At 57.9% G+C, this 115,343-nt stretch carries 106 protein-coding genes (2 of these 106 cut by a window edge); 36 read left to right on the forward strand and 70 right to left on the reverse strand.

Translation table 11 applies throughout. The features are described 5' to 3' along the window. The 4 genes in view from ACR0MV_RS09240 to ACR0MV_RS09255 are tightly spaced (each overlapping or abutting the next) and all read left to right on the forward strand, a layout consistent with a single transcriptional unit that may run on beyond the window. Positions 1-706, forward strand: the 3' portion of a protein-coding gene (locus tag ACR0MV_RS09240) for a flavin-containing monooxygenase (protein ID WP_480701911.1). The gene continues 650 nt to the left of window position 1, outside the view; only the last 706 of its 1,356 coding nucleotides appear in the window; its start codon lies beyond the left edge, outside the window; the stop codon is at positions 704-706. Continuing rightward, positions 703-1,617 (forward strand): bile acid:sodium symporter family protein, encoded by a 915-nt coding sequence (locus ACR0MV_RS09245; protein WP_480701912.1) that lies wholly within the window; start codon positions 703-705, stop codon positions 1,615-1,617. The genes ACR0MV_RS09240 and ACR0MV_RS09245 overlap by 4 nt, the downstream gene beginning before the upstream one ends. Beyond that, the gene (locus ACR0MV_RS09250; RefSeq protein WP_480701913.1) at positions 1,602-2,540 is read left to right on the forward strand and encodes an SDR family oxidoreductase; all 939 of its coding nucleotides are present in this window, start codon (positions 1,602-1,604) and stop codon (positions 2,538-2,540) included. Before ACR0MV_RS09245 ends, ACR0MV_RS09250 begins: the two co-directional genes overlap by 16 nt. Further along, on the forward strand, positions 2,537-3,316 hold the full coding sequence (locus ACR0MV_RS09255; RefSeq protein WP_480701914.1) for an SDR family NAD(P)-dependent oxidoreductase: 780 nt from the start codon (positions 2,537-2,539) through the stop codon (positions 3,314-3,316). The genes ACR0MV_RS09250 and ACR0MV_RS09255 overlap by 4 nt, the downstream gene beginning before the upstream one ends. Before the next feature lie 21 nt (positions 3,317-3,337). Here ACR0MV_RS09255 and ACR0MV_RS09260 read toward each other — a convergent pair whose 3' ends face one another. From ACR0MV_RS09260 to ACR0MV_RS09305, 10 genes are all read right to left on the reverse strand, one after another. Then, complete coding sequence (locus tag ACR0MV_RS09260) at positions 3,338-5,542, reverse strand: hybrid sensor histidine kinase/response regulator (RefSeq protein ID WP_480701915.1); 2,205 nt, start codon at positions 5,540-5,542, stop codon at positions 3,338-3,340. Between the two features lie 3 nt (positions 5,543-5,545). Then, positions 5,546-6,715 carry an FIST N-terminal domain-containing protein gene (locus ACR0MV_RS09265; protein ID WP_480701916.1) on the reverse strand — a complete coding sequence of 390 codons (1,170 nt, stop codon included), beginning with the start codon at positions 6,713-6,715 and terminating at the stop codon, positions 5,546-5,548. A gap of 51 nt (positions 6,716-6,766) precedes the next feature. Further along, a complete protein-coding gene (locus tag ACR0MV_RS09270) occupies positions 6,767-7,444 on the reverse strand; it encodes a response regulator (RefSeq protein ID WP_480701917.1) in 678 nt (225 codons plus the stop codon). A gap of 93 nt (positions 7,445-7,537) precedes the next feature. Further along, entirely contained in the window at positions 7,538-8,008 is a 471-nt protein-coding gene (locus tag ACR0MV_RS09275) for a putative molybdenum carrier protein (protein ID WP_480701918.1), read from the reverse strand. Between the two features lie 24 nt (positions 8,009-8,032). Beyond that, positions 8,033-8,467, reverse strand: coding sequence for a hypothetical protein (locus ACR0MV_RS09280; protein WP_480701919.1), 435 nt, complete (start codon positions 8,465-8,467; stop codon positions 8,033-8,035). Continuing rightward, a complete protein-coding gene (locus ACR0MV_RS09285) occupies positions 8,457-10,529 on the reverse strand; it encodes a glycosyltransferase (RefSeq protein WP_480701920.1) in 2,073 nt (690 codons plus the stop codon). The genes ACR0MV_RS09280 and ACR0MV_RS09285 overlap by 11 nt, the downstream gene beginning before the upstream one ends. Next, entirely contained in the window at positions 10,526-11,608 is a 1,083-nt protein-coding gene (locus tag ACR0MV_RS09290) for a glycosyltransferase (protein ID WP_480701921.1), read from the reverse strand. Before ACR0MV_RS09290 ends, ACR0MV_RS09285 begins: the two co-directional genes overlap by 4 nt. 5 nt (positions 11,609-11,613) lie before the next feature. Beyond that, positions 11,614-11,931, reverse strand: a complete 318-nt coding sequence (locus ACR0MV_RS09295) for a hypothetical protein (protein ID WP_480701922.1) — start codon at positions 11,929-11,931, stop codon at positions 11,614-11,616. Between the two features lie 77 nt (positions 11,932-12,008). Then, positions 12,009-14,105, reverse strand: a complete 2,097-nt coding sequence (locus ACR0MV_RS09300; protein WP_480701923.1) for a hypothetical protein — start codon at positions 14,103-14,105, stop codon at positions 12,009-12,011. A 209-nt stretch (positions 14,106-14,314) separates the two neighbouring features. Beyond that, positions 14,315-15,319, reverse strand: a complete 1,005-nt coding sequence (locus tag ACR0MV_RS09305) for a radical SAM protein (protein WP_480701924.1) — start codon at positions 15,317-15,319, stop codon at positions 14,315-14,317. A gap of 418 nt (positions 15,320-15,737) precedes the next feature. Here ACR0MV_RS09305 and ACR0MV_RS09310 point away from each other — a divergent pair, with 418 nt between their 5' ends. Further along, complete coding sequence (locus ACR0MV_RS09310) at positions 15,738-16,658, forward strand: LysR family transcriptional regulator (RefSeq protein WP_480701925.1); 921 nt, start codon at positions 15,738-15,740, stop codon at positions 16,656-16,658. On the opposite strand, the gene ACR0MV_RS09315 is transcribed toward ACR0MV_RS09310, so the two are convergent. From ACR0MV_RS09315 to ACR0MV_RS09335, 5 genes are all read right to left on the reverse strand, one after another. After that, positions 16,655-19,063, reverse strand: coding sequence for a GcvT family protein (locus ACR0MV_RS09315; RefSeq protein ID WP_480701926.1), 2,409 nt, complete (start codon positions 19,061-19,063; stop codon positions 16,655-16,657). The two genes, ACR0MV_RS09310 and ACR0MV_RS09315, sit on opposite strands and share 4 nt — an antisense overlap. After that, a complete protein-coding gene (locus ACR0MV_RS09320; RefSeq protein ID WP_480701927.1) occupies positions 19,064-19,768 on the reverse strand; it encodes a maleate cis-trans isomerase family protein in 705 nt (234 codons plus the stop codon). A gap of 2 nt (positions 19,769-19,770) precedes the next feature. Further along, complete coding sequence (locus tag ACR0MV_RS09325) at positions 19,771-20,220, reverse strand: SRPBCC family protein (RefSeq protein WP_170422243.1); 450 nt, start codon at positions 20,218-20,220, stop codon at positions 19,771-19,773. After that, positions 20,217-21,722, reverse strand: a complete 1,506-nt coding sequence (locus ACR0MV_RS09330; protein ID WP_480701928.1) for a trimethylamine methyltransferase family protein — start codon at positions 21,720-21,722, stop codon at positions 20,217-20,219. Before ACR0MV_RS09330 ends, ACR0MV_RS09325 begins: the two co-directional genes overlap by 4 nt. Positions 21,723-21,823: 101 nt before the next feature. Beyond that, positions 21,824-22,198: a winged helix-turn-helix transcriptional regulator gene (locus tag ACR0MV_RS09335; protein ID WP_480701929.1), complete on the reverse strand. Its 375-nt coding sequence runs from the start codon at positions 22,196-22,198 to the stop codon at positions 21,824-21,826. 130 nt (positions 22,199-22,328) lie between these two features. On the opposite strand from ACR0MV_RS09335, the gene ACR0MV_RS09340 reads away from it, so the two are divergent. The 5 genes from ACR0MV_RS09340 (at position 22,329) to ACR0MV_RS09360 (ending at position 26,633) form a co-directional block, all read left to right on the forward strand. Next, the gene (locus ACR0MV_RS09340) at positions 22,329-22,937 is read left to right on the forward strand and encodes an NAD(P)H-dependent oxidoreductase (protein ID WP_170464378.1); all 609 of its coding nucleotides are present in this window, start codon (positions 22,329-22,331) and stop codon (positions 22,935-22,937) included. Continuing rightward, positions 22,924-23,643 carry a glutathione S-transferase family protein gene (locus ACR0MV_RS09345; RefSeq protein ID WP_480701930.1) on the forward strand — a complete coding sequence of 240 codons (720 nt, stop codon included), beginning with the start codon at positions 22,924-22,926 and terminating at the stop codon, positions 23,641-23,643. Before ACR0MV_RS09340 ends, ACR0MV_RS09345 begins: the two co-directional genes overlap by 14 nt. Before the next feature lie 2 nt (positions 23,644-23,645). After that, on the forward strand, positions 23,646-24,299 hold the full coding sequence (locus tag ACR0MV_RS09350) for a DsbA family oxidoreductase (RefSeq protein WP_480701931.1): 654 nt from the start codon (positions 23,646-23,648) through the stop codon (positions 24,297-24,299). Between the two features lie 191 nt (positions 24,300-24,490). Then, the gene (locus tag ACR0MV_RS09355) at positions 24,491-25,681 is read left to right on the forward strand and encodes a low temperature requirement protein A (protein WP_480701932.1); all 1,191 of its coding nucleotides are present in this window, start codon (positions 24,491-24,493) and stop codon (positions 25,679-25,681) included. Between the two features lie 4 nt (positions 25,682-25,685). Beyond that, the gene (locus ACR0MV_RS09360) at positions 25,686-26,633 is read left to right on the forward strand and encodes an ion transporter (RefSeq protein WP_480701933.1); all 948 of its coding nucleotides are present in this window, start codon (positions 25,686-25,688) and stop codon (positions 26,631-26,633) included. A 30-nt stretch (positions 26,634-26,663) separates the two neighbouring features. Here ACR0MV_RS09360 and ACR0MV_RS09365 read toward each other — a convergent pair whose 3' ends face one another. From ACR0MV_RS09365 to ACR0MV_RS09430, 14 genes are all read right to left on the reverse strand, one after another. Beyond that, a complete protein-coding gene (locus ACR0MV_RS09365; protein WP_170422257.1) occupies positions 26,664-27,359 on the reverse strand; it encodes an RraA family protein in 696 nt (231 codons plus the stop codon). After that, positions 27,356-28,051, reverse strand: a complete 696-nt coding sequence (locus ACR0MV_RS09370; RefSeq protein ID WP_170422259.1) for an alpha/beta fold hydrolase — start codon at positions 28,049-28,051, stop codon at positions 27,356-27,358. Before ACR0MV_RS09370 ends, ACR0MV_RS09365 begins: the two co-directional genes overlap by 4 nt. Beyond that, entirely contained in the window at positions 28,048-29,172 is a 1,125-nt protein-coding gene (locus ACR0MV_RS09375) for a cobalamin-independent methionine synthase II family protein (RefSeq protein ID WP_480701934.1), read from the reverse strand. Before ACR0MV_RS09375 ends, ACR0MV_RS09370 begins: the two co-directional genes overlap by 4 nt. Before the next feature lie 56 nt (positions 29,173-29,228). Beyond that, positions 29,229-30,191: a cupin domain-containing protein gene (locus tag ACR0MV_RS09380; protein ID WP_170422263.1), complete on the reverse strand. Its 963-nt coding sequence runs from the start codon at positions 30,189-30,191 to the stop codon at positions 29,229-29,231. A gap of 151 nt (positions 30,192-30,342) precedes the next feature. Beyond that, a complete protein-coding gene (locus ACR0MV_RS09385) occupies positions 30,343-31,332 on the reverse strand; it encodes a nuclear transport factor 2 family protein (RefSeq protein WP_480701935.1) in 990 nt (329 codons plus the stop codon). Beyond that, entirely contained in the window at positions 31,329-32,348 is a 1,020-nt protein-coding gene (locus tag ACR0MV_RS09390) for a LacI family DNA-binding transcriptional regulator (RefSeq protein ID WP_170422267.1), read from the reverse strand. Before ACR0MV_RS09390 ends, ACR0MV_RS09385 begins: the two co-directional genes overlap by 4 nt. Continuing rightward, the gene (locus tag ACR0MV_RS09395; RefSeq protein ID WP_480701936.1) at positions 32,348-33,115 is read right to left on the reverse strand and encodes an SDR family NAD(P)-dependent oxidoreductase; all 768 of its coding nucleotides are present in this window, start codon (positions 33,113-33,115) and stop codon (positions 32,348-32,350) included. Before ACR0MV_RS09395 ends, ACR0MV_RS09390 begins: the two co-directional genes overlap by 1 nt. A 1-nt stretch (position 33,116) precedes the next feature. Further along, positions 33,117-34,169 (reverse strand): ester cyclase, encoded by a 1,053-nt coding sequence (locus tag ACR0MV_RS09400; RefSeq protein ID WP_480701937.1) that lies wholly within the window; start codon positions 34,167-34,169, stop codon positions 33,117-33,119. After that, a complete protein-coding gene (gene hisD / locus ACR0MV_RS09405; RefSeq protein ID WP_480701938.1) occupies positions 34,166-35,497 on the reverse strand; it encodes a histidinol dehydrogenase in 1,332 nt (443 codons plus the stop codon). Before hisD ends, ACR0MV_RS09400 begins: the two co-directional genes overlap by 4 nt. An 11-nt stretch (positions 35,498-35,508) precedes the next feature. Next, positions 35,509-36,039, reverse strand: coding sequence for an ester cyclase (locus tag ACR0MV_RS09410; protein WP_170422275.1), 531 nt, complete (start codon positions 36,037-36,039; stop codon positions 35,509-35,511). A 135-nt stretch (positions 36,040-36,174) separates the two neighbouring features. After that, entirely contained in the window at positions 36,175-37,056 is an 882-nt protein-coding gene (locus ACR0MV_RS09415; RefSeq protein WP_170422277.1) for a carbohydrate ABC transporter permease, read from the reverse strand. Positions 37,057-37,065: 9 nt separating this feature from the next. Further along, positions 37,066-38,097, reverse strand: a complete 1,032-nt coding sequence (locus tag ACR0MV_RS09420; protein WP_170422279.1) for a carbohydrate ABC transporter permease — start codon at positions 38,095-38,097, stop codon at positions 37,066-37,068. 67 nt (positions 38,098-38,164) lie between these two features. Further along, a complete protein-coding gene (locus ACR0MV_RS09425) occupies positions 38,165-39,409 on the reverse strand; it encodes an ABC transporter substrate-binding protein (RefSeq protein WP_170422281.1) in 1,245 nt (414 codons plus the stop codon). 97 nt (positions 39,410-39,506) lie between these two features. After that, positions 39,507-40,553, reverse strand: coding sequence for an ABC transporter ATP-binding protein (locus ACR0MV_RS09430; protein WP_170422283.1), 1,047 nt, complete (start codon positions 40,551-40,553; stop codon positions 39,507-39,509). A 158-nt stretch (positions 40,554-40,711) separates the two neighbouring features. Here ACR0MV_RS09430 and ACR0MV_RS09435 point away from each other — a divergent pair, with 158 nt between their 5' ends. From ACR0MV_RS09435 to ACR0MV_RS09475, 9 genes are all read left to right on the forward strand, one after another. After that, the gene (locus ACR0MV_RS09435; RefSeq protein WP_480701939.1) at positions 40,712-41,713 is read left to right on the forward strand and encodes an ester cyclase; all 1,002 of its coding nucleotides are present in this window, start codon (positions 40,712-40,714) and stop codon (positions 41,711-41,713) included. Beyond that, complete coding sequence (locus tag ACR0MV_RS09440; RefSeq protein ID WP_480701940.1) at positions 41,710-42,603, forward strand: amidohydrolase family protein; 894 nt, start codon at positions 41,710-41,712, stop codon at positions 42,601-42,603. Before ACR0MV_RS09435 ends, ACR0MV_RS09440 begins: the two co-directional genes overlap by 4 nt. Positions 42,604-42,662: 59 nt before the next feature. After that, positions 42,663-43,976: a nucleotide disphospho-sugar-binding domain-containing protein gene (locus tag ACR0MV_RS09445; RefSeq protein ID WP_480701941.1), complete on the forward strand. Its 1,314-nt coding sequence runs from the start codon at positions 42,663-42,665 to the stop codon at positions 43,974-43,976. Positions 43,977-44,188: 212 nt separating this feature from the next. Further along, the gene (locus tag ACR0MV_RS09450; RefSeq protein ID WP_480701942.1) at positions 44,189-45,361 is read left to right on the forward strand and encodes an acyl-CoA dehydrogenase family protein; all 1,173 of its coding nucleotides are present in this window, start codon (positions 44,189-44,191) and stop codon (positions 45,359-45,361) included. After that, the gene (locus ACR0MV_RS09455; RefSeq protein WP_480701943.1) at positions 45,348-46,598 is read left to right on the forward strand and encodes a HupE/UreJ family protein; all 1,251 of its coding nucleotides are present in this window, start codon (positions 45,348-45,350) and stop codon (positions 46,596-46,598) included. Before ACR0MV_RS09450 ends, ACR0MV_RS09455 begins: the two co-directional genes overlap by 14 nt. Then, positions 46,598-48,103, forward strand: a complete 1,506-nt coding sequence (locus ACR0MV_RS09460) for an amino acid adenylation domain-containing protein (protein ID WP_480701944.1) — start codon at positions 46,598-46,600, stop codon at positions 48,101-48,103. Before ACR0MV_RS09455 ends, ACR0MV_RS09460 begins: the two co-directional genes overlap by 1 nt. Then, complete coding sequence (locus ACR0MV_RS09465) at positions 48,084-48,335, forward strand: acyl carrier protein (protein WP_475204329.1); 252 nt, start codon at positions 48,084-48,086, stop codon at positions 48,333-48,335. The genes ACR0MV_RS09460 and ACR0MV_RS09465 overlap by 20 nt, the downstream gene beginning before the upstream one ends. Position 48,336: 1 nt before the next feature. Next, positions 48,337-52,440 (forward strand): amino acid adenylation domain-containing protein, encoded by a 4,104-nt coding sequence (locus ACR0MV_RS09470; RefSeq protein ID WP_480701945.1) that lies wholly within the window; start codon positions 48,337-48,339, stop codon positions 52,438-52,440. Between the two features lies 1 nt (position 52,441). Beyond that, the gene (locus tag ACR0MV_RS09475) at positions 52,442-56,269 is read left to right on the forward strand and encodes an amino acid adenylation domain-containing protein (protein WP_480701946.1); all 3,828 of its coding nucleotides are present in this window, start codon (positions 52,442-52,444) and stop codon (positions 56,267-56,269) included. Between the two features lie 15 nt (positions 56,270-56,284). Here ACR0MV_RS09475 and ACR0MV_RS09480 read toward each other — a convergent pair whose 3' ends face one another. From ACR0MV_RS09480 to ACR0MV_RS09505, 6 genes are read right to left on the reverse strand one after another with little or no spacing between them, the layout of a single operon-like run. After that, the gene (locus ACR0MV_RS09480; protein ID WP_480701947.1) at positions 56,285-57,187 is read right to left on the reverse strand and encodes a metal ABC transporter substrate-binding protein; all 903 of its coding nucleotides are present in this window, start codon (positions 57,185-57,187) and stop codon (positions 56,285-56,287) included. A gap of 2 nt (positions 57,188-57,189) precedes the next feature. Next, a complete protein-coding gene (locus ACR0MV_RS09485; RefSeq protein ID WP_170422306.1) occupies positions 57,190-57,525 on the reverse strand; it encodes a hypothetical protein in 336 nt (111 codons plus the stop codon). Continuing rightward, positions 57,522-58,292 carry a DUF4198 domain-containing protein gene (locus tag ACR0MV_RS09490; protein WP_480701948.1) on the reverse strand — a complete coding sequence of 257 codons (771 nt, stop codon included), beginning with the start codon at positions 58,290-58,292 and terminating at the stop codon, positions 57,522-57,524. The genes ACR0MV_RS09485 and ACR0MV_RS09490 overlap by 4 nt, the downstream gene beginning before the upstream one ends. A 13-nt stretch (positions 58,293-58,305) precedes the next feature. Beyond that, complete coding sequence (locus ACR0MV_RS09495; RefSeq protein WP_480701949.1) at positions 58,306-59,475, reverse strand: ABC transporter permease; 1,170 nt, start codon at positions 59,473-59,475, stop codon at positions 58,306-58,308. Next, complete coding sequence (locus ACR0MV_RS09500; RefSeq protein ID WP_480701950.1) at positions 59,472-60,140, reverse strand: ABC transporter ATP-binding protein; 669 nt, start codon at positions 60,138-60,140, stop codon at positions 59,472-59,474. Before ACR0MV_RS09500 ends, ACR0MV_RS09495 begins: the two co-directional genes overlap by 4 nt. Then, entirely contained in the window at positions 60,137-60,727 is a 591-nt protein-coding gene (locus ACR0MV_RS09505; protein ID WP_480701951.1) for a hypothetical protein, read from the reverse strand. The genes ACR0MV_RS09500 and ACR0MV_RS09505 overlap by 4 nt, the downstream gene beginning before the upstream one ends. 321 nt (positions 60,728-61,048) lie before the next feature. Between ACR0MV_RS09505 and fabI the strand changes: the two genes are divergently transcribed. Together fabI and ACR0MV_RS09515 are read left to right on the forward strand one after the other, a co-directional pair. Continuing rightward, the gene (fabI, locus tag ACR0MV_RS09510; protein ID WP_480701952.1) at positions 61,049-61,813 is read left to right on the forward strand and encodes an enoyl-ACP reductase FabI; all 765 of its coding nucleotides are present in this window, start codon (positions 61,049-61,051) and stop codon (positions 61,811-61,813) included. A 17-nt stretch (positions 61,814-61,830) separates the two neighbouring features. After that, the gene (locus ACR0MV_RS09515) at positions 61,831-64,248 is read left to right on the forward strand and encodes a DUF3141 domain-containing protein (RefSeq protein ID WP_480701953.1); all 2,418 of its coding nucleotides are present in this window, start codon (positions 61,831-61,833) and stop codon (positions 64,246-64,248) included. Between the two features lie 21 nt (positions 64,249-64,269). On the opposite strand, the gene ACR0MV_RS09520 is transcribed toward ACR0MV_RS09515, so the two are convergent. The 14 genes from ACR0MV_RS09520 to ACR0MV_RS09585 all read right to left on the reverse strand — a co-directional run bounded on the left by ACR0MV_RS09520 (position 64,270) and on the right by ACR0MV_RS09585 (position 79,776). After that, positions 64,270-65,274, reverse strand: coding sequence for a LacI family DNA-binding transcriptional regulator (locus ACR0MV_RS09520; protein ID WP_480701954.1), 1,005 nt, complete (start codon positions 65,272-65,274; stop codon positions 64,270-64,272). A gap of 5 nt (positions 65,275-65,279) precedes the next feature. Next, positions 65,280-66,449, reverse strand: coding sequence for a dihydrodipicolinate synthase family protein (locus ACR0MV_RS09525; protein ID WP_480701955.1), 1,170 nt, complete (start codon positions 66,447-66,449; stop codon positions 65,280-65,282). Between the two features lie 4 nt (positions 66,450-66,453). After that, positions 66,454-66,762, reverse strand: coding sequence for a Dabb family protein (locus ACR0MV_RS09530; protein WP_480701956.1), 309 nt, complete (start codon positions 66,760-66,762; stop codon positions 66,454-66,456). Between the two features lie 2 nt (positions 66,763-66,764). Next, on the reverse strand, positions 66,765-68,351 hold the full coding sequence (locus ACR0MV_RS09535; protein ID WP_480701957.1) for a GMC family oxidoreductase: 1,587 nt from the start codon (positions 68,349-68,351) through the stop codon (positions 66,765-66,767). Between the two features lie 16 nt (positions 68,352-68,367). Continuing rightward, positions 68,368-69,126 (reverse strand): 3-ketoacyl-ACP reductase, encoded by a 759-nt coding sequence (locus ACR0MV_RS09540; RefSeq protein ID WP_480701958.1) that lies wholly within the window; start codon positions 69,124-69,126, stop codon positions 68,368-68,370. Then, a complete protein-coding gene (locus tag ACR0MV_RS09545) occupies positions 69,123-70,613 on the reverse strand; it encodes an FAD-dependent oxidoreductase (protein ID WP_480701959.1) in 1,491 nt (496 codons plus the stop codon). The genes ACR0MV_RS09540 and ACR0MV_RS09545 overlap by 4 nt, the downstream gene beginning before the upstream one ends. Beyond that, on the reverse strand, positions 70,610-71,722 hold the full coding sequence (locus ACR0MV_RS09550; protein ID WP_480701960.1) for an ABC transporter ATP-binding protein: 1,113 nt from the start codon (positions 71,720-71,722) through the stop codon (positions 70,610-70,612). Before ACR0MV_RS09550 ends, ACR0MV_RS09545 begins: the two co-directional genes overlap by 4 nt. A 6-nt stretch (positions 71,723-71,728) precedes the next feature. Continuing rightward, entirely contained in the window at positions 71,729-72,610 is an 882-nt protein-coding gene (locus tag ACR0MV_RS09555) for a carbohydrate ABC transporter permease (RefSeq protein ID WP_170422333.1), read from the reverse strand. Further along, positions 72,610-73,503 (reverse strand): carbohydrate ABC transporter permease, encoded by an 894-nt coding sequence (locus ACR0MV_RS09560; RefSeq protein ID WP_170422335.1) that lies wholly within the window; start codon positions 73,501-73,503, stop codon positions 72,610-72,612. Before ACR0MV_RS09560 ends, ACR0MV_RS09555 begins: the two co-directional genes overlap by 1 nt. A 101-nt stretch (positions 73,504-73,604) precedes the next feature. Further along, positions 73,605-74,855: an ABC transporter substrate-binding protein gene (locus tag ACR0MV_RS09565; RefSeq protein ID WP_480701961.1), complete on the reverse strand. Its 1,251-nt coding sequence runs from the start codon at positions 74,853-74,855 to the stop codon at positions 73,605-73,607. Positions 74,856-74,911: 56 nt separating this feature from the next. Next, positions 74,912-76,435 (reverse strand): aldehyde dehydrogenase family protein, encoded by a 1,524-nt coding sequence (locus tag ACR0MV_RS09570; RefSeq protein WP_480701962.1) that lies wholly within the window; start codon positions 76,433-76,435, stop codon positions 74,912-74,914. Positions 76,436-76,439: 4 nt separating this feature from the next. After that, the gene (locus tag ACR0MV_RS09575; protein ID WP_480701963.1) at positions 76,440-77,207 is read right to left on the reverse strand and encodes an enoyl-CoA hydratase/isomerase family protein; all 768 of its coding nucleotides are present in this window, start codon (positions 77,205-77,207) and stop codon (positions 76,440-76,442) included. Beyond that, positions 77,204-78,775 carry an acyl CoA:acetate/3-ketoacid CoA transferase gene (locus ACR0MV_RS09580; RefSeq protein ID WP_170422344.1) on the reverse strand — a complete coding sequence of 524 codons (1,572 nt, stop codon included), beginning with the start codon at positions 78,773-78,775 and terminating at the stop codon, positions 77,204-77,206. The genes ACR0MV_RS09575 and ACR0MV_RS09580 overlap by 4 nt, the downstream gene beginning before the upstream one ends. After that, positions 78,775-79,776: a Gfo/Idh/MocA family protein gene (locus ACR0MV_RS09585; RefSeq protein ID WP_170422346.1), complete on the reverse strand. Its 1,002-nt coding sequence runs from the start codon at positions 79,774-79,776 to the stop codon at positions 78,775-78,777. Before ACR0MV_RS09585 ends, ACR0MV_RS09580 begins: the two co-directional genes overlap by 1 nt. A gap of 311 nt (positions 79,777-80,087) precedes the next feature. Here ACR0MV_RS09585 and ACR0MV_RS09590 point away from each other — a divergent pair, with 311 nt between their 5' ends. The 8 genes from ACR0MV_RS09590 to maiA all read left to right on the forward strand — a co-directional run bounded on the left by ACR0MV_RS09590 (position 80,088) and on the right by maiA (position 87,158). Beyond that, positions 80,088-81,038: an MBL fold metallo-hydrolase gene (locus ACR0MV_RS09590; RefSeq protein WP_480701964.1), complete on the forward strand. Its 951-nt coding sequence runs from the start codon at positions 80,088-80,090 to the stop codon at positions 81,036-81,038. Between the two features lie 71 nt (positions 81,039-81,109). Then, positions 81,110-82,732, forward strand: coding sequence for an FAD-dependent oxidoreductase (locus ACR0MV_RS09595; protein WP_480701965.1), 1,623 nt, complete (start codon positions 81,110-81,112; stop codon positions 82,730-82,732). 5 nt (positions 82,733-82,737) lie between these two features. Next, the gene (locus ACR0MV_RS09600) at positions 82,738-82,926 is read left to right on the forward strand and encodes a DUF2783 domain-containing protein (RefSeq protein ID WP_480701966.1); all 189 of its coding nucleotides are present in this window, start codon (positions 82,738-82,740) and stop codon (positions 82,924-82,926) included. Between the two features lie 19 nt (positions 82,927-82,945). Beyond that, a complete protein-coding gene (locus tag ACR0MV_RS09605) occupies positions 82,946-83,980 on the forward strand; it encodes a TRAP transporter substrate-binding protein (RefSeq protein ID WP_480701967.1) in 1,035 nt (344 codons plus the stop codon). A gap of 3 nt (positions 83,981-83,983) precedes the next feature. Continuing rightward, positions 83,984-84,532 (forward strand): TRAP transporter small permease, encoded by a 549-nt coding sequence (locus ACR0MV_RS09610; RefSeq protein WP_254439157.1) that lies wholly within the window; start codon positions 83,984-83,986, stop codon positions 84,530-84,532. Continuing rightward, complete coding sequence (locus ACR0MV_RS09615) at positions 84,529-85,845, forward strand: TRAP transporter large permease (protein ID WP_170464426.1); 1,317 nt, start codon at positions 84,529-84,531, stop codon at positions 85,843-85,845. Before ACR0MV_RS09610 ends, ACR0MV_RS09615 begins: the two co-directional genes overlap by 4 nt. A gap of 46 nt (positions 85,846-85,891) precedes the next feature. Beyond that, positions 85,892-86,437 carry a VOC family protein gene (locus ACR0MV_RS09620; protein WP_480701968.1) on the forward strand — a complete coding sequence of 182 codons (546 nt, stop codon included), beginning with the start codon at positions 85,892-85,894 and terminating at the stop codon, positions 86,435-86,437. Positions 86,438-86,525: 88 nt separating this feature from the next. After that, complete coding sequence (maiA, locus tag ACR0MV_RS09625; protein WP_480701969.1) at positions 86,526-87,158, forward strand: maleylacetoacetate isomerase; 633 nt, start codon at positions 86,526-86,528, stop codon at positions 87,156-87,158. Between the two features lie 219 nt (positions 87,159-87,377). On the opposite strand, the gene ACR0MV_RS09630 is transcribed toward maiA, so the two are convergent. The 9 genes from ACR0MV_RS09630 to ACR0MV_RS09670 form a co-directional block, all read right to left on the reverse strand. Then, on the reverse strand, positions 87,378-87,830 hold the full coding sequence (locus ACR0MV_RS09630) for a MarR family winged helix-turn-helix transcriptional regulator (protein WP_170464428.1): 453 nt from the start codon (positions 87,828-87,830) through the stop codon (positions 87,378-87,380). A 161-nt stretch (positions 87,831-87,991) separates the two neighbouring features. Further along, entirely contained in the window at positions 87,992-88,720 is a 729-nt protein-coding gene (locus tag ACR0MV_RS09635; protein ID WP_480701970.1) for a metallophosphoesterase family protein, read from the reverse strand. 118 nt (positions 88,721-88,838) lie between these two features. Continuing rightward, positions 88,839-89,648: an aldolase/citrate lyase family protein gene (locus ACR0MV_RS09640; protein ID WP_480701971.1), complete on the reverse strand. Its 810-nt coding sequence runs from the start codon at positions 89,646-89,648 to the stop codon at positions 88,839-88,841. 14 nt (positions 89,649-89,662) lie between these two features. Next, a complete protein-coding gene (gene hpaH, locus ACR0MV_RS09645; RefSeq protein WP_480701972.1) occupies positions 89,663-90,463 on the reverse strand; it encodes a 2-oxo-hept-4-ene-1,7-dioate hydratase in 801 nt (266 codons plus the stop codon). Further along, positions 90,460-91,314 carry a fumarylacetoacetate hydrolase family protein gene (locus ACR0MV_RS09650; RefSeq protein WP_480701973.1) on the reverse strand — a complete coding sequence of 285 codons (855 nt, stop codon included), beginning with the start codon at positions 91,312-91,314 and terminating at the stop codon, positions 90,460-90,462. The genes hpaH and ACR0MV_RS09650 overlap by 4 nt, the downstream gene beginning before the upstream one ends. Next, on the reverse strand, positions 91,311-92,708 hold the full coding sequence (locus ACR0MV_RS09655; protein ID WP_480701974.1) for a pyridoxal phosphate-dependent decarboxylase family protein: 1,398 nt from the start codon (positions 92,706-92,708) through the stop codon (positions 91,311-91,313). The genes ACR0MV_RS09650 and ACR0MV_RS09655 overlap by 4 nt, the downstream gene beginning before the upstream one ends. Before the next feature lie 87 nt (positions 92,709-92,795). Beyond that, on the reverse strand, positions 92,796-93,638 hold the full coding sequence (gene hpaD, locus ACR0MV_RS09660; RefSeq protein WP_170422374.1) for a 3,4-dihydroxyphenylacetate 2,3-dioxygenase: 843 nt from the start codon (positions 93,636-93,638) through the stop codon (positions 92,796-92,798). Positions 93,639-93,728: 90 nt separating this feature from the next. Beyond that, on the reverse strand, positions 93,729-95,237 hold the full coding sequence (gene hpaE, locus ACR0MV_RS09665; protein ID WP_170422377.1) for a 5-carboxymethyl-2-hydroxymuconate semialdehyde dehydrogenase: 1,509 nt from the start codon (positions 95,235-95,237) through the stop codon (positions 93,729-93,731). After that, the gene (locus ACR0MV_RS09670; RefSeq protein ID WP_170422379.1) at positions 95,234-95,623 is read right to left on the reverse strand and encodes a 5-carboxymethyl-2-hydroxymuconate isomerase; all 390 of its coding nucleotides are present in this window, start codon (positions 95,621-95,623) and stop codon (positions 95,234-95,236) included. Before ACR0MV_RS09670 ends, hpaE begins: the two co-directional genes overlap by 4 nt. Before the next feature lie 109 nt (positions 95,624-95,732). Here ACR0MV_RS09670 and hpaR point away from each other — a divergent pair, with 109 nt between their 5' ends. Next, complete coding sequence (gene hpaR / locus ACR0MV_RS09675) at positions 95,733-96,209, forward strand: homoprotocatechuate degradation operon regulator HpaR (RefSeq protein ID WP_480701975.1); 477 nt, start codon at positions 95,733-95,735, stop codon at positions 96,207-96,209. Between the two features lie 4 nt (positions 96,210-96,213). On the opposite strand, the gene ACR0MV_RS09680 is transcribed toward hpaR, so the two are convergent. The 8 genes from ACR0MV_RS09680 to ACR0MV_RS09715 are packed head-to-tail and all read right to left on the reverse strand — an operon-like array spanning position 96,214 to position 104,764. Then, on the reverse strand, positions 96,214-97,566 hold the full coding sequence (locus ACR0MV_RS09680; protein ID WP_480701976.1) for an aminotransferase class III-fold pyridoxal phosphate-dependent enzyme: 1,353 nt from the start codon (positions 97,564-97,566) through the stop codon (positions 96,214-96,216). Continuing rightward, a complete protein-coding gene (locus tag ACR0MV_RS09685) occupies positions 97,563-98,378 on the reverse strand; it encodes an IclR family transcriptional regulator (protein ID WP_480701977.1) in 816 nt (271 codons plus the stop codon). The genes ACR0MV_RS09680 and ACR0MV_RS09685 overlap by 4 nt, the downstream gene beginning before the upstream one ends. A 1-nt stretch (position 98,379) precedes the next feature. After that, a complete protein-coding gene (locus ACR0MV_RS09690; RefSeq protein WP_480701978.1) occupies positions 98,380-99,090 on the reverse strand; it encodes a type 1 glutamine amidotransferase in 711 nt (236 codons plus the stop codon). A gap of 1 nt (position 99,091) precedes the next feature. Beyond that, positions 99,092-100,384 (reverse strand): type I glutamate--ammonia ligase, encoded by a 1,293-nt coding sequence (locus ACR0MV_RS09695; protein WP_480701979.1) that lies wholly within the window; start codon positions 100,382-100,384, stop codon positions 99,092-99,094. Between the two features lie 7 nt (positions 100,385-100,391). Then, on the reverse strand, positions 100,392-101,648 hold the full coding sequence (locus ACR0MV_RS09700) for a cytochrome P450 (protein ID WP_480701980.1): 1,257 nt from the start codon (positions 101,646-101,648) through the stop codon (positions 100,392-100,394). After that, positions 101,629-103,233 carry a tripartite tricarboxylate transporter permease gene (locus tag ACR0MV_RS09705; protein WP_170422393.1) on the reverse strand — a complete coding sequence of 535 codons (1,605 nt, stop codon included), beginning with the start codon at positions 103,231-103,233 and terminating at the stop codon, positions 101,629-101,631. The genes ACR0MV_RS09700 and ACR0MV_RS09705 overlap by 20 nt, the downstream gene beginning before the upstream one ends. Next, positions 103,233-103,766, reverse strand: coding sequence for a tripartite tricarboxylate transporter TctB family protein (locus tag ACR0MV_RS09710; RefSeq protein ID WP_170422395.1), 534 nt, complete (start codon positions 103,764-103,766; stop codon positions 103,233-103,235). The genes ACR0MV_RS09705 and ACR0MV_RS09710 overlap by 1 nt, the downstream gene beginning before the upstream one ends. Positions 103,767-103,825: 59 nt before the next feature. Continuing rightward, entirely contained in the window at positions 103,826-104,764 is a 939-nt protein-coding gene (locus tag ACR0MV_RS09715; protein WP_170422397.1) for a tripartite tricarboxylate transporter substrate binding protein, read from the reverse strand. Positions 104,765-104,939: 175 nt separating this feature from the next. On the opposite strand from ACR0MV_RS09715, the gene ACR0MV_RS09720 reads away from it, so the two are divergent. Genes ACR0MV_RS09720 through ACR0MV_RS09735 form a run of 4 tightly spaced genes read left to right on the forward strand, consistent with a single transcriptional unit; the run spans position 104,940 to position 109,918 of the window. Then, entirely contained in the window at positions 104,940-106,424 is a 1,485-nt protein-coding gene (locus tag ACR0MV_RS09720; protein ID WP_480701981.1) for an aldehyde dehydrogenase, read from the forward strand. 44 nt (positions 106,425-106,468) lie between these two features. Next, a complete protein-coding gene (locus ACR0MV_RS09725; RefSeq protein ID WP_480702261.1) occupies positions 106,469-107,734 on the forward strand; it encodes an aspartate aminotransferase family protein in 1,266 nt (421 codons plus the stop codon). Further along, positions 107,731-108,738 (forward strand): homoserine kinase, encoded by a 1,008-nt coding sequence (locus ACR0MV_RS09730; protein ID WP_480701982.1) that lies wholly within the window; start codon positions 107,731-107,733, stop codon positions 108,736-108,738. Before ACR0MV_RS09725 ends, ACR0MV_RS09730 begins: the two co-directional genes overlap by 4 nt. Further along, positions 108,686-109,918: a Tm-1-like ATP-binding domain-containing protein gene (locus ACR0MV_RS09735; RefSeq protein WP_480701983.1), complete on the forward strand. Its 1,233-nt coding sequence runs from the start codon at positions 108,686-108,688 to the stop codon at positions 109,916-109,918. The genes ACR0MV_RS09730 and ACR0MV_RS09735 overlap by 53 nt, the downstream gene beginning before the upstream one ends. A gap of 246 nt (positions 109,919-110,164) precedes the next feature. Here the strand turns inward: ACR0MV_RS09735 and ACR0MV_RS09740 are convergent, their stop codons facing one another. After that, on the reverse strand, positions 110,165-110,572 hold the full coding sequence (locus tag ACR0MV_RS09740) for a universal stress protein (RefSeq protein WP_170422405.1): 408 nt from the start codon (positions 110,570-110,572) through the stop codon (positions 110,165-110,167). Positions 110,573-110,629: 57 nt separating this feature from the next. Next, the gene (locus ACR0MV_RS09745) at positions 110,630-111,079 is read right to left on the reverse strand and encodes a phasin family protein (protein WP_480701984.1); all 450 of its coding nucleotides are present in this window, start codon (positions 111,077-111,079) and stop codon (positions 110,630-110,632) included. Between the two features lie 201 nt (positions 111,080-111,280). Between ACR0MV_RS09745 and ACR0MV_RS09750 the strand changes: the two genes are divergently transcribed. Next, a complete protein-coding gene (locus ACR0MV_RS09750; RefSeq protein WP_480701985.1) occupies positions 111,281-112,453 on the forward strand; it encodes a cation:proton antiporter in 1,173 nt (390 codons plus the stop codon). Here the strand turns inward: ACR0MV_RS09750 and ACR0MV_RS09755 are convergent, their stop codons facing one another. Next, positions 112,454-112,861 carry a c-type cytochrome gene (locus ACR0MV_RS09755; protein WP_480701986.1) on the reverse strand — a complete coding sequence of 136 codons (408 nt, stop codon included), beginning with the start codon at positions 112,859-112,861 and terminating at the stop codon, positions 112,454-112,456. Positions 112,862-113,021: 160 nt separating this feature from the next. Then, on the reverse strand, positions 113,022-114,626 hold the full coding sequence (locus ACR0MV_RS09760) for a Na/Pi cotransporter family protein (RefSeq protein ID WP_480701987.1): 1,605 nt from the start codon (positions 114,624-114,626) through the stop codon (positions 113,022-113,024). Between the two features lie 435 nt (positions 114,627-115,061). Between ACR0MV_RS09760 and ACR0MV_RS09765 the strand changes: the two genes are divergently transcribed. After that, a protein-coding gene (locus ACR0MV_RS09765; RefSeq protein WP_480701988.1) for an APC family permease crosses the window boundary here: on the forward strand, positions 115,062-115,343 show its start. 939 nt of this gene lie beyond the right edge of the window; the window shows 282 of its 1,221 coding nt (coding positions 1-282); the start codon lies at positions 115,062-115,064; its stop codon lies beyond the right edge, outside the window.

Genomic DNA, 115,343 nt, shown 5'->3' on the forward strand with positions numbered 1-115,343 from the left:
TATCTCGATGCGCCGCGGGTATTACTTTGTACCCAAATACGTTTTCGGCGTTCCTGCCGACACGATGGGCGGGAAAATCAAGCTGCCCATGTGGCTCAAGCGCAAGGTCGACGGAGCAATCCTGAAATGGTTCGTTGGTGACCCGCAGAAATATGGCTTCCCCAAACCCGACTACGCCCTTTACGAATCCCATCCCGTGGTGAACTCGCTGATCCTGTTCCACGCCGGGCATGGCGATCTGAAGGTCCGCGCAGATGTGGAACGGTTCGAAGGCAAGACCGTGCATTTCCGCGATGGCAGCAGCGCAGACTATGACATGGTTCTGGCAGCAACCGGCTATAAGCTGCATTATCCGTTCATCGACAAGGCCCATTTGAACTGGCAAGGAGACGCCCCGCATCTGTATCTGAACTGCATGCACCCAAATCGCGACGACCTGTTCGTGCTGGGCATGATCGAGGCCTCGGGCCTCGGCTGGCAGGGTCGCCATGAACAGGCCGAGATGGTCGCGCGCTATATCGCGGGACTCAAATCCGGCAACACGGCGGCAAAGGCTATCCAAGCTACCAAATCCGAAGGGTTTGAACGCGCGACTGGCGGCATGAACTACATCGACCTGCCCCGCATGGCCTATTACGTCGACAAGGCGACCTATCGAGGGGAAGTCACCGGCCAGATCGCCGCCCTGAAAGCGGCCCAGTCATGAGCGGGATCGACGACGTCGCGCTGAACTTCGATGCTGGCAACCTGAAGCTTCTGAACGCAATCCTGGCGATCGTCATGTTCTCGATCGCACTGGATCTTCGGATGGATGACTTCCGGCGTATCGTACGTGGACCCATACCGCTGCTGGTCGGGCTGGCCTCACAGTTTTTGGTTCTGCCTGCGATTACATTCCTGATGCTTCTGGTGGTTAATCCGATGCCCTCGGTTGCGATGGGGTTGATCCTTGTTGCGGCCTGCCCCGGCGGGAACATCTCGAACTTTATGACGCACCGCGCGGGTGGGAATGTAGCGCTTTCCGTATCCATGACCGCCTTTGCCACCGTGGGCGCGATCCTGATCACGCCCGCCAATATTGCGCTGTGGGGCAACCTCTATGGACCGACACGCGAAATCTTACAACGGACCGAGATCGACCCAGTTGCAGTGGCCATTACGGTCGGCTTCATGCTGATCTTGCCGTTGATCCTGGGGATGTTGGTCAATGCACGCTTTACCGTTTTTGCCGATAAAATTCGCCGTCCGATGCAATGGCTGTCCATGGCGATTTTCATAGCCTTTATTGTCGTCGCTCTGGGGGCAAATTGGGAGAACTTCCAACGGTTTGCTACCGGGATCATCGGGATCGTAATCCTGCATAACGCGCTGGCCTTTCTGGGGGGATACCTGACCGCTACTGCCGCAAACCTGTCCGAACGCGACCGCCGCTCGGTCACCATTGAAACCGGGATACAGAATTCGGGCCTTGGCCTGATCCTGATCTTTGCCTTTTTCGGCGGACTCGGCGGCATGGCCGTTGCGGCAGCATTGTGGGGCATCTGGCACGCAATCTCGGGGCTGGCGCTGGCCGCCTTTTTCTCACGACGAGAGGTTCCCGAATGCGCCACATCCTGATCACCGGAGCAGCGGGTGCGGTGGGGTCCGCCCTGCTGCGTCGCCTGGGTGAACGTACCGACATCACCATTACCGCCACTGACATTCGCGAACCGGCAAACCTGCCCGAGAACGCCCGTTTCATAATGATGGACGTCACGGGCAACGCACCTTTGAATGTCATTCTTGACCGAACGCCAGATACCATCGTGCATCTTGCATCGATCGTGACACCAGGGCCGAACTCGACCAGAGAGCTGGAGTATCAGGTCGATGTCGAAGGCACACGAAACGTTCTGAACGCCGCGATCGCAGCAGGGGTGCGCCGCCTGGTGGTAACCTCGTCCGGGGCAGCATACGGATACCATGCCGATAACCCTGTCCCGCTGCGAGAAACGGACGCGATACGCGGCAATCAGGAGTTCGCCTATTCCTGGCACAAACGCCTGGTAGAAGAATTGTTGGCAGATGCCAGAGGAACCGCACCCGATCTGGAACAGGTCGTATTGCGCGTGGGTACGGTATTGGGCCGGAAGGTCGAAAACCAGATAACCGCCCTTTTCAAAAAGCCGCGTCTTTTGGGGTTGAAAGGATCAGACAGTCCTTTCGTATTCATCTGGGACGAAGATCTGGCAGATATTCTCGTGCGTGCTGCGACGGACGGCCCAGCCGGTGTTTTCAATGTTGCAGGCGACGGCGCGCTGAGCGTGTCGCAGATCGCCTCAGAGATGGGCAAAACGGTTCGCTGGCTGTCGCCCGGTTTGGTCAAGGCGGCATTGGCCATCGCCCGCCCTTTGCGTCTGTCACGCTATGGGCCGGAACAGGTGCGGTTTCTTTTGTACCGCCCCGTTTTGAACAACGCCGCTCTCAAAAGCGATTTCGGATATCGCCCCAGATTCACAAGCGCTGAGGCGTTCAAACACTGGTGGGAGGCTGCTCAATGAAACCAACCGCGGTGATTACCGGAGGCGCAGGCGGATTGGGTCGCGCGCTTTCGACCGCTTTGCGGGAAACCGGCTGGCACACGGTCCTGATCGACCTGCCCGGCCCTGAACTGGACGCGCTTGCCGGTCGGGAGGATGTCAGTACCTACGCCTGTGACCTAACGGATCCTGACCAATGCGCAGACACGTGTGACCGGATTCTGCACGACTCGGACTCGATTGATCTGATCATCTACAACGCGGGCGTCTCGCAGATCTCAGCCTTTTCCGAAAGTGAGATGCGCGCGCACCGGAATCTGTTCGAAATCAACTACTTTTCCGCCGTGACCTGCGCGCAGCACTTCTTGAAAGCCGTTAGAGCAGCCAAGGGTACGCATCTGGCGATCTCATCCGTCGCGGGTTTTGCGCCGCTTATTCACCGCACTGCCTATGCTGCCAGCAAACATGCGATGGAAGGCTTTTTTAAGTCCCTTCGTGCCGAGGAGGCTGCGCACGGAGTGCGGGTCTCGATCGCGGCACCGTCTTTCGTGGCGACCAATATCGGGCGACCCGAGGCGGCAGGCGACGGTTTTGTCCGGCCCGGCTCGGCCACGGACGGGATCGATTACATGGAACCAGAGGCGGCGGCGCAGGTGATCTTGCACGGCTATCAGCAGCGCAAGGAGTACATTCCGGTTGGACGCGTGGCTCGGATTGCCAATCTTCTGAACCGCGTCGCACCACGGTTTTATGTCCGGCAGATGATGCGAACAGTTGGCAAGCAGCGCCCATCCTGAGCAACGCTCAGGCGCTAAGCGTCAATGAACCAAGGCCTCAAGTACAGATTTAAGCCGCTGCACATCAAGTGGCTTGTGCAGCAAGGGAAAGCCCGCATCCTTGCAAAACTGCTCTAACGCGGTCGAGCGGTCGGCTGAGATTATGCAACCCGGCAAGCGCCCGAACTCTTGGGCCAGTTGGGCAATGGCCTGTGTCCCCGTCTGGCCCTCGGCCAACTGGTCATCAGCAACGATGACATCGGGCAAGATACCTATCTCTTTCAGCAGACTTGAGGCCTCTTCCCTGCTGGCCGTTTCAAGAACTTGAACGCCCCATGTCTCCATCGTCATGCAAAGCGCACTGCGCAGACTGTCATCGCTTTCGATCAAAAGCGCGACCGTTCTTTGCAGCACATCGGGACACGAAAGTGCTGCCACCGCCCCCTCAGTCGGCGCAGTCAACTTCGGGCGCACCGTGGGAACCTCGACCGAGAAACCGGTCCCTCGCCCCGGTTCCGAGTGCAAATGGATCGGATGGTTCAGCAAACCACAGGCGCGTTCCACGATTGCAAGGCCCAGCCCCATCCCCTCGGCCGCGCTGGCGTCAGAGTTCAGCCGTTTAAACTCCTGAAAAACAACATCTCTCTGCTCTGGAGCAATACCGACGCCAGTGTCCCAAACCTGAATCGAAAGGTTCTGCCCCTTGCGCCGGACACCGACCAGAACCTTGCCGTGATCTGTGTAGCGGATCGCATTCGACAACAGGTTTTGCAGGATGCGCCGCAGATAGCTGGCGTCACTTTTGACCACCGCGCTGCTGCTTACGAACTGCAAACCAAGTCCCTTGGCCTGAGCCACCGGCCCAAAGGCATCCTCCATCTGGGAAAACAACTCTGCGACCGGGATTGCGGACAGGTGCACCGACGCACGACCCGAGTCCAGTTTCGAGATATCCAGAAGCGCTTCAAGAATATGCTCAACGCTATTGAGCGCGCTTTCTGCCTTGGCCGCAACCGCTTGTGCCTCGGCTGCGTCCAACCCGCTGCCCAAGGTCGAAACATAGAGTTTCGCCGCAGACAGCGGTTGTAGCAAATCGTGGCTGGCGGCCGCGACGAACCTTGATTTTGATGCATTGGCACGCTCAGCGTCGCTCAGCGCGTCAGCCAGTTCCATGGTGCGGGACGCGACGCGTTGTTCTAGCAGTTCCTTAGCCTCGACCAAAGCTTGCGCGGCCTTTCTTTCGTCTGTGACATCCGTAAAGGAAATTACGAAACCACGATCGGGCATCTCCTGCGCAAAGACCGACAGGATCTTGGCCCCTCCGCTGTGCATCTGGAACTGCAGCGGCGGACGTTCTGTCGAGCGGTTGACCCAGGCCAGCAAGTCCGCGTCGCTGACGCCGCCTTCGAAACGGATCGTGGCGCTCAGCCGATTGAACACCGTCTGAAACCGGGCGCCCATCTGAAATTGTGCGTTGGGAATGGCCAGCAAAGCGCTAGCGCGGTTGTTCCAGCCCACAAGGCGCAGAGCGCTGTCGAAAATACAGACGCCCTGATCGATATGTTCCAACGTTGCCCGGATTAACCGGGCCTTGTCGTCAAGGATACGATCCCTCTCTCGCCGCTCGAAACGCATGATGTCAGACACGTCTGTCTGCAGGATTACGGTGCCGCCATCCGGGGTGCGATGCTCGGACACCTGCATCCAGCGATTGCCGCTGAGACGGACGTTAAAGACAACGTGATCGTCCGCATGACGGGCTAGGCGACGTTCAACCCAATCCTCGGGTGCGATCGCTTTGGGCAGAGACAGAAACTTCGACCGGCTCACCAGTTCTGCATAGTGCGAGAACCGCAATCCGGGAACCAATCGGATCTTGATGTCAGGCATATGCAGACCAAACCGGCTGTTGCACAACACCAGTTCATCATCCCGGTTGAACAGCGCAAAACCTTCCTGCACGGCCTCAATCGCGTTTGCCAGATCTGCTCGTGCGGCCTCGGTTTCCTGATTTGCAAGCGCCAGACGTGCATTGGAGTCGTTCAGCAGTTCAAGGGCGCGCTCAAGCTCATCAGTCCGCGCACGGACCTCCTGTTCCAACATGGCGGCCCGTTGAAACTGAGCATAAGCTGCGCCCGAGGCATCGGTAGATTCCTCAACCCGCCGCATCAGGGCCGCGACGATCTTCAGCAGCTTCTCGTTTTGCCGGTCCAGCGGGTCATTGGGGTCGGTGAGGGATTCAATCATCGTCTACCCACCTTCCGGAGGATAGATCGCCACGCCTGTCAGCGTCTGGTTCACATGGATCGAATTGTATTGCTCGCCATATGTCGAAAACCCGACCACGTGGTTCTCGGACAGCAGGCGGGACAGCTCACCCGTCTTTTGCTTCTCCTGTGCTTCAAGGCGGCGGAGGATGCAATCGCACCCCAAGATCGTGTCCGGACGTGCATCCTGCGTCAGCGCGGCTATTTCCTCCTGCAAATGCGAGACCATATCCCGAGGTTCCGCCAGCGTCAGAACCAACCCTTCGTCAATTGCCGAGAAGAACACCAGATCTCCATTACCCGCGACTTGCTGAATGGCCCGCACGTGATGTTGACCACCGATTTGAACGACCAGCGGATGGGCGGCAAACGTAAAGGTCGTGAGTTGTTCCGGGTCTTTTCCTAGCAGACGTGCATATTCGCGCGCTGCGGGTTCGGCATTGATCTCTTGCACCACACGGTTTGCGGGGTCGGCTTTGGTCACAACCATACGCCGCCCGGTCGGCATCAGGTGATCCGTCTTGAACACTTTGATCGGGCACCGTGTTCGGACCTGAGTCAAAATGGCGGCGTTCTGCAAAGCCTGCCCGTCGGTCAGAACATAGGTATTGCCAAAACGCGTTCCGTCCCCTGCCGACCCGCCAAACAATGGCACCGGTCCTAACCCAACGGCCAATTCCGAGGTCAGCAAATCCTCTTTCGTGGAAAGACCGTCGATCATCAGAAAAGAAAACTCATGCCGCCAATCCGGCGCCGAGGTGGCCATGTCGTTGCGGTTGCGGATCATCTGGTCGATGATCTCTTGCGCCGAAAACGCGTCAAGGTCGGGCACCAGAAGCGTCCGTGCCTCGAAATGCGACGAAGGCAAGCCGATGGCAACGATCTGATCTTCGCTATAGCCGCAATCCGCAAGCTCTCCGGCCGTGGTGCATCCGATCACTGGGGTTGGATCAAAGGCGTCGGCAGCATCGGCAATAACCTCGGCAGCATCTGCGCCGGGGCTGACGAACAGGATGACCAATGCCAAGGCATCATCACCAAGCGACCCGGCAAGCTTTGCAATTGCCTGATCCGTATCTCGATGAACAAAACCTGTTTTGACGATACCTGGCGCACGGGCTGCGGCTGTCGCCCACCCGACTGCTTGGTTCATCGTGCCCTCCTCCCTAAAGCGCGACGTTCCCTTAAGATATGGCGCTTACGCTCAGTCTTGCAAGACACTGTTCAGCGAGGCTTTGTTCGCCAGAAGCACCGCTTGCGTACGGCTTTGTACGCCGAGTTTGCGCATGATTGCGGTGACGTGCGCCTTGACCGTGGTTTCTGCGATCGAAAGGTCATAGGCGATCTGCTTGTTCAACTTGCCCTCGCAGATAAGCTGCAGGATGCGCGACTGCTGGGTTGTCAGGGTCGCCAAACGGTTCACGGCATCGCTTTGTTCTGTGTCTGCATCACCTTCGGTCAGCACATAGCCCTCAGGTACAAAGACAGTTCCCGCATGGACGGCCTCGAAGGCTGTACGGAACACGTCGCGTTGGCTGTGTTTGGGCACATAGCCGGAGGCTCCGGCCTGAATGACCTGGCTGATGACGCGATTGTCCGAGATTGACGACACCACAATAACCGGCGCGTCTGTTGCAGCCTTTACGCGTGCCAACCCCTCAAGCCCGTCAACATCGGGAAGGTTTAGGTCCAGCATGACAGCGTCTGGTTGCAACCCGTCGACCATCAGATCGATTGCCCGGCCCAACCTGTCGGCTGTGTGGATTTCGCCAATTTGCGCAACGCTTTGCAGCGTCATCGACAGGGCGTCGCAGAACAATGGGTGGTCATCAACGATCAGGACCTTGTCGAAATCGATCTCTCCGCCGGTATTTGCTCGCATGAATTCTGGCCTTCGCAATCACGTGTCCCGACCCTATCAACCGAATGGCGCTGCGCCTACTGGCGAAACGTCGTATATCTTCACGGTCCCCAATCAGCTGTTGGTATCTATTGGAAAACGAACCTGCTGCAACACTGCAGTCACCTGTGCACCGACGCCCGGTGCTTCGCTTTCTCTTGGGCCCGCTATGTTCACTATGGTCGCCGGGTGTGACATGATCCACGAATTGATCTGGTCCGCACATACCCCGGCCCCCCGCCGCAAGTCGACCACCAGACAGGGCTTTCCGATTTCTTTCGCAAAATCAATGGTTAGTTGAGTTCCCGGGCTGGTTGCACCGTCAACAAATACCAACAGTGCGTCGCAAGCCTGCACGTTTCGCTTTGTGCGCACAGCAACATCTTCGGACTGGGTTTCGGTCAGCCCCTTGAAGCGTTCGGGAATGCGGCCCGCCTCATTCAAACGTCCTTTCGGCACCCACCCACCATAGGCGATGCCATTATCCAGCGCGTACTGCCAGGCCGCCAGATCGACACCCGTTTGGCCGCCGGTCACAATCTTCACCGAACCCTCCATAGTCAGTGGAGCTTAGCGCAGCATCCCGATTTCATGCCCGTTTATGATAATCGCCAGATCCCAGTACTTCCCGATTTCTTCCTCGGCGGCCTGCGCGGCGCTGGGGTCTTCGGGAATCCGTTCGACCCGAAATCCGAACCGTTCAAGCCCGCAATAGTCGACCCGGCTAAGGATGATCGGACATACGTCCCGCTCCAGCGCAGCTGCAGCTAACAGTCTTGCGACTGTGTACGGCGTCTCTGGCGGCTCTAGAATCCGGACGCCGATGTAGACCGGTCCGCCCTGCTCTCTTGGCCAGAGGTTTACAGCAGGCGCAAACCGCATCTGCGGGAATACGACCTTGCCCAAAGACTGCGGGCTCTGATCGTCATTCATCAGATCGTCAAGCGACACCGGTTTGTTGGGCGACGCGCGACTGAGGATTTCGAACCAAATGCTATCCTTCATTTATGGCCCCCAATCCGGTCAGCAGGGCAGCCGCCTTGGACGCCCCTGTTTCAGGCAACTTGAACGCGTTCAACGCGGTTCGATAGAACGCAGTTCCGTCATGATCCAAACAGTCTGTCACTGTGCGCTCAAGCTTCATGAATTCCCGCTCGGTAATCACGGCACACAGATCGCGGTCGGCCATTGCCCGCGCGCGGCGTTCCTGATCATCCAGATACGGCGCCGATTGCGGGATAAAGATCGCAGGAATCCGGTGGTAAAGCATCTCGAGGACCGAGTTATACCCCGCCGCAGAAATAACCAGATCAGCAGCAAGGCACAGCTTGGTAGCCTCAAGCGTCTGAACCACATGCGTATTCTTCCAGCCGAACGCCGCCGGTTGAACCGTACTGCCGGGCCAGCTCACGACCAGATGCAGGCAATCATTTCGTACCTCGATCATACTTGAGATCGCCTGCAACTGCGCCGAGCGGTCCGAGGCGACGCCACCGCCCAGCATACTGACCACCAGTTGCTTGAAATCCCGGCCGAACCGTTCAGCCAACCGGGCCCTGAGCTTTTCTTTGTCGTCCGCGGACTGCTCCACATGACGTACGATCGGACCGACATAATGCACGTGATCACCAAAACTGTAGGCGTCGTTCAGTTCCGCAAACGCCTCGGACGGTACGATTACGCGGTCAAACACCCCTTCGCGGCGCAGCATGGTTTGTCGCGAGCGGCCTTCGGGCCACAACCCGCGCCGAATCCAAGCCGCCGACAAACTGCGCTCGCGGATCACGCGATAGACGGAGTCGAAGACATAGCCCCCATCGAAAACCAGCGTGTCGTTGTATCGCAAAGCGGCGCTCAGACGACGATAGGTCAGCACGTCATTGCCGTCGGCACTGGTCTTTGTGTCGATGCGCTGAACCAGCGGGATGCAATCAATGCCTTCACGGCGCACCAACGGCACACAGCTTGGAAAGGCCGCAAACATTTTCGGTGCGGCCTCGGGCATCTCGCGCGCTATGACCGCGCACCGCTGGGCATGCCCCAACCCGACGCCGTTTGTTGGAACGAACAGTGTTTTTGCCTCGGCTCGCGCAGGTTTGCGCTGTTTGGGTCTTAGGCCAGCAGCCGTTTCCAAACGAGAGATATCTACCGTATGCATCCACTGCGACTTGGCAGCCTGTTCGGCGATGTGCGCGACATTGCCGATGACCTGGCCCGTCAGATACCCGTCTAAAGCAAAGGGTGTCTTTGGCCCCAGAAGCGCAGGCGCACCTGACGCCATAAGTGCTTCGTCCTCGGTGCAGTCAATTGCCACGCCCCCCGTGGCGATCAGCTCAACCGCAAAGGCAGCCATGCGCACACCGGCAATACCTTTGCCGAACTTCGCCAGAATATCTGTGGATTTGGCCAGGCTCAGCGGAGAGAGCCCGGTATACATATAGGTGGACAGATCGTGAAACGGCGAGGCTTTGATGGCTTCGTTCTGAGCCCCGCTGACAATCAGCTTGAGGTTATAGCCGCCCTGGCTGCTCATCCTTGAAAAGCACGAAAGCGTCTCGGGGTTGTCCAGCTCCATTGAACCCAAAACAACGGTTACATTTGGCAAGGCCCTGCCAGGACGTCGGGAGGGAGACCTTACATCCGAGACCAGAGGGCTTGCCGTCGCTGCGAGCATCGGACGCGGCTGAAAATCGGTCAGGTCCATCACCCGAACTTCGCGTCCCAACGCATAAGCCAGACGTGCCTTGGCAGCGACATAGCTTTGCTGAGTCGGAAACCGTCCAGTCGCGATCACCGGAACGCTTGGATCCAGTTCTTTCTTTCGCAACGACGCAAGAAGCTGATCGTCGATCTCCTCCGCGCCCAGAACGAACACTGTCTGCGCTTTATGCTCTTCGGGATCGGCCAGAAACTTGGACGCCTCATAGAACCTGCCGCGGCCCGGGTCTTCGGGAAAATACTCGGAATCAATACAGACATTAAAGCCGCGCGCCGCGAGCTGTTCAGCAAAGATCAGCTGCGCATCGAAGGACCGTAGAGAACGCGTGCCAGCTTCGACGTAAATCATGCATGCACCCCGCTGTCGGCAGACAGAATGCCGGACAGCATCGTCTTGAAATTCTCTGCAGAGTAAGCCTTGAGCGCCGCTTGCGACTTGGCCACCTGATCATGGTACTTGTTCGGATGGGCGACCAGATCCGCGATGATTTTGTTCACTCCGGCCGGTTCACAGGTCAGAAGCGCATCTCCAAAAGTGGCCCCGGTGTCGGGGTTGGTCAGAACCACCTTGCCCGCGGCGATCGCCTCGGCCACGACCCGGCCAAAGCTTTCCTGCCAGGTCGGCGCTGTGAAATATACGAAAAAGTCAATCATTCCAAAGAACTCTTCCACACTTATGGCGTCGAAGGGAAGCAACTTCCAATGCGCGCGCAGAACACGGGCATTCAACAAAGCATCCGCCCCAAGGATGACATTGCACTGAGAATGTGGCGGAAAACAGTTTTCCAGATCGGCAATTGCCGGAAATTTCTCGAACCCCGGACGTGAATGGCGTCCGCGGCGATCCTGTGGGTTTTCGCAAGGGCCGCGCATGTCGGACTGACAAATGTTGAACCAGTCCGTGTCCAGAACATCCCAAAGCCGCGCCACGCGGGATGTGTCCAGCCATTCTGTGACAGTGCGTCGGTTATAAGGTGAGATGGGCGCCAGGGTTTTTCTCAGCGAAATCGTCGAGGCCTCAATCTGGTTGAGGCAGGCCGCAACATCGAACCCTTCGGCCCCGCCCGGTCGCAGGAAATTCTCATGCGTGATCACGTATAGATCCCGGGCAATGATCCTGGTGTTCAGCGTGTCCTGATGCTTGAGAAAGGACGGGTTGTGCAGAAACACGAAATCCGCGCTGATCCGTGGCGCATCCCAGATCAGCGGAATATTCAGCTCGTCCAGCATCCGCCGCAAAACCGGCGAGACATGTTGATTGTCACCAAAAGTCCGGGACGTGATCGCATGTACGACCACTTGCCCGAACTGAGCCGCAACCGGCAATTCAGCAGCCACAGCGGCCGACGTGCCGCCCGAAAAACGCGGTTCGATCACATAGGCGATCTTAGGTGTGTTCGATCGCCCAACGGCTTGCATTTCGGTCATCCGGTTCAGTGCTGCTGGGTTGTGAATGTGTTGTCAGACAGGCTGCTATCCGCTGGGGCGGACGCTGCGGTCGCATACCCAAGATTGACGTCACCAACGGACGCGGCCTCATGAAAGCTTCTGAGCTCAAGCGACAGCTCATCCTCACCCGTCAGCAATTCCGGGTTTCTTTCAAGATATGCATACAATGCCTGAATGTCGTTGGTCGAAAGCATCTCATCAATCACAAGCAACTGCTCAAGCGTGAGTTCGGCCCGCGCGCCTTGCGACGTGGTCAGAAACAACAGCGCGGTAACTATGCCGATCAGTCTTCTATCCGTCATCGTTAGAAACCCCGTGGGAAATAATTAACAGTACACAAAATTGGTCGAATCCTTTGCATTGTAACTCAAGACCACCCTCATTGGGTCGTCGCTTTTTTAAGTTTGCTCAGAACCTGACTTCTCAGGCGATTAACTTGGCTTGTTGGCGCTGGCGCTCGAGCACTGGTTTGGCGCGTGGTCCGTTTGACCGCAGCGACGCCCGCCCCCTCTCCGGCCAGCCACAGTTCGATGATCCCGGTGGGTGTTTTTGTGCCGGCATCCGTAAAGTCGCGCAACAAAGCGCCTGCATCTTTGGCAAGGGCTGCGGCCCGGGCCTCGTCCTGACGATGGTAAAATCGAACGTTGGACTGGCTGATCCCAAACCCGACCCGCGCCTGCCCGCTTAGCTCATGACCCGTGGTCGTCAGGCCGCTTACAACCGAGTCCACGACACCCTGCGGCAGGTTGCTGGGCGCATAAAGCCTGAAGGCCACCCGCGCAGCTGGCGGTGGAGCGTCATCCGGCGTGACCTCAACTTCTAAAACCGTCGTACGGTCAATCGCTTCGGGCGGGATGGATGTCTCTGAAGATGCGGGCGGTTCTGGTGGGAGGGATTCTAGCTCTGTTGACAGCGCAGCGGTTTCGAACAGCTCCGGCCCCAGGGGATCAACCCCTTGATAAGCAATGACAGTATCTTCCGACTGGATTGACGGATCGAGTGAAACGGCCTGCAAACCACTTGCCTCAGGCACCATTGGCGGAAGCGCGACTGGCGGGGGCGCGATTGGGGCTTGTTCGATGTCCAAGGACGCCAGTGCCTCGGGTGGAGCGAGACCCGCGCGGGGTGTGCGGGGTGTACCGACATCCAGACCACGAATTTGCGGCTGATACACCAACGCCTGATCGGACAGTGTCGCCTGTCCAACGGGCACCTGCGGTGGCACAAAGACCAAAGCCTCGGGCTGTACCGGAACGGTAGGAGCGCTCTGGCGGGCCAACGGCGTTTCCGTTGGCTCCACAGCAATAGGCGCACGCACTGCAGTGGTCATGGCCCCGGCCAAGAAGTCTTCGGGCCGTGATCCTGTCACAGCCTCTTCTAGCAGCGCGACGGAAGTGCTGAAAATCTCTGGTGTGGACTGAAACCGCACAAAGCCAAGATTCATCTCTTCCCTCGGTCGATAACTGAGCAACGTCAACGGCAGCGGCGGCTGAGTCAAGGACGGGACGAAAGGCCGGACGCTTGGGGCCGACCTGAGCAACTTTGGCTCGACCTCGCCAGACCGTTCAGGATTTGACACGGGATCGGTCAACGCCGCCACGTCTTCCGGCTCGGCTATGGTCTCATCCGACGGCAACGAACCGGTCGGTGCATCAAAGACACTGGCCGTTAAACCAGCCTGCTCATCCGTCGGGTCAGACGCACCTGTTTCGGTATCCTGAAACAGCTCTCGACTGGCCAATTCGGTTTCTTCACTGGCAAGCCCGGCGCTTTCAACAGGTGCTGAGGTGCCACGATCAGACATCGCAAGAAACACCGAGGAAGAAGCCGCAACTCCGATGACGCATCCGATGGCCACAAATCCAACCTTCAGCTTGCGACGACTGCGCTTTTGATCCTCCATCCGCTCCAGAAGGGTTTTGCGCAGGCGATCGGCAACCTCACCCTCGGACAACCGCAGACTGGGTTCCGCGGCCAAAGCATCTGCTTCGCTGTATCTAGAGCCGGTATCGACAGGAGCGCTGTCGTCCTGCACCGCATCCTGATTTGGTTTTTTGTTCTCGTTCTGGGCGTCTAGCGATGCGGCAGCATTTCCGGGAACACCCACGTCCGTTTTGACGTTTTGGCTGCTTTCTGCCTTTTTGGGCGGGATTGTTGCCGACTCACCTTGCGGAACAGCAGAGGCGGTTTTTGTCTGTTTCCGAACTGTTTGAGGTTGCGGCGCTGTTTCTTCAGCCCCTTTTCGGGCCGCGTTACCAGAAGTTGAGTTGTTTGTTGCTTTGTGGCCTGCCCCCGCCTGCGCACCCTGATTGGTGTTCTTTGCCTGCGCAGCCTGGGCTACGCCCTGCTGTTTCCCTGCATTTTCAAGCACCTCCTGCCATTCAGGAGACTGTACGAAATCATAAAGGTCAGACACTTTCTGAGCGCCTTTTTTCGCAACTTCAGGTCGAGCTTTTGGGTCGCTGGCCTTTGTCATCAATACCCCCGAACTGGCCGCCGGAACACGCTCTACGCTGTCGCAACTCGGGCAAACCAAATACACTCGTGAACATCAAAAAATCCAAAATAAATGTGTAAAACAGTATAAAAAATTGACCGCTCGAAAACAAGTAAGGCGGTGACGGGCGTCATCCGCTTGCGGTTTTCAGCGGCGTTGAATCCAGTTGATGGCAGCGGTAGGCGACGTTAATCCCACTTGAATTTTGAGATCAGGATGTCGGCGACGCAGGAGCACGACTCTTTCGTGCAAATGACCGCCCCCTCGGGCAGAGCGATGTCACCGCCGATTTTTCCAATGCGCCCTCCGACACCGCATACGGCGCGGAACACGCCCCCATCTCCGGCAATGCGCAAAGACTCGATCCCCGCGTCACAGGTCCAGCCTTTCCAGCGGTTTTCTCCACGCATAATGAACTCATTGGGCCGGAACGTCTCGCGCGATCCATCAGCGTTGTTTCGAACCATGATCCCACGAGGGTGGCGCAGCTTGCCGCCCGATCCACCGGGGTTGGACATCCGCTCGCGCATCTTGGCAAGCTGTTCATCGCTATAAGGATAAAGCTCGTTGCGAAATTCTAGCCGCAGGGGCTTCATAACAATCCCAATACGCGGGAATTCCTGCCCCAGCTTACGCGCAACGTCATAGCTTTCGTCAAAGCGATCCGGGTTCATGGTGATGTTGACTTGAACGTGGATCACCTCGGACAAAATTGCGATAACACGGCGGACATGCTCAAAATCCGCCTCTTCCAAATGGTAGGTCAGGATCAAGGAGTCCAGCTTGTCGCGAATGACCTGCCAGAACCGCTCGGTCCGCGATCCATTGGAGATCAAGCTGACTCTCATGTCATGCGCGCGGGCGGCACTCAGAATGTCCTTGATCTTTGGGTGCAGCGTTGGTTCGCCCCCGGTCAGTTGCAGCCACACCTGACTGCCCAGACCTTCCTGATAGTGTTCTTGCAGCGCCTCAATCATGCCTACGACGTCTTCGAGGCTTTGCCATCCTATTGATCCATCATGCAGCGCAGCGGGACAGTAGCTGCAGGCATAGTTGCAGCGGTTGCCCAGCATCCAGTCCACCAGAACAACCTTCTTGTGGATGTCGTCTGCGTGTTCAATCCATTCCAGAGGCCGCGGATGCATCTCTGTCAGCGGGTCATCTGCCCATTCCGTGTTATGTCTAAACTGCATCAGAAGCGTACCTGCTCAGGCTGGTTGGAGAATACATCGAGCGAACTGCGGCGCGGTTGTCCGTTTCCTCTATCCGGTCTCTGATCTCTGTCATCGTCTCCAAAGGCGTGACGTTTGCTATATCCGATAGCACCGCGGGCACCTCGACAATTCAGGCCAGAACAACTCACTCAGGTCACAACTCAAACATCGGATTAATCAATTTCAATTTGCGCACTCTATGCCAGTAAGCGCTTACACGCAAATCGGGATCCTTTGAGAAAGGGCTTGCCCGTTGCAAAGGGATCAATCAGGTCGCTGGGGCAACATCGCCGAAGACGCGCAATTGTTGCAAATGCCCAAGCAATTCTGCCTTGACCGGTTAAGCAATCAAGCTCAAACAATTACGCGAAAACATGAATTTCTCTCAGGTGACACAATGGCTGACGGGCCGCTTCTGGATTTCCGGCATCTCAAGATGATCCAGGCCATTGCGAAACACGGGCGCGTCACGGACGCGGCCGATGCGCTGGGTGTGACCCCCTCTGCCTTGTCCCATCGCATCCGCGAAGCCGAACGGCGTTTGGACATGGTTTTGTTCACCCGTATGCACAAACGGCTGCGCATGACTCCGGCGGCAGAGTATCTGGCCGATATGGCCGACCGCGTCCTCGGCGAAATGGACAAGGCTGAGAGGGATGTCCGCCGAATGGATCGCGGGGTGGAGCATGTGGTGCGCATCGGTATTGAGGCGTACAGCACCTATCACTGGTTACCCGCATTTAGCACTGAGCTGCGCAAGCATTTGCCGGGCATCGAACTACAGGTCATGGCCAACGTAACGCGTGATCCTGTTCTTGCGCTGACCAATCGGCATGTCGATATCGTTATCACCTCGGGTGAAACCCGCCCCATTGGGACACATCAGGTGCCCTTGTTCCGGGACGAGCTGCAGTTCATCGTCCCACCACATCACCGTCTGGCAGGGAAACCCTATGTCGATGGGTCGGATATCGAGAACGAAGACTTCATCACCTATGCCCTGACCCCGGAACCCGACCGGGAGTTCGCCCGCCTGTTTCGCCCGTCGGGACGCTATCCCCGCTGGGCGGCAACCGTTGAGCTGCCAGAGGCTATAGTCGAGCTTGTCGCCGCCGGACAGGGAAGCAGCGTTTTGGCTGGTTGGGCCGTGCGCCCCGCGATAAACGCGGGACGCATCGTCGGGTTGCGGGTGGGTCAGGATGGCATCGACATCTGTTGGCGGGCCCTTATCCGGTCCGAAGACAAGGAAAGTGGCCCGATTTGGGATGTCAGCCAGACACTGGCCCAGTGGGCGGCCCGCAACGACGGGTTCGGTTAAGCGCGCAGCCGGGTGTTGTCGGGGTCATGCACATGATGGCTGTGCCGGGTCGCGCCACGCATCTCTCCGAATGCCTGAACATGGCACGCCTCACCCATCGCCAAACTGCCATGCTGGACATACCCCAGCGCCAATAGCTTGCCTGTGCGATACCCCATCGATACCGAGGTCAGATAGCCGATCAGCTCTCCATTTTTGACGATGGGGTCGGATGGCAGGGGCTCGGGGCCAAGATCGGTGATTTCCAACCCAATAAAGCTCCATTCGGGGTCAGTTTGCTGTTGCTGGACCACGGCTTCTCGACCGCAAAACGGGCCTTTGGACAGATTGGCGAACTTGGACAAGCCTGCATCGAACAGTGTATATTCTGTGCCAAAGTCCGCGCCCCATCCGTGATAGCCTTTCTCGACCCGCATGGCGTTCAGCGCGTAAGAGCCAAAATTGCAGATGCCGTAATCCTGCCCGGCCCGCCAGATCGCCGCGTAGAGCTGTTCCAGGTCCTCAGAGGAAACGTGCAATTCCCAGCCTAGCTCACCCACATAGCTGACGCGCAATGCGGTCACCGACACTCCGGCGACATCAATTTCCGCAACGCTCATCCACGGCGCTTGCAGATCCGCGGATGTCAGCGCCTGCAACACATCGCGCGCGCGGGGGCCCATCACAAGCAAGGCGCTGTCATGGTCATAACCTTTGCTGAGCGTGGCGTTAGCTGTGCCAAAGCTTTGAGAAATCCAGTCAAAATCCCGATCCACGGCCAGCGTTGGACCGCAGAGCAGAAACCGATCCTCGGCCAGACGGGCAATCGTCGCCTCGGACCAGATGCGGCCCTGGGGCGTCAGCATGTAAGACAGACGGACCCGCCCAACTGGCGGCAGCGTACCGCAAATCAAAGCGTTCAGAGCGTCGAACGCATCCGGCCCTTCAACAAGGTATTTGGTAAAACCGCCGTGATCCATGATGCCGACCGCATCGCGTACGGTTTCGCATTCCAAACGAACGGCATCTTGCCAGGGCTCGTGCCCAAAGCTCAGCGCGCCAGTCTCTGAAATGCCCTCACGCTGGAACCAGAATGCGCGTTCCCATCCGCCGATCTGGCCCATCACGCCCCCCTGCCCCTTGAGTTGATCGTACAGCGGCGTTCTGTTCACCGGACGACCGGACGGCATAATCCGGTGCGGATAGGGAATAGCGTATTGAAGATCATAGTGCTCGGACGCCCGTGCCGCCGCATAGTCCTGAGTGGCCCAGTCGCCAAATCGGCGCGGATCCCAGGCGGACAAGTCCCACTCGGTCTCTCCGCCCGTGAGCCATTCAGCCATGGCTTTACCGATCGCTGCGGAATGCGTGATGCCAATTTGCACACCGGTCGCGTGGTAAAAGTTGCGCACACCACCCGCGGGGCCGACCAGCGGTAAGGCGTCGGGCGCATAGGGGATCGGGCCGTTCACAAAGCGCTGCGCGCCCGCCTCGACCAGGATCGGGACATGGGCCGCAGCGGCCTCGAATACCGCCATCATCCCATCCACATCATCGGCGAAAAGCTGGTGGTCAAAATCGGCAGGCACTCCGTCTTGCCAAACCGGACGCCCTTCATGCGCATAGGATCCCAGCAACAGCGCATTACGTTCCCGCCGCAGGTAGAACCGGATGTCAGGATCCCGGATCAGCGGGAACAAAGCGGTGTCTTCTTCAAGCTGAGGCAACGCTGTGGTCACCATGTATTGATGTTCCAGCGTCACCACCGGCAGCTGCAGCCCGGCCATGGCCGCAATCATTGCACCGCTGGACCCCGCCGCATTGATCACCGTTCCAGCCACCACTGTTCCATCCGGGGTCTCGACCTCCCACTCGCCGTTTGGTCGTTGGGTCAACCCGGTCACGCGGGTAAACCGGCGCACCTCGGCCCCCAAAGCGCGCGCATGCTTGGCCAGCGCCTGCGTCAACTGACTGGGGTCGATGTCACCTTCGTAAGGGTCCAGAATGCCGCCCAACACGGTGTCGTCAGCCTGCCAATAAGGGTGCCGCGCCTCGATCTCATCCGGACTGAGCATCGCCAATTCGAACCCAGCCGAACGCGAAACACCGCACAGGTGCTGGAACAGTTGCATACGTTCCGGAGTATGCGCGGGCCAGATCGCCTGAGTATGGCGGTAGGTGATCGGCGCTTCGGGGTCTTTTGCAAGCTCTTTGTACAGAGACCACGCATAGTTCCCGGCCCGCATCCCCAGCCATGAATTCGCATAGGTCGGAATATTGCCCGCCGCATGCCAGGTGGACCCTGCGGTCAGTTCGTTTTTCTCGATTAGGACTGTTTCGGTGATACCGGCCTGAGCAAGGTGATACAGAATGGCCGCCCCGACGGCTCCGCCGCCAATTACGACAACCTCGGCATGTGTTCGCATTCAGTGCTGCTCCAACAGTTTGCCAAATCCGGAAATCGGATCGGTGATCCCGATGCTGCGCAGGGTCTGCCAAAAGACCGCTGCATTGCAGGCGACGATGGGTTTGCCGTGTGTGTCCTCAAGCTCGGCAATCAGGGCCACTACGGGCAGTGCAGTTCCAACCTGCAGGATCACGTCGCAGTCCGAGGCAGCCACCCGGGCGAACACCGCGCGAATGTCGTCCAACGGCGTTTGGCAAATCTCAGGCAGGGATGGTGCTTGGGTGCCATGGATCGCGACAACCTCGAACCCGGCGGCCTCGGTATTTGCGCGCACGACCGCGTCGACCTCGGCATTGAACGGGGTTACGATCCCCACGCGCTGCGCACCGAGCGCGCGCAAGGCTGCATAATCCGCGCCGGATGCCCCCAGAACGGGCACACCGACATGTTCCGCAATCTCATCACACCGCGCCTTCAGCTTGTCCGGTCCGCCGGGGCCTGCATCCGTGGTCAGCCCAATGGCGATGGCCGCTGGCTTGCAATCCATCAGCTTGACAGCTTCATCCGGCAGATCATCCGAGATGTTGTCGCCACCCAGCCGAAATCGTTGCATCTGGTTGGTCACACCTTCGGGGCGCAAAAGCTCAAGCTCCGGCTGAACAACTGTGTTCATCGCCGGGGTCATAACGCCAATCACGGCGCGGGGGGCAAGCGTATCGGCCACTTTCACTCTCCTTTCAGGTAAGCGTTCAATCCGGTCATGCCGCCGATATAGATGGCATCGCCCACGATACGCTCCATCTCGGCGCGATCCTGAGGCGCACAATCAAATCGACTTTCCCATATGCCCAGCGTCTGACCACTGTGCGTGATCGGGATAAACCGATGGGTCGAGACGTAATCTGTCACTGGCAACGGGCATTCGAGAATATCGTAGGTATAGAAGTGATCAGCATCGGAATGCGCCAGCAGGGTTTCACGAAAGGTGGTGCCATCGGGAATACTCAGGTTTCGCACTGTCCCAATCGCGGTTGGGGCACCGTTTTCAAGTTCGGCCCGATCCACGCCGGGGTTCCAGGCCACGACACCGTCAAAGGCGCGCACAGCGGACCAGACCCTGTCGATATCCGCGTCGATGATCATACTGCGAAAGACGTGCATCAGAGTTCCTTTCATCTCTCAAGCCGGATTGGAAAGCGGTCACGAATGTGCGCCTCTGCTTCCGAGCTTAGGTGCGTTGCCGGCGGGCTTGCCAGAATTTCCGCCACGCGGTGTAGCGCGCGATCCCAGACCGATGGTCTGCCTGCGTCGATCCAATCATCCACGCTCTGCCGGTCGGCAAGCGTCGGATAATAGTAATCCGTCTTCATCCGGTTGAGGGTTTCGGCCTCGCCCAAATAGTGTCCGTCTTGCGTGACCACGCGTTCCACTGCCGCCAGATCAAGCGTGGCATCGGACACTTCAATCCCTTTGATCGACCGCAGGATCGCTCCGCACATGTCGTCGTCGATGACCATAGCCTCGGGGCTGGCGACCATGATCGACCCCAGCATCCCGACGGACAGGTTGATCATGTCTGCCCCGGCGTGACCTGCCAAAGCCACGGTATAGCCCTTTTCATATCCGGCCTGTGCATCCACCAGTTTGGAATCCGTCATACCGGCGGACACGGTTGAAGGCAGCCCGACATGAGCCAGCAGCTGAGCCGCTGCTGCGTTTGCGATGGCCGCTTCGCCCCCACCGCCGCTCATCGCGCCTGTGCGCAGGTCCGAGATGAACGGCATCAGCGCATAGATACATGGCGCTCCGCGTTGGAGACCGTCGACCACGGCCAATCCGGCCAGACATTCTGCCATCCCCTGCGCCAGCGCCCCGGCCAGGGTAACTGGACTAGTCGCACCCGCCTGCCCGGCCGAGCAGATTTGTGGGATCATGCCCGCCTGGACCGCCTGCTCCAACATCTGGATACCTTCGGCCGCGAAGGTCAGCGGCGGAACCACGTGCACGATCACCGCCATGCAAAACGGCCGCTCGCGAAACGCTCCGGGCGCGCCGAGGGCCAGATCGAACATCTCGACAATCGGGGCGATATGATCGGCCTCGCAAAAGCTGATGCCGATCGGTTTCGAGGTGGCTTTCATGCAGGCAAAGGCCGAGTTCACGTCCAACTCGAACGGATCGGTCAGATCGCGGGCAACGACCGGTCGCAGCCCGTAATGGATGTTGGGAGAGGCCTCTAGCACCCGCATCAGATCGTAGAGATCGGCCAAATGGCTATCACGATAGACCCCATTCGCCGCATCCAGCACTTGCACCGCTGCGCCGCCGGTGCCGACATGCACGGTCCCGCCCCCGACCCGCAGGTCGCGCGCGGAAAGAAACCCCGGCAGGTTCACTTGTGAAGGCGCCCTGTCCAAGGCGCGCAGGATCATGTCCTTGGGAAAGCACAATCGACCATCGCTGCGCTTGGCTGCCCCATCAGACAACGCTCGTTCGGTGGCCACGTCCGGCAAGCCCGCCATGCCCACATTCGCAAGAATATCAAAGGCATGGTCCACGATCCGGTCTGCTTCTGCAGTCGACAAAGGCTTCAAGGCCCCTCCGACGTGAAGCGGCCCGGTTGTGGCAACCGGTTGCGTTTCCGCCCGGGCCCGTCGATTTTGTGTGCGTCTGGTCATTCGCGCTCTCCAACGCGGATATTAGACCGGGATTCCAGTGCGCAGAGAAATCAATAATTCGGCGCAGTTGTTGAAGAAATTTCACTCAACGCGCGCGGCCCTTACAGCTCTTTGTGCAACCCGTTTGGCAGCTTTTCAGTCCACTTGCGCAGCTCATCAAGAAAGCCAAGGGCCGTCTGCCCCAGCTCGGTGACCGAGTACTGCACCGATACAGGGGCGGTATCCATCACCTGGCGATGCACCAGCCCCTGGTCTTCGAGCTGGCGCAGCCGTTCGGTGATCATCTTTTTGCTGGCCCCGCCTATCATGCGGGACAGATCGTTGAAGCGCACAGGACCGTCCTTCAGGTGCCACAAGATGGAGCCAGTCCATTTGCCGCCGATGATCCGCATGCCGCGTTCAATCGCACAAGGCTCCAGACAGGCCTCGGTGACCCTTCGGCGTCCCTTGGCGTCCTCGTTTATTCGCGCGCGCATTGTCGTCCTTTCGCTCAGGCAAGTAGGTTACCAAAAGTATACTAGTTGCATTTCTCAACCTGCAAACTCAAATTCACCATGAACCCGCTGCAAGTCAAGGGTTCAGAGATTGCACATATAGGATATGGACATGAGCAAAATCCTGATCGTGAACGGCACCCAGCCCTACGAATTTGCCCCCGGCCAATTGAACGCCAGCCTGACCGACCACGCACGAGACACCCTGACCGCAATGGGGCATGAAGTCCGCGTGACCACCGTCGCCGACGGCTATGACGCCAATACCGAGGTCGAGGCGCATTTGTGGGCCGACACAGTCATCATGCAGTTTCCGGTGAACTGGATGGGCGTACCTTGGGTTTTCAAGAAGTATATGGATGAGGTTTACACAGCCGGTATGGATGGCCGCCTGTGCGCAGGGGATGGCCGCACGACGGACGCGCCTAAAGCCAATTACGGCACAGGCGGCACGCTGAACGGCAAAAACTACATGCTGTCGGTCACGTTCAATGCGCCCAAAGAGGCATTTGATGACGCGTCCGAACCGTTCTTTGCCGGCGGCAGCGTCGATGACCTGTTGCGCCCGATGCACCTGAACGCGAAGTTCTTTGCCCTGCAGCCCCTGCCGACTTTTGCAGCATTTGATGTTATGAAGAACCCCGAGATCGAAGCGGACTTTGCCCGTTTTGATGCCCATCTGAAGGCCACATTTGCCGAGGTCGAACATGTCCCAGCCTGATATCCACCTTTACACCGCGGGAACGATGAACGGTTACAAGCCGGTCATCTTTTTGGAAGAGGCAGGCGTGCCGTACGACCTGACTCACATCAACTTTTCCAAACAAGAGCAGAAAGCGCCGGACTATCTGGCGCTGAACCCCAACGGCAAAATCCCAACTATCGAAGACCGGGCCGAAGGGCGCGCGATCTTTGAATCCGGCGCGATCCTGTGGCATCTGGCCGAGAAATACGGACAGTTCCTACCATCCGATCCGGGTAAGCGATCCGAGGTGATGCAGTGGATGTTGTTTCAGGTCGGCCATGTGGGACCGATGATGGGACAGGCCATGTACTTCCAACACATCGCCGCACCCAACGGTCATGACGAACCGTTCTCGATCCGCCGCTACGTCGACGAGAGCCGTCGTCTGATGGAGGTGATGAACGCACGTCTTGAGGGGCGCGAATGGATCGCCGCGGACGAATACACCATCGCCGACATGATGCTGTACCCGTGGGCACGCGCCTATGTCTGGGCCCGGGTGGATGTGTCGGACCTGCCGCATCTGAACGCCTGGTTCGACCGAATTGACGCTCGGCCTGCGGTACAGCGGGCGCTGACCATCCCCAAAGCCAACCCGCAATTCTGGGATGCCAATGCGGATGCCAGCGCTTTCGCAAAGGAAAACGCAGCGCGTTTTTCCAGTGACGTGAAAGGAAGCTGACCGTGCCTGAAGCTCTCCCTATCCGCGTCGATATCGTATCAGATGTTGTCTGCCCGTGGTGCGTCATTGGCTATCACCAACTGGCCAAGGCGGCGCAGAACACCGGTATCGAACTTGATGTTCACTGGCACCCGTTCGAGCTGAACCCTCAGATGGCCGAAGGTGGCGAGAACCTGCGCGAGCATCTGGCGGCAAAATACGGGACAACGCCTGAAGGTTCGGTCAAGGCGCGCGCCCGATTGACCCAGTTGGGGGCCGCGCTTGGGTTTACCTTCAACTACGCGGACGACATGCGTATGTATAACACGTTTCGTGCGCATCAGTTGATCGACTGGGCTTCTGAGCAGGGCAAAGGGCACGACATGAAACAAGCTCTTTTTGCGGCTTTTTTTACCCGGCGCGAGGACGTATCGGACATTGATGTTCTGGCCGATTCAGCCGCTGGTATCGGGTTGGACCGCGCCGATGCGTTGGCCATGCTGCAGAGCGGTGAGCGGTCCGATATCGTGCGCCAGAAACAGCAGTTCTGGATTCGCCAAGGTATTCAAGGCGTTCCCGCCATGGTGTTCAACCAACGTCATCTAGTGACCGGCGCGCAGGGCGAAAACAACTACGCGCGAATCTTGCAACACCTGCAAGACGATCAAGCCGCTTAAGGTTGGCAGAGCGCGCGGGTCCAATCGACCCATGTCGGACGAGCTAATGTCCGGCATTCCCGTGCCGAACAATAGTCATGGGGGTTGCATGGTGTGGGTCTGCGCGACAACCTTGGATTAACACCCAAACCAAACACAGGGTGGCCGCCTGTCGGCCACTTCATTCTATCACCTTCAAGAGTTCCTTCTTTATGGCCCTTCACGAACACCCCATGTGGCGAAAGCCCCAGCACCATCAAGATCTTGACCACGCGCATGACCACGTCCACTGGGCCGAGTTGTTCTATGACCTGATCCACGTTGTGACAATCTTCCTGCTGGGCAACTACCTGTCGCACCACCTTGATTTCCATGGGTTTCTTGTGTTCGCGGGGGTCTTTATCACGCTCTGGTATGCGTGGGGCGAGTTGAGCATTTTCAACTCGATCTATGTCAGTACAGACTTCTGGCACCGCCTCATCATGGCTGTGATGATTTGCACGGTGATGTTCATGGCTGCAGCGATCCCGGCCATTGACGGCAAAGGGTGGGTTTTCTTTGCACTGGGATTTGCAGCGAACCGGGCGATGATTGCCGCGCTGTACTATCGCGCACGGCGGGTCAACTCATCCGGACAGTCGATGTCGTCCGCGCAAATCCGCAACTTCTCGATCTTTGCGGTGATCTTTGCGTTTACGGCTTTCCTGCCAACGCCACTAGCCTACTGGGTGTTTGCCGCTGCAATGGTAGCCACGCAGGCACTTTACATGATCCCCGGCGTAACGGTTCTGCGCTTTGAACGGTTCGTTCCACGCCTTGGTCATATGGCCGAACGCTTCGCCCTACTGACACTGATCGTTCTGGGCGAAGGGTTCTTCAAGCTGGTCGTCACCCTTTCGGAAAAGGGCATCTACAAAGTGTCGCCCGACGTTCTGGTCAACTTCGTCATCGGCGGCGTGTCGATGTTCGTCATGTGTTGGATCTATTTCGACTTTGTCGGCAATGCGAAACCCAAGGACAAAAAGGTGTCCACACTGGTCACATGGTGGCTTGCGCATCTGGTTCTGATGCTATGCGGCGTCATGGTAGGCGTCGCGCTGGCCGCCGAGGTCAAGGTCGGCTTTTGGGAACCCTACCCCACTGAATATGCGGCCATCGGCTGCTTTGGCCTTGCAGGTTACATCGCCATGCTTTGGGTCTTGCAGAACGTGATCGAACATCGTTTGGCAACGGATTTTGGGCGTTGGGACGTGCGCGTGTTTGGGATCGCGTTGGCAATTGCCTGCTTCTTCATCGTCCCCCATGTCCCCTCATTGGTCGGCAACATGATCTGGGGTACCGCGCTTCTGTCGCAAATCGCGGTTCCTCTGGCCCGTGCGTGGTCGAAATTCCGGCATGAGTGAAACAATGGCCGACGAAAGCGAAATGCGCAGAAAAGTCTATTGGTGGCTCGAGCGTCCGGACCGAGCCGCAACAGGACCCTGGCTGCTGGAAATTGCTCTGATCCTGCTGATCACGCTGAACGTTACCGCTGTCATCTTGGAAACCGTCGATTCCATCTATGATCGCTGGGGCACAGCGCTGCTTATTTTCGAAGGGCTATCCCTGCTTGTTTTCGTGGTCGAATACGCAGCCAGACTATGGGTTGCACCGGAAAACCCCGACTATGAGTCCCGCGCAAAATGGGCGACCTCACCGATTGCTCTGATCGACTTGCTGGCGATATTGCCTGCGCTGCTTTATCTGATCTTCCCAGTTGATCTGCGATTGTTGCGAACTTTCCGCATGTTGCGGTTGCTCAAACTCACCCGCTATTCACCCGCGCTTGGTATGTTGCTGGCCGTGTTCGAGGAAGAGGCCGGAGCCTTCTTTGCCGGATTCTTCATCCTGATGGTCATGCTGATCTTTGCAGCCAGCGGCGCATGGCTGGCTGAGCACGAGGCGCAGCCCGACGCATTCGGCTCAATCCCTGCGGCGATGTGGTGGGCGATGGCGACGCTGACAACTGTCGGCTATGGCGACGTGACCCCAATTACGGTGGCCGGTAAGATATTCGGAGCCGCAATCACCGTGATTGGCATCGGTATGGCCGCGCTGCCAGCCGGTATCATCGCCAGCGGCTTGAACGATCAGTTGCACCGCCGACGCGCAAGCCTTGAGCGCGAGTTTAGAAAAGCGCTGGAGGACGGCAACATTTGCGAGGCGGACGAGGCCGACATCGAGGCCCTGCGCAAGCAGCTGGGCCTGTCCCGCCGCGCCGCCGACCATATCCGCGTCCGGGTACACGCCGAGACGGACCCGGACAAGGGGCGCTGCCCGACTTGTGGTGAGCAAACCGAAAAACAACAGCCCTGACACGTATGCGGGTTCAGGGCTGGCTGGGGCTTACGTCCGCGACGCCTCAAACGCGGCCCAGGCCGCCTCAAAGGCTTGGAAATCAAAACCTGGCTCACGGGCTGGCGCGAGGATCAGCTTCTCGGTTTCCAGGAGCTTATTGATGGCTTGCTCTAACACATCCACAACCTCGGGCGGGATCACCAAAGCGCCATGCCGGTCCGCGTGCACCAGATCGCCATTCTGGATCGTTAGACCAAAGATATTCACGGACGTCCCGATTTCCTTTACGTGCACGAAGCCATGGCTTGGGCCAACGGACCCGGCCACAACCGGAAACCCATCCGGCAAATCGCCCAGATCGCGCATTACGCCATTGGTCACCGCACCGCTGACGCCAAACCCTTTATGGACCGTTGTGTTGATCTCTCCCCAATAAGCCCCAATGCAATGCGGGTAATCCAGGTCCTCGACAACGGTGACAGCCGGACCTGTGCCCGTTGCCATGTGACGATAGTAATCCATCCGACGCTTGCGGATGACCTCGGGAGGCTCTTCAGGCGGGTTTACAGCGGCGATCTTGGCCGTTCGGGCATAGCCGACCATTGCGCCCGCGTCAGGGTTCGAACACAGCATCGTGCCCCGCGTGAACGCATTGAACCCGCGCTTGCCTTGGGCGACCTCAATCGCATTGCACACTGTCGGGGTATCAACAGATTTCAGAAGGTCCAGCAGGGATTGTTTCATATCGCCTCCAACCAGCGGCGCAGAGCCGCTGTTGTCTTTTCAGGTTGTTCCAGAGTGGGCAGGTGTCCGGCCTGTTCGATAATCTCAAGTCGGCTATCAAGCACCAGTTCATGCATCAATTCGTGCCGCGAGACGGGGCACAGTACATCATCGCGACCGCACAGGATCAGCGTCTCGCGGGTATAGTTGCGCAGTGTTTCGCTTTGATCAGGACGGTCGCGTAACGCGATGGATTGGTTGACAAAAACGTCAGCCCCCAGACCCATCGCCATATCCATGCACAAGTCCAGAATGGCCGCGCGATTGGGCCCGTCCGTCAGGTAGTTCGGCTTCATTTCTTCCGCCATCACCGTCCGCAAACCACCTTGTTTCGCGGCCTCGATCTGCGGGGTGCGGCGGGCTTTAACCTCATCCAGTTCGGCCAAAGGGTTCGTATCCAGCAGGGCCAACCCCGAGACACGCTCGGGCGCGTGGCGCAGGATTTCCATCGCCACGATCCCGCCCATGGACAGACCCGCCAAAGCAAACCGAGGCGGCGCGTGGGCCAAAACCTCGGCTGCCAGAGCGGCCATCGTATCATGCCCCCCAATCGGCGCGCAAAGGATCGGATAGCTGCCCGACAGCGCTGCGATCTGGGGGCTGAACAGCCGCGCATCGCACATCATGCCGGGCAGAAGAATAAGCGGCGTCATTTGACCAGAGCAGCCCCTTCGGCCAGCGCGCCCAGCTTGGCGTACGCGATATCGGGATCAACCGCGCCGAAACCCGCGAAGGTTCCGAACCCGCAATCTGATCCGGCAATCACCCGGTCCGGGCCGACAATACCCGCAAACCGCTCAATCCGCTGCGCAATCAGTTCGGGGTGTTCGACAAAGTTGGTGGTGGTATCCACCACGCCCGGCACCAGAACCTTATCGTCCGGGATTTCGGCCTTGCGGTCGCGGAACACAGTCCATTCATGCGCGTGACGGGGGTTCGAGGTCTCAAACAGCACGTAGCGCGCCTTGGTCGACATTAGGGTAGAAAACACCTTGTCCATGCCGATATCGCAGCAATGCGGCCCTTCGTAGTTGCCCCAGCAAATATGAACACGGACCTTGTCCGAAGGCACGTTTTCCAACGCGTGGTTCAGCGCCTCGACATGCATGTCTGCGACCTTCACGAATTCTTCATCCGACAGGTCGGTGAACAGCATGTGGCGCGACAACGCCAGATCCGGGCAGTCCAGCTGCAACTCCAGCCCTGCAGCCACGATAGTCTCGTATTCCTGCTTCATCGCGTCTGCGAGCGCTTCCAGATACGCCTCGCGCGTTGCATAGAAATCGTTCTGCAGGAACAGTGAAATAACACCCGGGCTCGCGGCATTCATAAACCCGCGCTCGATCCCATGCGCGGCCATCGCAGCCTTAAGATTGTCGATGTCTTTCTGTAATTCCCCCTGCCCTTTCGAACGGACTTCACCTACGCACATCGGGCGAGCGTATTGCGGCGTACCACCGTCATCGGCCAGCCGTTTCAGAAAGCCAGGGAACATTTTCAGATCCGCCGGGGCGTTGCGCGGGCTGTCCCCGTCAAAACCGGTGTAGCGGTCTTTGACGTAGGTCGCGTAGGAAATTTTCGACGTCTCGCCATCCGACACGATATCGACCCCGGCCTCAGCCTGCTTGCGAACGGTCTCGGAAACCGCCGAGGTCATGCAGGCATCAAACGCAGCTTGATCAAACGGTTCCTCCCGCTCGCGTGCAAAGATGAAATCGACAACCTCCTGCGTGCGCGGAAGGCTTCCTACATGGGTGGTCGAAATGCGGGTCATATCGTGTCTCTTACCAAGTTATGTGAAGCGCCGCCTGGAAAGGCGGCGCAAGTGTTTTAGCTGCCTGTCCAGGTCGGCCCGGCGGGATCGTCGGTTGCGGTGATCCGGTACAGCCCCGCATCACCCGTCATGGACGGCGCGGCGCTGTAGCTTTCGCCCGGCAGGACCAGAGCCGTGTCCCCATTTGATAGCGTGACTTCCACGTCATCAATCGTGATACGCCAATGTCCGCTGGCGGGCATAAGCACCACTGGCTTGTCAGCCTTCACCGAGTCAGGCACGCTGGAGCCGCGCCCAAGGAAATCGACCTCGAACCCGGGCTTGTCTTTGATCAAGCCGTTTTCGCCGATCACCACCGCAGGCCTGTTCGACGAAAGCGCCATCAGGTCCCAATAGCGGGCAACGTATTTGCCGATGACGCTCTCGACCGGAACTTCGGGATAGGCCTTCAGCTCTTCTTCGGTCAGCAGAGGCATCGGCTGCACGTTATGTGGCAATTCTTGGCCCTTCTTGCTGTCATAGAGCACGCCGTTATTGCCCAGCATTAAGCCATGCGCCTGCGCGTCCTCGATGACTTGCGGTGCCCAGGTGACCCCGCCGCCTGCATCGTCGCCGCCAAGGATCGACATGATCATGCCGTAGTCCTGGCCTACGTTTTCGAAGCCACGGAAGATGCCCGTCGGGATGTTGAAAATATCACCCTCTTCAGCAATGAACTCTCCCGCCGTGCCATAGCGTCCCCAGAAGAACCGCCAGCGGCCCTTGGCCACAAAGAACACCTCGGCCGTTGTGTGGCTGTGCAGCGAGTTGCGGCATTTCGGCGGCTGTCCGGCTGCGCCGATGTTGAAACCGATCTTGTCGGTGATGTGGACGTGCTGATCGGGGCTTTCCGAAACGCCTCCACCGACAATGGTAAAGTTCTCTTTCTGATCCGAACCCGGCGTGTGCGCGTCGATGAACGCGGTTTTGCAGGGTTGCAATTCGCCATAGCGGACGATGCGGCTTTGGATTGTGCTCATATCTGTTTTCCTTCTGATTGGGGTTTGAATGGTTCAAACTCCAAGCCCCGGAGGACGATTGTTCAGCCGCCGGGCACGCAGGCTGGCGCGATGCGCGTGAAACCGCCGCGCCCGCTGCCCAGCATCCAGATTTGAGACCCGGCGCGGCATTCTACAGATCGCCGGACTTCAGTAGGATCTGCTTCCAGACCGATGTTTCGTCGAACAGAGTGTATTCGCGGCGCAGCTGCGGCTGACCACCGATCAACTCACCGAATTCACCATGGCTGATGCCCAGCACATAGACCTGAGCGCCGGTCGGAACGCCGAAAGCGCCCCAGCCTTCGTGCTTGCCCCACAGGCTCCAGCGTACAGCTGCACGCGGGGCCATGTTCGGATCGTCACGGCCGATCTGATGTTCGATCTTGAACTCGGCATTCGGGAAGCTGGCGCGCAGTCCCATCCAGAACCGGTCGACGGCGTCCCAACCATGACCCGTCACGCCACCCACGTATTCAGATTGAACCGCACGGTCATACTCGGTTTCGATCGCGGCCATATCCGCACCCATGATCCGGGTCAGGATATCGGCATAGCGTTGACCCCATTCATTGTCGTTGCCCTTACCCTTGTAGGGACCGGGCTGGTCGGTGTTTGGAGTCAGCGGTTTGACGCACTTGTCCGGCCCGCCCTCACGCGCGATCAGGTCAGCCGCATAGTCCTTCGGGTCCCACCCCATCTGGCGGACGATCGCGCCCTGATCGCGGATCAACCATTCATCGTTGATCTGATTGTCGATGGCATGACAGTCGGCCAGAATACGATATCGCAGCTTGGTCCCCGTCGCCTTGCCATAAACGCCATCCGACAGATGCGTCGCGGTCGAGATGATCCGGTGCGAGCTCAGCATGCCCTCTTCCGGCGTGCCGGACCAGATCACATCCTCGCCTAGCAATTGCCGGTCAGGAAACTCTGCCAGCGTCGCCATGGTTGCGCCGATAACGTTCTGGTTGCCCAACACCACCGATGCGGGCGAACGCACGACAATATCGGGCGAGTAGTAATGATGCAGTGTCGAGATACCGCGATCTTCCCAGATCTCTTTGGTGATCCCGATAATGTAGTCGGGAAAGTCTTTGAATTTGGGATCAAATCCCTTCATGTCTTCCATCCTTCAGGTATGCGGGCCGAGCCGCGAACGATCAGCGGTCCGTCGATCTCTAACCGGCGCGGGCCAACGTCCGGGCCTTCGATTTTGCTCAGTAAAATGTCCACGGTTTCGGCAACCATACGGTTGGCAGGTTGCCTCACGGTGGTCAGGTCATAGGTGGGCCATGCAGCCACGGCCACGTCATCATATCCAACGACAGAAACATCATTGGGCACGTTCAGGCCCAATTCGAACCTCAGAGTATCCATCACCGCAATCGCCATATGATCGTTGGCGACAAACACGGCGTCCGGCGGATCAGCGGCAAACATCTCGAGGGTCGCTTCGCGCGATTTTTCGCTGGAAAAGTCACCAACCCCGCGCGCGTGCAACGCGACGCCCGCTTTGTTCAGCGCAGCTAAAAATCCTGCTTCGCGGTCCCGTTGGGTCGAGGCCCCTTCCCAGCCCGCGATGTACCCGATTTTCTTGTGGCCGCCTGCCAGAAGAAAATCAGCCACCTTGCGGCCTCCGGCAATATTGTCGGACGAAACCGCAGACATCCCCGGATCGTCCTGCGCCCGGTTGAACAGCACCACCGGAATACCAGCTGCCTGACACCGATCAGACAGATCCGAGGACAACGCCACCGATGCGGCAATGATTCCATCCACTTGGAAATCAAGGATTTCCTCGACCACCTTGTCGATGTTCTGCGCCGAGTTCGATGCCATGAAGACTAGAACGTGATAGCCACGTTCCTGCAGCGCGTTTGTCAGCTTTTCCAGCGCCTCGGGATAGAACTGATTGTTCAGATACGCCACGACCAACCCGATGATCCGGCTTTTGCCGGAAACAACTGCGCGGGCCAAAACGTTGGGTCGGTACCCCAGCTCATCCGCCGCCTTGCGCACTTTCTCGGCTGTTTTCTTGGAAGCAGATGCGCCGGGCGTAAACACCCGGCTGACCGCAGATTGACTGACCCCGGCCAGGCGGGCAACGTCTAAGGATGTGATCTTTTGCCCAGGCATCAGTCTGCTGTCCAACCCCCGTCAATCATCATCGCAGTCCCGGTAACAAGCGCCGAGGCATCTGACGCGAGATAGACTACCGCGCCCATGATGTCTTCGATTTCGCCAGGGCGGCCCAGTTTGATCTTGTCCAGAATCCAGGCACGTTTATCCGGGTCATCAAAGGTCGCGCGCGTCAGGTCCGTCAGGATAAAGGTCGGGCAGATCGTGTTGACCCGGATCTTTGCCGGACCGAACTCTAGCGCCATCGCCTTGGTGAACCCTTCGACCGCGAATTTCGAGGCGCAGTACACCGCCCTTTCCCGCCCGCCGACATGCCCCATCTGGCTGGAGATGTTGATCAGCGATCCGGCCCGACCTGTCTGCAACAAGCCTTTGGCCACCGCTTGGGTCAGAAAGTACGCACCACGGACGTTGACATCCATCACGGCGTCAAAATCTTCTGTCGCCGTTTCGATCGCCTTGCCATGTCGCGCCAGACCTGCGGAGTTCAGCAAGATGTCGAACGGCCCGTTCTCTGCGACAGCTGCAGCCGTTTTGTCGACGTCCGAGACGTCGAGCTCAAGCGTATTGGCCGCCCACCCCCGTGCCTTCATCTCATCCGCGATATCCTGCAGCGCGCCAGTGCGGCGCGCTGCCAAAGTCACCTCAGCACCGCGTTCGGCCAACGCGACAGCACAGGCCATACCGATGCCGGAGGATGCTCCGGCTATCAACGCGCGCTTGCCGCTCAGTTGGAAACTTGGAGTGCTGGGGAATTGGGGCATATCAGACCTCGCCGACCGGGAATGGAACTTCACCCATTACACGAGCCTTGTTGAACTCGCGCAGACGGGCGAAGACATCTACGCCCAGTTGCCGGTACGCGTCCAGCAGGTCAACCATCACCCAGTTTTCGCGGATCAACCCATTCTCCAGCCGCCAGAAATCCAACGACCGCATGGTGATCCGCTGCCCCGAGGGCGCAATCCCCATCCAGCCGTCATGGGTCACGGTCTGGATCATGTTGGGCCAGCCGGTTACCGCCGCGTATTCGGCATCACCAAAGAAGTGATAGGTGATGTCGTCCACGTATTTGCCGCGGTCAGGCATGCCATTGAGGAACGGAATCTGGTGCCAATTGCGGAAACCCGCAATACCTCGGCCGGTTCCGATGCCCGCGGGCCCGTACCAGTTCATGCGCGGATGCCAGAACTTGTCCATCTCCATCACCTCAGGCCCACCCTGGCTTGGGTGCTTTTTGAGGTGATTGAGCATCTCGACAATGTGGTCGCATGAGGCCTGAGATTTGGCCTCGTCCCATGGACCGGGCACGATGCCGTCCAGCGTTGCGGGGCCGGGAATGCAGAACTCCAGCCCCAAGGACGGGGCCATCGGCCAGGCATTCGCCTGCATCATGACTTCGGGGATATCCCAAAGCGTCTGGATCTCGACGACCTGGCCATCCTCGATACGGTAGAACTCGTGGAACCGCATGTGGGTCAGATGCCCGGTCGGCGGAATGTCCAGCCATGGCGCGACAAAGGTGCCGATGTAGTGCCCACCACATCCGATCCAGTCGCCACCATGTTCGGTGCGTCCGCCCATGACGATCCAATCCCGACGCTCGAGATCAGGCATAGCCTTCAACAGCGGAGCATAACACGTATCGTAAAGCTCCTGCGGGCCGGACAGATCGCCAAACGGATGCGGCATATGCACCACGGCATCCGGGGCGATGGCCCCCTTCAGCGCAGCCTGCACACGAACCGCATCAAAGTCATACATCGCGGCCCGAAGCGGCGCGATCAGCGCCTTGTTGGCCGTGTGGACGTCGCTCATTCTGCGGCCTCGCGATATGGTGCGCCTTCGCCGTAGGGAACATTGATGCCGCCATAGCGACGGACGCGGACGTTGCATTGCTCGGCGTGCCCAACAAACCCTTCGAGCATACACAGGCGTGAGCCGTATTCGCCGATAATGGTTGCGGCCTCGTCGGTCAGAACTTTCTGATAGCTGTGTGTTTTCAGGAACTTACCCACCCAGAGACCACCTGTGTAGCGACCGGCCTTTTTGGTCGGCAGCGTGTGGTTTGTTCCGATCACCTTGTCGCCATTCGCGACATTGGTACGCGGACCAAGGAACAACGCGCCATAGCAGGTCATGTTTTCCAGGAACCAATCGTCGCGGTCTGTCATCACCTGCACATGCTCTGAGGCGATGTCATCAGCCACCTCAAGCATTTCGTCATAGGTATCGCATACGATGACCTCGCCGTACTCTTCCCAGCTGACCTTTGCAGTGTCAGCAGTCGGCAGAATACCCAGAATGCGGTCGACCTCGCCCAGAGTAGCCTCGGCCAGTTTGCGCGAGTTGGTCAGCAGAACGCAGGGGCTGTTATACCCGTGCTCGGCCTGCCCCAGCAGATCCGTCGCACACAGTTCGGCGTCAGCGGCGGTTTCATCCGCGATCACCATGGTCTCGGTTGGACCAGCGAACAGGTCGATACCCACCCGTCCGAACAATTGACGCTTGGCCTCGGCAACAAAGGCGTTGCCGGGTCCGACCAGCATATGGACCGGCTTGATCGTTTCGGTGCCAATCGCCATTGCGCCAACGGCCTGAATACCACCCATGACGTAAATCTCATGCGCGCCGCCCAGATGCATCGCGGCAATCACAGCCGCATTGGGCTTGCCCTGAAACGGAGGTGTACACGCAATGATGCGCGGAACGCCCGCCACTTTGGCCGTGGCAACGGACATATGAGCCGAGGCCACCATCGGGAACTTACCGCCCGGAACATAGCAGCCGACGGACTGCACCGGGATATTCTTGTGGCCAAGGATCACGCCGGGCTGCGTCTCGATTTCGATATCCAGCATCGAGTCGCGCTGCGCCTGGGCGAAATTCATCACCTGCTCTTGTGCGAACTTGATGTCCGCCAGTTCCCGGTCGCTCAGCGACGCGATCAGATCGTCGATCTCTTGCTGACTCAGGCGAAAGCTCTCGGGTGAGTAGTTGTCGAATTTCTCCGACAACTCACGCACGGCCGCGTCACCGCGAGCCTCGATATCCTTCAGCGTCGCCTCGACGACGGCGCGGGTTTTGGCATCATCCTCGGCCCGGTCGGCCTCGGGTTTGCCGCGTTTGAGATAGTCGATTGCCATTGTCCTATTCCTCAGTTGTCGGGCCGGGGCGGTGTTTTTTCGCCCCGGTCAAATGCTTCCCAGCCTTCGCCGTTGAATAAGTCCACGCCCAGCTGCGCTGCGACGTGGGCGAAGTCGACGTTCACCCAGTTGTCGACGATCTTGCCGTCGACGACTTTCCAGAAGTCCATGTACCGGATCTCGACCCGCTTACCGGTGGGCGCAATACCCAGAAACTCGCCGGAATGAGTGGCCTCTTGCCGGCCAAACGCCGCGGCCCATTCGCCCATGTACAGGCGCGCTTCGTCGATGCAGGTCTTGTCGGAAAACGCCGCCTGAAACGGGCGTTGCCAGTTGTTCTGAAACTCTTCCAACCCAGTCTTTGTTCCACAGCCCTGGTTACCCAGCCAGCGGAACCCCTGCGAGAAGAACTCGCCAATGTCGTCGATGCGGTGGTCGTTCAATCCGTCGACCATCCCTTCGATAACCGCTCGGGTTTCTTCGGTTTTGCTCATATCCGTGTCTTTGGTCAGCACGGCCTGTTCGGGGCGTGAACCCTTCATGATTTTCGTCCTTGTTCTGATGCATGAGGAATTTTCTGTTTTTCAGAGCGGCTTAAGTCTCAGACAAAAAATCCCTCGGCATCCGGTTGAGCGCCGGATGGCGCCCAATGGCATTATGTCGGGCAGAGGCGCTCATCAGCCTTTCACCGCCCCTGCAGTCAGACCGCTGACAATCTGGCGCTGGAAGAAAAGGATCAGCACGAACAGCGGCGCGGTGGTCGAGACCACGGCGGCAACCGCGTACATCACTTTGCCTTCGACCTGGGTGGTGCCCATAAAGCTGTTGATGGCCGGAATGATGGTTTCGTTATCTGCACTCAGCAGCATCGCCGTAACGGCAAAGTCGTTATAGGCCAGCAAAAAGCTGAACAGGCCGGTGGTAATCACGCCTGGCCACATAACCGGAACGATCACATGCCAGAATGCCTGAAACCGGGTGCAGCCATCGACCATTGCGCTTTCATCCATGTCTTTCGGGATATTCTTGAAGAACGAATGCAGCATCCAAAGCGTGAATGGTTGGTTGATCGCAACCAACACAATGATCGTGGTCGGCAGAATGCCCCAGACGTTCCACTCGAAGAACGGCAGCAGGTAGCCGGAGACCAGTGTGATATGCGGCATGGCGCGGAACACCAGAGCAGCCATCAAAATCCAGAACGCATAGCGGAAGCCGGATCTGGCGAGCGCATAACCACCGAGCGTCCCAAAGGTCAGCGAGATGACAACGGTACAGAACACCACAATCCCGGTGTTTCTGAAATTGAACCAGAAATCCTCAAGCACCCAGGCGCCGTAGTAACCCGCACCGGTGAAGGCGCTGCCGGTTTGTTCGATTGTGTTTGTGCCCCGCAGCGCGTTCATCCAGTCGGCCTTGGACAAAAAGTCGGCCTGCACTTTGAAGCTGCCCCAGAACGTCCAGAAGAAAGGGAATGCTGCGATAATGAGCCAAACTGCAACAAAGCCATAAGAGAACAGCTTGAGCGGGGTCATGCGGGATTGTGCGTTAGTCGCCATGTCGTGTCCTCAGTGAGATTTGCGGGTGAAGTCGCGCCATGTGCGTATCAGCACGGGCATCATCAGGATGATCACAAGGATAATGGTGATCAGCGAGGTTGCACCCGCAGATGCATAGAGCGGATTGCCACTTTCGCGCAGGTCGTTGTAGATAATCCAGCTGAGCGACTGAGCATGCGCCTCGGCCTTGAAGCTGACGATCGGCTCGAACACTCGGAAGTTGTCCATGATCAGCATCAGCGTCACGAACGATACCAAGGGCATCAGGTGCGGCACAACAACGTGGATCATGCGCTGCCATTTGCTCGCGCCGTCGATCTGAGCGGCTTCCATCGTGTCTTCGGGCACGGTCTGAAGACCTGCGTAGAAGGTGATGAAGCTGAACGGCAGGGTGTGCCAGACGCCATACACCATCAACATCGTCCAGGTCAGCGCGGTCGAAGCCTTAAGGCTGAGGGATGGATCATTGAATATGCGTTGAATGGTGGCCCCAATCACACCATCGCTGTCGACCATCCAGAACAGGATCAGCGAGCCGACAAGCGGCGTGACCAGAAAGGGCAGAAGCGAAATGAAGATCGCCAGCCCCTTTAGCATGCCGGGCAAGTTATTGACGCCAACAGCGATGGCCATGCCAAGGATCAGAACCAGCGGGGTGACAACCGCGGTGTAGGCCAGCGTGAACGCCAGCGCGCTATAGAACGGCAGATTGTAGACCTTGCCCCAGAACTCACCAAACGACGCGGAGCTGGACCATGCCTCACCCACCTCAGAGAAGGCCAGATGCGAGCGGTTGGCATATGTCCCAAGCCCGTTGAATTGGCCAAGCGGCTGATCAGCGCGCAGTTTTTCGGTTGCTTCGACATCAACCGCCGTCGACTCGGTACACCCGAAAGGGCCGCAGTTTTCGGTCACAACCAAAACCTGCTCGTGCTCGACAAAAAGCGATTGGACAAAGACCGAGACAATGGGCAGCGCGATAAACAGGATCATCGCGGAGAGCGTCGGCAGAATGAACCAGAAAAAGGTACGGTGCTTCATAGCGGATGTCCCGATCTAATATCCGAAAAGAGAGGGGGCCAAGTGCAGCCCCCTCAGTCGGGGAGAGTTACTGAAGGAACCCGGCTTCTTTGGCCGACGTTCTGTACGCAGATTCAACATCCGCCAGTGCCTGTTCGGCACTCTCGTCACCTTTGATGAAATCCGACAGTTCGGTGCCAAGTGCCGCGTGCAGCAGGCCCATTTGCGGGATCATCGGATAGGGCTTGGCCCCACCTTGCGCGGTCTGGGCAACACCCGCCGCAGCCGGTCCGGGGGTAAAGCCATCCAGCAGCCAAACCGCATCATCATTGTTCGCCGATACCATTTCAGGTGTCAGAGCACTGACGAGGGCCGCAAATGTCGCCTCGGCTTCTTCATCCGAAACGTTGGAGGCAATCGAGATGCCATCCCACCACAGCGTGGCAGACGGGATCGAACCACCACCTACGGTCGGCGCACCGGACAGAACGGTGTTCGATGTCACCTCTTCGGTCGATCCTTCGTCATCAAGGATCGGCGCGCCGCGTGACCCCCACATGACACCCAGAGCGGCTTGGCCGGATTCCCACAGGCCCTGCGTTTCGTTCGATGCATGGGTCAGGTGGTCGGGATGCGCGTATTCGGCAATCGCCTTCATGGTTTCAAGCGCAGCCAGACCTTTTTCATTGTTGATCGAGGGTTCCGCCGAGCCAGGCTCGAAGAATTCGCCGCCATGGCCGAGGTAGATCATGTTGAAGACTTCGGCGAGGTTCCAACCGGTCTGCATGTTGATAACGATCGGATGCTCCATGATACCCGCCTCGCGGATCATTTTCGCAGCTTCGATCACTTCTTCATAAGTCGCCGGGATACCCTCGAAACCGGCTTGCTCAAGGATATCCTTGCGCGAGAAGAGGTGCTGAGAGTTCGCCATGAATGCCACAGCCATAACATTGCCGTCGATGGTGATCAGCAGGTTCGGCGAGATGTTTTCGCCGTATTTCTCGACCAGATCGTTCAGCGGGCGGACCAGACCGTCATTCATCAGCTGGGTCAGGGTCGCGTTTGCCAGAATGACCGAGGAATACTCGGACGGGTTCGGCGTCAGAGCCGCGTTCATGATCGAACGTGCTTCGGTCGTGTGGTTTGTTGCAAAGTCCGATGCGCCGCTTGCACAGTTGGCTTCTGCCGCGCCCGCGACGGCGTGGATCGCCGGGAAGTCGCTGGCCAGAATGCGGATGGATTGACCTTCCGGACCACAATTGGCGGCATAAGCGGCCGATCCCATCAGACCCACAAAGGTCGTTACGGTTGCTAGCTTTCTCAGAAACATCTCAGTCTCCCTGTTTCTTTGAGTTTTGGTTGCGCGCCCCTTACACGCAGTGGGTTTGATCCCGGGGCTTTTCCCCGGTGATTGAGCGGGGGTAATGTCAGATCCGTTGTCCGGTCTGACCGTCAAACAGATGACAAATCTCGCTGGGAACCGAGATCGACACCATGTCGTCAATTTCGGCGCGATAGTTTTTGTCGGCTTTCACGGACACCAGTGCTCCGCCCACGCGGACGGAAATCATGGTCGCGTCGCCCAGCAGTTCCTGGGTGTAGATCGGCGCGTTGATCTGGCCCTGCCCTTCGGCGGCCAATGTGGCATCCTCGGCCCGGAAGCCCAAAGTCATGGGACCATCCGGCGCGTTCACGCCGGAAATCTCGACGTTCTTCGCAGTGAAGGTGCCGCCCCGCACTTCGCCTTCCATCAGGTTCATCGCCGGGTTGCCAATGAAGCTGGCGACAAAGGTGTTGGCGGGCGTGTCATAAATCTCGGTCGGGCTGCCAACCTGCTGAACAACACCGCTTTTCATCACGACCACGCGGTCGGCCAGAGTCATCGCTTCGATCTGGTCGTGGGTCACATAGATCGTGGTGACGGCCAGTTCGTGGCTGAGGTTCTTGATTTGGGCGCGTGTCGAAACGCGCAGCTTGGCGTCAAGGTTCGACAGCGGTTCGTCCATCAAAAAGACGTTCGGTTCGCGCACGATAGCACGCGCCAGTGCAACCCGCTGCCGCTGACCGCCCGACAGTTCAGCCGGTTTACGGTGCAGAAAGTCATCCAGTTCAACCATGGCCGAGGCGCGACGTACCTTTTCGTCATGCGTCGAGGGGTCGATGCCCCGCACTTTCAGCGGGAACCGGATGTTTTCATAGACGTTCATGTTCGGGTACAGGGCGTAAGACTGGAACACCATCGCCACATCGCGGTCTTTGGGCTCCATGTCGTTGACGCGCTGACCGTCAATCAGAATGTCGCCTTCGCTGGCATCCTCAAGCCCCGCGATCATGCGCATCGTGGTGGTTTTTCCACAGCCGGACGGGCCAAGAAGCACCAGAAACTCTTTGTCAGAAATTGTAAGGTCGAAATTGTCGACCCCAACAAACGAGCCCCAACGCTTTCCAACATTGCGAAGTTGAATCTCGGCCATTCTGTCCTCCCTGCCGCACGCACAATGCATACGTTTGCAAAAGCATAGACATCATAAGGAACATCTGGCAAGAATTTTTTGCATGCGCATGCAAATCGCCTACATTCATCTTGCAAAGCAATGCACACAATCGGTTAATGCACTGAAAGAAAAACAAAATGTCCTATGAAGCCGAAAAGAAGGTCGTCCTGAATTTCTATGACGCACTCGACAAGGCACAAGAATCGTCCATCGCCAGTGCAATCGCGGATCATTGCGCGCCAGACCTATTGTGGCGCGGTTTTCATCCCTTTGACGAACAGCGCGGCGCAGAGGCCGTAGCGCAGAATTTCTGGACCCCGCTCAGGAAAAGCCTGACCCGCCTGCAACGCCGCATGGACGTGTTCATGGCCGGAGCCAATGAGATGGACGGATTCGATTCGGTGTGGGTGGCGTCGATGGGTCACTTGATGGGCCTTTTCGACACTCCCTGGCTGGGGATCGCACCAACGGGCAAACTGGCCTTTCTTCGGTATTGCGAGTTCCACAAGGTTGAGAACGGCAAAATCACAGAAACCGCGATGTATTTCGATATTCCGCATCTCATGATGCAGGCCGGTCTGCAGCCGTTCCCTCCGCAAACCGCTGCACAGCTGGTTCAGCCGGGCCCCATGACCCATGACGGGCTTATGTTCAGGTCTCAGCCCGCTGAGGAGGCCGATCGGACATTGGCCGCAATCAACGCAATGATTTCAGATCTGGGTCAGTGGAACAGCGGCCTGAGCCTTGAGGATGAGCTGCGGCGCACCTGGCACGAAGACATGCTCTGGTGGGGACCGACTGGTATCGGCGCGACCTACACCATCGAACGCTATGCCAAACAACACGCTGGTCCGTTCCGCGCCTCTTTCGCCGATCGGTCGAAAACCGGACATATCTGCCGTATGGCCGAGGGGCACTATGGCGGCTTCTTTGGTTGGCCCAACTTCACCGCCCGCCCCACCGGCGGCTTTATGGGCATGCCGGCAACCGACAAACCCGGTGAGTTCCGTGTGATCGACATTTACCGCCGCGACGGCGACAAACTGGCCGAAAACTGGATCTTCATCGACCTGCTGCATTTCTGGAAACAGCAAGGCGTCGATATTCTGGCCCGCATGGCCGAGGTACCTAAGAGATGACCCAATGGATCGACGCGCATCACCACCTTTGGGACCTGAACGCCGTAAGCTATTCCTGGCTGATGGCGCGCGGGGTCGAGCGTTTTTTTGGGGATCCAACTCCAATCCAGCGAGACTATCTGCTGGATGAGTTCCGGTCCGAGGCTGAGCCCTGCGGCGTGCGCGCCTCGGTGCATATTCAGGTTGGGGCCGAAAGCGGCCTGGACGAAGCCCGCTGGGTGCAGTCTGTCGCTGATGCCAATCGTGATTGGCCGATGGCACAGGTTGTGTTCTGCGATCTGACCTCGGCAAACCTTTCCGCGCAACTGGATACGTTTCAAAGCCTCACCACCGTGCGGGGCCTGCGCCAAATTGTCGGGCGCGCGCCCGGCGAGGACGCGCAGACGGGGACAAATACCCTGCTGGACAGCGCGGCGTTTGTGACGGGCCTGCAAGAGGCCGGCCGTCGCGGCCTCAGCTTTGACCTGCAACTCATCCCGGAACTGATGGAGAAAACCGCTCGGGTTCTGGCACAGGCACCAGAGACACAGATCGCCCTATGCCATGCCGGATCGCCTCATGACCGCAACCCCAAAGGCCTACGAGACTGGGCTCAGCGCCTGCGTGCACTATCCGTCCTGCCCCATGTGACGTGCAAACTGTCAGGGTTGGGTATGTTCGACCACACATGGACGCCGCACAGTATCCGTCCGATCATCGAAACCTGCCTTGATCAGTTTGGCCCGGACCGGGTCATGTTCGGATCAAATTTCCCGGTCGATAAACTGTATGGCGACTACGCCACCTTGGCGGGCGCGTATCGCGATCTGGTCCCGGTCGAGGCACACCAGGCTGTGTTCCAAGACACGGCAGCGCGGTTCTATGACCTGCAGTTGCCGCAAGCAGACTAGAGGGGCTCCTGAAAACTCCGCCTTGACCTGAGCGCTATCTAGGCCACGTGATGCGAACGATGGCGAAACGTTTGGCGATAGTCTCAAGTGGAGTGACCAGCCCGCTCAGCAGCGCATTGGAATTTGCCAAGCGCGCCCAGTCGCTTGGGTACGAGGTCGGAGTGTTCGCACCTTGCGCCGCGCGCGGGTTGATTTTGCATTGCGACCTGCAACATATCGAAATTCCCGAACCGCGCGTCGACGCCTTTGCTCCGCTCCTGACGCGGGAAGAGATGAAGGGCCTGACCGCAAAACAGCGGAAGGATGCAGCTGTTGACGCGCTGGGTGCAGAGGCTTTCGCCGATGCGTTGACTGGTTTTCAACCCGACGTTCTTTTTGTCGATTGCGAGCTTCACGCGCAAATTCTGGTTGGGCTGTCCCGGGGTCTTCCTACGGCTCAGTTCAGCAATATGTTTCTGTCTCCCCCCGGCCTTCGCGCCCCACCGCTGAATAAGCACGCCCATCCGGGCGTAGGCCTGCGCGGCAGTCGCATCGGTGTCTTGCTGATTTGGACCAGCTTCCTTCTATGGAAGCTCAGGAAACGTCTGCGCAACAGACTCAGGTACGGAGAGGCGGAATACAGCGCCGCCCTGCGTGAGCTGGCTCGACGCCTTGGCGTCCCCTTAGCGCAAATGCGCAGACTACTATGCTGGCAGATGCCCTGGACCTACCGAATTCCCACCGCGCTGTTGTTGCCGAAGGCCCTCGACCTGCCCACGCGCTTGTATCCGGGTTTCGCATATCTGGGATCGATGATCCTGCAGGATCGACCGGAAAAACCCCACGACCACGATGCGGTTGCAAGGTTTTGTTCCTCCCCGGACGGCAAAAAACGCATCTTCGTTGGGTTCGGCACGATGATGCACCCCAAAAGCGGCCTTCTGTCCAGTCTATGGGCCGTCGCCCGCAAGCACCCGGAATGGCAGTTCCTTTTCGCGGCTGGACGCACATGGGAAGACGATTCCCTTACAGACCTGCCACCCAATGTCGAAGTGGTGGCTTGGGTTCCTCAGCACGAACTGTTGCACCATGCTGATCTTGCCATCATGCATGGCGGCACGGGTGGTTTTGTTGAGGCGGTTGAGGCTGCAACCCCGGTTTTGCTTTACCCGCATGTCAACGACCAGCAAGGCAGTGCTGCCAGGGCCATTTTCCACGGTATCGGCCGCGCAGGTCGACAAACGGATACACCGGATCAGATCGAATCTGACATCCAGTCTCTGCTAAGTTATCCAGGCTACAAGGAAAACTGCAAAGCACTGCAGGCCGCGTGCGTTGCAGAGACAGGTGCGGCGAGCTTGGCCAATTTCTTGCGGAACTTCATCGACAAGTAAATTCATAAATTTATTTAAAATCAAAATATTAAGCAAAGAAACTAATGTAACTCAGATCAGTTCAGCTTGCCTATTTGCGACGATCTGTTTGTCCTTGCGGTCACACTTGCGGCCACACACGACACGCACAACGCATCGGTAACACTGAATATTGTGATCCGCTGCGGTTCTGTTTGCGTAACGATTACATGCGCAACTGAATACGAACGACAGTGGACCAGACGACAAGACATACTGATCGCGACCGCAGACGGGCCGTCCGAACCTTTGCGAACACAATCCGTGATCCCCAACCTGAGAACCTACGCGATTTATGGCATACCGCGGGTCAAAGTGGCCTGTTCAGTTATCTGGTGCCCTCCTCAGACGGAGGATCAGGGGATAATGCCAGCGAACTTGTCGAAGACATGCTTGATTTTGGCGAGCACTGTTCGGATAGCGGGTTCGCGATGGCCGCTCTTTCCCACGTCCTGACCATCCAAAAACCACTACTTCGGTTTGCAAGCTCTGAAATCCGCCAGCACTACATCCCGCGCCTATTAGCCGGCGATCTGATCGGAGCCTTTGCCCTGACCGAGCCCGCCTCGGGGTCTGATGCGCTGTCTCTGACCACTACAGCCGCCCCTAAAGACGGCGGGTATGTGCTGAACGGGCACAAGTCGTTTGTCGGGATGGGACCGATTTGCGATTTCGCGATCGTCTTCGCCCAAACCGACCCGGACAAAGGGCGGTGGGGCCTGTCGGCCTTTGTTGTGAACGCCAACGATCCAGGGTTCTTGCGGGGCGATCGGCAGGAAAAGCTGGGGCTGAACACGTCCCCAATCGGCCAGTTGGAATTCCGCGACTGCTGGGTACCCGAAACACGCCAGATCGGACCAAAGGGCGCAGGGGCCAACATCATTCAAACAACGCTCGACTGGGAGCGTTGTTTTATCCTGACCGCTCAGGTCGGGGCGATGCGCCGTCAATTGGCGGAATGCGTTGAGTTCGCAGCATCCCGGCATCAGTTCGGCAAACCCATCTCTGCGTTTCAGTCGGTTTCAAACCGCCTTGCAGATATGCGTGTTCGCCTAGAAACCTGCGAACTGATGCTGGCGCGCGCAGCCCAGCTTTATGACTCAAGCCAGCCGCTCAGCCAGTTTGCAGCCATGGCGAACCTGCACATTTCCGAGGCCTGCCTGAGTTCTAGCATCGACGCGATGCGTACCTTTGGCGGGCGCGGATACCTTAAGGAATCGAATTCCGGCGCTGACGTGACCGACGCCCTGGGCGGCGTCATCTATTCCGGCACCTCGGACATTCAGCGCGAGATCATTGCAAAGATGGAACTTGGGCAAAGACCCCAACCCCAAAAAGTCGGAGACGGGACCAATGGCAGTAACTGAATGCAAGGTCATGGCCTGCCCAGCGCCTCGCAGAACCCCCATGACAATGGGTCTGGCAGCGCTGTTTCTCTGGCTTTGTACCTTCTTTTTGACGGCCCTCGCCACTCCGGCATACGCCCACAGGGTCAATGAGACCTATGTCTATTTCGACGTGACAGAAAACACGTTGAGCGGCCGCATCGAAGTCACACTGACCGACCTCGCCCGAATTCAGCAAGGTCTGCCTCAGGTCGAAAACGCGCTGACAGAGGATGAAGTGCGCGCGACACAAACCGCGTTCTTCGACTATTTCAAAGATCGGTTGCGGTTGTCCGCCAACGGACAACCTTACCAGATAGAATTCGACGACATCACCTTCTTTGGCTCGTCCATCGACACCTTCGCACAGTTTCATTTCAACGTGCTTGACGTCGACAGAACTCCGACCACGATCCAGATATCCTATGACGGCTTGCTGGATGTCGATCCCGGCCATCGCGGCTTTGCGTTGATCGGCAGCAACAGCCGAAACGGGATGGATGAGAACGAGGCCTATATCTCGCTGGTTTTCGCGCCCGGCGACGGCACCAAAGACCTGTATCTGAATGACGAACCGATCAAGGATATTGCGCGCTCATTCTTTGAATATGGTGTCTGGCACATCTGGCTGGGGTTCGACCACCTTCTGTTTTTGGTGACGCTACTGCTGGCCGCGGTTATGCGGATTGACAACGACCATTGGGTGCCATCGGACAGTATCCGTGACAGCCTATGGCAAGCCGTCAAGGTCGTAACGCTTTTTACCATCGCCAACACCATCGCGCTGAGCCTTGCGACCTTCGGGATCATCACCCTTCCCGTGACCCTGGTCGAAGCTGTGATCGCCCTGTCTATCGCCGCAGTGGCGTTGGGCAACCTTTTCCCTCGCTTTCACGCAAGCGTCTGGAAACTGGCCATTCTGTTCGGCATTTTCCACGGGTTCGGCTTTGCTAATGTGCTGGAACCACTTGGGTTGGACGCTTCACGCAAGGCGACGGGATTGGCCACGTTCAACATCGGGATCGAAATCGGGCAGCTCGCCGTAGTCATGGTGTTGTTCCCAATCTTCTTCATCCTGCGTCGCCTGACCGCCTATCGCGTCGTCTTTCTGCAATTTGGTTCGATTGCCCTGATCGCAGTATCGGTCCTTTGGTTCCTTGATCGGACCATTGGCTGGTTCCCACACGCCGCAGCCACCGCTTCCTCGGTGATCCAGTGATGGAGAAGGCGGTGTTTCTGGATGACGCGCTCAGGCACTATGCGCAAACGACACCCGACGCTGCCGCGGTCCAGATGCTGGGTCGTGCTACGACCTACGCAGAACTCGACAGACATGTAGACAAGATCGCACGCGCCCTGCTGGATCGAGGCATCGGTCGAGGAGACCGCGTGGTCATCTGTTCGATCAAAAGCGTGGAAACCATCGCCTCGATCTATGCGATCCTTCGCGTCGGAGGGACTTACGTACCGATTGACCCTGCAGCCCCGGTTGACCGCGCTTTGGCTCAACTGTCCGCAGCGTCGCCCAAGATGGTCCTGACTGATACGGCCCGACTGCCAAAATTTTCTGACGCAGGACCCGAGGTGCAACTATTTGACATCTCGCAACCTTTGCCAGACGACCCGCGGGTATTGCCGACCCCGCAAAGAGGCGAACAGGACCCGGCTTACATCCTGATGACGTCCGGCACCACCGGAACGCCAAAGGGCATTGTTCACACGCACAAGAGTGGCCTCGCTTACGCGAAGATGGCCGCCGATTTATGCGGGTTGCGCGCCTCGGACCGGGTCAGCCACCACACGCCTGTGCATTTCGATATGTCGATTTTCGACATTTTCAGCACGGCCCAAGCTGGTGCTTGCGCGGTGATCATCCCTGAAATGCACGCAAAACTGCCCGCAAGCCTTTCCGAGCTTACGGAACACGAGAAGATCACCGTTTGGTATTCGGTCCCCTATGCCCTGATTCAAATGGTTGAACGCGGCGCGCTGGACAGCCGCGATCTCGGGGGCTTGCGGGTCGTTATGTTCGCCGGTGAGAAAATGCCCCCTGCCGCGTTGAAGGCGTTTTCCCAGCACACCCCAAACGCTACCTTCTTGAATGCCTATGGCCCGACCGAAACCAATCACTGCACCACGGCCAAGCTGGCGCATGCAGATCTGGACGGGACAAGCCCTATTCCAATCGGCCACCCCGACGCTGGCGTGACCGCGCGTATTGGTACTGAAGCAGAGGATGCCGAAACAGGCGAGCTGTTGATCGCCGCAGATCAGGTCATGCTGGAATACTGGAACGCGCCAAACCTGACCGACGCATCGTTTTGCACCTTGCCCGACACGCACGGCGTTACCCGCAGATTCTACCGGACCGGTGACATCGTGCGCCGTGTGCCCGACAAGGGGCTGATTTTGATCGGCCGCAAGGATCGTCAGATCAAGCTCCGAGGCTTCCGGATCGAGCTGGACGAGGTCGAACTGGCGCTGGTCAACGCGCCTACGGTAACCGAAGCAGTTGCAGTCGTGCTCAGTGACGAAATCCACGCCTTTGTGACAGGTGGCACGCCCGAGGACGTTGTGGATGTGCGGTCCCACATCGAAAGCATTCTGCCCCGCTATGCCGTGCCGCATCACATCACATGGCTTGCGGATATGCCGCGTACTTCGACGGGCAAAATAGATCGGGCAAAGCTGACAGGAAAAGACGATGAACAACACGCAGCATGAAACACAACGCCAGGCTGTCCGCAGTTACGTGCACGGTACTTTGCTGGGCGGCCAAACGGTTTCGGACGATGAAGAGTTGTTGCTGAGTGGCATGGTCGACTCGCTGGGTGTCATGTCGCTGGTGTCGTTCATCGAACAAACCTACGGGATTGAGATCCCCTTCGAAGATGTGACCCTGGAAAATCTCTGCTCGATCACAGCAATCTCCAAATATGCCGATGGTCGTGCCTGATATGTCTGGTCAGTCGTATCATCTATCCGAAAGTCAGCTAAGGTTCTGGAAGGGTCATCGCCTTCAACCGGATATGCCGATCTACAACATGGCCTGGCGGTTTGATTTACAGTTCGACTTGGATCCCGACCTGTTTGAAAAGGCATTCCATGAGGCGGTACAGGACAATGAGATCCTGCGCACTGTGTTTCGTGAAGGGCCTTATCAGGTCGCGCAGGCGATGCCGGATGATCTGTTGGAACACATCGACCTCAGCCAATCTGTAGAACCAGAGGCATCGCTGCGCGAGCGCCTTAAGTCATGGGCTCAAGCCGCGTTTGATCTGGAACGTGAACCACTGCGCAGCCAATTGATCAAGCTATCCGACACGCACTGGGTCTGGGCTCTCTGCCAGCATCACATCCTGTGCGATGCACAATCCGGCGCGCTTTTGTTTGATCATGTCTCTCGCCGGTATTCGGCCTTGATGCAGGACGAAATATACCGGGCCGATCCTCTTCCACGCTTTTTTGACCGCCTGCCGACCCCAAAGTCGGACCCGATCCCGGTCGCAACTCCGCATCCCCCAACCGCCCCCTACGGAAGTGCAGCCAAGCGCAGAGGATATTCCCAACGCATTCCCGTGCCGCTGGATGCCGACACTGCTCAGAAACTCGACAATGCCACCGAACGACCCGAGTTCCGCCTGTTCACCCCTGATCTGTCGAAACTTGCGATCTATCTGACAGCCTATCTTGGGTATCTGCACAGGGTCACGGGGGACGATCAGATCACCATCGGCCTACCCTCTCATAACCGGCTGACAGGTCAAGACAAAATGACCATGGGGCCATTTGTCGAAGTCTTGCCTTTTAGCGTGGAAATCAGCCCTGATGAACCGATTTTGGACCTACATGCAAAGGTAAAGACTGCGCTCGGCGCGTTTCTTCGGCAGGCAAAGCCCGGTGCCGTCGCGGCCATGGACACGTCGGCCATCAGCGCCGTGTGCAACTACATTCAAGCTGAATTCCCGGACTTTGCCGGGCATCCGGCTGATGTTCAGTGGCTGCACAGCGGTGCGCACGACGCCGCCCATGCCATGCGTTTGCACATCACGGGTTTCAGAGGCGACGGCACGCCGCAACTGTATCTGGATGTCCACGATGAAATCCTGGAAGCAGTTGACCCCGAGCATGTGCAACACCACTTTGCCCGGGTTTTGGCAGCCACGCTTGAAGCCCCTGAAACGCCCCTTAAGGCGGTGGATATGGCTGCGGGCGCGCAGGATCAGGCCATCGCTTTTGGCCCTTCAGAGCCCAACGACATGCCGTCCACGGTGCTTGCGGCTTTTGCCGCCCAGGTCGCCGAGACGCCAGATGCCTTCGCGGTGTGTGAGGCCGACCAGCAGATTACCTATGCGCGACTTAACGCGCAGAGCGACCGGGTCGCATCCTATCTTGCAGCCTTGGGCATCTCACGGGGATCATCGATCGCCGTCCACATGCCCCGTTCGACTGCGTTTGTGCAGGTCGTACTAGGCATCCTCAAGGCTGGGTGCAACTTTGTCCCAATTGCCGCCAACACGCCTTTTGCTCGGGTCGATCAGATCATCAGATGCGCCGAGGCCGCAGCGGTATTTGTCGCCCCACAGGATGACCGCGCATTCCCTTGCCAGATTTTGACCGCAGCAGAGGCAACGTCGGAAGACCCACTGGATGTCTCGCCACCGCAAGGGAGCGAGCGGGCTTACGTCCTGTTCACCTCTGGCTCTACCGGTGTGCCTAAGGGGGTTGAGGTTAGCCATGCCGAGCTGTCGCGATACATCCACTGGGCCGCCGATACGTTCGGCGACAGCCCCGCCCCATCCTACGCGTTCTTTTCGTCGATCTCGTTCGATCTAACGCTAACCTCTCTGTTCGCGCCGTTGATCAGCGGCGGCACGATCCGCGTATACCCCGAGCGTGTAGACCCCGATCTTGCCGTGCTGGATGTGTTCGCCGAAGACACCGTGGACGTGGTAAAGCTAACCCCATCGCACTTGGCGCTGGCCTGCAAACAGGGCTGTCCGGTTGAGCGTATTCAAACGCTTGTGCTGGGTGGAGAGAACCTGACGTCGCAGCTCTGCCGTATGGCGGCTAAGGTCCTGTCCCCGTCCCTGAAGCTTATCAACGAATACGGCCCGACCGAAGCAGTAGTCGGCGCAATGCACCACGCCTTTGATCCCGCCGCGGACACCAAAGCCTCGGTTCAGATCGGAACCCCCGCAGATGGGGTCTCAATCACTGTTCGTGACGCGGGCATGAACCTATGCCCCATCGGTGTAACCGGCGAAATCGTGATCGGTGGTCGGTTGGCCGAAGGCTATCTGGGTGTTCCATCCAAAACCGCAGCAAAGTTTCTGGATGATCCGAAAGCGATCCAAGGGAAAGTTTATCGCAGCGGCGACATCGGTCGGATCAACCGCGACGGCAGCTTTGACTACCTCGGCCGCGCGGATCAGCAGATCAAGATTGGCGGCATCCGGTTCGAAACTGCCGAGTTTGATCGCGTGCTACGCCAAATCCCCGGTGTGAATGCCGTTCATGTGTCATTTGGGCAGCCGACCTCAGATTTGGGCAGCACGCAACAGTGCCGAACCTGCGGTCTGACCAACGCCGTACCCGGTGTTGAATTTGCAGATGATGACTTATGCGGAATATGCGCAGAGTTCGAAAGCTACAAGGATCGGGCCCAGGCCTATTTCCGCGACGAACCCGCGCTGCAAAGCCAGATCACGCGTGCAGTCGAGACACGTCGCGGAGACTACGGCGCCGTGATGATGCTAAGCGGCGGCAAAGACAGCACCTATGCGGCGTACCGGCTGGCCGACTACACCTCTCGCGTTTTGGCCGTGACACTGGACAACGGCTATATCTCAGAACAGTCGAAGACCAATATTCAGCGGGTTGTCAAAGACCTGGGTTGGGATCATCGCTATCTCAGCACGGACAAGATGAACCAGATTTTCGTCGATAGTCTGAAAGCGCATTCCAACGTGTGCCAGGGTTGCTTCAAGGCGCTCTACACTCTGGCTTTTCGCACGGCCCTGTCCGAAGGTGCGCCCTTGGTTGTCACAGGTCTGTCCCGAGGACAGTTCTTTGAAACGCGCCTGACGCCGGACTTGTTCCGAAACGCAGCCCCCACTTGTGCACAGCTGGATGACATGGTCACCAAAGCGCGCAAAGCCTATCACGCCGAAGATGATGAGCTGTCCAGGCTTTTGGAAACCGAAGACCTGAAGGACGGCGACTTCCTGAACCGGGTCGAGGTGTTGGACATCTACCGCTACATTGATGTCCCCGTGTCCGAGATTTACGACTTCCTCGACACCCACACCGCCTGGCAGCGCCCGGCTGATACAGGGCGGTCGACCAATTGTCTGATCAACGATGCCGGCATCTACTTGCACAAGTCCCGCGAGGGGTATCACAACTATGCCCTGCCCTATTCGTGGGACGTACGCATGGGCCACAAAACGCGCGCGCAGGCTCTGGACGAGTTGAATGACGAAATCGATACCCAGAGGGTCGAAGCGATCCTTGAGGAGATTGGTTTTGACGAGCCTGTCACACCACAAAACCTCAGCGTGTATGTGGCGGGTCAAGGCTTTACAGAACAGGATGTCTGGGAGGCCTTGCAGGCGCATTTCCCACGCGCGATGTTACCGGACTCGGTGGTTGTTCTTCCGGATATGCCGCTGAATACCAACGGTAAGGTCGATCCTTCCCGACTGCCCAAAGGACGAAGCCGCAGGCGAGACGATGCGGATTTCGTTGCTCCCAAGAACGAAACGGAACAGAGCCTTGCCAGCATTCTGGCGACCGCCCTCGGCGCATCTCGCGTCAGCGTGACCCAAGATTTTTTCGATTTGGGCGTCGACAGCCTGACAGCCATCGAGATCGCGGTCAAAGCCAATGAGAAAGGACTGCCCCTGCCCGCCACGTCCCTGTTTGAATACCGGACCATTCGCGCTCTGGCAGAGCATGCCGATCACCTGCCCACCGCCACATCTGCCGAAGGTGAAAATGAGGCGCTGATCGATCTGGACGACGATGACCTTTCAAGCATCACGGAGGCATTGAACTGACATGGGATACCCGCAAGGCGTCGCTGATATTCTTCCCCTGTCCTCGGCCCAGCGCGGAATGCTATTCCATGTTGAAGGCCAGGCTCAATTGCGCGGGCAATATGTGGCGGTCATCAGTTGCGCCCTGAATGGTCCGTTGGACGCGGAACGCCTGAAGGACGCGATGGAGAAATTGGTCGAGTCGCACGACGCCTTGCGCGCTGGGTTCGTCTGGAAAGGCGTGAAGCAGCCAGTTCAGGTCATTCAGGAACATGTAAAGCTACCCTGGACTGAACTGGACTGGACCGGTCGACCAGAACCAGAACGCGGCCTTGAAGATTTGCTGAAACTGGAACAACTTCGCCAGTTCGACCTGAAAAAACCGCCACTGATGGCAGTCACGTTGATCAAACTTGCCAAGGACCGCTGGTACTTTGTCTGGACGATGCACCATCTGATCAGTGATGGCTGGTCGACCGGTGTCGCTTTTCGCGATCTCTTTCGCCGTTACAATGGCCATCCCCAAGACGGCGCGTCACCAAGTTTCAAGACCTACCTGACCTGGCTAAAAAAACAGGATCCTCTGACGGACAAAGGGTTCTGGACCACCTACTTTGCCGGTCTTGACGCACCCAGCATGCTGCCTGAATTGGAAAATCAAACCGAGGCATCAATACAGCTGTCCCATTCCGAACTTTTGGGCCAAGACCTGATGGACCGGATCGACCGCGCAGCAGCCGGGCTGAAGGTGACGACCAATACGGTTCTGTCGGGTGCCTGGGCCTTGGTAATGCGGCGCTATCTCCAACAAGACGATGTGGTATTTGGCACTACTTCGGCGGGCCGGCCACCGGAAATTCTCAATATCTCACAGGCGGTTGGTGCGTATTTCAGCACCTTGCCGGTCAGGTTCAGAATTGACCCGGAAAGACCCGTCGGCGTGTTTCTCCAAGATCACGCGATGGCCGAGATTGAGCGACTGAAACACGAATATGCCTCTCTGGCCGAGGTGCAAACCTGCGCACCGTTTCCCAAGGGAACCCCTATTTTTGACACGGTGTTTGTAAACGAAGGCGTCCAGAAAACCGGTTACGACTTTGGCGAGATACAGGTTGCAGGCTTGAAGACGGTCCAATTCAGCAACTACCCCCTGTCGCTGCTGGTGACGCCGCAAAACGATCTGGGTGTCGAGGTTTATTTCGACCCGGCGCGCATCACACTGGATGCGGTGCGCTCGTGCCTTTCCAGTTACAAACAGGTTCTGACCGTGATCGCAGCCACGCCGGATACGCTGATAGGCGATGTGATGAAGGATCAGGCTCCGGCGATTTCTGTCGCTCCCGCGCCGGAGGCCCAGAATGTCGTGCAGCATTTCTTGCAACAGGCCGAACTATCGCCAAATGCCGCGGCACTGACCGACGGTTACCGGACGCTTTCCTACGCTGAAACATCCCGGCGCGCGCGTCAGATTGCGTTTGCGCTACGTCAGTCCGGTGTTCGGGAAACTGATATAGTCCCGGTTGCCCTTCCACGCGGTGCCGATGCGATTGCGGGATTTCTAGGGGTGATGATGGTCGGGGCATCTTATGTTCCGCTGGATCTGGATTACCCTGAAACCCGCCTTGAACAAATTCTCCAGGCAACCCAACCGCGTTTCGTGGTGACCACGCAAGACGCGTTTTCAAACCTGCCCGAGACAGAGGCTGAACCGGTCTTCCTCGACGCTTTGGAGCAGGCACTGGAACCGTCCGAGGTTGCAACCGGCTCTCGGGCCTATGTCATGTTTACCTCAGGGTCCGAGAACCGACCCAAGGGCGTTGAAATCTCTCACGAAGGGCTGGCAATCTCCACGGCGGCACGGGATCAGGTTTATGGCACAGCACCAGAGGTTTACCTGCTGCTCTCGTCGCTGGCGTTCGATAGTTCAGTCGCGGGTGTCTACTGGACTCTGTGCACCGGCGGGCACCTTGTCATCGCCGAAAAGCAAGCCGAACAGCGCCCGGTCGCGTTGGGGCAGTTGATAGCGCAGCACGGTGTCACCCACACGCTCTGCCTGCCCAGCCTTGCAGGCGCGCTGCTGGCCTCTGTCCCGCCTCAGGATTTGCAATCCCTCAAGGTTCTGATCGCTGCCGGAGAGGCGCTGTACCCGACCCTGCCCCGCGACTTGCGACGAGTACTGCCGGACTGCCGGTTGATGAACGAATACGGCCCGACCGAGGGCACCGTGTGGTGTACCGGTTTCGACGCGACCGGGTTCGACAGTGGATCGATCGTGCCGATCGGAACCGCCATTCCCGGTACTTGGGTTGGTATCTTCGACAGCGACGATTGCCCGGCCGCGCCGGGCATTGCTGGTGAGATCATTGTCGCCGGTCAAACAGTCGCGAATGGGTATCTGAACGATGACGCGCAAACCAAAGACCGCTTTTTCCAGATTGGCTCGGTCAGAGCTTACAGGACCGGCGATCTTGGCGTTGCGGATGAGGCAGGCTGCATCACATTTCTGGGCCGCAAAGACAAGCAGGTCAAAATTCGCGGCCACCGCGTTGAATTGACCGAGATCGAAGCCGCTGCGCAGGTGGTGACAGCCGACCGGCGGGTCGCAGCACTTGCCGTGGATCGCGCGGGTTCGAACACGGTCGTTCTGGCTGTCGAATGCCCACCGGACGACCCTATGTGCGAGGCCGCCGCCCGGCACATCCAAGCCAGCCTTCCGGATCCGTTTCACCCAAACGCTGTCCTCGGGGTTCAGGTCTTTCCGACCCTTCCCAACGGCAAGTTGGACCAGAAAGCGCTACGGACCTTGATCGCAGAACAAACCCGGTCTCAGAGCGGAGCTGCCCCCAAAGATGGTCTGGAGTCTCAAGTCGCAGCAATTTTTGCGGAAACGCTGAGTACCGAGTGTCAGACGCGCGACGCGAATTTCTTTGATCTGGGTGGGACCAGCCTTGCCACGATCACCGCTTACACCAAAGGTCAGGAACAAGGCGTTCACTTTGAGCCCATCGACTTGTTCAGTTGTCCCACCGTGGCAGAACTGGCCAAACGCGTGGCTGATCGGCGCGCCGGAGCCGCGTTCTCGAAAACCGAAAGCACTGTTCAAATCTCGAACCCGGGGCCGGGTAAAACGACAGTTGTGATCGCGCATTGCTCGGTCAAGTTCAGCAAGTACATGGCACGCAGTCTGGGCGAGGATCATTCCGTTGTGCATATCCCCAGCCACCGCACCGAAGGCACTCCTGTCCCCTTCGGAAAATCGTTTGAACAGCTAGCGGATGAGGCAATCTTGCGCCTGAGGCAGACTGGAAACACGGGACCGTTCGTGCTGTGTGGCTATTCCGCCGGGTGTCCGATGGTGATGGAGATGGCGCGGCAACTGGGTGACGACGCCGTCAAGGGCATGATCCTTCTGGACCCGCCGTTCAAGATGGTGGGGGCCGAACCTGCGCTGCAACCCTTATATTTCCGCAGTTACAAGCGATTGAGGTACATCATTAAAGGTTGGAAACGCCATTACAGGGCGCGGCGCACGCTGCCGGATATCAAACGCATATTGGCAGAGCAATCTGACGCCGAAGAAACGCGGATCAGAGGTGTTGAGATCGCCCATGAACTGGCAGTTAGCGACTTTCGAGTGCCGCGATTTGACCAGCCTTCGCATGTGTTTTTGTCACGGGGCAACCCGTCTCTCACACCAGGCGATGTTCTGGATACGCATTTGCGGGACAAGCGGTGCTACAGTCTGGAAATGGAACACGTCGAACTGATGAACCGGCCCGACGTGTTTTCCACCATCGCCTCGGTTATCTCCGAGTGTGCAAATCATGAGGCCAACGGCGGATACGCCTAAATCCAAACGCATCCGTCAGTTTTGCAGGCTCTGAGAGGCGTCAGAGACATCTGAGAGCGCTTTTTGGTACGCATCGATAAAGGTTCCTTCGGTCGGCTTGTGCGCCAACGTAGGGAAGATAACGTTCTGCAATCCAAGCTGTTCCACGGCTTCCAGCGCCGCTGCGGGCGGTGCTGCTTCCCAAATCAGGATCTCTGCACCCAACTGGTTTTGCAAAGCACTCAGCTCAGCAAGCTGATCCGGGTTGGGGGCTTCGCCCGCCTCCCAATCCATTGAGGCAATCGTAAGCCCGTAGCGCCGCGCAAGGTACTGATACCGTGGATGTGTGGCGATCATCGGCACGGCTTCAAGGTCAGCAAAGACGTCCGCAGCCGTCTGATCCAACGCGGCAATGTCAGTACGGAGCTGTTCAAGCCGATCCTCGACCTCTCCCACCGGGGCAATGTCTCGGGTCGCGATCGCCGCCGCAATGGCCTCGACCTGAGCGGTGGCCAGCACTGGGTCGAGCCAGAGGTAGGACGCAAGCCCTTCGTGCGAATGCTCACCCCCGTCGCCGTGGCTATGGGTGATGCTCTCGGTGATGATAAACTGATCTTTGATGGCGGCTGAGCTATTGAAGACGCGGGACCTCGGCAGCGACACCCGGTCGATCCAGGTGGCGAATTCTGCACCGCTCAAAAGGATCAGGTCCGCCGATTGAACATCGCTAATATCCGAAATGGACGGGCGCCAGAAAGACGGGTCCACATCAGTTGGCACTGGGAATACAACATCTGCTGCGTGGCCGACTAGGCGTTCGGTGAAATACTGCAGTGGATAGTTCACGGTCACCACCTTGGGCCGATCCTGCGCCCCCGCAGCCGTCGCCACCATCAGTGCCAGCATCAAGGCTGTAACGCGATTGAAGAACCGTAGCATCATCAACTCCCGCATTTGCGCGCGATATCTTCGGGGGTCACGATCCAGTAGTTGTCATGGCCTCCGGTATCGACCTCGATCACCAGGCCCGTCGCATGATCCACGCTGGCGAGTGGCACCAGTGCAGTACCGTCACTGCTCAACTGCAACGTCGTCTGCAAAGCGTTCTCACCGTCCAACACACGCACTTCACCCTGCTGGGCCGGTTTCCCATTCGAGAACTTTGCCTCGACCGTGACTGCCTGGCAATCGACCGAGGCAAAGACGACCAACTGATGCGCAGCCGCTGCCACAGGGGCAACGGCCAGCAGCGCGGTCAGGCCCACGGCCCGGATCACTGGCCCGTCCATTCTTCGAAATGGACCCAGATCACCGCGCCCAGCTCGACAGCCTTGTCTTCACCATCCTGTGGCAGAGTGTAGTCCGCCGTGTTCAGCGCGGCGAACCCCCACCAACCATCCGAGGGCGCGGCATAGGTAAACACACCGTTCGCGTCGGCCTTGACCGTCTGAGTGATCATCAGCTCATCCGGTACAGTGGCGTTGGTGCCGTCATTCAGAAACTCGACTTCGACCTCGGCATACGGCACGGCTTCGCCATCCATCTTCACGATGCCTTGGAAAACGTTACGCTCCCACAGGCCGAAAGGTTTGGACAGGGGCACGATCTCGGTCTTGAGGCCCAGCTCAATATCCCATCCTTCATCATCACCATAAGCGGTTACATATGTCTTGGTGTAGTGGATGATAAACGCGTCTTCGGCTGGCTCCCAATAGGGTTTGGGTTCCATGGCAAAGACGTAAGTTCCGGGACGTTCCAGCGCGAAGTCGAGCGTATAGCCCTGATCATCCATAACGGTGGCGTCCTGCAGATCACCCAGCAAATCCGTGGTGCTGCCGTCATGCGTGACGGTGAACGCCTCGGGCCGGTCCAGCATCATGCCATCCATTTCGAACGGGTGCGAAAACGACATGGTCAGCAAGACGGTGCGTCCGTCTTCCTGGCTGATCATCGGATCGTTTGGAATGATCATCCCATAATGTGCCAGCGCCGGAGTTGCCGCAACGCTGCCCGCCAAAGCCGCCGATAGAATATGCCGCTTCATAATTCTCCCTTTCTCATGCGCCAAGCGAGAGCAGCCAACCCACCCATGTCTCGGCATTTCGCGAAACCAACGCGGCGCCAAAGGCCGCGATACACCCTGAAATCAAAAGCAAAGTCACCGTCTCGGCCGCCAACAAGCGCAGCACCATACCCCGCCGCGCGCCCAGTTTTACGGCAGTCGCGATCTCGCGCGCCCGCAGGCGGTAGCTGAGGAACACCGCCAAACCAACGGCAGCCAGAGCCGCCACCGCGATGATCGCGGTCACGACGTCCAGCAGCGACTTGATCCGAAAGATGCGATCCACCAGCCCTTGGATCACTCCGGCGGGCTCGATCAACTGACTGGGGTTCTCGCCATCCAGATAGCGCCCTTTCAGGATGGTCGCCGCGCGCGTATCCGCAGGGACGACAATGACCGCAGTCGCCGGGAAATCATCCTGCGTACCGTGGAAGTGAAAGCTGTCGATATTTTCGGGTGTGATACGCTGAAATTGCACGACAGACGCATTGGACAGCGTCTCAGTCCCCGACGCGATATCGGCGGCTGTGACGACGTCTTCATGGCCGTGGCCGATCCCCTGGATCACCCAAGCCGTTTTAATATCAACAAAAATCGCCTGATCGTCTGGGGTGTTGGTCGGGGCCAGAACGCCGACGATTGGCATTTCCAACGGATAGACTCCGTCGAGATCGAACAGGTTTTCCGGCGACGACACCAGAGAATCGCCCACTCCCTTACCCAAAGCCTGCGCCACATCCGCACCGATCACTGCGTCACCCAGCACGGATAAACCCCGTCCTTCGGAAAACATCAGATCGCGAAAGTCGAAATAGTCCAGGGTTGTGCCGACGATCCGGAACCCGCCGGATGAAAACGCGGTATGCACGGGGATCGGTATAGCGAGGCCACTGTCCCAAATCGCCTCGACCTCGCCCATCGAAATCGGATCCGGGCGCTCGTCAGAAAAGTAAAGCGCGGCCATTGTCAGATCCAACTGTGATCCTCGACTGCCCAGGAGCAGCGGCGTCGCTTCACCACGGGCCACAAGCGCCGTCTGGCTGGTGGACAGAAGTATCTGCGTGGCAACGGGCACGAACAAGATCAGAGCTGCAACGACCACAAGCACCAGGCTGCGCGCCCAGTGAAACCGCAGATAGGCAAAGGCAAGGTACAACGCGTTCATGCCGCCGCCCCTTCGCGATATTGCGCAAAGTCGATCACCCTTTCGAACCGCGGCAAAAGCTCGTGATCGTGGGTTACGGCAAGAACGGTCGCACCGGCTTCGGACGCTTGTTCAAAAAGTAGATCCAGTATGCGGCCCTTGCTCTCAGGGTCCAAATTTCCTGTCGCCTCATCCGAAAGGATCAGCTTGGGCTGCGTGACCAAAGCGCGGCAAATCGCAACGCGTTGCTGTTCACCCTGGCTCAGAGCGGTGGGATGCCGGTCCAATTTGCCCCCGATACCGCAGGCCTCGGCCAGCGCCTGCGCGCGGTCCCGGGCTGCGGTATCCAGTTTCAGCGCCGGAGTGATCCGATAGGGGTACAGGATGTTTTGACGCGCAGACAAATAATCCAGCAGGGCAAAGTCCTGAAACACAAACCCGATGCGACTGGCACGGAATTCGCGGCGTTCGCCATCGGACAGGCCGCTCACCTCGGTACCGTCGACCTCAATCCGCCCGCTATCGGGCAATAGGATACCGGCGATCAGGTTCAGGAGCGTTGTCTTGCCACTGCCGCTTGGTCCAACAATCGCCAGCCGCTCGCCCTGTTGCAGTGTCAATTCTGGGACGTTCAGCCGGAAGCCACCCGCGCTGTATCCGAACGAAACTGCGCTGACCCCAATCATTGGTGATCCTCTTGCGAAATCTCGAATGTCTCGCCCGCCGTGTCCCGGTTGACGTCGCGCAGGGTAAAATCGGTGATACGCCAGGCCCCCTCGACGGGCGACACCGACAGATCCGCGCTGTAGGTGTTGCCGCGCACATGCAGGTGTTCTGCATGGCCGACGGTACCTATCACTTGCCAGGTGGCGTCGATAGCCAGCTCGGCACCATCGCGCGATACCGTGCTGTCCAAAAGATTGATTTCGTGGATGGTTTGGTCCGCTTCGTCCAGACCGCCCCCAGCCATCGCGCCAACCCGTTCAAGATAAAGATACTCCAGCGCATCCCCATGGGTCACACCGGCCAGCGTATCGTATATCTCATCTTCCTGCGTTTTTCCGAAGGCGTCGTAGACGACAAGCAACAGCGCAGGTGTCAGTTCTCCTGACAATTGCTCGGCTACGGGGATCGTCATACCCGGTTGGCCCGGGACCGAATAAGCCTGCGTCTCGGAAACGCGCGTTTGTTCGCCCGATGACAGAAACACAAGACCTGCGATTGTGCCCACGCCCAAGGCGAAGACTATGCCTAACAGAACTTCTTGACGCACTAGCCCTGATCCCAATTTGACTAAGATACGCGGTCGTCGGGCGTTTGGATCATTTTTTGGCCAGAAACCGGCCGATTGCAGCATCGGACTGACCCGACCCTACCGCGCACCAGTGATTTTTTGCCGCAGGGCACGGCTTGGGCCAGAACATTCGCGCGTTCGGACAGTCCTTTGATGTTAGGGAAAAATTCCAAACGACAGGCAGCATTGCCCTGCCCGACGACGAAAACAGGCACATAAACCGTACTTTGTCACATGTCTGACAACCGGACATGCTGCACTTGCAGCAATTCTGTTTGTTCTGCGGATTGAGTCGCGCCCATGTTTCAAATGCACGACAAAAAAGCTCTGGTTGTTGGCGTAGCCAATGAAAACTCGATTGCCTGGGGATGCGCCAAGGCTTTCAAGGCTTTGGGTGCTGATCTGGCAGTAACTTATTTGAACGACAAAGCAGAACAGGCTGTGCGCCCATTGGCCCAAGAGCTGGAGGCAGAGATCGTCCTGCCGCTGGATGTCCGCAACACCGATCAAATGGACGCCCTATTTCAAGAAATCACGCAAAGATGGGGACAGCTGGATACGCTTTTGCACTCCATAGCCTTTGCACCGCGGGACGATTTGCATGGGCGCGTCGTTGATTGCTCGGCCGATGGGTTCGGGTTGGCCATGGACATTTCGGTGCATTCCTTTCTGCGCATGATCCACCGGGCCGAGCCGCTCATGCCAAGAGGTGGAACCTGCATGACAGTTTCGTTTCAGGGCTCTACCCGTGTTGTCGAGCATTACAACATGATGGGTCCGGTCAAGGCTGCGCTGGAATGTGCCGTGCGCTATGCCGCGGCTGAGCTGGGAGCCAAGGGAATCTCGGTCCATGCCCTGTCGCCGGGCCCGCTGATGACGCGGGCCGCCAGTGGAATAGACGAATTTGACGAATTACTGGACGCAGCCGCACAGCATGCGCCAACGCACCAGCTTGCCACAATCGAAGATGTGGGGGCCTATGCCGCTTTTCTGGCCAGCAGCGAAGCTACGAACGTGACCGGTGGCGTACACCAGATAGATGGCGGCTATAGCATCGTCGCCTAACGCAAAAGGAGTCAGCGATGACACCGAATTTTATCGACGAAAACAACGTCAAATGGCTGTTCGGTACCGAGGCGGCCCAAGCCATGGCCGAGAACCTGAACGCACAGCCCGCCACCGAAATAAAAGAACTGGCCGAGCTATTTGGCGAAGCTGCGACAACTGCGGAATTGCTGATGCGTTCGGCCACACGTCAGGGCAAATCGATTTCCGAAGAGCATACGCAGCGCGTGCGCAACCAGATGGAAGACTTATCCAGGATCGCAGGCGCCATGGCGAAAGCAGGCAATGGTCTGACGGAACATTACGCGACTTACGTGCAAGACGCGGCCAAGCGCTGGTTGTTGACGCTGGATGTGCTGCGTCAGCGCGGTGACAATTTCGTCGAACACGAGGCTGCCGGCTGCCCTCCGGTTTTAATTTACGATTACGAGGTCGTCGTAGATGGTCGGAACCTCGATCGGCCCTGCAACTACCAGCTGTTGCGCATCGTACCGCCCCAAGGCACCGAAGTGCATGACTGGAAGCGTCCCTATATCATTATCGACCCTCGGGCCGGACATGGCGGGGGCATTGGCGGATTCAAAACCGACAGTCAGGTTGGTGTGGCCCTGCATGACGGGCACCCGGTCTATTTCGTGAACTTCACCCGCGATCCGGTTCCCGGTCAGACCTTGGCCGATGTCACCAACGCCGAGGCCGAGTTTGTCCGTGAGGTCCAGCGCCGCCACCCTGACAGCGCCAAGCCGGTCGTCACCGGAAATTGTCAGGGCGGTTGGGCAACGCTGCTTTTGGCGGCAACCAACCCTGATCTGACTGGGCCTATCGTTTTGAACGGTGCGCCGGTGCAACCTTGGTCTGGCGAGGTCGGCAAGTACCCAATGCGCTATAACGGCGGCATCCTGGGCGGAACTTGGCAACCGATGCTCTGGTCCGATCTTGGCGGTGGGCAGTTTGACGGTGCAAATCTGGTGTCGAACTTTGAGATGCTGAACCCCGGCCGAAACTTCTTTGCAAAATACTACGATCTCTTCGCCAACCCGGATGGTGGCAAGGATCGGTTCCTGGAATTCGAACGCTGGTGGGGCGGTTTCTTCATCCTCAACGAGGCCGAGATCAAATGGATCGTCGAGCAACTGTTTGTTGGAAACAAGCTGGTCAAGAACCAGGCACAGCTAGAGCCCGGTCAGACGGTTGATATCAAACACGTCAAAGCGCCGATCATCGTATTTACCAGCTATGGCGACAACATCACCCCGCCCCAACAAGCGCTCAACTGGATTGTGGACAGCTTTACGGATGTCGACGAAATTCGCATCCGCGGGCAGCGCATCATTTATATGATCCACGATCAGGTGGGGCATCTGGGTCTTTTCGTCTCGTCCAAAGTCGCGAAGAAGGAACATACCGAAGTCACCTCCACCATGAAAACGATCGAAGCATTGCCACCCGGTCTTTATGAGATGAAAATCGATAGTGTCGAAGGGCACGGGCAGGACAAAAGCTTTACCGTCAGCTTTGCTGAACGCACGATCGATGACCTGCGCAAGATCGATGACGGGCGCGAAGAAGAGGCAGGATTTGCCGCCGTTGCTCGGATGTCGGAAATCCAGTCCGAAATATATGACATCGCGGTCCGCCCGGTTGTGAAATCCATGGTCAATCCAGCGCTCAGCGAAACCATGCGGAAGCTGCATCCGCTGCGCCTGCAACGCTCGCTTGTTTCCAGTGTAAATCCGTTCTTTGCGATGTTTGAGAGCGCGGCCCAGCAGATGGAACCGCGCGCGCCTGTCTCGGACAGTAATCCGTTTGTGCAGGCAGAAAGACTGTGGGCGCGGATGGTCGAACAGCAAATGGATTTCGTGCGTGATACACGCGACGCGCTGTACGAAATGACGTTTCTTTCGCTTTGGACTAACCCGCTGGCGGTTGATTTTGGCAAACCTCAAGCCATTGGCCGGACGCTCAAGAGCGAAACCGAACTGCGCGCCCTGCCCGAGGTCGAAATGGCCTTGGCGCATATGTCATCAGGTGGGTTTGTCGAGGCAGTGGTCCGTATGCTTGTTCTGATGGCGGACAGTCGCGGCAATGTGAGGCGCGACCGGCTTGAACGCTCGGCCACTGTGATGACACAGGATGAGCCCTTCAAGTCCTTGTCCATGGACGATCGCACACGGATCATTCACGAACAGACCTTGATCGTCACATTCGAGCGTGACAAGGCCATCGCTACTCTGCCCGATCTGCTGCCCAACAAAAAAGACCGCGAACAGGCGGTGAAGGTTGTGCAGTTCATCCCCGGCAAGATCGAAGAAATGGCCCCTGACACGCTGGAATTACTACAGCAATTCCATAAGGTTCTGGGGTTGAAGCCCGTCACAGAGGATGTTCTGGAGGATCCTCTTAAGAAAACGAAACCCTCAACGGCCGCTGAATAGGCAAGGCCCCGGTCTGGTCGCTCAGACGCTTTTTGTGGTTTGCCGCAGCACCAATCGGGTCGGTGTTCGCGTCAGTTGGGCCGGGGTTTCCGCATCCTGCAACCAGGACAAGACGGTGTCTGCCACGCGTTCGCCGAACTCTGGCACACCGCAGTGGACAGTGGACAGGGCCGGCCAGCATTCCGACGCTTCTTTGATATCGTCAAACCCGATGATCTGAAAATCGGCCCCGATCCTGACCTGCGCAGCGTGGCAGGCATTGATCATCCCGAACGCAACAAGGTCATTGAAACAGAGGGCCGCATCGCAATCGGGATGTTCTTTGAACAAATCAACTGCCGCGTCGTACCCGAATGAGCGGCTGGATTGCCCGGTTTTTATGATTGGCTGCAGCCCATGTTCCTGCATCGTCCCAATGTAGCCGCACAGCCTTTCTTGCGTGACCTCAGCCCCGGCCAAGCCGCCTATAAACGCAATCCGGCGGGCTCCGGTTTGGATCAGGTAATGTGTGGCCTCTCGCCCGCCTGCTGCGTAGTCCGGCGCAACGAATGGGACCTTGGCGTCAGCGTCGTCGACTTTTCGCAAGACCTGCATCATCGGGATGCCAGCCCTTTCAACGGCCGCCAGCGTGTTGGACACATCACCATATGCGGGCGACAGGATCAGGGCCGATACCCCGTGTTCCAGCATCGCGGCCACCACCTGGTCCTGCAGGGCGGCGTCTTCGTTTGTGTTTGCCATAACAACCGCGTACCCACGCGAGCCCAAGGCCATCTGTAACGAGGTCGCGAACTCGGTAAAAAACGGGTTGGTCAGATCGTTGATGACAAGCCCGATCAGCGCAGTACCCGTCGACCGCAGGTTGGCGGCCGACCGGTTGTACACATACCCTATCTCTTTCATAGCGGCGTGAACCAGCTTGCGCGTTTCCGGTTTCACCTGCGGGCTGCCTTGCAGAACCAGGCTGACCGTGGATTTTGAAACGCCTGCCGAGTTGGCAACATCTATGATCGTGGGTCTGCGCATTCAGGCTATTGTTCAACTCCATGCAGGCTGAGAAGCGTGGTCATCCGTGCTTTAGCCAGTTCCGGGTCTGAGAGCAAACCGGCCTGATCCGCCAGCCTGAAGACCTGCGCGTAGTGGCAGATATCGCGGCTGGATTGGAATCCGCCCGGCATAATGAAATGGGACTGCGACCCGTTCAGCCACGCCAGATATGCGATCCCTGCTTTGTAAAACCGCGTCGGGGCCTTGAATATCTCTCGGCTCAGGGGAACGGTCGGTGCGAACAGCGCGTTATAGCGGTCCATGTCACCCATTGCCAACGCCTCAAGCGCCTGACTGGCCGCAGGGGCAATGGCGGCAAAAATACCCAGCAGAGCATGAGAAAAATGCGCGTAATCCCCGGCAATTAGATCCGCATAGTTAAAGTCATCACCGGTGTATAGACGCACGCCTTCCGGCAGTCGCGCGCGGAAGGCTTCTTCATGCGCTTGGTCCAGCAAGGAAATTTTGATCCCGTCCACTTTGGCCGGGTTCTCATTGATCAAAGACAGAACGAAATCGCTGGCGGTATCGACATCCGCACTGCCCCAATAGCCGGTCAGAGCGGGATCGAACATGTCGCCCAGCCAATGCAAGATCACCGGTTCCGCCGCCCCATCGATCAACGCTCGATAAACATCATGATAGGTATCCGGGCCCGCGTTGATCGCCGGGAAGGCCCGCGAGGCCATGAGGATCAATTGGCCACCCGCCGCCTCAATCGCTTCGGCCTGATGTTCGTAAGCCGACAGGATCTCACCAGCGGTGTTCAACGCGCTCAGCGGCAGGTGATCGGTCCCTGCCCCACAGGCCACGCGGGGTGACATTGGGTGCGCCTTTGCAGCCGACATGGTGCGCTGGATCAGCTCCAAGGCAGTCGCCCAATCGACGCCCATCCCGCGCTGCGCGGTGTCCATCGCCTCGGCCAGACCCAAACCCTGATCCCAGAGCCCCTGTCGAAAACGCAGCGTTGCATCCCAATCCACCGCGGGACGGCCATCCCAAGGGTCACGTTCCGCCAACGGGTCCGAGACCACATGTGCCGCAGCAAACGCCGTGCGCGTCAGAGGCACCTGCGGCGCACGCGGCACCAAAGGCGTTCCGGTCAGCGCATAGGGTTCAAACTGCCCCTCAGGATTTGGCAAAATCAGTTTCATTGTCTCAAACCTCCAAATCCAGAACCAGAATGCCGTCGATGCCGCCCACGGCGTTCTCGACCAATTGAGCGCCGAGCGCCTTGTGCGTTTCGTTGTTTTGATAGGTCTCCAGCGCGGCCCAATCATCGAAGTCGATCACGAACCCATGCATGTATCCGCGTTCGATCTGCTCGGGGCTTTCACTGCGGCCACCGGTGAACCCGCTGGCCCCCGTCAGGGCATGGGACACGTCTGCAAGGCCTTTATAGATGGCTCCGATTGTCTCTTCAGTCACGTCGGAACGGAACTTGGTCAGTACAATATGGCGGATCATGTTCAGAAACCCTGATCTTGTTTGATCATGTCAGCAGCCTTTTCGCCGATCATGATTGTGGGAGCATTGGTATTAGAGGAATTGACCGTCGGCATGATCGACGCATCCGCGACGCGCAGCCCTTCGATCCCATTGAACCGCAAGCGCGGGTCCAGCACCGCCTCGGCATCGCTACCCATTCGGCAGGTGCCCGCGCAGTGGTGCGATGTCTTGGAATGGACGCAGATAAAGTCGAAATACTCCTGCTCGGTCTGTACGTTCGGCCCGGGCAAGCGTTCGGCCAAGACGTAGGGCTTCAGCGCATCCTGAGCAAGGATGTTCTGTACCAACTTCAACCCACGAATGGACATCTCGCGATCATAAGGATCCGCCAGATAGTTGGGATCGATCAGTGGCATCGCCGCGGGATCAGAGCTTTGCAACCGAACTGTTCCGCGCGACCTTGGTCGCAGGAAACAGGCGTTCAGAGTGACACCACCGTTGGGCATCGCCTCGACGCCCGCCTCAATGCCCGTACCCAGCCCCAGATGCATCTGAATGTCGGGCGAACGCGCCTCCGGGTCAGCGTACCAGAACCCACCTGTTTCGAACAGGCTGGACGCAACCGGCCCTTTGCGGGTGAACGCGTATTGCAGCGCGGCCAAGGCCGAGAGATGCAGCTTCGCGAAACGGTCATAGGTGTGCGGCCCGGTTACTTCGCAGATCGAGTACAGATCCAGATGGTCTTGCAGGTTCGCGCCCACCTGAGGCTGGTGATAGACCGCGTCGATGCCAAGACTGTCCAGGTGATCCGCCGGACCGATACCGGACAGTTGCAACAAGCGTGGCGAGCCGATGGCACCCGAGGACAGAATGACCTCTTTCGCGGCGGTGATCTTATCGCCGTTCATCATCTCGATACCGGTCGCACGGCCCTTGTCCACCATAATGCGGCGGACCTGAGCCCCGGTGCGCACCGTCAGGTTCGGGCGGTTGCGGTTCGGTGCAATAAACGCCATCGCAGCAGATGAACGCCGCGCGTTGCGCTGGGTCAGTTGATAATACCCCGCGCCATCCTGTTTGGCACCATTCACATCGCGTGTTTCTGGAATGCCCACCTGCCCCGCGGCCTTGATATAAGCGTCGCATATCGGCAATGGCGCTGCGGGCATAGACACGCCCAGCGGTCCGCCCTTGCCGTGGAACTCGTCTTCATAAGTGTCGTTGTCTTCGGACTTTTTGAAATAGGGCAGTACGTCGGCATAGCTCCACCCTTCGCAACCCATCTGCCGCCAGTCGTCGTAATCCTGCGCCGCGCCACGGGTATAGATCTGCGCGTTGATCGCCGACCCTCCGCCGATCACCTTGGCCTGCGTGTAGTTGAAGACCTTGTTCTGCATGTGTTTTTGCGGAACCGTGGACCAACCCCAACTGCCGATGCCCTTGGTCATCTTTGCGAACCCTGCGGGCAGGTGAAAGAACGGGTGGCGGTCGGTGGAACCGGCCTCAAGCAACAGCACATTGGCCGAGGGTTCCTCGGACAGGCGCGCGGCGATGACCGAGCCTGCCGAGCCGCCTCCGACAACAATGAAATCAAATCCTTCAGACATTCTGATGTGCCCCGCGTTAAAGACGTGAGATCGACAGACCGCCATCCACGGGGATCGCGGCTCCGGTCGCAAAATGCATCTGTCCCTGCACCAGCGGGACAACGACGGACCCGATATCTTCGGGCTCACCCCAGCGGGCGGCGGGGACAAGGCCGCCCTCGATACGGTCGGTGTATTTGTCGCGCACGCCCGCGGTCATTTCAGTCGCGATGATGCCCGGCCGCAGCTCGAACACGCCGATGCCGTGGGGGGCCATGCGCACCGCAAAAAGTTGCGCCATCATTGCGGCAGCCGCTTTGGACACGCAGTATTCGGCCCGTTCAATCGACACCATCGTTGCGCTGACACTCGTAACAAAGGTGATCGACCGATACGCATCATCTGGCTGGTCCAACATGCGCCGCGCCACTTCTTGCGCCAGAAAGAACGCACCGCGCAGGTTGATGTTTTGCACGAAATCCCAATTCTCGGGCTTCAATTCCAGCATGTCGCCCCGCACTGGCGCACCGACACCGGCATTATTGACCAGGGTCGTGATCGGCCCCAACTCGGCCTCAACCTGATCCAGCAGCGCCGGTACGTGATCAGTGTCCGAGACATCGTGCTGGACATAGATTGCTTTCGAGCCAAGCTCGGCCAGCGCTGCCTGCACGGCCGGTTTTTCAGGGCCTGAACGCGAAGCCAGTGCCACTTTGTAACCCGCTGCAATCAACGCGCGCGAGACACCAAGGCCAATGCCCTGCTGGCCGCCTGTCACCAAAGCAATTCCGGTCATGCCGCGAACTCCGTTTCGATAATGTGTCGACCCGCCCTCAACGCGAGGGCTGCGATGGTCAGGGCCGGGTTCACTGCCGCCGAGGTCGGCAGAACCGAGGCGTCGACGATGAACAGGTTTTTGTGGTCATGGCTGCGGCAATAGATGTCCACCACGCTGCTGCCCGGATCATGCCCCATCCGCGCCGTGCCGCATTGATGCGATGGTGTGCGCCTGTCAAAGGGCCGTGACAGGACAATCGGGAACCCGGCCTGCCGCAGATGCTGTTTCAGCTTCGCAACCAGCGCCTCATGCGCGGCCCAGTTCGAGCGTTTCCAGTCCAGTCGGATTTGCCCGCCTTTGACCGTTACCCGGCTGTCCGGATTCGGCAAATCCTCGGACATCGCATAGAAATCAAAGCTGCGATCGGCGATCAGTGCCGCAATTGGGCCCGGCAATGGCGTCTGTGACGCAAGGATCGGACCGGTGATTTTACCCAACATCTGAATGTTGCCCAAAGGCAGGCCGCCCTCTCCATCATCGTTGTAATAGTCGTTGAACATCAACGTCTTCTGGTACACTGCTCGATTTCGACGCAGTGGGTGCATTGCCAACACAGCCGAGCAATTGTGGTTCATAAAGTTACGGCCAACCTGATCAGATTGGTTCGCAAGGCCCGTTGGGCAATTGTCATTTGCGGATTGCAACAACAGGGCCGAGGATTGCACCGCACCCGCAGCCAGCGCGATAACCGGTGCGCGTAAAATCCCGTGGCCGTCAACCTCAACACCTGTAACCCGCCCATCGTGGTCGGCGACAAGCCGACGGACCAGCGCTCCGGTCAATAGTTCAACATTCCCGTGCTGCAGAGCCTTAGCCAAAGCGCAGGTTTCAGCGTCCATTTTTCCCCCGCACGTATTCGGGAACGCATCCCAGGTGGTCTGTCCCTCGGCAAGCCACTGGTCGATATCGACGCCCAAAGGCACCGAGGATGGCGTAAGGCCGGCGCGCTGCAAACGGGTGCGAAGGTCGGCAATGTCTGCCTCATCCGAGACCGGAGGGTGCGGATAGCCCTTGCTGTGCGGCGGCTCGGTCGGGTCTTCGTCGGTACGGCCATGCACATCATAGAGCTCCTCGGCGGCTGTATAGTCCGCCTCAAGCGCGTCATAAGGGATGGGCCAGCCGGGCGAGTGGCCGCCCATGTGCTGGCGCGTCTCAAAGTCCTCTTTGCGGTAGCGGATCAGCGCGGCCCCATAGAATTTCGAGTTGCCGCCGACGCAATAGTAGTTTCCGGGATTGAAGGCCTGACCTTCCCCGTCCAGCCAAGTTTCATCGGGGCGAAAATGCCCGTCGGCAAAGATCGCCTGCGGGTCGCGGTCCTGTGCTGAAGGTCGCAGATGCTCTCCACGTTCCAGGATCAGGATGCGACGACCGGACGGTGCCAATGCCGCCGCCAAAGTCGCGCCCCCCATTCCTGATCCGATGATTATGACGTCGGCCTGTGTCACGGAACGATCCGCATCTCGCTTTCCGGGTCAAAGGCCACGGCCTTTTCCATGTTCACGGCAAAGGCGAAATCCTGACCCGGCGCGACCTCGGCATCCGAGCGCATCCGCGCGATCACATCGCGCCCCCCCAACTGCATCGACACGAATGTGTCCGACCCGGCCGGTTCCGTCACAACGATCCGGTTGGTCATCTGCGCGATGTTCGAGGATTTGCGGTCCGCCCCGTCCATGTCCGTGATCGTCTCAGGCCGGATGCCCAGCAGGATATCGCGACCGTCCCAAGCGGCCAGATTGTCCTGACTGAACGGCAGTTGCGCCATCGACCCATCATGGACTGCAACCTCGGCATGCGGACGGCCATTCAGAACGACGACCTTGGCGGGGACCACATTCATTGCTGGGGATCCCATGAAGGTTGCCACAAAGATATTGGCCGGAGTGTCATAGATTTCCTGCGGTGCGCCCAATTGCTGAACGTAGCCGCCATTCATTACGGCGATACGGCTGGACAGCGTCATCGCCTCGATCTGGTCGTGGGTCACGTAAACGATGGTGGTGCCAAGGTTTTGGTGCAGCTTCTTGATCTCGGTCCGCATGTCCACGCGCAGCTTGGCGTCGAGGTTCGACAGCGGTTCATCGAACAGGAAAACATCCGGGTTTCGCACCAGCGCGCGCCCCATTGCAACCCGCTGACGCTGTCCACCGGAAAGCTGGCCTGGCTTGCGATCCAGCAACTGCTCGATCTGCAACAGCTTGGCGACCTCTGACATTGCCTTGTCACGCTCGGGCTTTGGGACGCCGTGCATCTCAAGCCCAAAGGTGATGTTCTGTCCCACGGTCATGTTGGGGTACAAAGCATAGCTTTGGAACACCATCGCGATGTTGCGGTTAGACGGGTGCACCCCGTTCATCACCTGCTCTTTGATGCGAATCTCGCCGCTGGTGATCTCTTCCAGCCCCGCGATCATGTTCAGCAAAGTGGACTTGCCACAGCCCGACGGGCCAACAAGAACCAGGAATTCGCCTTCCTGCACCGAGATATCGACCTTGTGCAGAACCTCGACCGCCCCGTAGGATTTGGTCGCGTTGTCTATGTCCAGAAAACCCATCAGGCCTCATCCTTTCACGGAACCCGCCATCAGGCCGCGGACGAAGTAGCGTCCGGCCACGATGTAGACGAGCAGAGTTGGCATGGCCGCCAGAATGGCGCCTGCGAAATGAACGTTGTATTCCTTCACACCGGTTGACGACTGCACCAGATTGTTGAGTGCGACTGTCATCGGCTGGCTGTTGGCATCGGCAAAGGATGCACCGAACAGGAAGTCATTCCAGATATTGGTGAACTGCCAGATGATCGACACCACTGCGATCGGTCCGGAACTGGGCAAAAGGATGCGCCAGAAGATCTGGAAGAATCCCGCCCCGTCGATCTGGGCGGCCCGGATCAGCTCGGTCGGGAACACGGCGTAGTAGTTGCGGAAGTACAGCGTGGTAAACCCGATCCCATAGACCACATGCACCAGTGCAAGGCCCCAAGTCGTGCCCGCCAGCCCGATGATACCCAACATACGCGCCATTGGGATCAACACGATCTGGAACGGGATGAAGCAGGCGAACAACATCAGGCCGAAAAGGATGGTGTCATACTTGAAGCGCCATTTTGTCAGCACATAGCCATTCAGCGCTCCAAGGATGGTCGAGACGATCACCGCCGGAACCACCATCTTGATTGAGTTCCAGAAGTACGGCTTCAATCCCGTAGGATCGACGCCAATCTGCGCCGAGGACCACGCCTTAAGCCAAGGCTCTAGCGTGAAGACCTGAGGCAGGTTCATCATGCCGCCGCCGGTAATTTCCTCCAGTGGTTTCACCGAGTTCACCAGCATCACGTAAAGTGGCAGCAGGTAGAACAGACCGAACAGCAGCAGCACCAGATAGATCAACGTGCGCGTGACGCGGCCGGTGCGGATTGCGGTATCCTGAGTTGCTTGGGACATCAGCGTTTCTCCCGCAATTCGGCGTAGAGGTAGGGGATCATGATCGCCGCAATGGTCATCAGCATGATCGTGGCCGAGGCCGCGCCAATCCCCATCTGGTTCCGGGTGAACGTGTAGGAATACATGAAGGTCGCGGGCAGCTCGGTCGCACGGCCTGGCCCGCCTCCGGTCAGGGCGATCACAAGGTCAAAGGTCTTGATCGCAAGGTGGCTGAGGATCACGAAGGCCGACAGGAACGCCGGACGCAGCTGCGGGATGATGATCCGGCGATAGAGGTTCCAGTTCGAGGCCCCGTCCATTTGCGCGGCCCGCAGAATTTCATTGTCGATCCCACGAAGGCCAGCGAGAAACATCGCCATCACGAAACCGCTGGTCTGCCAGACGGCCGCCAGAACCACCGTATAGATGGCGTAGTCCCGGTTCTTGATCCAGTCGAACTCGAAGCTGGTCCAGCCCCAGGTGTGCATCACGTTTTCCAGCCCAATGCCGGGATCCAGGAACCACTTCCAAGCGGTACCGGTCACGATGAAGCTCAGCGCCATCGGGTACAAGTAGATCGGGCGCAGCAGACCTTCGCCACGGATTTTCTGATCAAGGAAGATCGCCAGACCCAAGCCGATACAGGTGCAGATCACGATATAGAGGCTCGCAAAGATACCCATATTGATCAGCGAGGTTTCCCAATGACTTAGCCGCCAAAGTTTATCGTAATTTTCCCAGCCAACCCAGCCATAGGTCGGCAGGATGCGGCTGTCGGTAAAGGACAGGTAGACCGAGAACAGAATGAACCCGTAAACAAAGACCAGCATCATCGCCAGTGATGGCGACAGGACCAGTTTGGGTATCCAGTTCTGAAGGCGTGTCTTGAAATCCGCGTCGGCTGATCCAGCCATGGCGCGCCCTCCTCGTTCGAGTGGTGGTATGTTGGAGCGTTTGCGCCCTCTTGGTGACAGGGCGGCAGACGCGCCGCCCCATCGGGAGGATCACTTTCGGATCACTTGGCGATCGAGACCGCGTCGACCAGTTCGGTCACTGCGGTTTCGCTGTCATACTCACCGTTAAAATGCGCGGTGACGACGTCATAGACCGCGTTCTTCACCGATGCCGGTGCAGCGTGGCCGTGGGCCATTGAACCGAACAGGTTGCCGGACGAAGCGGCTGCAGCCAGATCCTTCATGCCCTGCTGACCACAGGCATCCAGATCGCTGCCATCCACGTCGGTACGCGCCGGAACTGAACCTTTTACCTTGTTGAAGGCAATCTGGAAGCTTGGCGACAGGATCGCGCTGGCGAGTGCGGCCTGTTCAGCCGAAACTGTGCCGCCCTGATCGAACATCATGAACTGGTCCGCGTTGAACGTGACCTGATCCTGCGTGCCGGGGAAACGGAAGCACAGGAAATCCTCGCCCGGTACTTTGCCCGCGTTCAGGAATTCACCCTTTGCCCAGTCACCCATCATCTGGAAACCGGCCTCACCATTGATGACCATTGCAGTCGCCAGGTTCCAGTCGCGCCCCGAGAAGTTCTCATCCACGTTGTCGCGGATAAAGGCCATGCGGTCGAACGCTTCTTTCATCGCGTCGCCACCAAGCGTTTCCTCGTCCAGATCAATGAAGGCAGCCTTGTAGCCATCCGGTCCAAGTGTCGACATCGCTACCGCGTCGAAAATGGTCGCATCCTGCCACGCCTGACCACCATGGGCGATCGGGGTGACACCAGCCGCTTTCAGCGCCTCAACGGCGGCAACGAACTCATCCCAGTTCGTCGGCTGAGCGATACCGTTCGCATCCAGAACCGCCTTGTTCGCCCAGACCCAGTTGGTCGAGTGCACGTTCACCGGCGCCGAGACCCACTTGCCGTCATGCTTGGCGAAGGCCTTCAGCGCGTCCGGCACGACGTCATCCCAACCTTCTTTGGCGGCCACTTCATTCAGGTCGGCCAGCGCGCCCTGATTGGCCCAGTCGATGATGTCAAAGCCCAGCGCCTGAACAGCTGTAGGAGCGTTGCCAGCGGTCACACGCGCGCGCAGAACGGTCATGGCCTGTTCGCCACCACCACCTGCAACCGGCATATCGGTCCAACCGATACCCTGACCGGACAGGTCGTCCTTGAGAACGTTCAACGCAGCAGCTTCGCCGCCCGAGGTCCACCAGTGCAGAACCTCAACCTCTTCAGCTTGCGCCAGACTGGTCGTGCACAGCAGACCCGCCACAATCAGCGATTTTGTCTTAAGCAGTTTACGCATTCTTGTTTCCTCCCTTAATGCGTTCTTCTTATTCGAGACCGATCCGGTGCCCGGTCTTAATCTTGCGGAACCCATGGCGCGCGGCTGTTGCCGATGCGCATGACCACTGATTTCACTTCGAAAAATTCCTCGAACCCGTAGCGTCCGATTTCCCGCCCCTGCCCGGATTGCTTGAACCCACCGAAGGCAACCTCGGGGAATCCGTCCATCCAGGTGTTGGTCCATACAGTTCCCGTTTCTGCACGACGGGCAAATTCCAGGCAGGTGTGGACGTTTTCGCTCCAGACCCCTGCCGACAGACCGTAAGCGCTATCATTGGTCAGCGCGACGGCTTCGTCCAGTGTTTTGAACGTCAGAACGGATAGGACGGGGCCAAACACTTCGTCCCGCGCAATCGGCATCTCGGGCTGAACGTTCGTAACGATGGTAGGCTGATAGAACTGATCGCCCAGCCCTTCGACCTGCAGCGGCGCACCGCCCAAGGCGATGGTGGCACCCGATGCCTGCGCCTGTTTGACGTATGCGTCGATTATCGCGTTATGCTCGGGCGTGACAATCGCGCCAACCTGCGTCGTTGGGTCCAGCGGGTCACCGAACTTGACCTTGCGCGACAGGGCAACGACACGCTCGCGGAAGTCATCGGCAATGTCTTCGTGCACGATGATACGACTGCTGGAGTTGCAGCACTGGCCGACGTTGAAATAGACGCCGAACACAACAGCATCGGCGGCTGCGTCCAAATCGGCGTCCGGAAAGATGACCTGCGGGTTCTTGCCCCCAAGCTCCAGCGCAACTTTCTTGAGCGTGTCCGACGCAACAGCGCTGATCGTCTTGCCCACGGCGGTCGAGCCGGTAAAGCTGACCATGTCCACGCCGTCGTGGGTGGACATCAAACTGCCAACCGGAACGCCGTAGCCTAAAACCATGTTGCAGACACCTGCAGGCAGTCCGGCCTCAATAAGCAGCTCACCCAGCATCAGGGTTGTCGACGGAGTCATCTCGGACGGTTTGACAACAACGGTACAGCCTGCGGCCAGTGCAAAGGGCAGTTTCTGGCTAAGGATCCAAAACGGGAAGTTCCACGGAGTGATGATCGACACGACACCGATGGGTTCCTTCAGCACGACACCCATCATGTCCGCACCCAGGGTGTTGTGGCTGTCGCCATGGGTACTACGCGCCAATGAGGCCGCGTAACGCCACAGGTCTGCAGCACCGCCAACCTCGCCTTTGGATTGGCTAATCGGCTTACCGCTTTCCAGCGTTTCAATCAGGGCGATGCGGTCGACATTCTGTTCGATCAGATCTGCCACTTTCAGCAGAACTGTGGCGCGTTCCTTTCCCGATGCCCGGCTCCAGACACCGCTGTCGAATGCTTTTCGTGCGGCTTGGATTGCGGCCTGAGTCTCAACTTCGCCACCCATGGCCGAGCGGCTGACGATGTGGCCGTGTGAGGGTGAGCGACGCTCGAACGTCTCACCCGACGCGCTGTCCTGCCACGTGCCATCAATAAGGTGCCGACCCTCAAACAGAGGCGGCAGCTCGAACGGGATGGCAGGGTTGATGGTGATGTCTTTCATATCGTCAGAGGCCCGAAAATGTGGGGTTTCGTTTTTCCATGAACGCTGCGACGCCTTCTTCGCGGTCCGCCGAGGCGGCAATTGCGGCACTTCCCAAGGCTTCGACCGCGGCATGAGTGTCTTCACCGACCGCAGCATGGATCATGTTTTTTGAGATTTCGGTGGCGCGGGACGACAGGTCGTCAAGATCAGCTGTGATCTCAAGCGCGCGCGCCAGAACGTCGTCGGTGACCTCGGTCACATAGCCCAAGGCAAGTGCACGGTCGGCACCAATACGGCGCCCGAAAAGAGCCATCTCTTTCACCGCAGCCTCGGGGATAAGCCGGGTCAACCGCTGCGTACCGGACCAGCCCGGCACGATGCCGACCCGTGCTTCGGGCAAAGCCAACGTGGCACGCGGGGTCATCAGGCGCAGATCACAACAACTGGCCAACTCCAACCCGCCGCCAAAGGCGTGACCGTTGATCGCAGCGATCGTTGGTTTGCCGATCCGTGCCAGACGATCAAAGACCCGATGCCCGTCACGGACCCAGTGGCGCGCGAATTCGGCGGGGCTTAGGCCGCCCCATGCGCCAATATCAGCTCCGCAGCAAAACGCTTTCTCTCCTGCGCCGGTCAGAATAAGCGCACGAATGGACCCGTCACGCTCGATTTCTTGCAGACCAGCCTCCAGCGCGTCCAGCATGTCCACCGTCAGAGCATTCAGCTTGGACACGTTGTCCAATGTCAGGACAGCGGTTGAACCCTCTATATGAAACCCGAGCTTGCTCACAGAGTCATCCCCATCGGGCCAACTGCGAACAGAGATTTGGGCATCTGAACTGCATTTTCCGCGACTTTGACGCGACCACCCGACGCTTCGACAATGTCGCGCTGCGCCTCGATGCCGGGCATGATTTCCGTCGCAACCAGACCCTGATCCGTCAGACGAATGACGCAGCGCTCGGTCACATAGAGTACATCCTGACCCGTTTCGCGGGCGCGGCGGCCCGAGAATGTGACGTGCTCGACCTGATCCACCATCTTGGTGAATTTCCCAGGGGCATCCACTCGGATACCTTCATCCGTCAGGTCGATTTTGGCACCGGCTTCGAACCAGCCTGAAAACACGATTTTTTTGGCGCGGGCAGTTATGTCGACGAACCCACCGCATCCTGCGGTCAGGTAGGGTTTCTTACCCAGCTTGGAGACGTTCACGTTGCCTTCGACATCCACCTCAAGGAACGAGAGGAACGACATGTCGAACCCGCCGCCCTGAAAATAGATGAACTGCTGCGGGGACGGCACAAAAGCATGCGCGTTGGATGCGCAGCCAAAGGCAAAGCCGGTCAATGGGACGCCTCCAACGGCCCCCTGCTCGATCGCCCAGGTTACAGCCTGCGGATGACCCTCTTCCAACAAGATACGCGGGACCATGGCGCTGATACCAAAACCCAGATTAGCGCTCATGCCGCTGCGCAGCTCTTGCGCGGCACGGCGGGCGATGACCTTTTCGACCCCATGTTCAGCCAGCGAAAAACTGTCCCACGGGCGCATAATCTGGCCAGAGATCGCAGGGTCGTAAGACGTTTCCGTCGTCTGCATCTGTTCTGGGTCTTCGACGATCAGATCGACCAAATGCCCAGGCACACGCACATCATGAGGGCGCAAGCTGCCCTCGGCGGTTACGCGTTGAACCTGCGCGATCACGATTCCGCCGTGGTTTCGGACGCATATCGCTTGCTCCAGCCCGCCCAGATACGCGCCTTCATGTTCATAGGTCAGGTTGCCGAACTCATCCGCCGTGGTCGCGCGCAACACGCAGACATTCGGATTGATATTCGGGAAGTGCAGCCAGGTCTGACCGTCAAACTCTTTCCTTGCGACGATAGGCGCGGCTGACCCGCGTTCGTTCATCGCACACCCCTCGCGCACCGGATCCACGAAGGTCTCAAGACCCACTTGCGTCAGAACACCGGGGCGATGCGCTGCGGCTTCGCGGTGCATGTCGAACAGAATGCCCGACGGCACGTTGTAGGCGGCGACCCGATCCTCGACGATCATCTTCCAGATTTCCGGCATCTCTAGGCTGGAGGGGCCCGACGGGTATGACCCAGCCAAAACACGGCTGAGCAGCCCATCCTGCGCCAGGTAGTCCATACCCTTCACACCGTACATATCGCCAGCGGCGATGGGGTGCAGCGTGGTGATGTTGCGCGGATGGCCTTCTTTGCGAAACCGCTCGCCCAATGCCTTCAGGACAAGGTCAGGGCAGCCCAGCGCCGAGGAGGAGGAAACGGTGACGACCGCGTTGTCCGGGATGCGAGAAACGGCCTCGGAAACGGAAACAAGCTTGGTCATCAGAAGCCACCGTAATCTACGTTGATGCGCTGGCCCGAGGCTGCGGCTTCGCGCACGCTTAGTGCGACGGACAAGGATTTCACACCGTCCGGTCCGTCTGCAGCCGGGCGACCTTGGCCTGCGGCCGCGGCGACAAACTCGGATACACCTTGAACGTATAACGAGTGGTCCGAGAACGGGATTTCTTCGCGTCCTTCCTCGGTCACCAATGCGATCTGCCCCACCGGGCGCTGCGTCATCACACCTTCGGCAAAGATTGACCCCTTGGTTCCATGCACCTGCAGGCCAGAACCGGCAAAGGGGTGCGTGAAGCTTTCGTGCGTCATGACCATCGCACCCGAGGGCATCGTCCAGACGGACATGCACGAGTCCTCGACCCCCTGCCCCATGCCCGAGCTTGCCATTTGCGCGACGACGGAAACAGGGTCCTCTTTCAGCAGGAACCGCGTGACGTCGGCATCGTGAACGACAATGTCCGGGATCACACCACCGCCTGCGTCAGCTGAATTGATGCGCCAGCCCTGCAAGTTTCCGGGCAAATGCACCGCATGGTGAATACGCAAAGACAGAACATCACCAACGCGACCATCCGCGATAAGGTCGCGAATGGCACGATGGCTGCCGGAGCACCGCAGATGGTGATTTGTGCCAAAAGCCACGCCCGCCGCCTCGGCAGCGCGAACCATTTCGACCGCTTCTGCTTGCGTCATCCCAAGCGGCTTTTCACAAAGCACATGCTTACCCGCTGCGATGGCCGCCATGGCCTGGCCATGGTGTTTTTCGTTGGTCGAAGAGATGTACACCGCCTGCACGCTCGGATCCGAAAGCGCCGCACTCAAGTCGGTGGTGGCATTGGGGATGCCGTGTTCGCTGGCCCAAACCTTCACCCGATCCGGCGAATTGCTGACCACCCAGGTGACGTCATTGCCGACCTGCTGACGCACAGCATCCAACATATATTGCGAAGCTATCGTGCTCGCCCCGACAAAGACCCAGTTCATTCTTCCCACCCAGATTTTGGAACGTTCCAAACGTTTAGTGGAACGTTCCAAATTTGGCAAGTAGAATTTTCCTGGCGGCAGTCTCGACTCGCACAAAGCGTCAGCTTTGCAGGTTTCGCATCCAAGGCAGGCCTCTCTGTTGCTTACAGGGCGACCGCTCAGCTCCTAGCGCCCATTTCGACAATGCTCATCCGCCCAAACCTTTCCGTTGACTTTCGTTGCAAATGAAACGATATTGTTGCAAATGTAACGAAACAGTCGACTCTGCCAACGACATAGCTCCGACTGCATCGCATCTTTGGAGGGCACTCATGGCCAAGGCATTCGCGTCCCAGGGGGACATGTCGGAAAAGAAAATCTCGTTCACCGAGGTCGGCGATGGCCTTTATGCCTTTACGGCCGAGGGTGATCCGAACTCGGGCGTGATCATTGGCGATGACAGCGTAATGATTGTCGAGGCGCAAGCGACCCCGCGCCTGGCCAACAAGGTGATCGAATGCGTAAGGTCCGTCACCGATAAACCGATCACCCATGTTGCCCTGACCCACTACCACGCAGTTCGCGTTCTGGGCGCCAGCGCCTTTGGTGCGCAACAGATCCTGATGTCGGACATGGCCCGCGCTATGGTCGTTGAACGGGGCAAAGAGGACTGGGATAGCGAGTTCCAGCGCTTCCCCCGCTTGTTCGAAGGCCATGAGAGCATTCCGGGCCTGACATGGCCCACGACCACGTTCAGCGACACAATGACTGTTTACCTGGGCAATCGCCGGGTCGATCTGATGCACCTGGGGCGCGCTCATACGGCCGGCGATATCGTCATCCATGTGCCTGATCAGAACGTCATGTTTACTGGCGACATCGTGGAATATCACTCCGCCTGCTATTGCGGCGACGGGCACTTTGGAGACTGGGGCGACACACTGGATCAGATCAAATGGTTTGACGTCGACGCAATCGCGCCAGGTCGCGGCGATGCATTGGTCGGCAAAAAAATGGTCAACGCCGCCATTGAAAACACCCGCGACTTTGTCGAAAGCACCTACCGCCCCGCGGCCAAAGTCGCGGCACGCGGCGGGTCCCTGAAAGAAGCATGGGATGCCGTGCGGGCTGAATGCGATCCCAAATTCGCTAGCTACGCGATCTACGAACACTGCCTGCCCTTCAACGTCGCCCGCGCCTATGACGAGGCGGGCGGCATCGACACCCCCCGCATCTGGACCGCTCAGCGTGATCTGGAAATGTGGGAGGCCTTACAGGGCTAAAAAGTGTCGGCCCGGCTGCTTGGCCGGGCTTCCAATCAAAGAGAAACGCGCGCAGCCAGAGGACAAAACAGATGTTCGATGATCGATACACCCTTGCCTACAAGCGTTATCCCTACAAGAAGTCGACCGATCAGGATGCAGCGACTCCGGTACGCCACCCGGTCGTTGTGATGGGCGGTGGCCCGGTCGGTGTCGCCACAGCGCTGGACCTTGGGCGTCAGGGCATTCCGACGCTGGTACTGGATGACCACGAAGGTGTGGGCATGGGGTCGCGTGCCATTTGTTTCGCCAAGCGCTGCCTTGAGATTGCAGACCGCTATGGGTGCGGAAAACCGATGGTCGACAAAGGCGTCGTCTGGAACCTTGGCAAGGTCTTTCACAAGGATGACCAGGTATTCGAATTCAACCTTTTGCCCGAAGAAGGGCATGAATACCCCGCTTTCATCAACATGCAGCAGCCCTATTTTGAAAGCTATCAACTCGATCGCTTCGAAGACCTGCAGAAACAAGGCGCGCCGATCGAAATTCGCGGCAAGAACCGTGTGGATGCGGTCAAAGTTCACGACGACCACGTCACTCTCTCCATCATGACGCCAGACGGCCCTTACACTCTGGAAGCAGACTGGCTGATCGGGTGCGATGGAGCGTCCTCACCTCTGCGGACGATGCTGGACCTGAATTTCACAGGCAAAGTCTTTCAGGACAGTTTCCTGATTGCCGACATCAAGATGAAGAACGACAGCTTTCCGACCGAACGCTGGTTCTGGTTCGAACCGTCCCATGGATCGGGCGCCTCTACCCTGCTGCACAAGCAGCCAGATGACGTTTGGCGCGTGGATTTCCAGATCGGATGGGACGTCGACCGCACCGAAGAAATGAAGGAAGAGAACATCCGTCGTCGTCTCGACGCGTTCCTGGGGGACGGTGTTGAATATGACATGGTCTGGTCATCCATCTACACGTTCCAGTGCAAACGAATGGACAGCTTCCGTCATGGCCGCGTTTTCTTTGCGGGCGACGCGGCGCATCAGGTGTCCCCATTCGGCGCACGCGGTGCAAACTCTGGCATGCAGGATGTCGATAACCTCGGCTGGAAACTGGGCATGGTCATACGTGGTGAAGCCCCCGAAAGCCTGTTGGAGACATACGACGCCGAACGTATCCACGGAGCGGACGAGAACATCCTGAATTCGACCCGGTCGACCGATTTCATCACTCCGAAAACCGACGCGAGCCGCACGCTGCGCGATGCCGTTCTTTCCCTATCGCAAAAGTATGAGTTTGCGCGCCCAATGGTGAATTCAGGGCGCCTGTCGGTTCCCTGTACATATGATGGATCGCCGCTCAATTCGGCGGATGCCTTGAACGGCCCGTCGCGATCTCGTCCCGGCTCGGTCTGCCCGGATGCTCCGCTGGGCGACGACTTCCTTCTGTCCAAACTGGGCGACAAATTCGTCTTGATGACCATCGACGCAGAAGCGCCCGACTTGATCGAAGAAGACGGTATTCAAGTCACGCGTCTGGCCCTGTCGGTCAAGGATGACAAAACCGGTGCCCTGAAAAAACGGTATCTGGGTGAGGCTGATTGCGCGGTTTACCTGATCCGTCCGGATCAGCACGTAGCTGCCCGCCGCCCCAGCTTTGACGAGAACTCAATCCGCGCATCCATCCGACGCGCTGTCGGTAAGGAGTAACACCCATGACTGACTTGATCTTGACCCCGAACATCGACGGTGTCGACGATTTCTACGCTGAGCTTCTGGCCGCTCATGAGGGGTTGGAGAAAGCCGAAAGCGATGCATTGAACGCCCGCCTGGTCCTGGTTCTGGCCAACCATATCGGCAACCGCTCGGTTCTGAGCGAGGCGATCAAAACTGCCGCGAATTAATCCATTTAGGGAGGATACCATGAAACTGAACTTTAAAACCCGTGCGCTCGCATGCGTTGGCGCGACAACCATCGCCCTCTCGTTTGCCACGACCGCGATGGCCGAGACGACGCTTGCCCTGTCCAGCTGGCTACCGCCGCGCCACCCGATCGTGACAGGCGCGATCAAGCCCTGGGCGAAACAGGTTGAAGAAGCCACAGACGGTCGCGTGACTGTCCGCGTTCTGGCCAAGCCACTCGGCCCGCCACCTGCGCACTATGACATGGCCGCTGACGGCATTGCCGACATCACCTACGGCCTGCATTCCTTTACCACAGATGACCGTTTCACCCGTTCGCGCATCGGCCAGTTCTCGTTTATTGGCGACGATGCCGTGGCGGGCTCCAAGGCGTTCTGGAACGTGTATTCCGGCCCGTTGGAAGCGCAGAAAGAGCATGAAGGCACCAAGCTTTTGGGGCTTTTCGTGCACGGCCCGGGCATGTTGCACAACAATGTGCGCAAGATCGAGACCGCGGAAGATTTTGCTGGTCTGAAAATCCGCGTTCCGGGTGGATACATCTCTGATCTCATGTCAGGCATGGGCTCCACCACGTTGTTCATGTCCTCGGGCGAGGTCTATGAAAAGCTGTCGCGCGGCGTGATCGACGGGGTGACCTTCCCCTACGACGCCCTTGCCGCCTTCAAACTGACCGAAGACGTCAAATACACAATGACTGTGCCCGGTGGTCTATACAACACCACGTGGTTCATGGTGATGAACGAGGACAAGTGGAACGAAATCTCGGCAAAGGACCAGGCCGCCATCGAGGCGATTTCTGGTGAAGCGTTTGCCGCACTTGTTGGCGAAGCCTGGATCGGCGCAGACGAGAAAGGCAGTGCAGCCGCAGAAAAGGCCGGGATCGAAGTCTACGAAGCCCCGGCTGCTGTTTTGGACACGATCAAATCCCAGGCTGCAGATGCCGAAACCGCTTGGTCCGAAGCGATCTCGGCGGACGGCTACGACGGAGCGGCGGCCTTGGAAGAACTGCGCAAGCAGGCAGGCGTGGACTTCTGATCCATGGAGCGGCTTCGCCATCGTTTCCCCGACCAGCCCCCGGAAGAGGGGCTGGATATCGGGCTGCTACTCGACAGATCACTTGGTGCCGGTGCCGCTCTGATCCTGTTTTGCCTTATCCTCATCACCTGTGTGGACGTGATCGGGCGTTACTTTCTGAATGCACCTCTGACAGGTGCATTCGAACTGACTGAAATTCTTTTGGCGGCCCTGGTGTTCCTTGCTCTGCCATTGACGACTGAGCGACGGGAGCATGTCGAGGTCGACCTGCTGAACATGGCCCTCGGCAAACATGCCCAGCGCCTGCTCTCGGCGTTTGCCGGGCTGTTTTCGGCGGCATTGCTGGCCACTTTCTCGTGGCGGCTTTTCACCCATGCGGCCAAGGCGGCCCACGACGGCGCGGTCAGTAACGCGCTGGAAATTCCGCTGGCTCCATTCGGCTATCTCGCTGGCGTGTCCTGCATGGTTTCCGCCTTCATTGCCTTTCTGCGCGGTCTGCAGCCGCCAAAAGAACGCAACACCGATAAGTCCACGCCGGAGGCTCTGCCATGATTGAATCCCTGATTGGTTTTGCCGTCCTTCTTGGGCTGATCCTGTTGCGGGTTCCGATTGCCTTTGCCATGGCAGCTGTCGGAGGCTTTGGCTTTGCCTATATGCGCGGCTGGGAACCGGCCTGGGCAATGACAGGCCAAGTGGCCTTCGACACCGCGCTATCCTACAGCCTGTCGGTCATTCCGCTCTTTATTTTCATGGGCAATGTCCTGGCCGGATCTGGTGTCGCGCATGGCCTTTTTGCGGGCGCTGATCGCCTGTTCGGCAGGCTGCGCGGTGGGCTTGCCATGGCGTCAGTGTTCTCTTGCGGTGGGTTTTCCGCAGTGTGCGGGTCCTCGTTGGCAACGGCGGCAACCATGTCCAAGGTTGCCATGCCCTCGATGCGCAAGTTTGGCTATGATGACCGGCTCGCGACCGGCTCCATCGCTGCCGGAGGTACGCTGGGTATTCTGATCCCACCCTCGGTGATCCTGATCATCTATGGGCTGTTGACCGAAACAAACATCGCCAAATTGTTCATCGCCGGTATCATTCCGGGTATCATCGGTGTTCTGCTGTATCTCGGCGCAGTGATGGTTGCAGTTCGCGTGAACCCTGCCCTCGCACCCGAAGAAGAAAACACCGAACCAATGAGCCGAACCGATCTGGTTGGTGTCTTCTGCGTTCTGGGTCTGTTTCTGTTCATCATGACCGGGATCTACGGCGGGTTTTTCACCCCGACCGAGGCGGCCGGTATGGGCGCAGGAGCTTCGGTGCTGATCGCGGTGGCCTTGCGGACTATGACATGGAGCGCATTCTTCACGGCAACTATGGATTCCATCCGCGCGACCGCGATGATCTTTGCGGTCATCATTGGCGCGGAACTCTTCACTAATTTCATCAACTTCGCCGGACTGCCCGATGCTCTGTCCAGTTTTGTGATCGACAACGAAATGCCGGTCTGGGCCGTAATCGTGTTCATCATTGTGGTCTACATGGTGCTCGGCTGTGTGCTTGAAAGCCTGTCGATGATCCTACTGACGGTGCCGGTCTTCTACCCGCTGATGTTCGAGCTGGAATTTGCAAACGAGTTGCTGCTTGACCCCGAGAACGCACTGATCTGGTTCGCCATCGTCGTAGTTGTCGCGACCGAGATCAGCCTGATCACACCACCGGTCGGCATGAATGTCTTCGTGCTCAAAGGCGTTCTTCAGGACGTTTCTCTGGCCACTATCTTCAAAGGCGTCCTGCCCTTCTGGATTGCTGACATCGTGCGGCTGACGCTTCTGATCCTCGTTCCCTCACTATCGCTTTGGTTAGTGGGGCTGATGTGAACCGCGCGACCCCATTCAATCTTGCCTCTCAAGAAAGGAGGACACGATGAAAATCGAGAAAATCCACCACGTCGCCTATCGCTGTAAAGACGCCAAGGAAACCGTCGAGTGGTATGGAAAGATGCTGAACATGGATTTCATTCTGGCCATTGCCGAAGACCATGTTCCCTCGACCCACGAGCCGGACCCCTACATGCATCTGTTCCTGGACGCAGGTGATGGTAACGTGCTGGCGTTTTTTGAACTACCAACAAAACCTGAGATGGGCCGCGATCCGAATACGCCGATCTGGGTGCAGCACATCGCGTTCAAAGTCAAAGACCGCGCCACACTGATTGAATTCAAGGAGCATCTTGAAGCCAACGGCGTCGAAGTTCTTGGGGTTACCGACCACTCGATCTTTCACTCGATCTATTTCTTCGATCCATCGGGCCACCGGATCGAACTGGCCTGCCCTGATCCGGACGAAGAAGCCATGCTGGCACGAATGGACGAAGTGAAGTGGTTGATGCTGGAAGACTGGTCAAAAACCAAGAAAGCACCCAAGCACGCAGATTGGCTGCACGCCAAAGAGCTTAACAAAACCGCTTGATGCACTGCCCGCGGCGGATACCCGATCCGGCGCGGGGCCAGACTACAAAGGTACCTCCGCAAAACACCAGAAGGGACTGGGGAAGGTCATGAAACTCTACTCTTATTGGCGTTCTACGACCTCATACCGGGTTCGGATTGCCCTGAATCTCAAGGGGCTCAGCTATGAGATCTGCCCCATCAACCTGGTCGCCGGAGAGCAGAAAGCACCCGACTACACCGCCCTCAACCCTGGCAAAGGTGTTCCGACACTTGACCTCGGGGATGGCACGCTTTTGACCCAGTCTCTGGCGATCATCGAATACCTGGACGCCACGGTGCCCGAACCTCAGCTGTTGCCGACAGACCCGCTGCAGCGTGCTCGCGTACAGGCTGCAGCTCAGACCATAGCGATGGACATCCACCCGGTGAACAACCTCCGGGTCATGTCATACCTCAAGGCCAATGAAGGGCTGACCACGGACGGACAACTTGAATGGTTCCACCATTGGATGACCGAGGGGTTTGCCGCCTATCAGGCCTTGTTGCCCGAGGGCACGACGTTCAGCTTTGGGGACAGCCCCGACCTCGCCGATATTTGCCTTGTTGCTCAGCTCTATAACGCGCATCGCTGGGGCGTTGATATGTCCCCCTTCCCTCGCCTTCTTGAAATTGAAGAACGCGCCCTTTCCCTTTCGGCGTTCGACGGCGCACGTCCGGAAAACCAGCCCGACGCGACCTAAAGATCCAGGCATGTAGTTCTTCCTTTGTGGGGCGGAGGCGCGATGTCTATCGCGACCAATCCTGCCCGAGCCTTCTGAAAGGCAATTATACCCGAACCCTTTCGCAGCAAGGCCCAAGGCGACAACTGACGTATGGGATTTGGCGATTGCAGCGGTACTCTGCGCGGGGCGCACGATCTGCAAAAACAGCAGCAACTTAGGTCGGCGCGCCCCGACCGGTCAGTTAGTTTTCGCCACTTTCATCAGCGCTGAAATACCTTTCTCCAACGCTTCACGATCTTCGGGAGACATCGCATCGAGCATGCGGTTGGCGCGTTCCTGAACCTTTGGCTCCAAATGCTGAAATTGGCGCACCCCTTCTGGCGTGCAGCGATAGACACGAATCCTACGGTCTTCGTCTGAAATCTCACGAACGATAAGCCCCTTTTCATCAAGGCGCTTTGCAGCCCGGCTGACTTGTACTTTGTCCAGTGTTGATCGATGGGCGAGGTCCAGTGACGTCATGCTCTTGGCATTTGCCAGCAGGAACAACAATCGCCATTCCTCTCGCGACAGACCCAATTCACGCTCATAGACGTCCGTCAGATTTCTCGAGAAAGCTTCGGACGCCACAGCCAATCGGTATGGGAAAAATGAATCTAGCTGCATACTCTGCCAAAGATAATTCAGCATGGTTTCATCTGCAACGATTTGTTTTTTTCGCGCGCCCTACGCAAAGCTTTGATCCAATTTGATCGGCACTATCAGAATGAACTGGCGTCGATCATGCCCAGAAATAATGGCCCCTCGATTCATCGCTGGATCAAGCCTCCAAACAAAACTATCGAAACAAATCAGGGCGCGAGCAGTTTGCGACCTTGTGCCTCCAGCGTCCAACACTGAGTTCCTTCCAGCACCACTGCGGTCAGCGCGTGCTCGTACCCCGCTCCGGTATCAATATTGACGCGATTGCCACGATGTTCCGGCGCGGGCACGTGGCTGTGCCCGTGTACGATCAACCAAGGGTATTCCCCTGCGTGATCCAAAAACTCATTGCGTATCCAGATCAGGTCGTCGCGGTCTTGTTGGTCCAATGGTATGCCCGGTCGAATACCAGCGTGAACGAACAGCACGTCCTCGGTCAGGTGGAATGGTTGTAGGTTGCTCATAAAGTCCAGATGTGCCTGTGGCACGACCTGTTTGGCTTGCGCGTGAACCTGATAGATCCGGTCCCCGTCCTCGACCCCTACCCCGTAGGACTTCAACGTCTCAACGCCGCCAATCCGGGGATGAAGCCAGTGATAGCCGACAAGCAGACGGGCATCGTTGCGCGGATAGTCCTCTAGGAACATCGCGTACATCTGGTCGTGGTTCCCGCGGAGAAAGGTCCAGTTTTTGCCCTCGGCCTGCCCATGGATCAGAAGGTCAAGAACGTCTCGGCTATGGCCACCTCGATCAGTGTAGTCGCCAATAAACACCACCTTGGCGTCTGGGCCACCGTCGCGTTCAATCCGCGTCAGCGCATCTTGCAGCATCTCCAACTGGCCGTGAATATCGCCGATGGCGTAGATTGGTTCTGGCATTATCTCCTCGCGTCGCATCGCGCACTGGGCTGGCTAATGGGTCCACTCGATCTCAAAGTCTTCCCTAAAAGCAAGACGGGACAGGTGGGTTTCGATTACTTCTTGCCGCTTTGTTAAGTCACCCCGAGGTCTCGGCAGCGCCGGATTCGACCTGTTCCGCTAGCAAGCTCAACCCTGTTTGGGCAGCTTGCCGCATCGCCTTCGCGAACAGCGTGACATCAATATCGGTCGCGAGGAAAGTGACCCCCAACTCCAGACACTTGCGCTGCATCGCTGGATCCAGCGTCAGGATGCCCGCTGCCTTGCCAGCCGCAACGATACGTTGCAGCGCGTCCAACACCGCTTCGACGACTTCGGGGTGGCCGGCATTCCCGATATGCCCCATGTCCGCCGCCAAGTCCGCCGGTCCGACGAAAACGCCATCCACATCCGTGGTCAGAATGTCATCCAGAGCCGCCAGACCAAGGCGGTTTTCCACCTGAACCAAAAGACAAACCTGCTCGTCTGCCGTTTTTAGATAATCAGGAATGGCGGCAAACCGAGATGCACGCGCCAAGGAGGAGCCCACACCCCGGACCCCGTGAGGTGGATACCGAACAGCCCGCACCAATTCCCGCGCCTGATCACCGCTTTCCACCATTGGAACGAGAATGCTTTGAACCCCGGCATCAAGGTACTGTTTGATCATCCAGGTCTCGCCAATTGGCAAGCGGGCGACTGCAGCGCTGCCCGATCCCTCGATCACCCGCACCTGTTCAAGGATCGAACGCAGATCGTTTGGCGCGTGTTCACCATCGACCAACAGCCAGTCAAAATCCGCCGTCGCGGCGATCTCGGCTGTGTAGGCGTTGGCCATTCCGATCCAGCAACCGATCTGTGGATGCCCCGCCATAAGCGCTGCTTTAAATAAGTTCTTTGGCGCAGGCATGTACAGCGCTCCTTTCAGGCAAAATTGATATCGACCGAGCCGAACGGCCCAAAATCTGCGTGGATTTCCGTGCCCGGCGGGCATTCGACGGGGCGGATAAAACTGCCGGACAAGATGATCTGTCCCGGTTCGATGCTCTGACCATATTGCGCCATTCGGCGCGCAAGCCAGACAACGCTTTCGATCGGGTCGTTCAATACACCCGCCCCCAGACCGGTCTCTTCGATCTCACCATTGCGGAAGGTCAGCGCGCCGACCCAGCGCAGATCAAAGGCGTCGACCGCGTGGCGTTCCGCGCCCAGCACAATGCCTGCATTGGCAGCATTGTCGCTGATTGTATCGTAGACGGTGCGCGCATTACCACTTTCGGAGTCTACACGCTGAATGCGGGTGTCCAGAATTTCGATTGAGGGCGCGACATAGTCCGTGGCGGCGACAATGTCTTCGCGCGTGACGTTTTGCCCGCCGACAGAGGATTTCATAACAAAGGCAATCTCGGCCTCGATCCGTGGCTGAATGAAGCGACCGGCAGGGACCGTACCGCTATTGGCAAAAGCCATGTCATCGAACAGTATGCCACTATCGGGAATGTCAATGTTAAGCGCGTATTGCATCGCCTTCGAGGTCAGGCCGATTTTCCAACCTATGACCTTGCGGCCTTCCGCCAGTTTTTGCCGGTAGATCGCATTTTGCACCGCGTACGCATCATCCATCCCAATCTCGGGGTGGCGCAGGCTCAGCAGACCGATCTGCTGTCCCGTGCGTTCCGCTTGCAGCAGATCGGCCGCGGCGCGGGCGTGATCTTCGGGCGTCATGGCTGCTCATCCTCGACCGTGTTTCGCAGCGTCCCAATGCCGTCGACCGAGACCTCAACAACGTCTCCGGGGGCGAGGTATTTCGGCGGATCAAATCGCGCTCCTGCCCCGGTGGGTGTTCCGGTGACGATGATATCCCCCGGTTGCAAGGTCATGAAGGTCGAGATGTACTCGATCTCACGCCGGATCGGGAACATCATGCGGTTCAGGGTATCGTCCTGTCGCAGCTCACCATTCACATGGGTCTGAATGCGGGCCGCATCCAACTGGGCCGCGTCGGTGAACGGCACCAGCCACGGGCCTATCGCACCGGAATTATCCCAGTTTTTACCTTGGGTTACGTTGAACTTTGCATGCCGAACCCAATCTCGGATCGTACCTTCATTGCACAGGGTCAGAGCCGCGATATGGTCGTATGCGTCCTGTTGCGAAATCCTGCGACCGGGCTTGCCGATCACAATGGCCACTTCACCCTCATAGTCCAGCGTGTGGTTTTCCGGAGGCCGGATCACCGGGCGGTCATGCCCTGTAAATCCGCTGGCAAAGCGTGGGAACAGAGACATGTATTTCGGTTGCGCGCTGCCGTCTTTGTATTCCGCATTCCGGTCCGGGAAATTCACACCGACACAAAGGATACGGCGCGCGTCCGGCATTACCATCTCATAGGTAAAATCGGTATGTGTGACAGGCTTCCCCTCTGCCGCGCTGATCAGTTGATCAAAGGCTCCGGCGGAGATCACCGCGTAGAGACTGGCATATTCGGGAAAGGCCTCATTCAGCGCGATTGCACCGCTATCGGTGATTGCCCCGAAATAGGTGGCTCCATCGGCGGTAAAGGTTGCGAACTTCATGCAAGTGTCTCCCAAACCTCTTGAATGACATCTGCGGCCATCAGCACGTCGTCCCGCGTTGTATCGAATTGCCCGACCTGAAAGCGGATGATTTTGCGACCGTCGAACAGGCCCTGCGTCAGGTAAATCCTGCCGTCGTCGTTCAGCGCGTCCACCAACCGTTGCTGCATTTCATCATCGCCGGGGCAGCGGAAGGAAAACAGGCTGAGGATCGGGGCGGTCGTGATCTCGAACCCCTCCATCGCCTCTATTTTCTGAGCGACTTCATTGGCCCAGGTCACGTGATTTCGGATACGCGCGCGCAGCCCGTCCAGCCCATAGGACCGCAACAAGAACCAGATTTTCAACGCACGGAAGCGGCGGCCCAGCGGGATCGTCCACTCGGAATAATTTGTGACTTCTGCGCCTGTGGTCTTCAGGTATTCAGGCTCGATTTTCAGGGTGTTGAGCTGCGGTGTCGCGTCTTTCAAAAACTGGATCGCGCAGTCAAACTGTGCCCCCAGCCATTTATGCGGGTTGAACACGATGCTGTCATAGCGCTCGGCCCCAGCCCACAGAGCCTCGCGGAATTCGGGGCAAATCATGGCGGACCCGGCCCAGGCAGCGTCCAGATGCGTATAGAGGTCGTACTTGGCAGCGATATCCGCTACGTCCTCCAGATCATCACAGGCACCGACACCTGTGCCGCCGGTGATCGCGATGATCCCCGCGGGGACGTGCCCGTCCGCGATATCGCGCTGGATTGCGTCCTCCAGCATGTCGGGGTCAATGGCAAATGTCTGCCCTTGCGTGGGCAGCTTTACCAGATTGTCCTGTCCAATACCGGCGACCCAGCAAGCGCGATCAATCGACGAATGCACCTGGTCCGAGCAGTAGATGCGCAAGGCCCCCTTAGCATTCAGCCCCTGTCGATTGCCGGTAAAGCCGGTTGCGCGCTCCCGCATAGTCAGGACCGCCGACAACGTGGCCGAAGACGCGCTGTCCTGAATGACCCCTGTCATGCCCTCTGGCAAACCAAGAGCCTGGCGCAGCCAATCGACCATGACGCCTTCAACTTCGGTTGCGGCAGGAGAGGTCTGCCACAACATGCATTGCGCGGCGATTGTGGTGACCAGCATCTCCGCCAACATAGATGGCGGTGCGGCATTGGCTGGGAAATACGCGAAAAAGCGGGGATGCTGCCAATGCGTCATCCCGGGCATCACGATCCGCTCAAAGTCGGCCATGATGGCTTCCATCGGCTGTCCCGTTTCCGGCGGCGATGGTTCAAGCTGACTGGAAATGTCCCCCGGTGCAGTCTGTGCCCGAACCGGGCGTTCTGACAGCGTTTGATGGTAGTCGGCGGCCCACTTGGATATCTGCTGCCCCCACTCTGCAAATTCGTCCCAGTCCATACCTTCGCTTTCCTTTACCGCAATCGTCGATCAGGATTGATCGTCGCGGGTTGTGTCTCATTGAGTTTGTATTGAGTTGCGCCGGCTTCAGACCGAAAAGCTGATGTTTGCCTGACCCGTTCCCGAGCTGCCAAAGTAGGGTGTGTAGATATCGATCTCGCCCTTGTAGCTCCCCCAACCAAGCGCGCCGAACAAAAGCGCGGTGTCGTTCATCGCGCACTCTCCTGTGCATTTTTTGGCATAGTCGGGAAGTAGCTCCAGGAATTCTTCAAACCGCCCCTGCTGCCATAGTTCGATGACTCTCAGGTCCATCTGGCGATTGAACTCACCGTTTACAGCGTTCAGGCCGTCGACCGAGCGTTCGTTTGGCGTGAAATCATGGCTCAGCGAGCCAGATGCCAGGATCGAGACATTTCGATCCGAGCGCCGGATACCTTCGGCGATTGCCTCGCCCCAAACACGGTTCTCCTGAATCGATGAGAACTGATTGACAGCAACAGGCAGCACCCGCGCGTTGACCCCGTCATTGATGAAATGCATCGGCAGCAGCGTGCCGTACTCCATGCCCATGTCGGGATGCGAATGGCCCAAGGCCCGTTCCCCGCGCTCGCGCAGCACGTCGAGAATGGTTTCGCCCAGTTCGTGATCGCCTTGGTAGTCGAATTGCATGTCCGCCAGCATGTGCGGCAGCTCATGACTGATGAAACGCCCCTTGTGGTGCGCTTTCGTGTTCAAGTGAAAACCCTGATTGGTGATCCAATGGGTGTCGAAGATGACAAACGTATCGACCTTGCGATCAATCGCATCCTGACGCAGGCGTGCATACCCATCGATGGCAGGTTGCCGGATGCCTTTGTACTTTGGCATCGTATGGGACATCCAGATGCTAGGCACATGCGTGATTTTCGCGGCCTGTACGATCTTTCCCATGACAGTTCCTCCTTATTGCGATGGGGATAGCCCGGACTTCACGGGCTGAGTATAGGATACCCGGCCCGATTGCGGCACCGGTACCCCACATCATTTGCCCAACTGAGTGATCTTGTGCTGACCGGTGGCGAAACCAATGTGCTTTTGCTCCATATAGAACTCGAACGACCAATCACCGCCGTCCCGCCCGATGCCGGACGCTTTGACGCCGCCGAAAGGTGTTGGCAGGTGGCGGACGTTTTCCGAGTTTACCCAGATCATTCCCGCCTCCAGCCGATCCGTAAAGCGCAGGGCGCGCGTCAGGTCGTTCGTCCACACATATCCGGTCAGCCCGTAGGGCGTGTCGTTTGCTGTTTGCAGCGCCTCTTCTTCTGTCGAGAACGGAATTGCAGTCAAAACCGGGCCAAAAATCTCTTCGCGCGCGATGCGCATCTGGTTGTTGGCATTGGTAAACAGCGTTGGACGAACGAAGTAGCCCTCGTCTCCAACCGTCGTTCCACCTGCGGCTATGGTTGCACCATCTTCTTTCGCGATGTCGAAGTAGCTGGTGACCTTGTTAAAGTGCTCCTCGGTCACCAATGGTCCGATCTCGGTCGTCGGGTCCAAAGGATGGCCAACCTTGATCTTGTTCACCCGCTCGACCAGCTTGGCCTCGAAGGCTTCCTTGATCGTGTCCTGAACCAGAAGGCGTGAAGAGGATGTGCAGCGCTCGCCGTTGATCGAGTAGATCATGAAAATCACGGCATCCAGGGCACGGTCCAAATCGGCATCATCGAACACAATAACCGGGTTCTTGCCGCCAAGTTCAAGATGGTTACGCTTGAGCGTATCTGCCCCCTGCTTGGTGATCAGGCTGCCGGTGCGGCTTTCGCCGACAAAGGCAATCGCACGGATTTTTGGATGCTCGCACAACGCCTTACCGGCCTCTTCGCCGAACCCGTTTACCGTGTTCAAAACACCTTTGGGCAGCCCAGCCTCTTCGGCGATTTCCACCAGCAACCGGGCTGTGAGGGGGCTGGCTTCGGCTGGCTTGTGAACAACCGTGCACCCAGCCGCCAGCGCGGGCGCGATTTTCCACGTGGATAGCATGAACGGCGTGTTCCAGGGGGTGATTACGCCAACTGGACCAATCGGCACGCGTGTTGTGATGTTCATCAGCGTCGGCGATTTCAAATGCTGGCCGTCCCGCGCTTGCACGACCTGATCCGCGAAATACCGAAAGTTCTCGGCCCCGCGCAGCGCTGCCTTGGACATAAACTTCAACGCCTGGCCAGTATCCCAACACTCGCACAGGGCGATTTCTTCGGCCCGCGCCTCGATTGCCTCGGCCACGCGGATCAAGATCTTGCGCCGTTCGGTTGCCGGCATGTCACGCCAATCTGCAAAGGCATCAGCTGCAGCATTGGCTGCGGCGTCGATATCGTCCGAGTTACCTTGGGCCACCTCGCAGATCACGCTCTTGTCGACAGGAGACGTGTTCAAGAACCTGCCTGCGGCCCCTTCCCGGTCCTCACCTGCAATACGATTCTTTATGCCGTCCTTCTGAAAACGCGCCAGCAGCCCGTGCAGCTTTTCAATGTTCTGCTCCAAAGTACTCATTTCGGTTCCTCCAGATGGTCGCGGATTGTGCCGCATTTCGGGGAAAGCTTTGCATCGATCTCACGCAGTTCGGACGACAATGCGATCGAGTGCGTTTTCATTGCGGGTGCCAGAAAAGTGCGCGCAGTTTCAAACAGATGCTCGATGACTTCCTGCTTGACCGCGTCACTCCGGCCCTCGCGCAGGCGTACCGAAACATCGACAAACCCGTGTTTGGCATCGCCATCCGCAATCGAATAGTGATCAACGCGTGTCGCGCGCACACGCAACCCCGGCAAGGGCAGTGCGTCCAGCCCGGCTGCAGATTGCCTGAGGGCATCGCACAGCCCAGCCATGTCCACCACGTGCTCAAGGTTTCCCGAATACTCGATGTGGATGTGCGGCATGGCTCTACCCATCTTTACTTGCGATGTTAACTAATAATATTGCTATCGGATGTTGCGGCATCGAGTCAATCAATTTATTTAACATGTGATGTATCTTGAGGTTGGACCTTTGCCAGACGCACCGCAAAACCGAAAAGCCAAAACGCTACCCACAACGACGCAATCGCTTCCGGTGTCGCTCATCCGCGCGCGTGAGGCCGTCATGGCACCGATCCGCAAGATGCTGCAAAAAGCTGGAATAACAGAGCAGCAATGGCGTGTTTTGCGTGTCCTGAGTGAGAATGGGAAGACAGACGCCGGCATGCTGGCCAATCGCGCGGCGCTGATGTCGCCCAGCCTCAGCCGGATTATTCAGTCGATGGAGAGCGCCGGGCTCGTCTCCCGCGAGGCCGACCCAAATGACCGCCGCCGTCAGCACATCGCGATAACGGCCTCGGGCCAGGCAATCATCGACACCCATTTGGCCGAGGCATCGGACATCGCGGCGTATTACCGCGATATCCTCGGGGACGACGACCACGACACCCTTGTCGCGTTGCTGCAAAAACTTGCGCTAGGTCTCGACGACCAAAACCAGGACACTTGACGGATCACACCGACCCAAGGCCTTTGTCCAGCGACGTAAGAAGTGTGTTCACGTCATCTTCGCTCAGAACCAGAGGCGGAGAGAGAATGATGTTGTTACCCGACACGCGCACCATGGCACCGGCATCATAAGCCGTTTTCTGCACCTTGCTGATGGTCGCTTTGTCGATCGGTGCTTTGGTGCCCCGGTCGGAAACAAGCTCTAACGCACACATCAAACCGTATCCGCCGCGTACGTCACCGACCAGATCGTATTTCTCACCCAGTCTCCTAAGGCCAGCATGCAGTTGCTCACCGCGCGCGGCGGCATTGTCCTTGACGTTCAAGCGTTCCGTTTCCTTCAAACACGCAATCGCGGCGGCCGCGCCAACCGGATGTCCGGAATAGGTGTAGCCCGATCCAATCGCGGCCTTGCCAGAGGAGTCATTTTCGAAAACCTCCGAGACGGCATCGCTGATCATAACTGCGCCAAACGGGAAGTATCCGTTTGTGATCGCCTTGGCCGTCACGGCCATATCCGGCTTTACCCCAAAACGACGCGACCCGCTCCACGCCCCGGTCCGGCCATAGGCTGTAATCACCTCATCCGCGATCAGCAGAATTCCGTGCTTGGAACAAATCTCACGAACTCCGGGCATGAAGCTCTCGTGCGGGGGGATCACCCCACCCGCGCCCAGGACAGGCTCCATGATCATTGCTGCAATGGTCGAGGGATCCTGGAACTTGATCTCATCCTCAAGCGCCGCAAGGCATAGCTGCGCCAGCTTTTCCGGGTCGGTTTCCCCAAACGGGTTGCGATAGGTGTAAGGCGACGGAATGTGATGGCAGCCAGGCATCAGGGGCTCGTATTGTGTGCGGAAGTTCGAGTTTCCGTTTACCGATGCGCCCAAGGTATGCGTTCCGTGGTAGCCTTTCTTGAGGCTCAGAAATTTCACCCGGCCAGCTTCACCGCGGATTTTGTGATACTGCCGCGCAAGGCGCAGAGCGATTTCCACACCGTCCGACCCACCAGACGTAAAAAACGCGCGCGACAGCCCATCCGGCTCAAAAAACGCACGTAGCATCCAGCTGAGTTCAATCACCAGGTCGTTGGTCGTTCCGCGGAAAATTGAGTAATAGGGCAACCGGTCCAGCTGTTCCGAAATTGCATCCTTTACCGGCTGGCAAGAGTAGCCCAGATTTACGTTCCACAGGCCACCTACCCCGTCCACGACTGTGCGGCCATCCACGTCCGTGATCGTGACGCCTTCACCGCCCACAATAATCTCGGGCGGGTTCGCAAGGCTGTCGGCAGGATGAGCCATCGGATGCCACAGGTGGCGTGCATTGTTTTCTTTGAGGAAATTGCTGTCCTTCATGAGATCACCTGTTGTGTCGTGGTTTCATCGCCCCATTTCAGCGGCAAGTCATCAAAATCGCTGGGGAACGTGCCGCCCAGAGCGGTTGAGGCGCGTTTGGCCTCTTTCAAAAGCATAAGTGCAATATCGCGCAGTTTTTCCGGCTTGGCGCGCACACTTGGCACGGCAACTGCCAATGACCCAAGAACACGCCCGCCCTCTCCGAACAAGGGTACGCCAACCGATGTTACGCCCTCGTCAAATCCACCGGTTACCGTGGCAACGCCGAACCGGCGCACACTGTCGATTTTACTCTTGAGAGCAGCGGGGTCAGAAATTGTCTGGTCCGTGTACTTTGACAGGGGCCTGCTCATGATGCGTGTCTGCCAGTCGTCGGGACAAAAGGCCAAGGCCGCAAGACCGGACGAGGTTGCATGCAGCGGCAACATCTCGGCGATGTCGAAATTCACCTGGATGCCGTGAAGACTGGGATCGAAGTGGACCACCGGGGACAACGCGTCGCCCTGCAGCAGGCTGGCATGGGCCAGTTCGCCAACGGTTTCGGACAACTCGAACACGATCGGCTGCAACAGCTTCCGCACTGGGAAAAGCGTCTCACGCAGAGCAGACAACCGTAGAAGCGCCGGTCCAAGCCGATACGCGCGTGTGTCCGGGTGTTGTTCAAGGAACCCATTCTCTGCAAGCTCGGTCAGATGGCGATGCACCGTCGCCTTGTCACGTCCAGTAAGGCGTACAAACTCGCCCAACCCGATTTCTGCCCGGTCCCGAGCAAATAGCGACAGAAGATCGAGTGCCTTTGTGATCGTTCCCATCCTATCGCCCCCCGAACTCGAAAAACGCTGCAATTTCATTGGCAAACGCCACGCGATCTGCGGGGCCTTGTTCAATCGATGCACGCGCCGCGCCGGTGACCTCTTCGCCAACATAGTCGGCATATTCTTCGACAAGATCGGCGATGAACTCTTGGGTCATTTCGGGATGATGCTGGACGGTGAAAACATGGTTCCCGATGGCATAACCCGCGATTGGGCAACCCGGGCTTTCAAACAGCCGCTGAGCACCTTCAGGCAATGCACCCACTTGTTCGATATGCGAGCCGTACAGGTGCCACCCATTCTGAGCGTTCGACCAAGGCATAGATGCTACACGATTGGTTTCGATCCGGCCATGCGCCCAGCCTTCCGGATTTCGAACGATCGGCGCGCCCAAGGATTTTGCGATGATCTGGTGGCCAAAACATGCGCCAAAAACCGGGATTTCATGGTCGATAAGGTCTTTGATAAGCCCCTCAAGCTGCTGCATCCATGGTGCATTCTCGGCGACCGACGCGGGGCTTCCGGTGATCATCACCCCGTCGAATTCTGCAAGATCGTCGGGGAATTCCCCCGTGCAAACCCAGTAAGCCTCGACGTCCCAATCGGGGCGGACTTCAGCAATCAAAGTGGCGAATTTTTCGTCATCCAACGGGCGCGCTTTTGCAAATGCGCTAAAGTCGGTGTTGGTGACAAGGGTCGCAAGTCGCATATCAGATAAACCACACGTAAAAGTCGAGCAGAGCGTCAGGCTCCAGTTCGCGCGTCTTACGGAATTCCCGCTCTTTCATGAAGGCATGATTTTCAACCAACTCGCGCCCGACGGCATCGACCAACGCCGTGTCGGCCTGAAGGTCTTGAATCGCCTTGCGCAAGTTCGGTGCAGTACCGGTTCGGGCGTCCACTTTGTCAAACCCATCTCCGGTCTCGATGGGCGGTAAGTTCATCTTGGCCTCATACCCAAGCCGGGCCGCCTGCAAAACCGCGGCGGCTGCGGTGTAAGGGTTTGCGCTGGCGTCCGCCATACGATGCTCAAGACGGGCTTTTGCGCCACCCTCTCCGGACACGCGCGTCGTGACACCGCGATGGTCGCCGCCCCAGTTTTTCCAATATCCGGAAAGAGATGCAGGCTGCAGGCGGCGATACGATCCGGCGGTAGGCGCGATCAGGCCGGCCAACCCCTCGTGATGGTGAACAAGGCCCGCAAGGCAACCGCGCGACAGGTCGTTCACATGGTCCGGGCCGCCGACCTCTCCGGTCGCCAGTGCATTCTTGCCCTCGGCGTCCTGAAACGAGAAATTGATGTGCATGCCGGATCCACCAAGCTCTGACAGCGGCTTAGGCAGAAATGTCAGGACAATCCCGTGGTCCAGGGCAATCTCGCGCGCCATCTGGCGGAAAAGGACGATGTCATCCACGGCGGTCAGCGCGTCATCGAATGTCAGAGTGTATTCGAACTGCGGGCTATCATATTCGGCCGTGATCAGATCCAGTCTGAACCCCATTTCCAGCGCCTTATTCCAGATCACGTCGTTGATCCGCATAGGGTCCGCAAAAGGCCCCGTACCGTACACACCGCCACCGGGTGCATCGTAGGGGCGCAACCGGCCATCTTCGCCGCCTTGCAAAGCGTAAGCCTCCAGCTCGATCCCTAGCATCGGTTTCAAGCCGTGCTTTTCCCAATCAGCCACCGCGCGCTTCAAGGCACCGCGCGGGCATAAAGATAACGGAGAGCCATCAGCGTCATACAGATCACCCAAGACAATCGACGTATTGGGTTCCCACCCCTTGCGAACGTCGTCGCCGCGCCAGCGCAATTCCATATCCGGCGCGCCTTCGCGCACTTTCGCATGCGGCGCATCCAGCAGAAGATCACGGTCGTAGTGCACGCCGAACGTTGCACGTGCAAAACGGGTCGAGGCGTCACCGATCTTACTGGCGGGCACATACTTCCCGCGCGGGATCGACAGGTGATCGATGAAAAGAGCTCGTAAACGGTTGGACATTTATAACCTATTGCAGAGTGACGCGAACAGGCATCCGTTTGATGCCGTTTACAAAATTGGATCGGACAAAGGCCTCGGGCCCGTCGGGTTCGATGGTTTTGATCCGTTTGACCAATTCCTCGAACAGCACCCGCACCTCAAGCCGAGCCAAATGCATTCCCAGGCAAACGTGCGGCCCGCCCTGCCCCCATCCCAGCTGACGATTGGGCTTGCGTGACAGATTCAGTCGATACGGGTCTTCGAACATCGTCTCATCCCGGTTGGCCGAAATGAACCAGTAAAGAACCTTGTCGCCTTCCCGGATCTGCTGGCCGTGGACTTCGACATCCTTCATCGCCGTCCGGCGGAAATAGGTCGCGGGTGAAGCCCAGCGCACAATCTCATCTGCGGCTGTGCCCCAAACCTCACCCGATCGCATCTCTTCCAGCAGACCCTCCTGCCGTGCGATCGCCTGAATCCCTGCCGCGATGGAGTACCGGGTTGTGTCATTGCCCGCGGCAACCAACAGACAGAAGAAGTTACGGAACTCGGTTTCCGAGATCGTTTCACCATTTTCATCGGGCTGCAGAATGAGGTGAAGAATGCCGCTGGTGTCACCGGTCGCATTTTTCTTGTCCATCAGCGTGCGGGAATACTCATACAACTCGGCACCAGCAGGCGAGTTGAACGGCATCAGGCGATAGGCGTTCGTCTCCATCTTGTCGACCACGTGTTCGGTGAAATCCGGATCGGAGTTGGCCATCAGGGCATCACCTTTGTCGACCAGCCACGGCAGGTCTTCGTCCGGGACCCCCAGAATTTGGCCCAGCATCCGCATGGGCAACTCCCGCGCGATATCGCGCGTTGCGTCGAAACTTCCCTTCTCCAACGCCCTATCCAAAATCGGACCGCAGAGATCGCGGATCTGCCCCTCGAACCCAGCCACAACCTTGGGCGAGAACGCCTTGGCCACTTTCATGCGGACCTTACGGTGCTCTGTCCCATCGGTTTCCTGAAAGGTGCGACGAGCCATGTATTCCTCGTATGTCTGATCCTCCATACGAATCCCACGCGCCGACGAAAAAGTTTCGACGTCACGCACCATCTTGTCGATATCCGCGTGACGGGTAATGGACCAGTACCCCTTGCCGCCCTCAAATTCGGACCAGTGGCAGGGCGCTTCGCGCCGCAGCCGTGCAAATGTGTTGTAGGGCGCGCCTTTGGCGAAACTGTCATGCGAGCCGAGGTCTGCGAACCCGTCGTCTTCAGGAACCCACATGGTCATAGAAACGCCTCCGTCTTTGTTGCTTCTTGCGATTTTCAAAGTGTCGATGCGAACGGCCCGAAATCCGTTTGGCAAAGGTGTTGGATGCTTTTTTCTGCATCGAGCGGCGATCAACAGGCCGCCATTCCCGCCAGACACGCCAGATGGTCGAAACGAGGATGATCAGGATGATGCAGAACAGCAGGAACGCGATCGGGCGATCAATGAAGTCCAACGGGGTTTTGACCCGCGCTAGGGACGCCCGCAGCTTGACCTCCATGATCCCGCCCAGAACCATCCCCAGGATGATCGGCACGATGGGCATATTCAGGCGCTTAAGGACGAACCCCAGCAAACCGAACACAGCCGCGATGATGCAGTCCATCGCAGAGTTGCGGATCGAATAGACGCCCACAAAGCTGAGCAACAGGATGCACATTCCCAGAAAACGATTGGGAATACGCGTCAGGTGAACAAGCCAGCCCGTCGAGACCAAAAGGAAGCCAACCACTATGACGTTCAGGACCAACAGCGCGATATACAGCGCAACGACAAAGTCCATGTCATTCTGGAACAGCCCCGGCCCCGGCACGACGTTGTGCACATAGAATACCGACAGCATCATCGCCGTCAGAGCCTCACCCGGAATGCCCAACGCCAACAGCGGGATCATGGCCGCCGCAGGGACAGCGTTGTTCGCGGTTTCCGACGCGATCAGCCCCTCTGACGAGCCATGCCCAAACGCTTTGGGGTTCTTCGAAAGTTTCCGCGCCGAAGTGTATGACATGAACTGAGCCGTGAATTCCCCGACCCCCGGGATCATGCCCATGACCACTCCGAAACTGGCCGAGATGGCCGCAACGCGCGGGTGCCGGGCCAGTTCCCGAAAACCCTGAAACAACGAGCCGCGCGACCGGGGCAGCCGAATTTTCTCGTCATCCATCGTCAGCAGCAAAAAGGCCTGCGACAGCGCGAAAAGGCCCAGAACCACCACGATCAGATCAAGACCACCGGCCAACCAGCTCTGCCCGAAGGTGAAGCGGCGCGTGTAGGCAGCTGGTTCCAGACCAACTGTTCCGATCAGGATGCCGAACCCCGCAAGCGCGGCCGCAATCGCCATCTGACCCTTGTGGGCAACGACGACCAATACAAGGCCAAGCAACGCAGCCAGGAAGATCTCACGCGAGCCGAACATTGGCGCGATCTTCGCAAGTACAGGCGACAGAAAGATCAGGCAGATCACCGAAAACAAGCCGCCCAGAAAGCTGGCTGAATAGGCCAAGGACAGCGCTCGCCGCCCCTCGCCCCTCAATGTCATCGGGAACCCGTCATAGGTGGTCAACGCATTCACGGCCGTACCGGGCGTGTTGATCAGGATTGCGGGTATGGACCCACCGTACATTGACGAGCCGTAGATGCCCAACAGCAGCGTCAGCCCAACGATCGGATCCATCGAGAATGTCGCGGGCAACAGGATGGCAATGGCAACAGCCGGTCCCACCCCGGGAATTGCACCGATGGCCACGCCGCCAACAGCCCCAACCAGCAGGGCAAGCATCACGTCCCAGCGCGCCAGAACGTCAATGGCCGAAAAGATCAGATCCATCAGAGATACACCAAGAAGAATGTTCGGACCGAGTCCGGCAGGAACTCATAGATTTGCGCGCCCGGGATACTGACGCCAAGAAAGCCCTTGAACAGGACCACCATCGCAATCGCGAACAGCGCGGCAATTCCCACTGCAAAACGGGTTCGGTAGCCCAAGCGGTACGTCAGTGCGCAGGCGAAGATGATGCTCATGGGCATAAAACCTAGGCGTGGAACGGCCGCGACATAGACCAGGAACCAAACAAGGTATTCCAAAGGCTCTGCCCAGCGACGCGCTTCGACCCAATCCAAAGCATTGGGCTTTCTGCGTCGCATCAAGCGATAATGTACCGCAAAGCCCGCAAGCATCGTGATCAGCGCGATTGCCGGCCACAAACGAGGCTGGCTGCCAATATTGCGCGCCTTTTCGGTCCACTCAGTCTGATTGCCGATCTGCGAAAGCAGGACCAGAGTTACGATCAGACCTGCAACAACAAACACAACCTGACCGGATGTCTTTGTCTTGACCTGTAAAAGCTCGGAATTGTCCATTCGAAGTGGCCCCTAGCAGAGTTGAGAGGGCACGGTCGCGCCCTCTCGCAAGATCGCAATTACTGGTCCAGCGCTTCTGAGATGGTGCCCAGAGTTGCTTTGTCTTCTGCGATAACAGCAGCGCTTTCGTCAGCATTCAGCCAGTAGACCAGCGCACCGGTTTCTGCGGCCAATTGCTGTGCTCGCTCGCTTTTGACCGTTTTCTCGGCAACGGCAGCAATCTTGTCGCGCACGTCTGCCGGGGTGTCCTTGGTCACGAACAGACCGTTCCACAGGGAAATGTCGAGGCTCGGTTCGACTTCGCCAATCGCGGGCGTGTCAGGAACCTTGCTGATCCGCTCACCCGTGATCGAGACCAGCACTTTCACGTCATCAATGCACGGCAGGATAAGTTGCAACGTGGTGTTGATCACATCCGCATCGCCCGAAGCCAGCGTGTTGCAATCCAATGCGTCAAACGCAGCGTCCCCGCCCCATTCAAATCCCATTGTCGATGACAGGGCCTTGGTGACTTGGGTCGGCGTCAGCACGTCGCCAAAGTGTCCCAAGAAGACTTCGTTCTCCTTGGCGTAGTCAGCCAGTTCCTGCATCGACGAATAAGGCGCGTTGCCAGAAGTCGCGATGACAAACGGATAAGTCAGGAAGATACCGATCGGGTCGAACTTCTCGGGCGTCAGCTCGGGAATGTCGATCTCATGACCAATCAAGGAAACAGCCGGAACGAAAGAGCCGATGGTGTAGCCATCTGCCGGGGCCGTGGCGACCTCAACAGCGCCGGGGAACGGGCCGCCGCCACCGCCGGGCTTGTTCACCACAGCCGCTGGCACGCCATATTCCGCCTGAAAGTCTTCGGCGATCATCCGGGTCAGCACGTCCTCCAAATCGCCCGGAGGCCACGGGACAATGAAGCTTACGGGTTTTTCGGGGTACTCGGCCAGGGCCGGACCGGCCAGACCAATAGCAAGTGCGGCCAGTGCGGCCTTGGCTTTGTTGGACATATCATCTCCCTGCGACGCGTCGCTACGTTGGTTTATTATTTGAACCTTTAGCATCATTTATTCTGAATTGGATTCTTCACCTGTCAACAAAAAAATCATCATTGACAAATGCACGTTTAAAGTTTGACACTTTTTTTGACACCATAGGTTCATTATTTAAACCATGAGGCCTGACTTGGACACTTCAAGAATTGAGGAACTTCGGTCCCGCGCCATTCCACCGGCAAGTCATCTGATTGAAGGCACCCCTCATCAGTCATCAGACGGCGGTGCACTGAACGTTGTATCGCCCATCGACGGCTCGATCCTGACCACCATGCCCAAGGGCACGCGAGACGACGCAAGGTTGGCAATCCGGTCTGCGCGACGTGCTTTTGACGATGGAAGATGGTCCGGGCTAGCCCCCTCTTCTCGCAAGAAAATTCTGCTCAAGTGGGCGGACCTGATCGAAGCAAACGCGGAAGAACTGGCCGTTTTAGGCGTGCGCGACAATGGGACGGAAATCGGAATGGCCTACAAGGCCGAACCCCTCAGCGCCGCGGGAACGATCCGTTATTTTGCAGAAGCGGTCGACAAGATTTACGGAGAGATTGCCCCAACTGCACCGAACGCGCTTGGGCTTGTGCATAAACAGCCAGTCGGAGTTGTTGGCGCAATCGTGCCATGGAACTTTCCTTTGATGATCGGCAGCTGGAAGCTGGGCCCAGCCCTTGCCGCGGGCTGTACAGTGGTGCTGAAACCCGCAGAAACGGCCTCGTTGACCCTGATCCGCCTGGCGCAGCTTGCTATCAACGCCGGACTGCCGCCCGGCGTTTTCAATGTCGTGACAGGAGAAGGCGCGGTCGTTGGTGCCGAGATCGCCGAATCTCATGATGTCGATGTTCTGGTTTTCACCGGATCGGGCGCGACCGGGCGGCGGTTGATGGAGGCCTCTGCGAAGTCCAACCTCAAACGTGTCTATCTGGAACTTGGCGGCAAATCTCCAAACATCGTCTTTGCCGACGCACCTGATTTGACTGAGGCCGCGAAAGTGTCAGTCGCCGGTATCTTTCGCAATTCCGGCCAGGTTTGCGTCGCCGGATCACGGCTGCTGGTGCAGCGCGAAATTCACGACAAGTTCGTTGAAATGTTGGTTCAGAATGCTGAGGCGATGCGGGTCGGCGACCCGCTGGACCCAAATACTCAAGCGGGTGCTGTGAACTCGGAACACCAACTGGCGCAGAACCTCGCGTTCGTTGACGAGGCCCGCGCCGCAGGTCGCACCATTGCCACGGGCGGTACGCGCATCCTGCAAGAAACAGGCGGCACCTATATGGCACCAACGATTATCACGGGCGTACAACCCGATGACCGCGTCGTCTGCGAAGAGGTGTTCGGCCCGGTTCTGACGGTGCAACCCTTCGACACCGAAGAAGAAGCAATCGCGCTGGCCAATGCGTCAAAGTTCGGCCTGGCCGCGGGCCTGTGGACAGCTGACCTATCGCGCGCCCACCGTATGATCGCGAAAATTCAGGCCGGTGTGGTGCACGTCAACACCTATGGCGGCGCGGATATCACCGTGCCTCTGGGCGGGGTAAAGCAATCCGGAAACGGGCATGACAAGTCCTTGCATGCGTTCGATAAATATCTGGACTTGAAAACCGCCTGGATAAAACTCTGAGCCGAGGATTTTGCGTGACCCTTCCTTCTAAGTCAGTCGAACTTATGGAACGCCGGGCGAGGCTCTTGGGCCCTAACGTTTCGACGTTCTATGACGAGCCCGTGCATTTCGTGAAAGGCGAAGGCGTGTGGCTTTGGGATGCTGATGGTCGCAAGTATCTGGATTGCTACAACAACGTCCCCCACGTTGGACATTGCAATCCGCGCGTGGTCGAGGCGATCTGTCGTCAGGCTTCGACACTGAACACCCACACGCGATACCTGCACGACGGTATTCTGGATTACGTCGAAAAGTTGACGGGTACCATGGATACCTCACTCGACACCGCGATCCTGACCTGCACCGGGTCCGAGGCCAATGACATCGCGCTGCGCATGGCCGAAGGAATGACCGGCAAACGGGGCATCATTGCCACCGACGCAACCTACCACGGCAATACCGCGCTGGTCAGCCAACTGGGCAAATCCAATGTGCCCACGGTCGGGTTCGGACTGGATCAGTACTTCAGGTTCGTCGACGCCCCGGACAGTTATCGCAACCCGGACCCGGATGGTGCGGGATTCGCTGACGCAGTGGCCGAACAGATCGCCGAACATGAAAAGTCCGGCGTTGGTTTCGCGGCCTTGGTCATCTGCCCCTATTTTCTGAACGAAGGGTTTCCAGATCACCCCGAGGGATGGTTGAAGCCCGTGGCCGAAGTTGTTCGAAAGGCTGGTGGTCTTTTGATCTGCGACGAAGTTCAGTCGGGCTTTGGGCGCACGGGCACGCATATGTGGGCGCACCAAAAAATGGGCGTGGTGCCGGACATCGTTACGATGGGCAAACCCATGGCCAATGGGCATCCGGTGGGTGGCGTTGTGACGCGCGGCGAAATCCTTTCAACCTTTCGCAAAGGGTATCGCTACTTCAATACGTTCGGTGGCAACCCGGTCTCTTGTGCCGCGGCGATGGCCGTCCTGCAGGAAATGGAAGATCACGACCTGATCACAAATGCGAAAGCCGTCGGTGAACATGCGCGTTCAAGGCTGACCCTATTGAAGCAGAAATACGAGTTCATTGGTGATGTCAGAGGATCAGGCCTGATATTCGGTGCCGAAATGGTTCTGGACCGTGAAAGCAAGGAACCCGCCGGCGCTTTCACCGATCGCGTTATCAATGCCATGCGCCATCGCGGCATAATCCATTCCAAATTAGGCAGGCATAAGAACACCCTGAAAATCCGCCCCCCGATGCCATTTTCGATCGAAAATGCAGACCTCCTTTTCGATACGCTGGACGAAGTTCTGGCTGAAACGCCCCTGACGCGATGAAAGAGATCGTAGAGCAAGCCCTCGTCCAATGGGGCATGGAAGATGCCGAATGGTCGTTGGTAGCTGCCCGCGAAAACCATGTGTACCGCGTGCGGAACGGAACGGCGTCTTTTGCGTTGCGCCTACATCGCGAGGGTCTGCATTCAGCCGCCGAGCTTAGGTCGGAACTCCAATGGATGTCAGCGATTGCGGCGAACGGCGTCAGTGTGCCCTCCCCTGCCGCGACCAAGAATGGAGAGTTTCTGATTCAGGTCGATGGGATTCACGTCGATCTGTTGGATTGGTTGCCCGGCCGCCCGTTGGGCGCGACCGGGGCGAGGCTTGAACCTGAAAACCGAGCCGAGACATTCAAGGCAATTGGCCGCGAAATGGCCCGGTTGCACAAAATCAGCGACGCCTGGACACCTCCGAAAAACTTCACGCGTTGGTCCTGGGACCGCGCCGGACTGCTGGGCGAAGAACCACTTTGGGGCCGTTTTTGGGAAAACCCTACGATAAACGGTGAAGACCGAGCCCTTCTGCTCCGCTTTCGAGACAAAGCAGACCACGAATTGCAGCGGCTTGAGAGCAGCCTGGATTACGGCCTGATACATGCCGACCTCGTGCGTGAAAACGTGATGGTGGACGGCAACAAAATACGGCTGATTGATTTCGATGACTCTGGCTATGGCTTCCGACTGTTCGACGTGGCCACAACGCTGATCAAGAACCGGGAGGAGCCGGATTTTGAACAGCTGCGCAGGGCCTTGCTTGATGGATATCGGTCCGAACGTCCCATCAATACAGACCAGCTTGATCTATTCATGGCCTTGCGCGCCACATCGTATGTTGGCTGGATCTCATCCCGATTGGACGAAGAAGGCTCATCAGACCGCAACACCCGATTTCTTGAAACCGCCCGAGAGTTGCTGACCCAATTTCTGGACTTATGCGCATGCAGGAGAGGAACACATGACCCAAAAAACAGTTCTGCTGATTGGCACCTACGACACGAAAGAACCTGAGATGCGCTTCATCGAGGACGTGGTCAAAGCGCAAGGTGCCAATGTTCTGACAATGGACGTCTCGGTTCTTGGAGATCCGGAAAGCGCGACGGACATCAGCAAACACGACGTGGCTGCTGCGGGCGGAATGACAATTGACGAGGTGATCGCGCAAGGCGATGAAAACAAGGCATTCCGCGTCATGTCCGCAGGCGCAGCCAAGGTCGTGGCGCAGGCTTATGCAGCGGGACGTTTTCAAGGCATGCTGGCAATCGGTGGAACGATGGGCACTGATCTGGCGCTAGATTGCGCTCAGGCGCTGCCAATGGGTGTTCCGAAATACATCGTTTCGACCGTTAGCTTCTCGCCCTTGATCCCCCCGCATCGCCTGGCCCCGGACATTCAAATGATCCTTTGGGCCGGTGGCCTATATGGGATGAATTCAATCTGCCGATCGTCTTTGAGCCAGGCTGCGGGTGCTGTTGTCGGAGCGACCAATGCAGCCATTGAGCTGGATCGCAGCAAACCGTTGATCGGGATGACCAGCCTTGGCTCTTCCTGTCTGCGATACATGAAAACCCTGAAGCCCGCCTTGGAAAAGCGTGGTTTTGAGGTCGCCGTGTTCCATTCAACAGGAATGGGCGGCATGGCGTTTGAGAAACTCGCCGGCGAAGGCGCTTTTGTCTGCGTCATGGATTTCTGCATGCAGGAATTTGGGAACCTGATGGCTGGGTCGGTCGTGTCCAGCGGCGAAGACCGCGTGACGAATGCTGGGCGCGCGGGCACTCCGCAAATGGTTGCGCCGGGCGCGCTGGATCTGCTGGATTTTGCAGGCTGGCAGGACATTCCGGATCAATACGCTGATCGCCCCTTTCACGAGCATAACCGCCTGATAAAAAGCTCGGTGTTTACTGGCGAAGAACGCCGCGCCTGGGTTCGGGAACTCGCCAATCGTCTAGAGGCCGCGACCGGGCCGGTTCACTTTTTCTTGCCGGTACTGGGCGTCGAAGCCTGGGATAAGGAAGGGGAAGAAGCCCACGACCCCGACGCATTGGCTGATATGGTTGACGAAGTTCGAAAAGTCCTGTCGGACCGAGTGCCGACAACCGAACTGGACGCCCATATCAACGACCAGGCTTTTAGCGATGCTGTTTTGGCACAGTTCGATATTTGGGTTCAGAACGGAACAGTTTCTTCGTAGAACCGTTAGTCGGACCCTTCCTCGGAACTCTCGGTTCGCTGCACAACTTCAGCCAAAAGCGGCCACGCCAGCATCTGGCACTGAAGCTTTGGCAACTAGCAAGAAAAAAGGATGATTTCGGGCTGGTTTTGAAGTTCTTGAACGAGGCAGGTCTGGCCACGGGCAAAAGCCACGCAACCGCCCTGCCCCGCTCAAGCAAGGTTCTTCTGGCAAGACCCCTAAAGGTCGCGCATCGCAAGCATTGGTTCAGCGAATTACGTGAACCGAACACCTGGCGTGATGCACAACTCTGTTCGCAGTGGAACCTAGGAAAATATCCTCGAAACCAGGCTTGTGCGAAGCCAAGACGATGCAATCCGCACCACTCTCATTTGCAAAGTCAACAATAGCCCTGCCCGCGTGCCCAGAGATGAGTCGAGCCTTCGCGCCTGGAATTTCAGAGGCAGTCTGATGCAGATTTTCCAAAATCTCATGCCGCGTGTTTTCCAGCACTTCGCTTGGAATCTGAGACCCTACATACGCCGGAATAGGCTCTTGGACGTGTATGACGGTAAAAACAGCGTCCGCATCGGCCAAATGGCGTGCGGCCTCGAAGGACGCTTGAGTGTCGTGGTCTTGGTCCAGAGCAACCGGGATCAGGATATTCTTGTACATTTGACCTCCTGTCTACTGCTCCGATGTTTTCAGTTTTGTTTTTCGGCAAAAGAAAACCTACACAGGCTCAGACTTTGCAGACTTGACTGCGCTCTTTGTAGCGGCTGTGACGTCATCAACCGTTTTCTCAACGGCTTCGGCTTCGGTTTCAGCCACATACGCAGCGCAGCGCGCCACCGTTTCGAACCATTCCTGAGCGTCAGCGACCAACCGCTCCGCTGAACGGCGCTGCCAATCCGCCATGCTCTGAAGGGCTTTAGATGGATCGGACGGGTTCGCGGAAGACACATTGCGTGCGGCTTTTAGGGCCGTCCGGACCGCCTCATGACGCCGTTCGAACCAATGCTGCGCAAAGGCCTCTGTTTCTTCGAGCATTTTTTCTTGTGCGTCCCAAAACTGCTCGATCTGAGCGCCGAAAGCCGGACTGCCAGACATGGGCGGCTGCATTTGCTTAAAAACGTCCACAAGCGAAGCCGGGTAGTTTGAGCTAGATTTCTTTGTCGGCATCGAAAATTCCTCCTCATTCCCTAAATGAGTTATTTTGCCACCTGTAGCGCGCTTTCGCCTTAATACAGATCAATATACTTTATTTTTTGGGATCCTCGCCTTGAGCTGCGACAGCGCTCTTGCATTCGCTCCGACATCGGTTCCTAGCAAGCTTGGTTGGAGTTAGAGTAGTTCAGACAAGAACTTAACGCTTGGTTTTTTATGCACGTTGCCAGCTTTCTGATCACGCTTGGTGTCCTCTTTCTTGCCGGATTGGCGGCTGATCAGCTTGGCCGGGCCACACATCTTCCTCGTGTTACAACCTTACTTTTTCTCGGTCTGATCGCCGGGAACGCCGGAACGGGGTTGATACCACTCGACGTTGCAATGTGGTTCGACGAAGTATCCATTGTGGCCTTGACGATGGTCGCGTTCCTTCTTGGAGGATTTTTGACGCGCGAGAACCTGGTTCGGCATGGCCGAGCCATTCTGACGATTTCGATTTCAATAGTGATTGCAACCCTTGCTATTGTGTCTGCTGGATTGACCGCAATTGGTATGCCGTTTGGATTGGCATTGGTGTTGGCGGCAATTGCCACAGCTACGGCTCCGGCCGCAATGACTGATGTGATCAAACAGTCTGGAGTTTCCAACAGCTTTACCGAGACGTTAAAGGGCGTAGTCGCAATAGATGACGCTTGGGGTCTGATCGTTTTCAGCATCGTCTTGGTTCTGGCTGGCCATACAGACGGTTGGGCCACCGTCACCGCCGCAGCGATGTGGGATTTCGGGGGCGCCATTGTTTTGGGTGTCACCTTGGGCGTTCCGTCCGCTTACCTGACCGGCCGTTTGAAACCAGGGGAGCCAATGCAGGCAGAAGCAGTGGGCATCGTCTTTCTTACAGCGGGCCTAGCGCTATGGCTGGAGGTTTCATTCCTCGTAGCAGGCATGGTTGTCGGCGCGGTGATCGGTAACCTTGCCCGACATCACGAACGCGCGTTTCACGAGATAGAGCACATCCAGTGGCCATTCATGATCCTGTTCTTCCTGCTGGCTGGTGCAACGTTGGATATTGAGGCCTTTGGCTTGATGGGTTGGGCCGGTGCCCTTTTCCTGATCCTGCGCACCATAGCACGTCTTGTGGGGGGCTATTGCGGGGCGAGACTAGGAGGCCTACCCCGCCGTCAGGCCCATTGGTACGGGCCCGCCTTGCTGCCGCAGGCTGGTGTCGCGGTCGGTATGGCTCTTGTTGCCGGAGAGCAGTTTCCAAACTGGGCCGCGTCCATCATGGCCTTTACGTTGGCCAGCACAGTGGCCTTCGAAGTGTTGGGGCCTCCCCTGACTCTCATGTCAATCAGACGCACGGCTGACGCGGACCAGCAGATTAGTCAGTGACTAATCAGCCTGGATCGATTCCAGAAAGGCGAGCAAATTCGCCAACGGCAAGCCTACCATCATTGGTTGCCCATTGGGCAAAGCCACCGCGATTTGTTGGTCAGTCTCAAAGACTGCGCCAAAGATTGGCATTTCGCCACCATGGGCTAGCAATTGTGAACGACCATCGATCTGTTCAGCTATGCGATCTGTCGGAAATACACCGTCGTTTCCGCTCGCCAACTTGGTGAGATCGGGTGTTCGAATGGCCAGCATTTCGGCCATTGGCCCGTCTCCGGTGGCTTCGAAACCGTGACATTGCCAGCAATACGTCCGGTACAAATCACGTCCCTCGTCGACGCTAATGTCCTGTGCCAGTGCAGGTCCCGTGACGAAGAGTGCCAGTAAAACCCCGCGAACAATCTGCATATGCCCCTCCAATTCGTTACCCTAGATGAAGTTCTTATCAAACGGTATCTTTAGGAAACTTCTTTGATCTTGCTCATGTTGCACGTTCCAGCACGAAGATTGGCGTTTCGGTCGAATAGCGTTTGTGAACGCGCCAAGTCTAATCCCGGTCGGTCTGCAGCTACGCCACCTCGTCATTAACCTCACCACCCTTGTGCCCAGAAGGTACTCCTTCCAATGCGTTCAAATGCCAGCGAATTCGCCAAAGGTGATAAGATGCGCGATGCAACCATCTGAGAGCATCCAGCCGAGCCCAAACAACTTCGTCCGGCAGACTATCAGTTGCAGCGTCAGAAATGAGCAAATCTCTGCGGAGTTTCCTCTGACGTCGCAGGAAACGGCGAACGCGGTTCAGCGTGTTTTCACATTTCTCGGGATCGTCGGTCTTCAAGTAACCGTCGGTAGCTCGAATCATCACCGAGGCAAGCCGTTTCAAACGCGGGTCCTTCGGCAACTCGCTAATCCGATCATCTTGGCTACACCGGTAGAGCAACCGATCAAGATGATCGAGGATATGGTACATACCTTTGATACTGGATAACTCTGCGTCGGACCTGCTGGACAGTTCTATCTTATCCAAATACGAGCGCGCTTCGGAGACAGCGGTCTCAATATTGTCCCGCCCATAGTCGGTTCCGCGCGGCTGAGATGCCCCCATACATGACCGAAGGTGCGCCACTTCGGCCCTTACAATTCTTTCGACTGCAGCATTTGCCGCATCCACGGCTATTTCAGGTATCCCAAGGACAAGAGGATCCAGAGATCTCGTTAACTCGGCACCTCGGTCAGGTACGAGTGCTTCGACAAATTTGGCAAAAGGTTTGGCGAAGGGTAAAATCAGCGCTACGCCTATGGCGTTGAAGAAACTATGGAATGCGACAAGCGCAGTCAGAGAATTTCCTGCCCCCGCCCCGCTTACAAAGACCGAAGTAAACGGCCCCAGCAGGAAAAATGCCATTAGTCCCGTCATCACGTTGTAGATCACATGAGCAAAACCGGTGCGGCGAGCCATCGTGCCCCCACCAAAGGTGGCCAAAACAGCGGTGAAAGTTGTCCCCACGTCCATTCCAATGACAAGCGCCGCCGCTTGAGGGAAGTTCACAGCACCAGCGCTTAACGCAGCCAAGGCTGTCGCGACGCCGGCGCTCGAAGACTGCGTCACCATCGTGATAAGGACACCGATTAGTACAAGCTTCAGCCTGCCGAGCAGTGTATCTGGCGGAAAATCGGCAGGAGTAACTACGCCACGAAAAGCGTCAAGCCCGGACTTGAGTTGCTCGATCCCAATGAAAATCAAACTGAACCCGGCCAATGCCAGCCCAAGGCCGGATACCGTCTTTCTTCCCGAAAGCGCCAACAAAGCCCCGACAAAAACAACAGGTAACATCACTTGCCCTAGGTCTAGTTTGAACCCTAAGAGTGCCACGAGCCAACCGGTCATGGTCGTTCCGATATTGGCCCCAAAGATGATCCCAAGCGCTTGGGGAAATGTGAGCAGACCAGACGCGACGAACCCGACAGCTGCAACGGTAGTTGCGCTGGAAGACTGGATCGCAGCCGTTGTGACAGCGCCTGTTACCGCCCCTGTAAACGGCGTTTTCGTAAAGCGGCTCAAAATATCGCGCAGCCGCGCGCCGGCCAAAGCCTTCAGCCCGTCCGTCATCAACAGCATTCCAACAAGGAAGAGGCCGATGCCGCCAAACGCTGGTAACAGGTTCCAAAACATCACAAACAACTTGCCACGCCAGGTCCGACGCTGCGTCGCACTCCGGCATTTTCTTCATGGCCGCGAACAACCGACGGCAGCTCATGTTTAGCCTCGCAGACCCGGCGCGAGGTGTTGATTGACATAGATCAAAGCGCCAGCAAGATTCACATAGTGAAATACGAATGTTTCAGCGTGATCTACGTTCACCGACCTGTCCCCAAGCAAACAAGAAGGTGAACGGAATTCTGAAGGCGTGGAAGTTCCACCCGGGGGCTCGGCAGGAAAGTTGGCGAGCCCCTCATAACTTGCCGGCAAACACTTTGCCCGGACGGTGGAGCGATTTTGACACGGCGCGGGTTCGATCATCGAAATCGGCCACGTCGTCGGTCGCGGGTAAAACCAAATGCAAACACCGCTTGCTCATCCTGGACGAAGCAGTTGGCGAAAAGGCTAATGAACACGGTTGATCCGAAAGAACAGAAACTCAGACGGGCCCTGACCACTCCGTTGCTCACACTTTATGGACTTGGGGTAACAGTAGGAGCAGGCATTTACGTCTTAGTGGGCGCAACGGCAGGCATTGCCGGACCCTTTGCGGCGTTATCGTTTGTTGTGGCAGCTCTCGTCGTATCCCTTACCGCACTGTCGTACGCAGAACTCGCAACTCGATTTCCTGTCAGCGCAGGTGAAGCGGCCTATGTCGAGGCGGGATTTCGGAAAAACTGGATGGCGGTT

The organism is Ruegeria sp. BC3, assembly GCF_056539265.1.

What these genes read in the sequence shown, in the direction of transcription:
- ACR0MV_RS09245 (WP_480701912.1), top strand. Translation starts at nt 703, where the DNA reads ATGAGCGGGATCGACGACGTCGCGCTGAACTTCGATGCTGGCAACCTG.
- ACR0MV_RS09250 (WP_480701913.1), top strand. Translation starts at nt 1,602, where the DNA reads ATGCGCCACATCCTGATCACCGGAGCAGCGGGTGCGGTGGGGTCCGCC.
- ACR0MV_RS09255 (WP_480701914.1), top strand. Translation starts at nt 2,537, where the DNA reads ATGAAACCAACCGCGGTGATTACCGGAGGCGCAGGCGGATTGGGTCGC.
- ACR0MV_RS09260 (WP_480701915.1), bottom strand. Translation starts at nt 5,542, where the DNA reads ATGATTGAATCCCTCACCGACCCCAATGACCCGCTGGACCGGCAAAAC.
- ACR0MV_RS09265 (WP_480701916.1), bottom strand. Translation starts at nt 6,715, where the DNA reads ATGAACCAAGCAGTCGGGTGGGCGACAGCCGCAGCCCGTGCGCCAGGT.
- ACR0MV_RS09270 (WP_480701917.1), bottom strand. Translation starts at nt 7,444, where the DNA reads ATGCGAGCAAATACCGGCGGAGAGATCGATTTCGACAAGGTCCTGATC.
- ACR0MV_RS09280 (WP_480701919.1), bottom strand. Translation starts at nt 8,467, where the DNA reads ATGAAGGATAGCATTTGGTTCGAAATCCTCAGTCGCGCGTCGCCCAAC.
- ACR0MV_RS09285 (WP_480701920.1), bottom strand. Translation starts at nt 10,529, where the DNA reads ATGATTTACGTCGAAGCTGGCACGCGTTCTCTACGGTCCTTCGATGCG.
- ACR0MV_RS09290 (WP_480701921.1), bottom strand. Translation starts at nt 11,608, where the DNA reads ATGACCGAAATGCAAGCCGTTGGGCGATCGAACACACCTAAGATCGCC.
- ACR0MV_RS09295 (WP_480701922.1), bottom strand. Translation starts at nt 11,931, where the DNA reads ATGACGGATAGAAGACTGATCGGCATAGTTACCGCGCTGTTGTTTCTG.
- ACR0MV_RS09300 (WP_480701923.1), bottom strand. Translation starts at nt 14,105, where the DNA reads ATGACAAAGGCCAGCGACCCAAAAGCTCGACCTGAAGTTGCGAAAAAA.
- ACR0MV_RS09305 (WP_480701924.1), bottom strand. Translation starts at nt 15,319, where the DNA reads ATGCAGTTTAGACATAACACGGAATGGGCAGATGACCCGCTGACAGAG.
- ACR0MV_RS09310 (WP_480701925.1), top strand. Translation starts at nt 15,738, where the DNA reads ATGGCTGACGGGCCGCTTCTGGATTTCCGGCATCTCAAGATGATCCAG.
- ACR0MV_RS09315 (WP_480701926.1), bottom strand. Translation starts at nt 19,063, where the DNA reads ATGCGAACACATGCCGAGGTTGTCGTAATTGGCGGCGGAGCCGTCGGG.
- ACR0MV_RS09325 (WP_170422243.1), bottom strand. Translation starts at nt 20,220, where the DNA reads ATGAAAGGAACTCTGATGCACGTCTTTCGCAGTATGATCATCGACGCG.
- ACR0MV_RS09330 (WP_480701928.1), bottom strand. Translation starts at nt 21,722, where the DNA reads ATGACCAGACGCACACAAAATCGACGGGCCCGGGCGGAAACGCAACCG.
- ACR0MV_RS09335 (WP_480701929.1), bottom strand. Translation starts at nt 22,198, where the DNA reads ATGCGCGCGCGAATAAACGAGGACGCCAAGGGACGCCGAAGGGTCACC.
- ACR0MV_RS09340 (WP_170464378.1), top strand. Translation starts at nt 22,329, where the DNA reads ATGAGCAAAATCCTGATCGTGAACGGCACCCAGCCCTACGAATTTGCC.
- ACR0MV_RS09345 (WP_480701930.1), top strand. Translation starts at nt 22,924, where the DNA reads ATGTCCCAGCCTGATATCCACCTTTACACCGCGGGAACGATGAACGGT.
- ACR0MV_RS09355 (WP_480701932.1), top strand. Translation starts at nt 24,491, where the DNA reads ATGGCCCTTCACGAACACCCCATGTGGCGAAAGCCCCAGCACCATCAA.
- ACR0MV_RS09360 (WP_480701933.1), top strand. Translation starts at nt 25,686, where the DNA reads ATGGCCGACGAAAGCGAAATGCGCAGAAAAGTCTATTGGTGGCTCGAG.
- ACR0MV_RS09365 (WP_170422257.1), bottom strand. Translation starts at nt 27,359, where the DNA reads ATGAAACAATCCCTGCTGGACCTTCTGAAATCTGTTGATACCCCGACA.
- ACR0MV_RS09370 (WP_170422259.1), bottom strand. Translation starts at nt 28,051, where the DNA reads ATGACGCCGCTTATTCTTCTGCCCGGCATGATGTGCGATGCGCGGCTG.
- ACR0MV_RS09375 (WP_480701934.1), bottom strand. Translation starts at nt 29,172, where the DNA reads ATGACCCGCATTTCGACCACCCATGTAGGAAGCCTTCCGCGCACGCAG.
- ACR0MV_RS09380 (WP_170422263.1), bottom strand. Translation starts at nt 30,191, where the DNA reads ATGAGCACAATCCAAAGCCGCATCGTCCGCTATGGCGAATTGCAACCC.
- ACR0MV_RS09385 (WP_480701935.1), bottom strand. Translation starts at nt 31,332, where the DNA reads ATGAAGGGATTTGATCCCAAATTCAAAGACTTTCCCGACTACATTATC.
- ACR0MV_RS09390 (WP_170422267.1), bottom strand. Translation starts at nt 32,348, where the DNA reads ATGCCTGGGCAAAAGATCACATCCTTAGACGTTGCCCGCCTGGCCGGG.
- ACR0MV_RS09395 (WP_480701936.1), bottom strand. Translation starts at nt 33,115, where the DNA reads ATGCCCCAATTCCCCAGCACTCCAAGTTTCCAACTGAGCGGCAAGCGC.
- ACR0MV_RS09400 (WP_480701937.1), bottom strand. Translation starts at nt 34,169, where the DNA reads ATGAGCGACGTCCACACGGCCAACAAGGCGCTGATCGCGCCGCTTCGG.
- hisD (WP_480701938.1), bottom strand. Translation starts at nt 35,497, where the DNA reads ATGGCAATCGACTATCTCAAACGCGGCAAACCCGAGGCCGACCGGGCC.
- ACR0MV_RS09410 (WP_170422275.1), bottom strand. Translation starts at nt 36,039, where the DNA reads ATGAAGGGTTCACGCCCCGAACAGGCCGTGCTGACCAAAGACACGGAT.
- ACR0MV_RS09415 (WP_170422277.1), bottom strand. Translation starts at nt 37,056, where the DNA reads ATGGCGACTAACGCACAATCCCGCATGACCCCGCTCAAGCTGTTCTCT.
- ACR0MV_RS09420 (WP_170422279.1), bottom strand. Translation starts at nt 38,097, where the DNA reads ATGAAGCACCGTACCTTTTTCTGGTTCATTCTGCCGACGCTCTCCGCG.
- ACR0MV_RS09425 (WP_170422281.1), bottom strand. Translation starts at nt 39,409, where the DNA reads ATGTTTCTGAGAAAGCTAGCAACCGTAACGACCTTTGTGGGTCTGATG.
- ACR0MV_RS09430 (WP_170422283.1), bottom strand. Translation starts at nt 40,553, where the DNA reads ATGGCCGAGATTCAACTTCGCAATGTTGGAAAGCGTTGGGGCTCGTTT.
- ACR0MV_RS09435 (WP_480701939.1), top strand. Translation starts at nt 40,712, where the DNA reads ATGTCCTATGAAGCCGAAAAGAAGGTCGTCCTGAATTTCTATGACGCA.
- ACR0MV_RS09440 (WP_480701940.1), top strand. Translation starts at nt 41,710, where the DNA reads ATGACCCAATGGATCGACGCGCATCACCACCTTTGGGACCTGAACGCC.
- ACR0MV_RS09445 (WP_480701941.1), top strand. Translation starts at nt 42,663, where the DNA reads ATGGCGAAACGTTTGGCGATAGTCTCAAGTGGAGTGACCAGCCCGCTC.
- ACR0MV_RS09455 (WP_480701943.1), top strand. Translation starts at nt 45,348, where the DNA reads ATGGCAGTAACTGAATGCAAGGTCATGGCCTGCCCAGCGCCTCGCAGA.
- ACR0MV_RS09460 (WP_480701944.1), top strand. Translation starts at nt 46,598, where the DNA reads ATGGAGAAGGCGGTGTTTCTGGATGACGCGCTCAGGCACTATGCGCAA.
- ACR0MV_RS09465 (WP_475204329.1), top strand. Translation starts at nt 48,084, where the DNA reads ATGAACAACACGCAGCATGAAACACAACGCCAGGCTGTCCGCAGTTAC.
- ACR0MV_RS09470 (WP_480701945.1), top strand. Translation starts at nt 48,337, where the DNA reads ATGTCTGGTCAGTCGTATCATCTATCCGAAAGTCAGCTAAGGTTCTGG.
- ACR0MV_RS09475 (WP_480701946.1), top strand. Translation starts at nt 52,442, where the DNA reads ATGGGATACCCGCAAGGCGTCGCTGATATTCTTCCCCTGTCCTCGGCC.
- ACR0MV_RS09480 (WP_480701947.1), bottom strand. Translation starts at nt 57,187, where the DNA reads ATGCTACGGTTCTTCAATCGCGTTACAGCCTTGATGCTGGCACTGATG.
- ACR0MV_RS09490 (WP_480701948.1), bottom strand. Translation starts at nt 58,292, where the DNA reads ATGAAGCGGCATATTCTATCGGCGGCTTTGGCGGGCAGCGTTGCGGCA.
- ACR0MV_RS09495 (WP_480701949.1), bottom strand. Translation starts at nt 59,475, where the DNA reads ATGAACGCGTTGTACCTTGCCTTTGCCTATCTGCGGTTTCACTGGGCG.
- ACR0MV_RS09500 (WP_480701950.1), bottom strand. Translation starts at nt 60,140, where the DNA reads ATGATTGGGGTCAGCGCAGTTTCGTTCGGATACAGCGCGGGTGGCTTC.
- fabI (WP_480701952.1), top strand. Translation starts at nt 61,049, where the DNA reads ATGTTTCAAATGCACGACAAAAAAGCTCTGGTTGTTGGCGTAGCCAAT.
- ACR0MV_RS09515 (WP_480701953.1), top strand. Translation starts at nt 61,831, where the DNA reads ATGACACCGAATTTTATCGACGAAAACAACGTCAAATGGCTGTTCGGT.
- ACR0MV_RS09520 (WP_480701954.1), bottom strand. Translation starts at nt 65,274, where the DNA reads ATGCGCAGACCCACGATCATAGATGTTGCCAACTCGGCAGGCGTTTCA.
- ACR0MV_RS09525 (WP_480701955.1), bottom strand. Translation starts at nt 66,449, where the DNA reads ATGAAACTGATTTTGCCAAATCCTGAGGGGCAGTTTGAACCCTATGCG.
- ACR0MV_RS09530 (WP_480701956.1), bottom strand. Translation starts at nt 66,762, where the DNA reads ATGATCCGCCATATTGTACTGACCAAGTTCCGTTCCGACGTGACTGAA.
- ACR0MV_RS09535 (WP_480701957.1), bottom strand. Translation starts at nt 68,351, where the DNA reads ATGTCTGAAGGATTTGATTTCATTGTTGTCGGAGGCGGCTCGGCAGGC.
- ACR0MV_RS09540 (WP_480701958.1), bottom strand. Translation starts at nt 69,126, where the DNA reads ATGACCGGAATTGCTTTGGTGACAGGCGGCCAGCAGGGCATTGGCCTT.
- ACR0MV_RS09550 (WP_480701960.1), bottom strand. Translation starts at nt 71,722, where the DNA reads ATGGGTTTTCTGGACATAGACAACGCGACCAAATCCTACGGGGCGGTC.
- ACR0MV_RS09555 (WP_170422333.1), bottom strand. Translation starts at nt 72,610, where the DNA reads ATGTCCCAAGCAACTCAGGATACCGCAATCCGCACCGGCCGCGTCACG.
- ACR0MV_RS09560 (WP_170422335.1), bottom strand. Translation starts at nt 73,503, where the DNA reads ATGGCTGGATCAGCCGACGCGGATTTCAAGACACGCCTTCAGAACTGG.
- ACR0MV_RS09565 (WP_480701961.1), bottom strand. Translation starts at nt 74,855, where the DNA reads ATGCGTAAACTGCTTAAGACAAAATCGCTGATTGTGGCGGGTCTGCTG.
- ACR0MV_RS09570 (WP_480701962.1), bottom strand. Translation starts at nt 76,435, where the DNA reads ATGAAAGACATCACCATCAACCCTGCCATCCCGTTCGAGCTGCCGCCT.
- ACR0MV_RS09580 (WP_170422344.1), bottom strand. Translation starts at nt 78,775, where the DNA reads ATGACCAAGCTTGTTTCCGTTTCCGAGGCCGTTTCTCGCATCCCGGAC.
- ACR0MV_RS09585 (WP_170422346.1), bottom strand. Translation starts at nt 79,776, where the DNA reads ATGAACTGGGTCTTTGTCGGGGCGAGCACGATAGCTTCGCAATATATG.
- ACR0MV_RS09590 (WP_480701964.1), top strand. Translation starts at nt 80,088, where the DNA reads ATGGCCAAGGCATTCGCGTCCCAGGGGGACATGTCGGAAAAGAAAATC.
- ACR0MV_RS09595 (WP_480701965.1), top strand. Translation starts at nt 81,110, where the DNA reads ATGTTCGATGATCGATACACCCTTGCCTACAAGCGTTATCCCTACAAG.
- ACR0MV_RS09600 (WP_480701966.1), top strand. Translation starts at nt 82,738, where the DNA reads ATGACTGACTTGATCTTGACCCCGAACATCGACGGTGTCGACGATTTC.
- ACR0MV_RS09605 (WP_480701967.1), top strand. Translation starts at nt 82,946, where the DNA reads ATGAAACTGAACTTTAAAACCCGTGCGCTCGCATGCGTTGGCGCGACA.
- ACR0MV_RS09610 (WP_254439157.1), top strand. Translation starts at nt 83,984, where the DNA reads ATGGAGCGGCTTCGCCATCGTTTCCCCGACCAGCCCCCGGAAGAGGGG.
- ACR0MV_RS09615 (WP_170464426.1), top strand. Translation starts at nt 84,529, where the DNA reads ATGATTGAATCCCTGATTGGTTTTGCCGTCCTTCTTGGGCTGATCCTG.
- ACR0MV_RS09620 (WP_480701968.1), top strand. Translation starts at nt 85,892, where the DNA reads ATGAAAATCGAGAAAATCCACCACGTCGCCTATCGCTGTAAAGACGCC.
- maiA (WP_480701969.1), top strand. Translation starts at nt 86,526, where the DNA reads ATGAAACTCTACTCTTATTGGCGTTCTACGACCTCATACCGGGTTCGG.
- ACR0MV_RS09630 (WP_170464428.1), bottom strand. Translation starts at nt 87,830, where the DNA reads ATGCTGAATTATCTTTGGCAGAGTATGCAGCTAGATTCATTTTTCCCA.
- ACR0MV_RS09635 (WP_480701970.1), bottom strand. Translation starts at nt 88,720, where the DNA reads ATGCCAGAACCAATCTACGCCATCGGCGATATTCACGGCCAGTTGGAG.
- ACR0MV_RS09640 (WP_480701971.1), bottom strand. Translation starts at nt 89,648, where the DNA reads ATGCCTGCGCCAAAGAACTTATTTAAAGCAGCGCTTATGGCGGGGCAT.
- hpaH (WP_480701972.1), bottom strand. Translation starts at nt 90,463, where the DNA reads ATGACGCCCGAAGATCACGCCCGCGCCGCGGCCGATCTGCTGCAAGCG.
- ACR0MV_RS09650 (WP_480701973.1), bottom strand. Translation starts at nt 91,314, where the DNA reads ATGAAGTTCGCAACCTTTACCGCCGATGGAGCCACCTATTTCGGGGCA.
- ACR0MV_RS09655 (WP_480701974.1), bottom strand. Translation starts at nt 92,708, where the DNA reads ATGGACTGGGACGAATTTGCAGAGTGGGGGCAGCAGATATCCAAGTGG.
- hpaD (WP_170422374.1), bottom strand. Translation starts at nt 93,638, where the DNA reads ATGGGAAAGATCGTACAGGCCGCGAAAATCACGCATGTGCCTAGCATC.
- hpaE (WP_170422377.1), bottom strand. Translation starts at nt 95,237, where the DNA reads ATGAGTACTTTGGAGCAGAACATTGAAAAGCTGCACGGGCTGCTGGCG.
- ACR0MV_RS09670 (WP_170422379.1), bottom strand. Translation starts at nt 95,623, where the DNA reads ATGCCGCACATCCACATCGAGTATTCGGGAAACCTTGAGCACGTGGTG.
- ACR0MV_RS09680 (WP_480701976.1), bottom strand. Translation starts at nt 97,566, where the DNA reads ATGAAGGACAGCAATTTCCTCAAAGAAAACAATGCACGCCACCTGTGG.
- ACR0MV_RS09685 (WP_480701977.1), bottom strand. Translation starts at nt 98,378, where the DNA reads ATGGGAACGATCACAAAGGCACTCGATCTTCTGTCGCTATTTGCTCGG.
- ACR0MV_RS09690 (WP_480701978.1), bottom strand. Translation starts at nt 99,090, where the DNA reads ATGCGACTTGCGACCCTTGTCACCAACACCGACTTTAGCGCATTTGCA.
- ACR0MV_RS09695 (WP_480701979.1), bottom strand. Translation starts at nt 100,384, where the DNA reads ATGTCCAACCGTTTACGAGCTCTTTTCATCGATCACCTGTCGATCCCG.
- ACR0MV_RS09700 (WP_480701980.1), bottom strand. Translation starts at nt 101,648, where the DNA reads ATGACCATGTGGGTTCCTGAAGACGACGGGTTCGCAGACCTCGGCTCG.
- ACR0MV_RS09705 (WP_170422393.1), bottom strand. Translation starts at nt 103,233, where the DNA reads ATGGATCTGATCTTTTCGGCCATTGACGTTCTGGCGCGCTGGGACGTG.
- ACR0MV_RS09710 (WP_170422395.1), bottom strand. Translation starts at nt 103,766, where the DNA reads ATGGACAATTCCGAGCTTTTACAGGTCAAGACAAAGACATCCGGTCAG.
- ACR0MV_RS09715 (WP_170422397.1), bottom strand. Translation starts at nt 104,764, where the DNA reads ATGTCCAACAAAGCCAAGGCCGCACTGGCCGCACTTGCTATTGGTCTG.
- ACR0MV_RS09725 (WP_480702261.1), top strand. Translation starts at nt 106,469, where the DNA reads ATGGAACGCCGGGCGAGGCTCTTGGGCCCTAACGTTTCGACGTTCTAT.
- ACR0MV_RS09730 (WP_480701982.1), top strand. Translation starts at nt 107,731, where the DNA reads ATGAAAGAGATCGTAGAGCAAGCCCTCGTCCAATGGGGCATGGAAGAT.
- ACR0MV_RS09735 (WP_480701983.1), top strand. Translation starts at nt 108,686, where the DNA reads ATGACCCAAAAAACAGTTCTGCTGATTGGCACCTACGACACGAAAGAA.
- ACR0MV_RS09740 (WP_170422405.1), bottom strand. Translation starts at nt 110,572, where the DNA reads ATGTACAAGAATATCCTGATCCCGGTTGCTCTGGACCAAGACCACGAC.
- ACR0MV_RS09745 (WP_480701984.1), bottom strand. Translation starts at nt 111,079, where the DNA reads ATGCCGACAAAGAAATCTAGCTCAAACTACCCGGCTTCGCTTGTGGAC.
- ACR0MV_RS09750 (WP_480701985.1), top strand. Translation starts at nt 111,281, where the DNA reads ATGCACGTTGCCAGCTTTCTGATCACGCTTGGTGTCCTCTTTCTTGCC.
- ACR0MV_RS09755 (WP_480701986.1), bottom strand. Translation starts at nt 112,861, where the DNA reads ATGCAGATTGTTCGCGGGGTTTTACTGGCACTCTTCGTCACGGGACCT.
- ACR0MV_RS09760 (WP_480701987.1), bottom strand. Translation starts at nt 114,626, where the DNA reads ATGTTTTGGAACCTGTTACCAGCGTTTGGCGGCATCGGCCTCTTCCTT.